We start from the raw sequence: 112,505 nt of genomic DNA, 5'->3' as shown, positions 1-112,505 counted from the left end.
AACGATCGCCGCCATCATCACTTTGGTGACGTGGTTCCAGCCACTCTCTTCAACACCTTTACCAATCAGAATACCCAGTACCAGACCCGGTACGGCGTTACCCATGATCAGCTGTGCCGCGCCGCCAAAGATGGTGGCCCAGAAGCCCGATTTTTTACCCGCGTCGATGGCCGCCAGCCAGAAGATCACCGGCATCACGGTGTTGACCAGCAGGTTCGCCGCCGGTACCAGCACCTTCACGGCGGTCACCTGAAGCGCTGCCGGAACGGAGGAGGCGGTCAGGTTAAGGAAGGTCACAACAATCATGCCGATGATGCCGCAGGCAATCGCCATTTTGCGCGGGTCATGCAGCGTTTCACCGACGTTACGGTTTTTAATCATCAGTGCAGCAGCACCCCAGTTCGGGATGATGCGGTGGTCAACGTCCTGTGTGAAGGCACCTGCGGCCACGGAAGAGGCCCAGGCGTTAAAGAAGAAACCTAACCCAAAGGAGAAGTGGGACGCCGGATCCCCTTCGCAGGAGTTCAGTTCCCCCAACGTACGAAACGCGCCCATACCCTGAGTGGTAGGCGCATGAAACATGCGTGCAGCCCCGGCGCCAACACCGACGCCAACCAGGCCGCCAATGATGAGCGATTTTATTAATATAATTAAGAACATCAGTCTGCCCTTTTATGAATAATCAGCGTTGCGTGACGAAATCCACCTGGTCGAGATTGATGGCGGTCACGTTGACGGTCACATCCAGCTCCACGCTGTAGGTGCGTCTTTCCCGGCGCAAAAAGAAGAACAGAAACGCTTCTTTTCGCACCGCTTCTTGCGCCTGAACAACCTGCACATCCTGTGGCTCAATACGCAGTAAGATATGCGGTGAGGCTTTCATCACCGCAGCCTGAACGTGGTTGAGGGCGTCGGCAAAGGCGCGCGCTTTGGCGTCGCCCTTCCCCTTCACTCTCACCGTGGTTGTGAACTGTTCTTTCATGCTTACGCGCCGTATTTCTTCTGCCACGCCTGTACCAGACGCTCGCCCAGCTCTTCTTTATCCATAAAGCCAAAGCCCAGCACGTTGCAGCCTTCGTTTATGGCGGTCACCCCCTCATCCACGGAGCGCATGCCGTATTTGGCCTTGTAGCCATATTTGGTCTGAGCGGTGATGGCGCCCGCGCCGCCGCTGCCGCAGAAGGAGATCCCGAAGGTGGCGTTTTCTGCTTTCATCACGTCACCGAGCTTCATATCCGCTGCCATGCCCGGTACGACAACCGCGCGTCCGCCGGCTTTTTCCACACCCGCAGCCACTTTCTGACCTTTACCCAGGCGATCGCCAATCACGACTGTAATCTGTTCCATGTGTTGCTCCTTAAAGGTTGTCTTTCGCGACTTCGAAGTGAACGGAGAGCAGCCAGGCCTCTTCATCAGGAAGGTTGCCGAACTGCGCTACCACTTCACGGGCGAGTTGCATTGAATCTGGTGAAATTTCGTCAAACAGCTCTGCTTCAACCTCTGGCAGCGGCTCGCCGGTCACGGACCGGTGCGCCATTGCGCGAACGTGGGAGGTCAGCATCTGCTCCTGTACCGCGTTGGGAATGATGTTGTGCCGGGCCAGCAGGGCGTAGACCTGCTGAAGCATGGTGTTCGCGAGCTGTTCTGTTTGCACCGCCTGTTCCCCAACGTCGTTCATTACCGCTCCGTTAATCACTCGTCTTACCCCGTTAATGGCTCTGGAATAAAACTAACGTCGAGGGGGAATTGTTTGTAGCGAGTTGTTTTCCACTTCGAAGTGGAAAGGCGAGCAGCGGCAGTGATCTGTGCCACATAAATGCGGTGAATCTGTATAAATCGCTGGATTTACGTGATGAATATCACGCTATTACGCGGCATTAGTCTGGTAAGCGGAGTGGAAAAGATTACGAGCAGGCTCGTAGAAATGTGACGTGGATAAGGTTTTCTTATGGGGATCCGCTAGAGTGGCGGCGGGTGCTTGAGACTGACCGTCTCAGGCATGGGACGGAAAGTGGAAAGCCCCGCCTGATAAAAAATCAGGGCGGGGGCTCGAAACGACACGTCACACCGTGGAGTTCGCTACCTCGCCCGCTTAAAAGCAAGGAGGCATCCATGAAACGCAGAAACCCAAGTATCGTGGTTTTGATGATTATTTCTTTGACAATAATCATCTTAACTCTGGTGACGAGGAAAACACTGTGCGAGATCCGTTTTCGTAACGGCTCGCTTGAAGTGACAGCGCGGATGGATTGTCGCTCCGGCAAGTAGGGAGCAACGATGCGGGGGCGCATCATGCGCCTCCGCATACGGGGAGAGGACGTACAGCTCAGGCACCCAATTAACGATACTTTTTGTGGTACGTGTTGCGGGTCGCGACAAACTGATCGGCTGCCGCCTGGGCTTCTTTCTCTTTGCCTTCGTTCGCCAGCTTCAGCGCGCCGTCAATCTGGCCGACCAGCACGTCAAAACCGTGGCGGTAGTCTTTCATCTCGGCGCTGTCTGCCGCTTTGCTTTCCAGCTTCGGCGGCGTCGCTTTTTGCGCATCCAGCGCGGCTTCACGCATTTTAGTCAATGCGTCTTTCATGTCCGCCGCATTGTCCGTTTTCTGCACCACCTTCAGGTTTTCACTGAGGATGTCCATGTTGTCTTCGAGATCGGCAGCAAACGCAGACGAGCCAAGAACCAGCGTTGAAGCCGCGACGATCGCTAACAGGTGTTTACGCATTGCTCACTTCCTTTTTTTTATTATTAATCACGCTTTTACGGGGATTATTGCCCGGCGATTTTCATCTCCGGCAGTAATACAGAACCACACTGAATATTGCTGCGTGTTTCAATATCGTTACCGACCGTAACAATATTGCGCCACATGTCCTTCAGGTTGCCGGCGATGGTGATTTCGCTCACCGGATACTGAATTTCACCGTTTTCGACCCAGAAGCCCGCTGCACCGCGAGAGTAGTCGCCGGTGATACCGCTCACGCCCTGCCCCATCAGCTCGGTGACCACCAGGCCGGTGCCCATCTCTTTCAGCATCTGTTCAAAATTCAGGCCCTGTCCGGCAATGCGCCAGTTATGAATGCCGCCCGCGTGCCCGGTGCTTTTCAGCCCCAGCTTACGCGCGGAGTAGTTGGTCAGCAGCCACTGGGTCAGAATGCCGTCTTTCACGATATCACGACGTTCCGTGCGCACGCCTTCGCTGTCGAACGGCGTAGAGGCCAGCCCTTTCAGCAGGTGTGGGTGCTCTTCGATGGTCAGCCATTCCGGCAGGATCTGCTTGCCCAGCGAGTCGAGCAGGAAGGTCGATTTACGGTACACCGAACCGCCCGCAATCGCTCCCACCAGATGACCAAACAGGCCGGTTGCCACTTCGTTGGCAAAAATGACCGGCGCTTTCATGGTGGAGAGTTTACGCGGCGAAAGGCGTGACAGCGTGCGTTCGGCGCACGCTTTTCCCACCCACTCCGGAGACTGCAAATCTCCCAGCGCGCGGCCAATGGTATACGCGTAATCACGCTCCATATCGCCGTTTTCTTCGGCGATGACGCAGCTGGAAAGCGAGTGGCGGGTTGAGCAGTACCCCTGCAACATGCCATGGGAGTTACCAAACACTTTAATGCCGTAGTGGCTGTTAAAGCTGCCGCCTTCGGTATTGGTGATGCGTTTGTCAGCCTGCAAAGAGGCCTGCTCGGCTCGCGCGGCCAGCTCAATGGCTTCATCCGGCGTCACTTCCGCCGGATGGAACAGATCGAGATCCGGCGCGTCAAACGCCAGCAGCTCTTTATCAGCCACGCCAGCGTAAGGATCCGGGGAGGTGTAACGCGCGATATCCAGCGCCGCCTGCACCGTACGGGCGATGGCATCCGGGCTCAGATCGGTAGACGACGCGCTGCCTTTACGATTCTGGTGATACACCGTGATCCCCAGCGCGCCATCGCTGTTAAATTCTACATTCTCCACTTCGCCATAGCGGGTGCTCACGCTAATGCCGGTGGTTTTGCTGACCGCCACTTCGGCGCCATCTGATTTACCTGAAGCGAGCGTCAGCGCGGTGGAGACGGCTTCTTCCAGGATCTTACGCTGCGCTTCAACTTGTGAGGTTACTTTCATCGCAAATGCCATACTGTAAGAGAGAGTTAAGTGAAGTCTAACAGAGAACCGTTTTTCAGTGCGCGTCTTAACTGGTAACATTAGCCTCTTTTTTTAAGGAGCCTGACATGACTAAGCAGCCCGAAGACTGGCTCGACGACGTTCCCGGTGATGACATCGAAGACGAAGATGATGAGATCATCTGGGTCAGTAAAAGTGAAATTAAACGTGACGCCGAAGAGTTAAAACAGCTTGGCGCAGAAATGGTAGAACTGGGTAAAAACGCGCTGGATAAGATCCCGCTCGACCAGGATCTGCGTGATGCCATTGAACTGGCACAGAAAATCAAGAAAGAAGGGCGTCGCCGCCAGCTTCAGCTTATCGGTAAACTGCTGCGTCAGCGCGACGTGGAGCCGATCCGTCAGGCGCTGGACAAACTGAAAAACCGCCACAACCAGCAGGTTGCGCTGTTCCATAAGCTGGAGCAGATCCGCGATCGTTTGATCGAGCAGGGTGATGACGCGGTACCTGAAGTGCTGAACCTGTGGCCGAATGCCGACCGCCAGCAGCTGCGATCGCTTATCCGCAACGCGAAGAAAGAGAAAGAAGGGAATAAGCCGCCGAAGTCTGCGCGCCTGATTTTCCAGTATCTGCGCGAGCTGTCTGAGAACGAAGAGTAATCTGTGCGGGTTTGCGCCGGATGGCGGCGTAAACGCCTTATCCGGCCTACAAGGTCGTGCGAAAAAATGTAGGCCCGGTAAGCGCTAGCGCCACCGGGCTTTTTTTACTCTGCGGCCGCGGCTTTCTTCGCCAGACCGTCCAGCAGCTTCTGATGGATCCCACCAAACCCACCGTTGCTCATCACCAGAATGTGATCGCCAGGCTGTGCGGCTTTCACCACCATATCCGCTAAGACATCCACGTCCGCACTCCAGTGCGCCGGCTGAATGCAGGCGTCTGCCACTTCGGCCACCTGCCACGGAATATGCTGCGGTTGCAGCAGGAAGACCTCGTCGGCACGCCCTAAGGACGGTGCGAGATCGTCTTTGCAGATGCCCATTTTCATGGTGTTCGAACGCGGTTCCAGCACGGCCAGAATGCGCGCGGTGCCGCCAACTTTGCCACGCAATGCGGCAAGCGTCGCCAGAATGGCCGTTGGGTGGTGCGCGAAATCGTCATACACCGTCACGCCGTGGGCTTCACCGCGCAGCTCCAGACGGCGACGGGCGTTGATAAACGAGCCCAGCGCATTAGCGGCATCCGCAGGCAGTACGCCCACGTGACGCGCCGCGGCGATCGCCATCAGGCCGTTGTGCATGTTGTGCTCGCCCACCAGGCCCCACTTCACCTCGCCCACTTTCTCACCGTCGAGCAGCACTTCCCATTCGGAGGCATCCGCGTTGAGCTTTTTCGCCTGCCAGTGCCCCTGCTCGCCAACCAGCTCCTGCTCGCTCCAGCACCCCATCGCCATAGTCTGCTTCAGGTTGATGTCGTTCTCCGGCAGGATAATGCGGCCCTGACCCGGAACAATGCGCACCAGATGGTGGAACTGTTTCTGAATCGCTTTCAGGTCGTCAAAGATATCCGCGTGATCGAACTCAAGGTTGTTGAGGATCAGCGTGCGTGGGCAGTAATGCACGAACTTGGAGCGCTTGTCGAAGAACGCGCAGTCGTATTCATCCGCTTCAATCACAAAGAACGGGCTGTCGCCCAGACGCGCGGAGACGTCGAAATTGCCCGGTACGCCGCCGATCACGAAGCCCGGCTTGTAGCCGCAGGCTTCGAGGATCCAGGTCGCCATACCGGCGGTGGTGGTTTTGCCGTGCGTCCCGGCAACGGCGACAACCCAGCGGTCGCGCAGGACAAAATCATGCAGCCACTGCGGGCCAGACATGTACGGGATATTGCGTTCCAGCACCGCTTCAACGCATGGATTCCCACGGGTCATGGCGTTACCCACGATCACCAGATCCGGCTGCGGCTCCAGCTGGCTGGCGTCATATCCCTGAATCAGAGAAATTCCCTGCTTCTCGAGCAGCGTGCTCATCGGCGGATACACATTGGCGTCCGAACCTGTCACTTCATGGCCCAGCGAGCGCGCCAGCATTGCCAGTCCGCCCATGAAAGTGCCACAAATCCCCAATATATGAATGCGCATACGTCACTATCCTTCTTCAATGTGGCGCACATTTTACTCACATGTCAGCGGCTGTGAAACGCATTTCAGGTAAATCCGTATTTTGCTGGCGCGATTCACCTCTGCGCTAATATTTGAATGTTTGTTAAGATTGTTGGACATCAACCGCTTTACTCAACATAAGATGCAGGGAAAGTGTTATGAAAACGTTAGGTGAATTTATTGTCGAGAAGCAGCACGAGTTCTCTCATGCTACGGGTGAGCTCACTGCTTTGCTGTCGGCAATAAAGCTGGGCGCTAAGATCATCCACCGCGATATCAACAAGGCCGGTCTGGTCGATATCCTGGGTGCCAGCGGTGCCGAGAACGTTCAGGGTGAGGTTCAGCAGAAACTCGACCTGTTCGCCAATGAAAAACTGAAAGCTGCACTGCGCGCGCGCGACATCGTTGCGGGTATCGCCTCTGAAGAAGAAGATGAGATCGTCGTATTCGAAGGGTGTGAACACGCGAAATACGTTGTTCTGATGGATCCGCTGGACGGCTCCTCCAACATCGACGTTAACGTTTCTGTCGGTACCATTTTCTCCATCTACCGTCGCGTCACGCCGGTTGGCACACCGGTGACGGAAGAAGACTTCCTGCAACCGGGCAGTAAACAGGTTGCTGCCGGTTATGTGGTGTATGGCTCGTCCACCATGCTGGTGTACACCACCGGCTGCGGCGTACATGCCTTTACCTACGATCCGTCCCTGGGCGTGTTCTGCCTGTGCCAGGAGCGTATGCGCTTCCCGGAGAAGGGCAACACCTACTCCATCAACGAAGGCAACTACATCAAATTCCCGAACGGCGTGAAGAAGTACATCAAATTCTGCCAGGAAGAGGATAAAGCCACCCAGCGCCCATACACCTCGCGCTACATCGGCTCGCTGGTGGCGGATTTCCACCGTAACCTGCTGAAGGGCGGTATTTACCTCTACCCAAGCACCGCCAGCCACCCTGACGGAAAACTGCGTCTGCTGTACGAGTGCAACCCGATGGCGTTCCTGGCCGAACAGGCAGGCGGCAAGGCGAGCGACGGTAAAGAGCGTATTCTGGATATCGTGCCGGAAAGCCTGCACCAGCGCCGTTCGTTCTTCGTCGGCAACCGCCATATGGTGGATGACGTTGAACGCATGATCCGCGAATTCCCGGACGCGTAACGCGTAGAAAGGGGAGCCCGTCAGGCTCCCCTTTTTTTCAGGCCGTTTGCGTCGTCAGCTTGAAGGAGGCCATCGCTTCCATCAGCTCGCGCGACTGCTCCTCCAGGGAACGTGTTGCCGCAGATGATTGCTGGACCAGCGCCGCATTTTGCTGCGCCGTTTCATCCATCTGATTGACGGCGATATTCACCTGCTCAATACCGCGGCTCTGCTCCTGGGACGCCGTCGCAATTTCACGCATCAGTTTGGTCATACGCAGTACTTCGGTGGCGATCTCGTCCATCGTCTCACCGGCCTGCTGCGCCAGCTCGCTGCCCTCGTTCACGTGGGTTTGCGAATCGCTGATAAGCGAGCGGATCTCTTTCGCCGCATCAGCACTGCGGCTGGCGAGATTACGCACCTCACCCGCCACGACCGCAAAACCTCGCCCCTGCTCACCCGCACGCGCCGCTTCAACGGAGGCGTTCAGCGCCAGAATATTGGTCTGGAAGGCAATGCCGTCGATGACGCTCAGGATATCGGCGATGCGCGCCGAACTGCCGGAGATGTCGCGCATCTTCTCAATGACATAGCAGACCATTTCACTGCCGTGATCGGCGGTATCGGAGACCGACTTCGCCAGCTGGTGCGCCTGCTCGGCGTTATCGGCGTTAAGTTTCACCGTGGCGGTGATCTCTTCCATGCTGGCGGCCGTCTGCTCCAGCGAGGTGGCGGTGGATTCCGTGCGCTGGGCCAGGTTCATATTCCCGGCCGTCAGCTCGCGGCTGCCGGTATCAATCTGCGAGCTGGCGTCACGCACCCGCAGAACCGAGTCCATCAGCGACTGGCGCATCCCTTCGATCGCCGCGTTAAGGCGATTAAATTCCTGGCTCGCCGGCGCGTTCAGGGTATGGGTTAAATCCCCGGCCGCCACATGTTCCAGCTGGGCAATCGAGGCTGAAAGCGGCTTGAGCAGCATATGGCGCAGCACCAGCCAGGCCAGCACGATAATGCCAGCCGTCAGCAGCGCCGCGACGATAATCAGGATCAGCACGCGGGTTTTACTCGCCTGCACGGCGCTCACCTCCGCTTTACCGCGCGCCTCGCTCCATGCCTGGAACGCCTGCATATCGTTATCAAACTGCTTCGCCACCGGGACCAGCTTGTTTTCCAGCAGATCGTAATAGCTGTCCGCGCTTTGCTCGTTCAGGGCTTTCAGCATCGGGCTGATACCCTGCTGGTTGTACACCGCCAGACTCGCGGCAACGTTATCCAGCAGCTTTTGCCCCTGCTCATCCGCCACGCCGCTGCCGATCACGTCCTTCAGCGTTTTCTGTGCCAGCGCCACTTCCTGGTTAATGGTTTTGACCGCCCTGGCCGCATCGTCCAGCAGGCCGACCTCCATCATGCGGACGGCCTGCCCCGCTTCGTTACGCGCGCGCAGGATCAGCGTATAGCCGGCATTCAGCTGCACCATCTGTTCACCCTGAAGATGATTGATGCGCTGGAGAGAAGCGGAACTTTGTGTAAGGGCATAAATGCCGATGCCGCTGACAATCAGCAGCAGAAGGGTCATAACGGCCAGTAAAGAGAGCAAGCCGGTACGAATCGATAGCGTTTTAAGCATGATGTTATTTCCGGTAGCGAGATATTTCTGGGCATAAAAAAAGAATATCGGCCGCTACCGGAAAATGTTTAGAGTTTAAGCAATTTCAGCATGTTATCGCTCTGTTAAAGATGTATTTACCCGGGTAACAGGCGAGCTCTGGCGGTTCTCCCACAGCACCGTCAGGCCGCGCTGGAGCGCGATAAAAATAAACAGCAGAATGCCGATGGCGATTTTGGTCCACCAGGAGCTGAGCGTGCCGTCGAAGTTGATATAGGTCTGAATCAGCCCCTGGATCGCCACGCCAAACAGCGTGCCGAGGACTGTCCCCACTCCGCCACTGAGCAGCGTACCGCCAATCACTACCGAGGCAATGGCGTCCAGCTCAACGCCCACCCCCGCCAGGGCATAGCCTGCCTGGGTATAAACCGAGAATACAATCCCCGCGAGGGTGGCCAGCCCGGTCGAAAGCATGTAGATGCGAATAGTCGTGCTGCGCGTGGAAATTCCCATCAGGTTCGCGGACGTGGCGCTGCCACCAATGGCATAAACCTGGTTACCAAATCGGGTACGGTGGGCGAGGAAGATCCCGATCACCACCACGCCCAGCATCAGCAGCCCCATTGCGCTCAGGCGCCCCCCGCCGGGGATTTTCCACGCCAGACTGGAGAGCGTGTCGTAGATCGGATGGTTTATCGGAATTGACTCCTCCGACACCAGATAGCTCACGCCGCGCAGGAAGAACATCCCGGCGAGGGTGATGATAAAGGCCGGGATTTTCAGCGCATCGATCAAAAGCCCCATAAAGGCGCCGAACGCGCAGCCCATGACCAGCACCAGCGGAAAAGCCAGCAGCGGCGAAATCCCCCAAAAGCCAATCGCCTTGGCAAGGAACACGCCGGTAAAGGCGATCACCGACCCAACGGAGAGGTCGATCCCGCCGGAGAGGATCACAAACGTCATGCCGACGGCGATAATGCCTAAAAAGGCATTGTCGGTCAGGATGTTGCAAATCACCCGCGTGGAGGCGAAGCCCGGGAACTGGGTCAGGCAATAGAGGTACCCCAGCACGAACACGCCCAGCGTGATCATTAACGGCAAATTACGTTTTATCATGACCGCGGTTCCCCTTAATGAGAGTGATAAAGCGCGGCGACTGCACGATAAGTACGATAAGCACCACGACCGCTTTGACGACCTGATTCAGCTCCGGCTGGAACCCGGAGAGCAAAATACCGGTATTCATACCCTGAATAATCAACGCCCCCACCACCGAGAGCAGCAGATTAAAACGTCCGCCCATCAGCGATCCACCGCCGATAACCACCGCGAGGATCGCATCCAGCTCGAGCCAGAGTCCGGCGTTATTGGCATCCGCTCCGCGAATATCGGCGGCCACGATCACCCCGGCAATCGCAGCACAGACGCCGCTCAGCACGTAAGTCAGCATCACCATCAGCCGCGTATTTACCCCGGCGTTTTTCGCGGCCCGAATGTTAATCCCCACCGCTTCGATGAACATCCCGAGCGCCGTTTTGCGGGTGAAAAGCCAGAACACCACCAGCGTCACCAGCGCGACGATCACCGGCGTCGGGAAGAACAGAAAATTACCGCTGCCGATCCACGCCAGGCTCGGGGAGTTAAAGGTGACGATTTGACCGGAGGTGATAAGCTGCGCCACACCGCGCCCGGCCACCATCAAAATCAACGTCGCGACAAACGGCTGGATCTTGAGCACTGCGACCAGAATGCCGTTCCATAGCCCGGCTAATACACCGGAGCCCAGCGCGGCCAGCAGAACCACCGGCAGGCTGTGCCCGGCGACGGTCATCGAGGCGGCGGTGGCGCCCGCAATCGCCATTACCGCACCGACGGAGAGGTCGATCCCGCCGGTGGCAATGACCAGCGTCATACCAATCGCCAGCAGCGCCACTGGCGCGGCACGGTTTAAGATGTCGATCGGGCTACCAAACAGGCGGCCATCCTGCACGACGATCTGGAAAAAATGCGGAGCCACCAGGCTATCCACCAGCAGCACCAGCAGCAGCGCCACGATTTGCGGCGTGCCGGTCGGCCAGGTGAAGCGGCGCTTCGCTTCGCCAGTTTGCGAAAGAGAACGGGACATCACATTTGACTCCTTACGCCGCGATGGCATTCATGATCGCCGGTACCGACAGTTTATCCAGCGGGATCTCTGCCACCTGCCTGCGATCGCGCATGATGATGACGCGATCGGCATAGCCGACCAGCTCCTCCAGCTCGGACGAGATCACCAGCAGCGCCAGACCGTCGGCGCAGAGCGTTTCGATAAGCCGGATGATTTCGGCGTGCGCGCCCACGTCGATACCGCGCGTGGGCTCGTCGAGGATCAGGAATTGCGGCTTGGTGAGCAGCCAGCGCGAGAGGAGAACCTTCTGCTGGTTACCGCCCGAGAGGAACTCGATGGGCTGTTCCGCGCTCGGGGTACGTATACCGAGCTGGCGGATGAAGCGCTCGGCAATCGCGTTCTGCTCGCGCTTAGGGATCGGACGCAGCCAGCCGCGCTGGGCCTGTAGCGCCAGAATGATGTTTTCCCGCACCGAGGCGGCGGCAATAATCCCGTCCGTTTTCCTGTCCTCCGGGCAGAAGCCCACGCCGAGGCACGACGCCTGATGCGGTGAACGTAGCGTTTGCGGTTTGCCTTTGATCAGCGCCGTTCCGCTGTCGGCAGGTTTGATCCCGAAGATGACTTCGGCGGTTTCGGTGCGCCCGGAGCCTAACAGCCCCGCCAGACCCACAATTTCACCGGGGCGTACCTCGAGGTTAAACGGCGCGATGGTCCCTTTTCTGCCGTAATCGTGAAACGCGGCGATCGGTTTTTCGCTCAGCAGCGTACGGCCCGCGCGCTGAAGCGCGTTGGTCTCGAGCTCGCGGCCCAGCATCATTTTGACCAGCTCTATCTGCGGCAGCTCGCGGGTTTCCCGGCAGCCGACAAAGCTGCCGTTGCGCAGCACCGTAATACGGTCGCTCACCTCGTAAACCTGATCGAGGAAATGCGTCACGAAAATCAGGCTGACGCCCTGATTACGCAGCTGGCGCATCAGGGTAAAAAGCATCTCCACTTCCTGGGTATCGAGGCTGGCGGTGGGTTCATCGAGGATCAGCACTTTCGCCGAGAGATCGATAGCGCGACAGATCGCGACGATTTGCTGCATCGCCACGGAAAAACGGTTCAGCGGTTCGCGCACGTCGAGAGAGAAGCCATACGATTCCATCAGCTTCGCGGCGTGCGCTTCCATCTCTTTGCGGCGCAGCAGGCCAAAACGTCTGGGTTCGCGGCCAATAAACAGGTTATCCGCTACCGACATGTTTGGCAGCAGGTTCACTTCCTGGTAGACCGTGCCGATCCCCAGTTGCTGGGCATGCGCGGTGTTTTTGGGCGAAATGGCGTTACCTTCCAGCCAGATAGCGCCGCGATCGGCGTGATAGACCCCGGTCAGGGTTTTAATCAGCGTCGACTTCCCCGCCCCGTTTTCGCCGAGCAACGCCATGATCTCCCCACGCCGCAGGCTGAAATCAACGTTATCCAGCGCCTTAACGCCAGGGAAAAATTTACTCAGGCCCTCTGTGCGGAGGATTTCCTGGTGTTGTTCGGTGGTCATGGTTTCCCCCTGCATCAGGCCGGATGACGCTACGCTTATCCGGCCTACAAAAGAGCGTATCGTAGGCCGGGTAAGCGCAGCGCCACCCGGCAATTTCACTGGATCAGTAGCCCATATTTTTCTTCTTCTCTAACTCTTCTTTCGCCGTGTCCGGCAGGTAGAGCGTGGATTTGGTGATGGTCAACTTCTCAGGCTGGGTGCCGTCTTTCTTGAATTTCTCCAGCGCATCGAATGCCGGGCCCGCCATATTTGGCGTCAGCTCCACGCTGGCGTTCGCTTCGCCGTCAATCATCGCTTTGTAGATGTCCGGTACGCCGTCGATCGAGCCGGTGAGGATATCTTTGCCCGGCTTCAGGCCCGCTTCTTTGATGGCCTGGATGGCGCCGATTACCATGTCGTCGTTGTGGGCATAAACCATGCAGATATTTTTGCCGTTATTTTCTGCCTTAATGAAGCTTTCCATGACCTCTTTACCCTTGCTACGGGTGAAGTCGCCGGACTGAGAACGGATGATTTTGATGTTTGGTGCTTTGGCGATGGCCTCCGCGAAACCTTTCTTACGGTCGATAGCCACGCTCGCCCCGACGGTGCCCTGCAACTCAACCACGTTACACGGCTTGCCATCCACCTGCTTCACCAGCCAGTCACCAATCAGTTTGCCTTCCAGCACGTTATCGGCGGTGACGGTGGTCATATAGAGAGATTTGTCTTTTACGTCGATGGAACGGTCGAGCAGGAAGACCGGAATTTCAGCATCTTTGGCTTCCTTCAGCACCGGCTCCCAGCCCGTGGCGACAACCGGGGCAATAAAGATGGCATCCACGCCCTGAGCGATAAACGAGCGCACCGCTTTAATCTGGTTCTCTTGCTTTTGCTGACCATCGGCGATTTTCAGCGTAATACCGCGCTTTTCGGCCTCACTTTTCGCCACATTCGTTTCAGCGGCGCGCCAGCCAGATTCAGATCCGACCTGCGAAAATCCAACGGTTAAGGGTGCGGCCATCGCCATAGACGACATGGCTGCCGAAACTGCTGTAACAAGAAGTAAGCGCTTCCACATATGAACGTCCTCGTAGGGTAGGTTATTGTTGGTTAAAAGATGTTCCGCGGATGAACTATAGCCAATCGAATATGTTACGGATTGCGTTACATCACACTTCAGAAAAGTGAATAAAACGTTAATCACAAGTTTGTAATCGCTTTCATTTCTACATTTAAAATGCGGCTGAGTTTATGGATTATCCTGTCATGGAAACGGTCTGAAAAGTGAAGGCGTGAGGGAGAGAAGACGAAAACAGGCGGAGACTTTCAGCGCCAGTTGGCTATAATACCTGCCACTTGTTTACCATCCATTTTAAAGGACACCGACATGAGCTTACTCAACGTCCCTGCGGGTAAAGAACTGCCAGAAGACATCTACGTTGTGATCGAAATCCCGGCCAACGCAGATCCAATCAAATACGAAATCGACAAAGACACCGGTGCGCTGTTCGTTGACCGTTTCATGTCTACCGCCATGTTCTATCCGTGCAACTACGGCTACATCAACCACACTCTGTCTCTGGACGGTGACCCGGTTGACGTACTGGTCCCAACGCCATATCCATTGCAGCCAGGCTCCGTCATTCGCTGCCGTCCTGTTGGCGTGCTGAAAATGACTGACGAAGCGGGTGAAGATGCGAAACTGGTTGCCGTACCGCACACCAAGCTGAGCAAAGAGTACGATCACATTAAAGATGTGAACGACCTGCCAGAGCTGCTGAAAGCGCAGATCGCCCACTTCTTCGAGCACTACAAAGATCTCGAAAAAGGCAAATGGGTTAAAGTTGAAGGCTGGGATAACGCAGAAGCGGCGAAAGCAGAAATCATCGCCTCCTTCGAGCGTGCTGCTAAGAAGTAATTCTTACTGCTGAGACTAAGCCCCGCGCGTCGGGGCTTTTTTGTGGTTGTCGATGCGCCCGGCGGCGCTACGCTTGCACGGGCCTACGGCGCAAAACGACAACGCCACCTTACGGTGGCGTTGTCGTTTTTCAGAACTGGTCTCTGTCTAACCAGTTACCGCTTTCAATCAACGTTAACCCGTCGACCGAACGTTGGTACACGTACATCCATGCACTGCCGTAAGGCGTCTGGATCAACTGGCGAGCGTATTCACCGCCCCTGGTGCGCAAGGCATCAAGTTCGGCCAGCGTAGCATTATCAATACGATAAACCTCACCCTGTACCGTTCCGTTCCCCGGAACCGCGCCTGGATAGTGGCCCAGACTGTACAACTGGTAGTTTTCGATTGTGTAATTTCCCAGCAACTGGGCGTTGGTCATCCAGTGGCTGTTGCCTTGCCTGGTTCGTAAACTGCCGTAAACAAATATTCGCATTGCTAAAACTCAAACTGATAGAGCAGATCAAGTGCCTGGTCTACGCCGGACACTGCTTCCAGATATAGCTTAGGCATCAGGCGATAACGTAACGTGAGTGTAGCCAGTGAGTCAAAGATCCCCACGCCATATTTTACCTGTAGACCCGGCAGTACATAGCCGCTGACCACTACCTGCGAAGAGTCACCCACGCCCTGAGTGTCCAGCGCCAGATTGCTTACGCCAAACGTCTCGCCGATTTTACCCACAACCTGACCACTTTGTGCAACCCCCAGACCAACTAACATTGATGTCATTGCCGCGCCATCGCCCTGTTGGCTATCCAGACCCTGGCCGCGCAGCAGGTAAGAGAGCGCTTCCTGTTGCGACATGGCCGGGTCAGAGAAGATCTCTGCCTTAGGTTCATCGGCGGAGCCCGTCACGCGCACGCCCGCAATCACATCATCTTCGGTGGCTTCCGGGTTACGGATCGCTTCGATATTGAGTACCGGCTGATCCGGTGGACCGGAGAACAGCAGCTCACCTTTACGCACAATCAAATCCTGACCGTAGGCATGGAAGCGCCCTTCAGGAATATTGATTTGTCCATTGAGGCCAAGTCCCTGTTGATCCTGCGCCACTTTCAGGTCACCCGTGAGTCTCGCCTTCAGCCCAAACGCGTCCAAACGCACGTTATTCCCCACGTGCACGATAAGATTACTATTGATCGGTATGCCAGCGCTCTTCTGTTCAACAGGTTTCAGATTTTCATTGAGCATAACTTCGTCACTGGAGACGCCAACCGCGCTTTCCGGCACCTCGTGAACCACGATGCGCGCCCACGGTACGTCAACACGGCCGTCCAGGGTGAAGAGACTCGGCGTTGCCTCAAAGACCACGTCTGGCGACACGTCCAGGCGCACCATCGGCGGTACCGTGATACGCACCCTGCTGCCCTTGGCCGCAATACGGGCGCGCCAGTTGTCGAGCTGGCTCCAGTCTGCGTCACCGCTCAGGTTGATTTGTCCCTGCTGCGTCAGCACTGAGCCACTGAGGGTTGAGCTTTGGCCGTTAAAGTTCATCGCCAGCTGGCTTGGCTGCATATCGAACGGCATAAAGTTACCGTCAATGTCCACACCGTTTAACCGCATCTGGCCAAACAGCTGCGGGCTTTGCGCATCCCCCGCCAGACGCAGGTTGGCGCTGAGCATCCCCGCCGCCTTTTCTCCCCGCGAGAAGATCGGATTCACCATCGCCAGGTTGAAGTTGCGAATATTGACGTTGCCGCCGAGATTGCGCCGCCCTTGCGGATCGGTAATTTGCACCTGTCCGTCAAACTGACCGTTGTTGGTCAGGCGGATCAGCCATCCCAGTTCCGCACGATTGTTACGCAGGTCAGCGTTCACATTCAGGGTGTCGAACGCCACCGGCAGCGGCGCGTCATTGACCTCCTGCGTCACCTTCACGTTACGCCCGGAGAGGGTAACGCTGCCCTGCGGCAGTCCCTCTTTGGTGGTGTCCCACGCGACGTCCGCTTTACCGCTGAAGACCCCGCTGGCCTGGGTGGTTTCCGGCATAAACGGTTTCAGCATCGCCAGGTCGAAACGGTTGAGGTTGATCTGCGCGCGTCCTTCCGCGCCTGCATCAATGGTCTGCGGCACGCACAGCTCAGCATTCGGGTTGGTCCAGCAGTGTGGCCCAATGCTGATCTTTTGCTCCGCGTTGCGGTAATCCAGCGCGACAGACCGCGACAGCACCAGCGGGCCGACCGGCGTGCTGAAGCGGGTGTTATCCAGCACGCCTTTCCAGCGCGTCGCCTGGCGGTCAAAACTGCCCGTCAGGTGCAGCTGCCCGGAGACCGGCTCGCCCTGCACGCGTAGCTGGAGATCGTGCTGCTTTTCGTTACCTTTTGCCGCCAGCGTGACCAGACTGATGTTCACGTCCGGCTGAGAGATACGCTCCACGCGCAGATTCAGGTTTCCGCCGATCTGATCGGTGGATTTCACGTCTCCCTCGACACGTACGCGGGCAATAGAAAGTTCCTGCCAGCGCAGGTTATTGGCGGTGATGTCCGCCAGCAGCTGCGGCGCCTCCACCGTACCGCGAACCTTCACTAACCCCTTCGCCGTGCCGCCAAGACCCGGCAGGGCGTTATCGAGATTTGGCGCGTCGATGGTGGCATCCAGATTGAGGTCTTTCACGCCCAGCTCGCCTTTGATATCCGCCGTGTTGCGACCCAGCGCCACGTGCAGGCCCGGGATCACCCACTGGAGATAGCTGTTGCCCTTAAGCGAGCCCTCTACGTTGACTTTGTTCTGCTTCACGTTGCCGGTGAGCTTGAGTTCCGGCACGTCCATCTGCCAGGTGCCACCGTACAGGCTACCGCGGGTTTTGATCAGGCCATCCAGTTTTGACGGCCAGTCCGGGGCCTCTTTAGCGGTGTTGATCCCGGTCAGCTTCAGCTCGCCGCGCCAGCTGATCGCCTGCTGCCAGTCGAGCAGCGCGGTCAGCTCGGTTTTTCCTTCCAGCGCCGCCACGGTCAGCTTGTCGAGGTTAACCTGCAACTCGTTACCCTTCGCATCCAGGGTGATATCGGCGGGCGGTACCCCCTGCCCCTTCACCGCCGTGCGGAACGACAGCGTGTAGTCGGTCATTTTGCCACTCAGCTTCAGCTTCAGATCGTCAGCCTGGAACTGTTTTTCGCCGGTGAACGGCCAGTAAAGCTGCTTGCTGTCAACCTCAAGATTGAGCGGTAAACCGGCCTCTGCCAGCTGGGTTTGCCCGCGCAGCACCATATCCACCGGTCCGGAGAGGTTTACGCCGAACTCCAGCTTCTCGCGCAGCGCGCCGCCGACTTTCACCTTCACCTTTTCGCCTTTCAGCGGCTCGATGTTCAGGGCGCTGTTCAGCGTAATATCTATCGGCCAGTTGTCGCGCAGCAGCGCATTGCCTGAGGCGTTGACCGACCCCTGGTTAGTATCAATATCCAGCGCGTCGAGCTTCATGTTGCCGTCGATACTGCTGACTTTAAGCAGCATGTTGAAGACCGTCAGATCGGTATCGCCGGTCAGACGCAACTGCTCGCCCTTAAACTCTTCGATATTGAGGTTCAGCGGCAGATGCACGTCGGTCATCTCCGGCAGAACCGGTTTCGAGAAGAGATCTTTCAGCGTTTCGCCCAGCGGTTTTTCTTCCGGCTGCGGATTCTGGATCTTCGGCTCGACGATCTCTTCCTGCGCCACGTCGGCCACCTTCGGTAGCGCAATCAGCAGCCCTTGCAGGGAGGTTGGGGTCAGGGTGAGGTTTTTCTCCTGCCAGCGCAGACCGGAGGTGAAATCCATCACGGATACCGTCGTGTCGTCGATTTTGATATTGACGTTATCCAGTGCGACCCGGTAAAGCGCAATCGGGTACGGCGTGGAGAGGTTCAGCGGGCCGCTGTCCTCTTCTTCGACAGGCTCGGACTTCGGCATTTTTTTGGAATCTATCGCCACGTTAACGTCTTTTAGCGACAGATCGTTTACGCACAGCTGGCTGTCCCGCAGGCAGCCGAGCTTGACCGCCAGATGAAACTCGCCCGCGTTCACCGCCACGCCGGGCTGTTCATAACGGATATTTTTCAGGCGCAGATCGCGCCAGCCGCCCGTTACCTGGCCGATTTCCAGCCCTGGCACCCAGCGGTTCGCGGCGTTAAACAGCAAATGCAGGCCCGTGGTGGTGCCCACCAGAAACGCCACCGTACCGAGCAGTAATACGATAAAAATCAGCACCCCGAGGCTTATCTTCTTCCATAAACTCATAATTCAGGCCCCAGACCGATGTAAAACTGTAAACCGTGTTCGTCTTTGTCGCCCACCGGAACGGCGAAATCGAGCTTGATGGGCCCGACCGGTGACTGCCATCGCACGCCCACACCCGCGCCGGTTTTGAAATCGCTGCGGCGGATATCGTTCACCGCTTCACCGCCGTCGACAAACATGGCGCCCCACCATTTGCCGCTGACGTTGTACTGGTACTCCAGCGAGCCGGTCGCCAGTTTTGACGCCCCGGTCAACTGGCCTTTGTCGTTTTCAGGTGAGATCGATTTGTACTTATACCCGCGAATGCTGCGGTCGCCCCCCGCGAAGAAGCGCAGATCCGGCGGGACGCGTTCGAAATCACCGGTTTCGATCCAACCGAGATTACCGCGCATCACAAAGCGGTGTTTGTCGTACAGCGTGCGGATCCAGACGTTTTGCGCCTGAAAGACGGAGAAGTCTACGTCGGAGCCCCAGGCGGTGTTGGAGTAATCGATGGAGTAGCGCTGAGAATCGCCCCAGGTCGGCATCAGGCCACCGCGCGAGCGGGTACGGCTGATCATCACGCCCGGATAAAGCAGCATGGTGGTGTTGGTGACGTTTGCCTGGGTAAAGTGGTCGAGGCTCCAGCGCAGGTTAATGGCGCGCTGCCAGCCGCTGGAGAGATCCCAGAAGCGTGATACCGCAAGCGTCGTCGAGTCCTGCTCGGTATCGTTCAAATCGGTACGCTTAAAGCCGCCCTGCACGAGGTAGTATTGCTCAAGCGGATTTTTCAGCAGCGGCATTTTATAGCTGAAGTCCAGCTGCTGTTCAGGCGCAGACAGGCTGACGCTGGTGGTCAGGCTGTGGCCGTAGGAGTTCATCCACGGTTTTTTCCACGAGGCTTTCACGCGCGGGCCGACGTCCGTGGAGTAGCCGACACCGGTCTCAATGGTGTTCTCGGTGCGCGGAGAGACCACGCCATGCAGCGGTAACACTTTCGTTTTACGGGATCTATCAAATTCCGGCGCTACCACCACGGAGTTAAACCAGCCCGTCGCGGACAAACGACGGTTCAGCTCGCCCAGGTCGCTGGACTGGTAGTAGTCGCCCTTTTTAAACGGCACCAGATTTTGCAGATACTCGTCACGGATTTGCGATCCTTCGAAGGTCACATCGCCAAACCGGTAGCGCTCGCCGCTGTCGTAATCGATATCCCAGAATGCCTGACGTCGCTCAAGCGCAACGCCCAGCTGGCTTTTGTTGAACCGGCTGTCGAAGTAGCCTTTGCGCAGCGAAACGCTGGTTAAGGATTTTTTAAAACGATCGTAATCCCCGTGATTGAGCACGGTGCCCACTTTCGGACGGGTGCTGAGCAGATCCAGGTAGTCCCGATCGGTGCGTGCACCGCCGCGCAGCACCACGTTCGTGCCGCCAATCAGGACGGGTTCGCCCGGCGAGACGCGGGCAATCAACACCTGACGCCCTTTCGCCGGAGGCGGGCGTAAATCGAAATCGATGGTGGGTTCGTAGTACCCCAACGCCTTTAAGCCTTCGCGGATGGCGTCATCCACGCGCGCGCGAAAACGCCGATCCGGCGTGACCTCATCGCTCTGGATGGTAGAAAGCTGCGCACGCACGTTTTTTTCCAGCGCCCCGGATAACCCCTCAACCTGCAAACGGACATTCGCCGCGCTGGCAATCCCGCTGGTCAGCATTAAACTGACTAAACATAACTGGCGGATCTTTGTCACGTTTTCTCCTGAATATCCCTGTTTCCACCCTGGAAGCAAATGCAGTGCCGCTCCGCGGCAAAATACGGCCTGAAAGCCAAAAACCCAAATTACGGGTTGAAAAAGGGTGTAACACCCAAATATTTCTTATGATTAAATCTAGACTCATTCATCGCATTTATTGTGTTCAATTAAACGCTTCGTGACAACCTTAACCGAAACAACGCTACCCGGGAGGCCCCACCGTGAGTTTATTCGATAAAAAGCATCTGGTATCACAAGCCGATGCGTTACCGGGACGCAACACCCCTATGCCAGTGGCAACATTACACGCCGTAAACAACCATTCAATGACAAACGTTCCTGATGGAATGGAGATCGCCCTGTTTGCCATGGGCTGCTTCTGGGGCGTAGAACGCCTGTTCTGGCAACTGCCGGGCGTGTACAGCACCGCTGCGGGCTACACCGGGGGATATACGCCTAACCCAACCTACCGCGAAGTCTGTTCCGGTGAGACCGGTCATGCTGAAGCGGTGCGTGTGGTGTATGACCCGAGCGTCATTAGCTATGAACAGCTGCTCCAGGTGTTCTGGGAAAACCATGATCCGGCGCAGGGCATGCGTCAGGGTAACGATCACGGCACCCAATACCGTTCGGCCATCTACCCGCTCACCCCAGAGCAGGAGGCCGCCGCCCACGCCAGCCTGACGCGTTTCCAGGAAGCGATGCAGGCGGCCGGTGATAAACGTCAGGTCACGACCGAAATCGCTACCGCGAAACCGTTCTACTATGCCGAAGACGACCACCAGCAGTACCTGCATAAAAATCCGTACGGCTACTGCGGTATCGGCGGCATTGGCGTTTGCCTGCCTCCACAGCAGGCCTGATTACTGCATCAGCGCCACGCGAGCCGCGTGGCGCGTGGCATTACTCACCGAACCGTAATCAATGACTTTCCCCTGCAACAGCAGGTTAAAAACCGGCGCCTGTGGCCGGTTTAGTCGCGTTTGCAGCAAATGCACCGCTTCTATGCCCAAATCCCGACAGGGCACCGTGATCCCCGTAATGGGCTTTTCAAGCCGGTTTGCTAAATTCCACGCAAAATCGGTGGTGATGATGGAGATGTCTTCCGGCACGCGCAGCCCATGCCGCTGTAACGCCTTCAGCACACCCTCGGTCATGCTGGTGCTGTTGGGAAAAATGACCTCAGGCCACTGCGCTCTGTCGTGACGTAACAGCCACGCATCCAGCTCGCGCTCAGCCTCTTCAGCGGTAAACCACTCCGTGACCAGTAAATCCCGCTGCGGCTCAAACGCCACGTGAAAATGCCGGTACGCTTCTTTAATTCCGTCCAGCCGGGCATAGAGCGTGTCCCGGCGCAAACAGGTAATGGTCAGCACCCGGCGATGCCCATGCTCGAAAAGATATTGCATCGTGGTAAAGCCGATTGCGCGGTGATCGGGCGAAACCGAATCCAGCACCCGGTCCCGGTCGACGGAATTAATTAATACACAGGGTTTATTCAGCGTGCTGGCCAGCTTAAATATGGTGGAATCATCCGTACCAATGATAATTATTGCGTTAATATTTTTATGGCTTGCCTTTTCCATAAATAATTTCACGTCCGCATTCTGTTCCTCTAATCCGCAATAACTGATCCAGACATTATGTGGCGCGCTGGCTTCCGCAATGCCTTTAGTCACTTCCAGATAAAAAATATCCCCACGACCCTGAAACGTTCTTTCAGGTGCAAATACAGCGATTCCGTTAATTAAGAGACGCCCGCTCGCCATCGACTCCAGCACGCCAAGCTCCCGCGCGGTGCGGACAATGGCTTCCCGGGCCTTATCGCTGGTATAAGACTTGCCGCTCAACACCCTGGAAACCGTGCTCACGGAATATCCCGTCAGGGACGCGATCTCCTCCATTTTTAACTTGCCCGGCATAGTGTGACCTCGCTCTCAATCAGTTTTTGCAAATATTTGCAGAAACAGCGCTTTGATTTTAAAACCAAATTTCAAAATGGTTGGAGTTTACTTATTCACCTTGCGAGTATTCTCACAAAAACACATTGTCGCTACGTCTCGCCTTTCCTATTTTTCGGTCATCACGCTTTTTGGCTGAAATTAAGGTGAGACATGGAGAAGGTACGTTTTGGCATTATTGGTATAGGTAATATCGGTACGGTCCACGCACGCTATTTACTGGCCGGAACCGTCAGCGACGCCTGCCTTACGGCGGTGTGCGATAACGCGCCGGAAAAGCATCCGGCCATTCGGCAGTTGGTTGGCGGCATTCCGCTGTTCAGTGATGCGCAGGAGATGCTCCAGAGCGGGCTTATCGATGCGGTCATTGTCGCCACGCCGCATTACGATCACCCGCGCCTGTCGATGCTGGCGATGCGCCACGGCATTCATACCCTGTGTGAGAAGCCAGCAGGCGTCTACACCGCGCAGGTCCAGGAGATGAACGCCTGCGCCCGGGAGTGCGACGTGGTGTTCGGCATCATGTATAACCAGCGGCCCAACCCGCTGTATCAGAAAGTGAAAGATCTGATCGACAGCGGCGAGCTGGGCGAGATCCGCCGCTCCAACTGGATCATCACCAACTGGTATCGCTCGCAGAGTTACTACAACTCCGGCGGCTGGCGCGCCACCTGGAAAGGGGAAGGCGGCGGCGTGCTGCTCAACCAGGACCCGCATCAGCTCGATCTCTGGCAGTGGCTGGTGGGCATGCCGGTTCGTCTGCGCGCGTTTTGCCAGTTCGGTAAGCATCGCGATATCGAAGTGGAAGACGAGGTGACCGCCTACGCCGAATACGCCAGCGGTGCGACCGGCGTGTTCATCACCACCGTCGCGGAAACGCCGGGCACCAACCGCCTGGAGATTGTCGGCGATCGCGGTAAAGTGGTCGTCGACGAGGGCAAACTGCGCTACTGGCGGCTGCGCGAATCGGAAACCGAGTTTAACGCTCGCTGGCAGAATGGCTTCGGTGAGCCGGAATGCTGGGAGGTTTCTGTCCCTGTTGCCCCGGAATACAGCGAGCACCACGTCATCACCGCCAACTTCTGCGCCGCCGTGCTGCGCGGCGAGCCGCTGATTGCGCCGGGTCTGGAAGGCATTCACGGTTTAACCCTCTCTAACGCCATGCACCTCTCCACCTGGACTGACGACTGGGTTGAGCTACCGCTGAACGAAAAGCAATACCTGCGCCTGCTTCAGCAGCGCATCAGCACCTCTGTAGATAAAGGGGCCACCAGCATCACGCTGGATGCCGCGGGTACCTGGTAACACCGGAGAAAATCGATGTTAAATGTCGCCATTGTGGGAACAGGAAATATCTCCCATAACCATATTCAGGGTTATTTGCAGTTTGGACAGCGCTGCCGGATCGTTGCGCTGGTTGATATCTATCCGGAGAAAGCGGAAGAGAAAAAAGCGCGTTACGGCCTGACGGACGCCCGCGTGTACGCCAGCCACCGGCAGATGCTGGAGGATGCGCTTCCCATCGATATCGTTGACGTCTGCACCCCGCCCTATGTCCATGCGGAGATCAGCATTGATGCGCTTTATGCCGGCTGCCATGTGCTGTGCGAAAAACCGATGGCCGCCTCGCTGGAGGAGTGTGATGCGATGATCGCCGCCCAGCAGGCCAGCGGAAAAACGCTCTCCATCATTGCCCAGAACCGCTTTACCGATGCCTTCTGGCGCTTAAAAGCGGCGCTGGATTCCGGCCTCGCCGGAAAAATATGCCATGCGCAGGTGGATTCCTTCTGGTGGCGCGGACATTGCTACTACGACCTGTGGTGGCGCGGCACGTGGGAAAAAGAAGGAGGCGGCTGCACGCTGAACCACGCGGTGCACCATATCGACGCCATTCAGTGGATGCTCGGTTTCCCGTCTGAAGTGGTGGCGATGATGACCAACGTGGCCCATGACAACGCCGAAGTAGAAGACCTTAGCGCCGCGATATTCAAATACCCCAACGGCGCACTCACCCAGCTTACCGCCTCGGTAGTACACCACGGGGAAGATCAGAAGATCATTATCCAGGGTGATAAAGCGCGCATCTCCGCCCCATGGCAGGCTTATGCCAGCGTGAGTGCTGACAACGGCTTCCCGCAGGAGACCAACGATATTGAGCGAGAAGCCCTGCTTGATGCCGTTTTCCAGGCGACGCCCAGGCTCGAATGGACTCTGCACACCGGGCAGATTAACGACCTGCTTCAGAGCATTGAGCGCGGTACGGCCCCGCTGGTGGACGGCGTGCAGGGTAAGCGCTCGCTGGAGCTGATTACCGCGATGTATAAATCAGCCATTACCCGCAGTGTCGTTTCCCTGCCTGTTGGCCGCGATGATCCGTTTTACCGTACCGGCGGGACGAACGCCCTCGCCCCCCGTTTTTATGAAAAATCCGCAAGCGTCGCCAACTTCAGCGAAGTGGGCGCTATCCCTCTGGGTAAAGATCTGGATCGAGGACTGTAACCATGAACAAGAATGACGGAATGAACTACGCGCCAGTGGGCAAACCGCAGCCGGTGGTGCAGGCGGGTGAATTTGTATTTGCCGCCGCCGCGCTCGACCACGGCCATATCTATGGAATGTGTAATGGCCTGATTGAAGCAGGCGCCACGCTGAAGTGGGTTTACGATCCCGATCCGGCGAAAGTGGACACGTTTGTTCAGCAGTACCCGCAGGTGAAGGTGGCTGATTCCCTGGACGTTATTCTCGCCGATGACGACGTGCGCCTGGTGGCCGGGGCGGCCATCCCCTCCGAACGCTGTGCGCTGGGGCTGAAGGCGATGACGGCTGGCAAAGACTACTTCACGGACAAAGCGCCGCTCACCACCCTTGAACAGCTGGCAGACGCCAAAGCGATGGTGGAGAAAACCGGGAAAAAATACGCGGTCTACTACAGCGAGCGTCTGCACGTGGAAAGCGCGGTCTTTGCCGGGCAGCTGGTACAGCAGGGCGCCATTGGTCGCGTGGTGCAAACCCTGGGCATGGGGCCGCACCGGGAAGGGACTGGCCGCCCGGACTGGTTCTACGATCGTCGCTATTTCGGCGGCATCCTGTGCGACATCGGCAGCCACCAGATCGAGCAGTTTCTGTTTTATACCGGCAACCGCGACGCCACCGTGGTCGCCAGCCAGGTGCGCAACGTTAACCACCCGCAGTATCCCGCATTCGAAGATTTTGGCGACGCCATGCTCAAAGGAGAAAACGGCGCCAGCGGCTATTTCCGTTGCGACTGGTTCACTCCTGACGGGCTCTCCACCTGGGGCGATGGTCGCCTGACGCTGCTCGGTACCGACGGGTATATCGAGATCCGTAAATATGTCGATCTCACCCGGGGCGAGCAGGATGTCGTCTACCTCGTCAATAACGAGGGCGAGTTCCGCTATCCTGTGGCCGGGCAGGTTGGGTTCCCGTACTTTGGCGAACTGATCCTCGACTGCCTGCACCGCACCGAAAATGCTATGACTCAGGCGCATGCTTTCAAAGCTGCCGAACTGTGCGTGAAAGCACAAATGCTCGCAAACGCAGCTGACTAAGGAGACGACATGAACATCCTGAACACGGCGATTATCGGTGCCGGGGCTATTCACAGTTGCCATGTGAATGCCCTGAGGCAAATCCCCAATGTCGCGCTGCGCGCGCTGGTCGATATCGACAGCGTCAAAGGACTGAAGCTGGCGATGAACTATCAGTGCCGCTTTTATCAGGATTACCGGGAAATGCTGCTGGATGACAGCATCGACGTGGTGCATATCTGCACGCCCCACTTCGAGCACAAAAACATGATTCTGGCGGCGCTGGCCGCCGGGAAACATGTCTTTTGCGAAAAACCGGTGGGCATGAACAGCAGCGAGCTTGCCGACATTGCCTCTGCCGCCGCGCAGGCACCCGGCAGGCTCGGCGTCTGCTACCAGAACCGGCTCAATCCGACCAGCCTGCGCATTCGCAAGGAGCTGGCGGAAGGCGTACTGGGAAAGATGTTAAGTATCAAAGCTGTGCTGACCTGGTCCCGCTCGGGGGCGTATTACACGGAAAGCCCCTGGCGCGGGCAGCTGGCAACGGAAGGTGGAAGCCTGCTAATCAACCAGGCGATCCATACCCTCGATCTGATGCAGTGGTTTGCGGGTGGCGCCACGCGGCTGAAGGGGGTAGTCGACAGCGGCGAACTGGCTGACGTCACCCAAGGGGAAGACAGCGCGATGGCCACGCTTCACTTCACCAACGGTGCCCGCGGTCTGTTTTATGCCAGCAACTGCCACACCACGGATTCCCCCCTCTGTCTGGAGATCCACTGTGAGCGCGGCTCACTGCTGCTCAACGACAACACGCTCTGGCGCATAACGCCCGGCGAACGATTTCGCCTGGAAAGCGATGCCTCTCCTGATGGCACCGCAAAAAGTTACTGGGGATTAGGACACCAGCAGGCGATCCGCCGTTTTTATCACGCTATTCATCACCCGGAGAGTACGGATTTTACCGATATTTGTACCGCCGGAAAATCACTCAAGATTGTGGAGGCTTTTTATCGGTCATCTCAGTTAAGACAATGGATAGATATTAATAATTAGAACGTCACGTGTAGTCCAGCAGTGCAATAAAAATACAACCTCTACATCTACCCTACACTGGATATTATTATGGTTAAACCAACTGAACGCAGAGTGGGTTATGGCGTGGCGCTTGGCTACGGCATAACCGACCTCTTTGGCGGAGGCGCTTTCGCCATTATCGGCACCTGGCTGTTATTTTTTTACACCACCTATTGCGGATTATCCGTCGTGGAAGCCGGCTCTATATTTGCTATTGCCCGCGTCATTGACGCGGTATTAAGCCCGATAATGGGTTACATCACCGACAATTTCGGCGACACCTGGCTTGGGCGTAAATTTGGCCGTCGTCGTTTCTTCTTATTACTCAGCTCTCCCTTAATGTTCCTCTATGCTCTGCTGTGGCTGACGGACATGGGTTACTGGTATTACCTGGGCACCTATCTTTCCATCGAACTGCTTTCAGCGATGGTGCTGGTGCCGTGGGAAACCCTCGCCGCGGAGATGACCAACCGCTATGAAGAGCGCAGCCGCCTGTCGGGCGTACGGATGATCTGCTCGCAATTGGGCGGTTTTCTTGCGGTGTCGGTTCCGGGCGTGATTATGCAATTTACCGGCAAAGATAATTCCTTTACCTACACGCTAACCGGACTGATATTTTCCTGCGTCTTTTGCATCGCGGTATTTATTACCTGGTACAGCACCTGGGAAGCAAAAGATGTGCATCAGGAGTATGACTTCAAAGTTGATACCCAGCGCAGCAGCGGAGTAATTAATCACCTCAAATATCTGGTGCTGGATCTCTTCTCTTCTTTTCGTATTCGCGCTTTCCACCTGCATATTCTTATTTATATTTTCTCCTTCACCGCGATGGACGTATTTGGTTCAGTCTTTACCTATTACGTGGTGTATTGCCTGAGTCAGGATGCGGCAGCAGTGTCCGGCTGGCTAAGTATTGCGGCTTTTGCCTCCGTGCCCGGCACGTACGGATTTATGCTGTTACTCAACAGGCTGAACATGACCCCTTCCGCCGCACTGCGCCTTTCGTATAGCTGCATTTTCCTGGTGCTGGCATTCCTGTTTACGGTTTATCTCACCAAAACAGAGGTGCCAACGCTGCTGTTCTCCGCCGTCTTCATCCTGCTGGGTGCAGCCCGTTCCGGCCTCTATTACATTCCGTGGAATATTTATAGCTTTATTCCGGATATCGACGAGATCGTCACGCAGCAACGCCGGGAAGGCATTTTCGCTGGCGTAATGGTGTTGACCCGCAAAAGCACCGTCGCCATTGCGATTATGATTATCGGCCTGGTGTTGCAGGAGTCCGGTTTTGTGAAAGGCAGTGGCGCACAGCCTGAAAGCGCGCTGGGAGCAATAATTGGCCTGATGATTTTTGCCACCGCCGCGCTGCTGGCAGTGAGCTTCTTCGCGACCTACAAATTTAAGCTGACCCGCGAGACGCATAAGGTGCTGCTCAAGGAGATCGCGCGTCGGAAGCTCGGTGGCGACTATCGCGACTGCGACGCCAGCACCCGCGTGGTCATCAAACAGCTGACAGGCTATGAGTACGATCAGGTCTGGGGCGGCGATGCCACACGCCTGGCTGTGGGCGAAAACTTATCCATCGTGAAATAGCCCTTCTCGCCGGATCGGCTCCGTGCCGGTCCGGCTTTTTTTGCCGAAAACGTGACCTCTGGCAGGTTTACACGTCTTTACGCTATACTACCGCTGAAATAATCGGCTCAACGCTACGAGCTGAGTTCAATGTGTCTTCACACGAATGGTATCAACTCCCCTTCTGAGGATCTGGCGAGAAGCCGGATAAACTATGTTAAACAGTATTTTAGTAATACTTTGTCTTATTGCCGTCAGTGCATTTTTCTCAATATCGGAGATCTCGCTGGCTGCCTCCCGTAAAATCAAACTGAAGCTGCTTGCTGACGAGGGCAACATCAACGCAACACGCATTCTGAAAATGCAGGAAAACCCCGGCATGTTCTTTACCGTGGTGCAGATTGGCCTGAACGCGGTCGCCATCCTTGGCGGTATCGTGGGCGATGCAGCGTTTTCTCCGGCGTTTTATAGCCTCTTTGTTAAGTACATGTCCGTAGAGCTGGCCGAGCAGTTGAGCTTCATCCTCTCCTTCTCCCTGGTCACCGGCTTGTTCATTTTATTCGCGGACCTGACCCCGAAACGCATCGGTATGATTGCGCCAGAAGCTGTGGCTTTGCGTATCATCAACCCGATGCGCTTCTGCCTGTATGTCTTCCGTCCGCTGGTGTGGTTCTTTAACGGCCTGGCGAACGTCATTTTCCGCATCTTCAAGCTGCCGATGGTGCGTAAAGACGACATCACCTCCGACGATATTTATGCGGTGGTGGAAGCCGGGGCGCTGGCAGGCGTGCTGCGTAAGCAGGAGCACGAGCTGATTGAGAACGTTTTCGAACTGGAATCCCGTACCGTGCCGTCCTCCATGACCGGCCGTGAAAACATCATCTGGTTCGATCTGCATGAAGACGAGCAGAGCCTGAAGACCAAAGTGGCGCAGCATCCGCACTCCAAGTTCCTGGTCTGTAACGAAGATATCGACCATATCATCGGCTATGTGGACTCCAAAGACCTGCTGAACCGCGTGCTGGCAAACCAGAGCCTGGCGCTGAACAGCGGCGTGCAGATCCGCAACACCCTGATAGTGCCGGACACCCTGACGCTCTCCGAAGCGCTGGAAAGTTTCAAAACCGCCGGGGAAGACTTCGCGGTGATCATGAACGAATACGCGCTGGTGGTGGGCATTATCACCCTCAACGACGTTATGACGACCCTGATGGGCGACCTGGTCGGCCAGGGGCTGGAAGAGCAAATTGTGCAGCGTGATGAGAACTCATGGCTCATCGATGGCGGTACGCCGATTGAAGACGTCATGCGCGTACTCGACATCGACGAGTTCCCGCAGTCAGGCAACTACGAGACCATCGGCGGCTTTATGATGTTTATGCTGCGTAAAATCCCGAAACGCACCGACTCGGTGAAGTTCTCCGGCTTCAAGTTTGAAGTGGTGGATATTGATAACTACCGCATCGACCAGCTGCTGGTAACGCGTATTGATAGCAAACCGACCGTGCTGGTGCCGAAACTGCCGGATGCCGAAGAGAAGGTGTCGGCGTAATCCTTTGTATGCCCCACAAACATCAACGGCTCCCATCGGGAGCCGTCTTTTTAACTACTACTGCATAGCACGTTGGTTAAGCCATCTCAGTTTGCAGACGCATAACCTGACGGTTGACTTCGGACATCACAGACAAGTGCTGTTTGTCCTTCACTTTTGGGATAAGGATTTTGCCCTTATCGAACTCAAAAGCGCCAACATCCTTGATGTACAACCGTCCACGGAACAGGATCTTCACGTACTTCGCCACCTGAAGCGGGTTGTAGCGTTGGAAAATTTTCATTCTTGTATCTCCTGCGAATCATACGCTCTTGCGGTGCCACAATCGGCCCGACTGTCCTGAGCGCAAATTTTGATGCCCAATGACTATAGACCAGAACCTCGTACTTACCCAGTGTGCATAAGTTTATTTACCGTTTGATTACAATTATTCAGAATAATCTTTGCAAAGCGTGATACAGCGCAGTATATGCCGTCGTTTTTACATGGATATGTGCGTTCGCCCGCAAACTGGCATCGGGATTGCGGGAAAAGCCGATTGATCGCACTTATGATTAAAAGCGCATGACCAAGTGGTCGGATCACCTGCTAACAATAAGGAAACACCATGACCCTACGTAACCTCCTGGCAGCAGCTTGCCTGTTGCTGCCGCTGATGGCTTCCGCACACAACATTGAAAAAGGACAACGTGTCCCGCCGGTCGGCATTGCTGACCGGGGAGAATTGATTCTCGACAATGATAAGTTTAGCTATAAAGCCTGGAATAGCGCGCAGCTTGCGGGCAAAGTGAGAGTTGTACAACATATTGCCGGACGTACATCCGCTAAAGAGAAAAATGCCACCCTCGTGGAAGCGATCAAAGCCGCAAAACTCCCGCACGATCGCTACCAGACCACCACCATCGTGAACACCGACGACGCGATTCCCGGCTCCGGGATGTTTGTACGCTCAAGCCTTGAGAGCAATAAGAAGCTCTATCCCTGGTCGCAGTTTATTGTCGACAGCAACGGCGTGACGCGTAAGGCGTGGCAGCTGGAAGAAGAGAGTTCAGCGATTGTCGTGCTGGACAAAAACGGTCGCGTACAGTGGGTTAAAGACGGCGCGCTGACGCAGGATGAGGTGCAGCAGGTGGTTGCCCTGCTGCATAAGCTACTGACTCAGTAAAGTGATACCCGGAAGCCCGGATTCAGGAATGACTCGCGCGGGGTGTAGTCCAGTGGCTTACCCTGCCAGTCATGCACATGCGCGCCAGCCGCCGCCGCCACCGCATGCCCTGCCGCCGTATCCCAGACGTTCGTCGGCCCGAAACGGGGGTACAGCTGCGCCTGCCCTTCCGCCACCAGACAGAACTTCAGCGACGAGCCAATCGACGTCGTCTGGTGTTCACCCAGCTGTTGCAGATACTCCTCCAGCTCGCTGTCACTGTGCGAGCGGCTGATCACCACCAGCGGAGGACGAGCATCACGCACCTGGATCTGCTTACGCACGCCGCACTCTTCCTTCCAGGCTTTACCTTCCGCCGCGCTGTACATTACTTTCATCACCGGGGCGTAAACCACGCCAAGCACCGCTTTTCCTTTTTCAATCAGGGCGATGTTGACGGTGAATTCACCGTTACGCTTGATAAACTCTTTCGTGCCGTCCAGCGGGTCGACAAGCCAGTAACGCTGCCAGTGCTGACGTTCATCCCAGCTCTGGGGCGCTTCTTCAGAAAGGACCGGAATATCCGGCGTCAGGGCCTGCAAACCTTTCAGGATCACCGCATGCGCCGCGATATCCGCCGCCGTCACCGGGGAGTCATCCGCTTTGCTGACAACATCCATCGGTTTCGCACCGTCGTACACCTGCATAATGGCATCACCCGCATCCCGTGCGAGCTGACAAATTTTATCTAACATTCTCCACCTCTTCGTTAACGCAGTGGGCATAACTTATTGTTTTAGTTATATCGTAATGTGAACAATTCCGCTATCTGTGAAGCAATTCTGGTTTCAGCGCCCTTTTTTCTGGCAGCATTCACACTTCTGTAAGCAACAAATACTACATACATATTCTTTTGTGGCTTGGATCGAAAAAAGGACTCCTCAGATGATTAAGTTTAGCGCAACGCTCCTGGCAACGCTGATTGCGGCAAGCGTTCAGGCAGCGACGGTGGATCTCCGTATTCTGGAAACCACCGATCTGCACAGCAATATGATGGACTTCGATTACTACAAAGATACCCCTACGGAAAAATTCGGACTGGTACGCACGGCAAGTTTGATCAACGCCGCCCGCGGTGAAGTGAAAAACAGCGTGCTGGTCGATAACGGGGACTTAATTCAGGGCAGCCCGCTCGGCGACTACATGGCGGTGAAGGGGCTGAAAAAAGGCGAGATCCATCCTGTTTATAAGGCAATGAATACGCTGGACTATGCCGTCGGCAACCTGGGCAACCACGAATTTAACTACGGCCTGAAATACCTGCACGACGCGCTGGCAGGAGCGAAATTCCCGTACGTTAACGCCAATATCATCGACGTTATGACGAAGAAGCCGCTCTTCACCCCTTATCTGATTAAAGAGACCGAGGTTTTCGACCAGGACGGTAAAAAACAGACGCTGAAAATCGGCTATATCGGTTTTGTGCCGCCGCAGATCATGACGTGGGATAAAGCCAACCTCGACGGGAAAGTGACCGTCAACGACATTACCGAAACCGCGCGCAAATACGTGCCGGAGATGCGGGCGAAAGGGGCGGATGTGGTCGTCGTCGTGGCGCACTCTGGCCTCTCGGCCGACCCGTATCAGGTGATGGCTGAGAATTCCGTGTACTATCTCAGCCAGGTGCCGGGCGTGGATGCGATCCTGTTTGGTCACGCCCACGCCGTCTTCCCGGGCAAAGATTTCGTTGCTATCAAAGGCGCGGACATCGAAAAAGGGACGCTCAACGGTGTGCCATCGGTAATGCCGGGCATGTGGGGCGACCACCTTGGCGTGGTGGATCTGGTGCTGAATAACGACAGCGGAAGCTGGAAAGTCACGCAGTCGAAAGCGGAAGCGCGTCCGATCTACGACGCAGCGGCCAAAAAATCTCTGGCAGGGGAAGATAAAAAGCTGGTCGACGTCCTGAAGCATGACCACGACGCGACGCGTGAATTTGTCAGCAAGCCGATCGGTAAATCCGCTGATAACATGTACAGCTTCCTCGCGCTGGTACAGGATGACCCGACCGTGCAGGTAGTCAACATGGCGCAGAAAGCCTATGCGGAGCACTATATTCAGGGCGATCCGGATCTGGCAAATCTGCCGGTACTGTCTGCCGCGGCGCCATTCAAAGTGGGCGGACGTAAGAACGATCCGGCCAGCTACGTTGAGGTGGAGAAAGGCCAGCTGACCTTCCGTAATGCCGCCGATCTCTACCTCTATCCCAACACCCTCGTGGTGGTGAAAGCCACCGGGAAAGAGGTGAAGGAGTGGCTGGAGTGCTCTGCCGGGCAGTTCAATCAGATCGATCCGCACAACAGCAAACCGCAGTCACTGATTAACTGGGACGGTTTCCGCACCTACAACTTCGACGTGATCGACGGCGTGGAATATCAGATTGACGTTACCCAGCCCGCGAAATATGACGGCGAATGTCAGGCCATTAATCCGCAGGCAGAACGCATCAAAAACCTGACCTTCAACGGCAAAGCGATTGATCCGAATGCCACTTTCCTGGTGGTGACTAACAACTACCGCGCCTATGGCGGTAAGTTTGCCGGTACGGGTGACAGCCACATCGCCTTTGCCTCGCCGGATGAGAACCGTTCGGTGCTGGCGGCGTGGATCAGCGCGGAGTCGAAAAAGACGGGTGAAATTCATCCGGCGGTGGATAACAACTGGCGTCTGGCGCCGATCCACAGCGACACGAAGCTGGATATTCGCTTTGAGACATCTCCGTCCGATAAAGCAGCCGCGTTTATCAAGGATAAGGCGCAGTATCCGATGCAAAAGGTCGCGACGGATGATATTGGGTTCGCGATTTATCAGGTGGATTTGAGCAGGTAAAAGCAAAACGGCAACGCTCGTTGCCGTTTTTGGTGTTTGTTCCCTCTCCCCGTGGGCTGAAGGTTCCCCAGTAATTTGAAAGCAAAAGCGATAACGTTGCCTCAGAATAACTGAGGGCTTTCAGCGATGCCTCGGTCCGGCTGTAAATCGCTGAGGCGTTTCCTGTAGGCCGGGGCGAGGCGCAGGGATGCGCCGAGAGGGCGGGCTTTACAGGGATGTTACCTCCGCCCGTCCCCGATAAGCCGGAAGGAATGAGCCGAAGGCACCGCGAAGCGGCGATTTTCCGCCGGAAGCCCGGGTCGCCAGGGTGGTGGCGACTGAGCCACCCTGGCACGTTCACCGCTCATGTCGTGACAGAGTAGCAAGGAACATAACGTGAACGGAATGACCACCAGAGCCGTATGTTCCCCCTCACCCCAGCCCTCTCCCTCAAGGGAGAGGGGGCCGTCTGTGCAGGCATTATTTTGTGGGGAACCCTCAGCCCCGTGGGAGAGGGTCAGGGCGAGGGCATCAGGCCGCACATACCCGGCGTTTACGCCGCACGCTCGTCCCTATTCGCCAGCACCTGCGGTGTATTAACCTCAATCCAGTCGGCCAGCGCAGCCACCTTCTCGCTCACCTCCCGCCCCAGCGGCGTCAGGCTATACTCCACATGCGGCGGCACGACCGGATACGACACGCGATCGACAAACCCGTCATGTTCCAGCGCCTGTAAAGACTGAGCCAGCATCTTCTCGCTGACGCCGCCCATCTTGCGGCGCAGATCGCTGAAGCGATGCGTCCCCTGACGTAACGCCACCAGGATCAGCACGCCCCAGCGGCTGGTTACGTGTTTGAGCACCTCCCGTGACGGGCACTGTTCCGCAAAGAGGTTGCCATCGCGCATTTGCTCGCTGAGCGTTGGTATTGTTGTTTTCATACTTACCTTTTTGTGCGTACTTACTAAAAGTTAGTTATGGTGATAGTGTGCCACAACACCAGACAAACACGAAGGAGATTCATCATGATCGCGATTACCGGCGCAACCGGCCAGCTTGGCCAACACGTTATTGAAGAACTGCTGAAAACCGTTCCGGCCAGCCAGATCGTGGCTATTGTGCGTAACCCGGCGAAAGCCGAAGCGTTGCGTCAGCAAGGGGTCGTTGTGCGTCAGGCGGATTACACCGATGAAGCCGCATTTACCACCGCGCTGAACGGCGTGGATAAACTGCTGCTCATCTCCTCCAGCGAAGTGGGCCAGCGTGCCGTACAGCACCAGAACGTGATAAACGCCGCCAAAGCCGCCGGGGTGAAATTCATCGCCTATACCAGCCTGCTGCATGCTGACAAATCTCCGCTGGGTCTGCACGTTGAGCACGTCGAAACCGAAAATGCCCTGGCGGCCTCCGGCGTGCCTTACGCCCTGCTGCGCAACGGCTGGTACACCGAAAACTACCTGGCAAGCGCGCCGCCAGCGCTGGAACACGGCGTATTTATGGGTGCCGCAGGCGAAGGCAAAATTGCCTCTGCGACCCGTGCGGATTACGCGGCGGCGGCAGCGAAAGTGATTTCTGAAGAGGGGCATGCCGGTAAGGTGTATGAACTGGCGGGTGATAATGCCTGGACGCTGAGCGAACTGGCTGCCGAGCTGAGCAAGCAGAGCGGTAAGCCGGTAACGTATCAGAACCTCAGCGAAGCCGATTTCGCCGCTGCGCTGAAGGGCGTTGGTCTGCCTGCCGGGCTGGCGGAGATGCTGGCGGATTCCGATACCGGCGCGTCCAAAGGCGGCCTGTTCGACGACAGCCGTACCCTGAGCAAACTGATCGGCCGCCCAACCACATCGCTGGCGGAAAGCGTCAAAGCCATCCTGTAGTTGTTAAAAATTGGTTATTTTTTGTAGCATCCCCTCGGGTCATCTCTGATAATGAAGCGATGACCCACAAGGAGGCTCACCGTGCAAGGCGTACCGGAACAGTTCACTGATGAGAGAGACAGCGCGCGCTTTCGCCATCTGGCGCAGCTGCCGGGCCTGGAGCTTTATCACGCCCATATCTCTGACTACGCCTTTGAGCCTCACACTCATGAAGCCTTCGGTATCGGCACCATCGAAACCGGTGCCGAACGCTTCCGCTATCGCGGTACCCAGCATCTTGCCGCGGAAAAATCCGTCGTGACCATGAACCCGGACGAGATCCACACAGGGGAATCCGCCACCGAAGGCGGCTGGCGCTACCGGATGGTCTACATCGAACCCGACCTGCTGGAAGAGGTCACCGGCCTGCGTCACTGGTGGTTTAATGACGTCACGCGCCACGACCCTTTGCGCTCGCAGCAGATTGGCCGGTTAATTTACGGCCTGTGGCACACCAACGATCCGCTGGCGCAGAAGGGGCTGCTACTGGATTTGATTCAGACTTTTCAGCCACTGGCCCATCATGCGCCGGTGGTGCAGGAGGCCGCGCACCGCTTCGAACGCGTTCGCGACTATCTGCACGACAACTATATGCGCTCGCTGACCCTGGACGAGCTGGCTAACGTTGTCTCGCTCAGCCCGTACCATTTTCAGCGCCAGTTCAAAGCCCATTTCCACGTTACGCCCCACCAGATGCTGATGGCCATCCGCCTGTGGCGCGCAAAAGCATTCCTCACCCACGGCATGCCTGCCGCCGAGGTGGCCGCCGCGACCGGGCTGACCGATCAGTCGCATTTAACCCGCGCCTTCACCCGTCGCTACGGCATCACGCCCGTGCGCTACCAGAAACAGGTTATGCCGCGCTAATGCGCAACCTCATACAATACGCGCGCGTTTTGCCCTCCTACACTGATCGCAAAGTGAATCAAGATGGATGGAAAAATGATTAGCGGCGTGTTGTATGCCCTGCTTGCGGGTTTGATGTGGGGGCTGATTTTTGTCGGCCCGCTGATTGTGCCGGAGTACCCGGCAATTTTGCAGTCGACCGGACGTTACCTGGCGCTGGGGCTGATTGCCGTGCCGCTGGCGTGGCTGGGGCGCGCGCGTCTGCGTCAGCTGGGCCGCAAGGACTGGCTCACCGCGCTGGCGCTGACCATGATGGGTAATCTGATCTACTACGTCTGTCTGGCGAGCGCCATTCAGCGCACCGGTGCGCCGGTGTCCACCATGATTATCGGCACGCTGCCGGTGGTCATCCCGGTTTTCGCGAACCTGCTTTACAGCCAGCGTGACGGCAAACTGGCGTGGTCAAAAATGGCGCCCGCTCTGGTCTGCATCGCTGTGGGGCTGGTGTGCGTGAATATTGCCGAGCTTCGCCACGGCCTTGAAAACTTCAGCTTGTGGCGTTACGGTTCAGGGATCTTTCTGGCGTTTATCTCGGTTGTCTGTTGGGCCTGGTATGCCCTGCGCAACGCACGCTGGCTGCGGGAAAACCCGGATAAACATCCGATGATGTGGGCGACGGCGCAGGCGCTGGTCACCCTCCCTGTCTCGTTGCTGGGCTATGTGGGCGCGTGTGTCTGGCTGGGTAGCCAGCAACCGGCATTTACCCTGCCCTTCGGACCGCGCCCGTGGATATTCATCGGGTTAATGGTCACCATTGCCGTACTCTGTTCGTGGGTGGGCGCGCTGTGCTGGAACATTGCCAGCCAGAAGCTGCCGACGGTGATACTGGGGCCGCTGATTGTCTTTGAGACACTGGCAGGGCTGTTCTATACCTTCCTGATGCGTCAGAGCGTGCCGCCGCTGCTAACGGCCTGCGGGATCGCGCTGCTGGTCGTTGGGGTGGTGATTGCGGTGAGAGCGAAGCCGGAAAAACCGAGGGTCGTTCCGGCGTCGGAGGGGTGAGCTTTTCGCCCAGCGGCACTTCGCTTGCAGGGCCTACAAAACCGTAGGCCGGGTAAGCGTCAGCGCCACCCGGCACAGTATCAGAACGTTTCCCAGTTCGCTTCAGACGCCGCCGCGACGGGCTGCGCTTTAGGTGCATAGGTCTTTACCGGCGCGGCTTTCACCGCCTGGTTGCGGGTGATCTTAAACACCGCCACCGCGTCGTTCAGGCGTGCAGCCTGATCTTCCAGCGCCGCCGCTGCCGCCGCAGACTCTTCCACCAGCGAGGCGTTCTGCTGGGTGACGCGATCCATCTCCGCCACCGCCTGACCCACCTGGTCGATACCGCGGCTCTGTTCGTCGGAGGCCGACGCAATCTCACCCATGATGTCCGTCACGCGCGTAACCGCATTGACGATCTCCGCCATCGTCGCGCCCGCTTCATTTACCAGCTGAGAACCCGCGTTGACGCGTTCGCCGGAATCATCGATCAGCGCTTTGATCTCTTTCGCCGCCTGCGCGCTGCGCTGGGCAAGGGTACGCACCTCGCCCGCGACAACCGCGAAGCCACGTCCCTGCTCGCCCGCGCGCGCCGCTTCTACCGCCGCGTTCAGCGCCAGAATATTGGTCTGGAAAGCAATGCCGTCGATCACGTTAGTAATTTGCGCGATTTTGCTGGAACTGGTGGCGATTTCGTCCATGGTGCGCACAACGCCCTCGACCACGTTACCGCCCTTCTTCGCGGTGGAGGAGGCGTCCAGCGCCAGACGCGACGCCTGACGCGCGTTATCGGCGTTTTGCTTCACGGTGGCGGTTAACTGTTCCATGCTGGCTGCCGTCTCTTCCAGAGAAGCGGCCTGTTGCTCGGTACGAGAGGAGAGATCGTTGCTGCCCGCCGAGATTTCACCCGCGCCGGTGTAGATGGTATCTGCGCCTTCACGCACCACGCCCACCGTGTTGGCCAGCGCAGTCTGCATCTCCTGAACGTTGCGCGCCAGGGTCGCCATTTCATTTTTACCCTCAGCCTGAATCGGCTGGGTTAAATCCCCTGCGGCAATGGCGCGGATATGGTTGATCACCTCTTCCAGCGGCAGCAGCAGCACGCGGCGCATCGCAACCCAGCTGGAAATAATCACCGCGATCACCAGCAGCATCACCGCAGAGAGGATCCACAGAATGCGTTTGTAGTCGCTTTCATTGTCCCGGATCCCTTTGGCGGTCAGCGCGGCCTGCGCCTCACGCCACTCGCGATAAACCTTTTGCATCGCGGTCTGCTTCTGTTCGGCATTTTGTTTGAACATATCTTCCAGATTGCCCTGCCCCAGCAGAACGTTCATTTGCGTCAGCGTGGCGGAGTAGACGCGGTACTGCTCTTCCAGACGATCGGCCAGGTGCTCGTCCATACCCGGCGTTTCCGGCAGCGCGTAGTATTTATCGTAATGGGTCTGGGCATCGGCCAGCAGGTTTTTCGCGGTATTGACCAGCTCGTTCAGCTGCCCGCCGTTAATCTGCGACGCCATGCTGCTTTGCAGGCGCAGCATGCCGCGGTTGAGGGTGACGCGCGCCTGGTTCAGGCTGATCCAGGCGTCGGTAAACTCCGCGACGTTCTGGCTGGAAAGCTGAGAAACGGTGAAGTTCTCTTTATCGTTATTGAGCGCATTAATGAAAATGCCAGCGGAGATCAGCTGCATGATGCCGAGCACAAGCAGCACCGAAATCAAAAGAGTAATGACTTTTATACGTTTAAACATGCGTTGCCTTTTTTATATACAGGTATTGTCTGACCTGTATCTATCGGCACGCGCGGCAGGTTGTTTACTGTTTCTCCACCTTTAAAAACTTTCGAAAGCCCTTTTCTGCATTCAATCAGCAAGTTAAAAGCACGCTTTTTTTGTGATCCCCTTCTCATTTTCACCCTTGCCTCTAAAGGGTTATAGTATCCACCTAAAGATGCATTTAAAATGCATCTTATATTTCTGATGATGAGGTAACTGCTATGGCCTTCCGCGACCAACCCTTAGGCGAGCTGGCGCTCTCCATCCCTCGCGCTTCTGCGCTGTTCCGTAAATACGATATGGATTACTGCTGCGGTGGTAAGCAAACGCTGGCGCGCGCAGCGTCGCGTAAAGAGCTGGATGTGGAGGCTATCGAAGCGGAGCTGGCTCAGCTGGCTGAACAGCCCGTCGACAAAGACTGGCGCACCGCGCCGCTGGCTGAAATCATCGACCACATCATTGTGCGTTACCACGACCGTCACCGCGAGCAGCTGCCGGAGCTGATTTTACAGGCGACCAAAGTTGAACGCGTTCATGCCGATAAACCTTCCGTACCGCGCGGCCTGGCGAAATACCTGACCATGCTGCACGAAGAACTTTCCAGCCACATGATGAAAGAGGAGCAGATCCTCTTCCCGATGATCAAACAGGGCATGGGCAGCCAGGCAATGGGGCCCATCAGTGTGATGGAAAGCGAACATGATGACGCCGGCGAACTGCTGGAAGTGATCAAACACACCACCAACAACGTCACACCGCCGCCAGAAGCGTGCACCACCTGGAAAGCCATGTACAACGGCATTAACGAGATGATCGACGACCTGATGGAACACATTAGTCTTGAGAATAACGTTCTGTTCCCGCGTGCATTATCGGGTAAATAAAAAAGCCCGGTGGCGCTAGCGCTTACCGGGCCTACAACATCCGCGAACGTAGGCCGGGTAAGCGTCAGCGCCACCCGGCAACATGCTTAGCGCATGCCCGCCATACGTTTCTTACCGATAAACAGCCAGCCAAGCCCCAGCGCGATAAACCACAGCGGCGTGACCATCAGCGCCTGTCGGGTATCTTCTTCCAGCGTCAGCAGCACCAGCACGAAGACGAAGAACGCCATGCACACCCAGCACATCAGCTTGCCCAGCGGCATCTTGTAGATCGACTTCTCATGCAGGTGTGGACGCTGCTTGCGGTACACCAGGTACGAGCAGAGGATGATGGTCCAGACGAACATAAACAGGATCGCCGACACCGTAGTGATCATGGTGAACGCGCCGATTACGCTCGGGTTGACGTAGAGCATCACCACACCACCCAGCAGACAGATGCAGGAGAAGGTCAGCCCTTTCGCCGGTACCGCGCGTTTAGACAGTTTGGCAAAGGCGCCCGGAGCAACGCCCTCCTGCGCCAGACCGAACAGCATACGGCTGGTGGAGAAGACGCCGCTGTTCGCGGAAGAGGCCGCAGAGGTCAGCACCACGAAGTTAATCAGGCTCGCGGCAGCAGGCAGCCCCACCAGCACGAACAGCTCGACGAACGGGCTCTTGGTTGGCACCACCGAGCTCCATGGCGTCACGGACATAATGACGATCAGCGCGAACACGTAGAACATGATGATACGCAGCGGAATGGAGTTGATCGCGCGCGGCAGGGATTTCTCCGGATCTTTGGTTTCCGCCGCCGTGGTACCGACCAGCTCAATCCCGACAAACGCAAACACCGCAATCTGGAAGCCGGCAAAGAAGCCGCTGATACCTTTCGGGAACCAGCCGCCGTCATTCCACAGATGGGCAAACGAGGCCTGTACGCCGGTTGGCGACTGGAAGTGCGTCAGCACCATCACCAGCCCGACGACAATCAGCGCGATGATGGCGACGATTTTGATCATCGCGAACCAGAACTCCATCTCACCGAACATTTTAACGGTGGCGAGGTTCAGGCTCAGCAGCAGAACAATCACCGCCAGCGAAGCCACCCAGTCCGACAGGCCGGGGAACCAGAATTGGGCGTAGGCCGTAATAGCGACAACATCCGCCATGCCGGTAACCACCCAGCAGAACCAGTAGGTCCAGCCGGTAAAATAGCCCGCCCACGGGCCGAGCAGGTCTGACGCGAAGTCGCTGAAGGATTTGTATTCGAGATTCGAGAGCAGCAATTCACCCATTGCACGCATCACGAAAAAGAGCATAAAACCGATGATCATATAAACGAAGATGATCGACGGGCCGGCAAGACTGATGGTTTTGCCCGAGCCCATAAACAGCCCGGTGCCGATGGCTCCGCCAATGGCAATAAGCTGAATGTGACGGTTCGTGAGATTTCGCCGTAGCGACTGTTCAGACGTCGCCTCTTCTGCGGCGGCGACTTTGACCTGATCTACCATGTGATATTTTCCTGTTTATGCCTGTCTGTGTTGTTAAGGCTCTTCTGGCCTTTATTTACGCCAAATAAATGACGGCCCCTGTGTAAGGACTAATCGATAGTAGGTAAGAATCGGCGGGATGAATACTATGATTTGAATATTATGTTAATAATATGTTGAAAGTGAGTGTCATATCACTCATACAGCGCGAAACAGCTCACAAAAATACACGTAACAGTTTCGTTTGCAATACAAAATGTTGATTCCGTCGTAACTCCGGGTTTTATCGCTATTTTCCTCTCCCCGATCGGAGAGAGGAAAATAAGAAAAACCGATTACAGGATTTCCAGCAGCTCGACTTCAAACACCAGGGTGCTGAATGGCGGAATGGACGCGCCAGCGCCACGCTCGCCGTAAGCCAGGTTGTGCGGGATAGTCAGTTCCCATTTGGAACCTACTGGCATCAGGGTCAGGGCTTCGATCCAGCCTGCGATAACGCCGTTGACCGGGAACTCAGCCGGTTCGCCACGCGCGACGGAGCTGTCGAACACGGTACCGTCGATCAGCTTACCGGTGTAGTGTACGCGAACGTGGTCGGTACGCGCCGGGATTGCGCCATCGCCCTGATTGATTACGCGGAACTGCAAGCCGGACTCGGTGCTGTTCACGCCTTCACGCTCACGGTTCTCTTCCAGATATTTCACGCCTTCTGCCGCCATCTCTTCGAAACGCGCGCGACGTACGGCGTCAGCACGTTCGTGGATTTCACGCAGCGCACGGTGCACAACGTCAACCGGCACAGCGGGCTGCTTGCCTTCCAGCGCGTCAGCGATACCCGCCACCAGCGCTTCCGGTAACAGACCTTCCAGGCCGGATTCGCTCAGCTGCTGTCCTACCTGCAAGCCGATGCCGTAGCTTGCCTGCGCTTCGATAGTGTCAAAAGTCGGGGTGGTCATGGGTTTTCCTTCCATCACATTTAAAGTAGCGGGCAGCATATCAGCCATGCCCTTATGGGTAAAACTTTGTCTTAAGTAAAGGTGACAAACTGCGACGAAACGGAAACAATAGTAGCCGTCAGGATTTTCCCTAATATATGTCACGAAAGCTGGCTTTGTTACGCCCATCAGGCAGTTAGCAAACTACACTTCTCAGGACAGGATAAAAAGACGCGGAGCAGGAGGAGAGCCATGCCCGGGCGATTTGAACTGAAACCTACCCTGGCGAAAATCTGGCATGCGCCGGATAACTTTCGCATCATGGACCCGCTGCCGCCTTTGCACCGCAGAGGCATTATTATCGGCGCGTTGCTGATTGTCATCGGCTTCCTGCTTCCTTCCGGCAGTGACAACGTTGATACCGCGCCGGTCAGCCGGAATGCAGAGCTGGATATCCAGTCGCAAAGCCAGCCGCAGCCTGATTCACAGCCGATGCAGACGCAGCTGGTCACACCGTCTAACGATCCGGGCCAGGTTGCGCCGGTTGAACCTGAACCTGTTCAGGAAGATCAGGAGCAGGCCGCCGCCCCTTCAGAGCCACAGGCGCAACAGCCCACCGGCATTGAGCAGCAGTGGCGTTCGTATCGCGTAGAGCCAGGGAAAACTCTTGCCCAGTTGTTCCGCGACCACAATCTGCCAGCAACGGATGTGTATGCCATGGCGCAAGTCGAGGGGGCAGGCAAACCGCTCAGCAACCTGCAAAATGGTCAGATGGTGCAGATCCGCCAGAATGCCAGCGGGGTGGTGACCGGGCTAACGATCGATACCGGAAACGGGCAGCAGGTACTGTTTACCCGACAGCCGGACGGCAGTTTCATCAGAGCACGTTAATGACCCAGGCCGGGTAAGGCGAAGCCGCCGCCCGGCACTTGTGTTCTCAGGCACGCCGTTTATTCACCCACCAGATCCCCGAGCAGACCAGCACCAGCGCAATCGCGTATTTGATGTCCAGAATGTTTTCGCCGAGGAAGATGGCCGAGAGCACCGTCCCTGCTACAGGTATGACAAAGTTGAACGGGGCAATCATACTCACGCGGTTTACTTTCAGCAGCGCGCTCCACAGGGCGAACGCCACGGATGAGAGCAGCGTCAGATACCCCAGCACGGCGACGGCTTTCATGCTGTGCACCTCCAGCGTCCCGCCCATGGCATAGCCTCCCGCAACCAGTGCCGCCCCACCTATCCCCAGCTGCCAGCCAGTCATCACCGTCGGGTCAACGGTCTGGGAAATGCGTTTCCCGTAAAGCGTGGCCGCAGAGAGAATAAAGGCGGCCAGCACCACAAATCCGTCACCTTTCCAGACAAACTGGAACTCACTTAACCCGCTGTGGAAGTTCACCAGCATCACCCCGGCAAAGCCCAGAACACACCCCAGCGTTTTGTTATAGCTGAGTTTGTCGTTGTGGTAGATAAAGTGCGCCAGCAGCACGCTGAAGAAGGTCCCGGTGGCATTCATGATGGAGCCGTTCACCCCGGTCGTGTAGGCCAGGCCGATATAAAAGAAGGTGTACTGGAGGGAGGTCTGGGTCAGTCCGAGGATCGTGAGCTGGCCAAACTGCGTGGGCGTGAGCCTGCCAATCGGTTTTCGCTGGGCCAGGGCAAAAAGCAGCAGCAACGCGCCGGCAAACAGAAAACGGTATCCGGCAAAGACGACTTTGGAGGGGATATCATCGGTCGCGATCTGAAAGAGTTCGTAGCCACTTTTAATGGCCGGGTACGAGCTTCCCCAAAGCAGACAGCAGAGCGTGGCGCAGGCATAGGCCACATTTCGACGGGCAAAGACGGGCGTGGGCAGAGCAGTATCCATGACAAATCTCATAAATAAAATTGCGTTTCAATTTATTATCAGAGAATGCGTCAGGAATAGCGACCTTACAAGAGCAAAAGATGATGCAGGGTCACGCTAAAAAGCAAAACGCCGGCACAAGGCCGGCGCTTCGACGCGAGCAGAGTAAAAAATTACTCAGCTACTACGTTAACAACCAGTTTAGCGAACACTTCGCTGTGAACCTGGAAGTCAACTTCGTGCTCACCAGTGGTACGCAGAACGCCGTTCGGCATACGAACTTCGCTCTTAGCCACTTTAACGCCTGCCGCAGTAACTGCATCAGCGATATCGCGGGTACCGATGGAACCGAACAGTTTACCTTCGTCGCCAGCTTTAGACGCGATAGTAACGGTGCCCAGTGCGTTGATTGCTTCAGCGCGAGCGTTAGCAGCCGCCAGAACGTCAGCCAGTTTGGCTTCCAGTTCAGCACGACGTGCTTCGAAAAACTCTACGTTTTTCTTAGTAGCTGGAACAGCTTTACCCTGTGGAACCAGGAAGTTACGAGCGTAACCCGCTTTAACGTTTACCTGATCACCCAGGCTGCCCAGGTTTGCTACTTTATCAAGCAGAATAACTTGCATTACCTTATCCTCTTAAAGTCGTATTAATGGACCGTGCCCGATTACTGATGACGATCAGTGTACGGCAGCAGAGACAGGTAGCGAGCGCGTTTGATAGCGCGAGCCAGCTGACGCTGATATTTTGCACGAGTACCGGTGATACGGCTTGGGACAATCTTACCGCTTTCGGTGATGTAGTTTTTCAGCGTTGCGATATCTTTATAGTCGATCTCTTGAACGCCTTCCGCGGTGAAACGGCAGAACTTGCGACGACGGAAATAACGTGCCATATGGCTAGTCTCCAGAATCTATCAAATCAATCTGCTCGGCATGCAGAACCATTTTGCTCAGGCCGTTCTTTGCCTTGTGGCAAGAAATGAACCCCTGAACGATTACTGCGCTACCGACCGTTAAACTGTGAGTAATGGCCTGGTTTTCGTGTCCGCTAATAATTACGGGCATTTGGCACCACGCCTGCCGGTGAAACCCGGCTTCCTCTTGCACAGAACGATGCTCAAGCACGAACTGGCAATGCGGAATTCCTGATGGGCTGACCTTTCGAAGGGGGGTCCTGCACACGGTGCCGGACAACACCAGACGGTTGGTCATCAGAAATTACTCTTCAGAATCCCCAGCATCAGAATCATCTGCGGTTTCGTTTGCGAAATCATCGCGACGCTCACGGCGCTCGTCTTTCGCTTTAACCATCGGAGATGCTTCGGTCACTGCGTGTTTGGTACGCATAACCATGCTGCGGATAACGGCATCGTTGAAGCGGAAGGTAGTTTCCAGCTCATCGATCACTTCCTGCGGAGCTTCAACGTTCATCAGAACGTAGTGTGCTTTGTGCAGTTTGTTGATCGGGTAAGCCAGCTGACGGCGGCCCCAGTCTTCCAGACGGTGGATCGTGCCTTCTGCACCAGTGATGGCAGCAGAGTAACGCTCGATCATGCCCGGAACCTGTTCGCTCTGGTCAGGGTGGACCATAAAAACGATTTCGTAATGACGCATCGAATTGCTCCTTACGGATTATTCAGCCTCCTGTCTGGGTCAGCCGAGGCCCGGGGAGGCAAGGAACGTGTTAAAGGTCGGCTGAAAAATTGACGCGTCATAATACTTGCGCCCCCCAGGAAACTCAAGCTGATTGCACAAATAATTCGCACAAAGGGTAAAGCTGTTCTAAGTGGGTGATTTAAAATCGCACTCATCAGAAGCGCTGTTTTTTTGAACAACACCATCAGAAATGGTCACCCATCGCAACCCGGGTAGCGATTACACTTTAATCAGAGACACTGAACAGAGAAGGAGAACATTACCCCGTATCACAGCACGCAGTCGTGGAGCGCATATCATGAAAAGAATCGCAATCGCCATTTTGGCTGCGCTTTTGCTCAGTGCAAACGCGATGGCAGCCATCAGAATAGACAGCCAACAGGCCAGAAACATGGATGATGTGCAGAGCTTAGGCGTTATATACATCAATCATAACTTCGCCACTGGAAGTGAAGCAGATCAGGCGCTTAATGAAGAAACCGATGCGCAGGGCGCAAAATACTATCACGTCATGCTGACACGCGAGCCCGGCAGCAACGGTAATATGCACGCCAGTGCAGATATTTACCAGTAACGCTTTATCGCTAGCACCAGGAAAGCCAACGAAAATCAAAGCCATATATAATTTGCCCCCTGCCCGGGGGCTTTTTTTATGAATGGCTCCGGAATACCACCGGTTACAACTGTTTCGGTATTCCAGAGCACTTATTCACTTCTGCCCGTAGTAAGCATTCGGGCCGTGCTTACGCATGAAATGCTTGTTCATCAGGTAATCATCAATGCCCTGAAGCTGTGGGTTAATGCCGCGCGCAATCCACGCCATTCGAGCCACCTCTTCCATCACCACCGCGTTATGCACGGCGTCATGCGCATCTTTACCCCAGGAGAACGGACCATGCTGGTACACCACAATACCCGGCGTATGCAGTGGTTCCGTCTCACCCAGCGTTTCGATAATGACCCTGCCGGTGTTAAGTTCGTACTCGCCTTCGACCTCAGCCTGCGTTAACGCTCGCGTGCAGGGAATATCGCCGAAGAAGTAATCTGCGTGCGTCGTACCCAAAGCAGGGATCGCCAGCCCGGCCTGTGCCCAGGCGGTGGCGTGCGTGGAATGGGTATGCACAACGCCACCCAGAGACGGGTAACGCTGGTACAGCGCCAGGTGGGTTGCCGTATCTGAAGAAGGGCGCCATTTGCCTTCAACGACGCGTCCTTCCAGGTCAACCACCACCATATCGTCCACTTTCATGGCGTCATAGGCCACGCCGCTCGGCTTAATCACCACCAGCCCCTGCTCGCGATCGATGGCGCTTACGTTGCCCCAGGTAAACGTCACCAGTCCATAGCGCGGGAGATCCATATTGGCTTCAAAGACCTGCTGTTTCAGCTTAAGCATGTTCCGCCTCCAGCAGCCCTGCCCGCGCCATGCGCTCGCGCACCCAGTCCCGGGCTTTCGCCACTTCTGCCACCGGGTCGTCCGCGGTTTCGCTCCACATCTCAATCAGGTAAGGCCCGCAATAACCTGTCTGTTTGAGCGTCTGGAAGCACCGTTCGAAATCCACCACCCCGGTGCCGAACGGTACGTTTTTAAACACGCCAGGACGGGTATCTTTAACGTGCACCGCCACGATATGCCCGATGCCCGCCTGAAGCTCCATCTGTACGTCGTTATCCCATGCCGACAGGTTGCCGATATCCGGATAAAGCTGGAACCAGGGGTTGTTCAGATAGTGCGCATAGCCCAGCGCCTTGCTGATGGAGTTCATCAACGGATAATCCATGATCTCCATCGCCAGCGTCACCTGCGCACGGCTTGCCATCTCAACGCTCTCTTTCAGGCCCTCCCGGAAACGACGGCGCGTTTCATCGTTGGCTTCCTGATAGTAAACATCGTAACCCGCCAGTTGGATCACGCGGATGCCAACATCCTGTGCAAAGCGAATGGCTTTACGCATGATCTCCAGCCCTTCGGCGCGTACGGCATCATCTTCGCTGCCAAGCGGAAAACGACGATGAGCGCTCAGGCACATGGATGGCACGCGCACGCCGGTTTCGGCAATGGCGCTCACCAGCGCCAGACGCTGCTCGCAGCGCCAGTCCAGGCGAGAAAGACGCTCGTCCGTCTCATCCACCGACATTTCGACAAAATCGAAACCCAGCTGCTTCGCCAGCTGTAACCGCTCCAGCCAGCACTCCCCCGCAGGGAGTGCCTTTTCATAGATGCCAAGCGGGACCTGTTTTGACAACATACCCGCTCCTTAACCCCAAAGCTGAGCGATTGAGCGTTTGAACTGACGCGCCGCTTCCACCGGAGACGCAGCATCACGAATGCTACGACCGGCAATAAAGACGTGAATCGGGATACCCTGGAACAGCGGCAAATCCTCCAGCGCCAGGCCACCGGTGACGGTCACTTTGAAGCCCATATCGGCCAGACGTTTGATCGCGCTGATATCGGCTTCGCCCCACGCCACGCCTGCGGCCTGCGCATCACGGCTACGGTGATAAACCACCTGCTGGATACCCGCTTCGCGCCACTCCTGCGCCTGCTCCCAGGTCCAGAAACCAGTCAGTTCAATCTGCACGTCGCCGTTGAACTCTTTCGCCACGTCCAGCGCGCCTTTCGCGGTGTTAATATCCGCACAGCAGATCACGGTGACCCAGTCGGCGTTGGCTTCAAAGCACATGCGAGAGAGGATTTTGCCCGCGTCGGCGATTTTGGCATCCGCCAGCACGATTTTATGCGGATATAGCGCCTTCAGGTCACGAACCGCACGAACACCTTCGCCCACGCACAGAATGGTACCGACTTCGATGATGTCCACTTCTTCCGCAATCAGACGGGTGGTTTCGTAAGCATGAGACAGAGTCTGGTTATCCAGCGCGACCTGCAACATTGGTAATGACATTTTCAATTCCTCTTAAACGGCCGCCGCAGTGGCGTTATCAATTAAATCCAGCACGTCCTGCGCGGTACAACAGGCGCGTAAACGGTCAAAATTAGCTTCATCATCAAACAGATTGACGATCTGCATGATCCCCACCTCCTGGTGGGTGTTGGCATCGACAGCCGCCATGGTGATCAAAATGTCGACCGGGTCGTTATCTTCGTGGTTGAACACCAGTGGTTTTTTCAACGTCACCAGCGCAAAACCGGTTTTCTTGACGCCCTCTTCGGGACGGCCATGCGGCATTGCCAGCCCCGGCGCAATCACAAAATAGGGGCCGTGCTGCGCCACGCCATCCAGGATGGCCTGGTAATAACGCGGCTCGACAACGTCCGCCTTAACCAGCAGGTCCACGCTCAGCTTCACCGCTTCCTGCCAGGTGCTGGCTTCGGCCTGTAAAAGGATGGAGTTATTCTCTGCCAGCGAATCACGTAGTTTCATGTGGCATCCTTACTTCACGTCTTGTGGGAAGTGTTCTTTGATCACTTCCAGCAGCTTTGGCCCGAAATCCGCAGGCGACAGCATGTTGCGTACGCCTACCACGTATTTGTTGCCCGACACGCTAATCTCGCCGGCAATGTGCGTTGAGGCGATGATGATGTCCGCGCCGTTCAGTTCACTTTTGTATTCACCCACTGCGCAGCTGTTCACCGTGTGGTCAATGTTTGACTGGGTTAAAAACTGGTCCACTTTCATCTTCATGATCATGGAGCTACCTTGCCCATTGCCACACACAGCCAGGATACGTACGGTCATAATCGAAACTCCTTAATGAGCAGACACTTCTGCTGTTTGTTTTTCTGCATCTTCTTCAGCCCGCAGCGAACGGCCAGCGAAGAACATATAAGCCAGGGCAATCAGGATGATGACGGCCATAAAGACCAGCCCGACGGACGCAAAGCCCTGCATCATCGGCGGCGCCAGAATTGACCAGTCCGCCATGCCCATCCAGGCGCTCATGCCGGTGAGCTTGACCGCCCACACGCACCCGAAAATTTCAACCATGCCCATCACCAGGCAGATCTTGAGCGCTGCGCGCCATCCGCCGAAGTGGTTAGCAAACACGCCGATAGTGGCGTTGGAGAAGAACATCGGGATAAAGCCAGGAATAATCAGGATTGAGGAGCCACAGCCCACCAGGATGCCGACCGCAATCAGCTGGCCGATGGTGCCCCACATAAAGCCCCAGACGACGGCGTTTGGCGCAAAGCTATAGATAGCCGCACAGTCAATCGCCAGCACCGCGCCAGGGATCAGGCGCTGGGAGATGCCGTTAAACGCTTCCGACAGTTCGGCGACGAACATACGCACGCCCTGGGTGATGATGAAAATAGCAACAGCGAAGGAGAAACCGGTTTGCAGGATATAGACCGTCCAGTGGGTTTTACCCGCCATCGCCTGCACCACGTCAATGCCAAAGGAGAGCAGGATGGCACCGAAGAAGATGGTCATCACAATTGCCGTGGAGACAATGTTGTCGTGGAAGATATTCAGCCAGCCTGGCAATTTGAGATCTTCAACACTCTCCTCTTTTTTGCCCAGGTACGGCGCAACTTTGTAAGCAATCCAGGAGGCGAACTGCTGCTGGTGACCGATGGAGAAACCGCAGCCGTCCGTAACGTCCTGCGTTGGCTTATACATCATGTTGGAGGTGATGCCCCAGTAAAGCGAGACCAGTATTGCCGTGCAGATGACGGTGGTCCACATTGGGTAGCCGAAGATATAGAGAGAAACCGCAATCAGCCCCGCCTGCTGGAACATGATGTGCCCGGTGAGCATGATGGTGCGAATACCGGTGATGCGGCGCAGGAGCACGTAAATGATGTTCAGCGCCAGCGCGAGCAGTACCGCATACCCAACCCAGCTGTACGCATCTCCCATGCGATCGATGGTGGCCATCATGGACGCGTAAGTGTCAGAGATGGCGCCGTTAATGCCGTACACCTCTGACATTTTGGCAACAACCGGCTTAAACGTGCTGGTCAGAATGCCAGACCCCGCCTGCAACAGCATAAAACCAATGATGGTTTTGATGGTGCCTTTGATAATCACGCTGACGCTTTTGCGCAGCAGGATGTACCCCAGGCACGTCACTATACCCAGCAACAGCGGGGCGTTGGTCATTACCTGATTAAAGAAAACGGTAAAGACGTTGTAGAGGATCTCCATAACTCTCTCCAGAAAATGAGAACACGAGGGGCAATCCCTGTGTGGTTGGTGTCATCACTCTATTAATCACAAATAATCACCACAAGATTGCATTTGATTATTTGTGACGGATCACGCAATTTATTTCCATGGTGTTAGTAATGATTTTCACTACCAATCTAATTCAATAAATAAATTCTTAAATTTCAACATATTAATCATTTATAGCGGTTATCTTAACAACGTCATGATGTTTTTTCTGTGATGTGGCGAGGGGAATTTTCCGCAAATCAACCATTGCAAATCGATTCAAACAGTGCCAGCATTAATCACAAGAAGTCACAGAATGATTACTTTTGATTAAAACCAGGAGTCAAACGATGAGTAAAGTGAAAACCATCACCCGTGAATCATGGATTCTGAGTACCTTTCCGGAGTGGGGTAGCTGGCTGAACGAAGAGATCGAGCAGGAACAGGTTGCTCCTGGCACATTTGCGATGTGGTGGCTGGGCTGCACCGGGATCTGGCTGAAATCAGAAGGCGGCGCCAACATTTGTGTTGATTTCTGGTGCGGCACCGGCAAACAGAGCCACGGCAATCCACTGATGAAAAAAGGCCACCAGATGCAGCGTATGGCCGGCGTTGAAAAGCTCCAGCCGAACCTGCGCACCACGCCTTTTGTGCTTGATCCTTTTGCCATTCGTCAGATCGACGCCGTACTCTCTACCCACGATCACAACGATCATATCGACGTGAACGTGGCGGCAGCGGTAATGCAAAACTGCGCGGACGACGTACCGTTTATCGGGCCGCAGACCTGCGTGGATTTGTGGATTGGCTGGGGCGTGCCAAAAGAGCGCTGCATCGTGATGAAGCCAGGCGACGTGGTGAAAATCAAAGACATTGAAATTCACGCGCTGGATGCCTTTGACCGCACCGCGCTGATCACCCTGCCTGCCGACCAGAAAGCCTCAGGCATACTGCCAGACGGGATGGACGAGCGCGCGGTGAACTATCTGTTCAAAACGCCTGGCGGTTCCCTGTATCACAGCGGTGACTCCCACTACTCCAACTACTACGCGAAGCACGGTAACGAGCACCAGATTGACGTGGCGCTTGGCTCTTACGGTGAAAACCCGCGCGGGATCACCGACAAAATGACCAGCGCGGACATGCTGCGTATGGCCGAAGCGCTGAACACCAAAGTGGTGATCCCGTTCCACCACGATATCTGGTCAAACTTCCAGGCCGATCCGCAAGAGATCCGCGTCCTGTGGGAGATGAAAAAAGACCGCCTCAAGTATGGCTTCAAGCCGTTCATCTGGCAGGTTGGCGGCAAGTTCACCTGGCCGCTGGATAAAGACAATCTTGAGTACCACTACCCGCGTGGGTTCGATGATTGCTTTACGATTGAACCCGATCTGCCGTTCAAATCCTTCCTCTGATTCTAAGACCCAATCGCCAGACCTTGCGTCTGGCGATGTCATATTTATCTTAGTAATTTCACGCTATTTCAAATATCATCTTTTCAAATCAATTCTTATCGGAATAGCTCATGACGGAAGCGCAACGGCATCAAATTTTACTGGAACTCCTGGCGCAAACAGGGTTTATCACCGTCGAGAAAGTGATCGAATGTTTAGGGATCTCCCCCGCTACCGCGCGGCGGGACATTAACAAGCTGGATGAGAGCGGCAAGCTGAAAAAAGTCCGCAACGGCGCAGAGGCCATCAGCCAGCAGCGTCCACGCTGGACGCCGATGAACATCCACCAGGCGCAGAATCACGATGAAAAGGTGCGGATTGCCAGAGCGGCATCACAGCTGGTAAATCCTGGAGAAAGCGTGGTGATCAACTGCGGTTCGACGGCGTTTCTGCTGGGCCGCGAGATGTGCGGCAAGCCGGTGCAAATCATCACCAACTATTTGCCGCTGGCCAACTATCTCATTGACCAGGAACATGAAAGCGTGGTGATCATGGGCGGCCAGTATAACAAGAGCCAGTCCATCACCCTGAGCCCGCAGGACAGTGAAAACAGCCTCTACGCCGGGCACTGGATGTTTACCAGCGGCAAAGGTCTGACGGCGGATGGCCTGTATAAAACCGATATGCTCACCGCAATGGCAGAACAGAACATGCTTAACGTAGTGGGCAAACTGGTGGTGCTGGTCGACAGCAGCAAGGTCGGTGAACGCGCCGGCATGCTTTTCAGCCGCGCCGAGCAAATCAGCATGGTGATCACCGGCAAAAACGCCAACCCCGAGATCCTCAGCAAGCTGGAGGATCAGGGTGTCACAGTGCTGCGCGTTTAAAGGTGCTGACGGAAGAATTCCACGGTTGACTCCAGCGCGGCCGGGGTAATACGGTGCCGGACACCTGCTCCCCACAGGCAGGTCAGATTGCTGTCCAGCCCTTCACGCTGTAGCGCCTGTTGCAGGCGGAACGTTTCACCGGGCGGTACGACGTCATCGGCGTCCCCATGCCACAGCAGCAGCGGACGATCGGCCAACTGCGAAAGCGCATGGCTTACGTCCCATTCAGACAACAGGGCCTCAATCTCCTGAGGGGCCTGCGGCGGGAACAGCGTCTTTGCCAGTGATGTAAAGTAGCCCGATCCCATCAGGCAAGCCACGGACGTCACCTCCGGATGCCTGGCCGTGACCCCCAGCGCCGTCATTCCGCCCATTGATGCGCCTGCGACCGCCAGCCGTTTTCCCTCCACCAGCCCGGCCTGCAAGAGCGCGTCACGCAGCCCGGCGAACTCGGTCAGATTGCCGTGCAGCGTTTGCCAGAACAGCCCCAGCCGCGCCTGCTCATCGCCCGTAAAGCGTGCCCCATGATTTGGCGCATCAGGCATGACCACCCGGAAACCGGCCTGCGCCAGCGCGACGGCAAAATAGCTGTAGACCAGCTTCGAGGAGAGAAAGCCATGATAGAAAACTACCGTCGGCAGCGGCTGTTCACCTTTACCAGCCGGAAAAGCATGGATGATTTCATGCTCACTCAGCTGGCGAGTTTCAATTTCAATCATTGTCGATCCTGTGCTGATGAATGATTCATAATGTTGAGAGCTGGATTACGGTTTCACGATATTTTCATTCGAAATCTACGTCCCAGATAACACTTCGGGAACATTCCCCCAAAACTAAATTCGCAGACAACTACACTATGGCTATCAGGAAAAGAGACAGGTTTATGCGCAGGCTTACGGCTTTATTGCTGGTCTCACTGCTCAGCGGATGTTCCATATTGCAGGGTACGCCAGAACCGGCGCCGCCGGTTACCAATCATCCTCAGGAAATTCGTCGTAATCAGACGGAAGGATTACAACGCCTGGGTACCGTATCCGCGATGGTTCGTGGTTCCCCGGATGATGCAGAAGACGCAATTGAAGCACAGGCAGTTGCCGCAAAAGCAGATTATTACGTCATCACGATGATTGATGAAACCATTATTACGGGACAGTGGTACGCCCAGGGAATTTTGTACCGTAAGTAAGCATCATCATTTGAACGACTTTTACACTGCTTTGCGTCCGTAGACATTTTCCTGTCCACAATAAACTCCATGCCAGCAACAATGGAAATGAGTTTATTCGCGAAGGATTGCCCGGCGGATACCGGAGACACGTGAAAAGGAGCTGACGATGAAACGAACCCTTGCTTTAACGACGCTATTGCTTTCAGCGGGCCTGCTGAGCACCACAGCGCAGTCGGCCGAATTTGCCAGCGCGGATTGCGTCACGGGCCTGAACGAGATTGGTCAGATCTCCGTCAATAATATCACGGGAAGTCCGCAAGACGTTGAACGTGTCGTCGCCCTGAAGGCCGATGAACAGGGCGCATCCTGGTATCGCATCGTCCAGATGCAGGAAGATAACCATGTTAATCACTGGCGCGTGCAGGCCATTCTTTATGCATAATCCCTTCCGATAAAAGCCACTTAATTTTAGTGGCTTTTCAATTTTGCAAATTTTTTACCTCTCCCGAAACTTAATAAAAACAAACATGTAACATTCAGTTACATTAAACAGATAAACGTTCTCTTCGCTCTGCCGTTGAACAGCCATCACTTTTCAATAATGAGCAATTTATGATCACCTTTTTCCGCCGGGCAGGTCTGGGCACGAAGCTATCGCTGCTAACAGGTGCAAGTGTCGCCACGCTTTTTTTGCTGTTCACTTTTCTGTTGAGCCACAACGCCAGCCAGCAGCTTGAAGATCTTGCGGTTGAAGACCTGCACAACCAGTCCACCGGCATGGTGGATATGGTTGAGATGTTCAACACCAGCCTGAGCGAAGAGGTTGAAAGCTATACCCGTCTGTTCACGACCTTTTTGCCACAGCCGCTGAACAGCGACAGCAGCCAGAGCCGGACCATAAACGGGCTTACCGTTCCTCTGCTGAAAGGCGGCGAAACGGAGTTGCATGAAAACAATACGCTTTCTGATGACTTCCTGAGCCGAACGGGCGCCATCTCGACGCTGTTTGTCCGCAGCGGTAACGATTTTATCCGCGTGGCCACGTCGCTGCGCAAAGAGAATGGCGACCGCGCCATCGGAACCGTTCTTGATACCACCAGCCCGGCATTTGCGGCTGTCACCAAAGGGGAGGTCTATCGTGGCCTCGCGCTTCTGTTCGGCAAGCGCTATATCACGCAGTACCAGCCTGTTAAAAATGCGGAAGGCCAGGTTATCGGGATTATCTTTGTCGGCGTGGACATCACCCATTCGTGGAACGTCATGCGCGAGAAAATCCTTAACCGTCGTCTGGGCGAGAGCGGCCACTTCTTTGTACTGGATCGCAGCAGCGGCAAAACGCGCGGACAGTATCTGTTCCATGCCAGCGAAGAGGGCAAACTGCCCAACTGGGACACGGCGACACAGCAGCAGCTTCTGAGTGATAAAGCCGGCACGCTGGAGCGCGTGAGCGCAGATGGCCGTACGCTCAAAGTTGCCTACACGCCGCTGCCGGGCTGGAACTGGACCATCGTGGGTGAAGTGGATAAAGCCGTACTGCTTTCAAGCGTCACCACGCTGCGCGATCGCTTCCTGATGGCGGGCGTGGTGCTATCCGCGCTCTTCGCGGGCCTGTTCGTTATCCTCATTCGACGGATGCTAACCCGCCCACTACGCGCAGTGATCGCGCTTGCCCGGCAGTATGCCGCAGGCGATCTGCGCGCCAGCCTGCCGGTAACCCGCCAGGATGAGGTCGGCCAGCTGATTGATGCCATCAACGGGATCGGGGGCGGCCTGCAAAAAATTGTGTTGCAGGTCCGCGAGGCCGCAAGCGAAATCCATCTGGGAACTAACGCGCTGGCTTCAGACACCGGCGAGATCTCTGAACAGATCAACAAACAGGCCAGCAGCGTTGAGGAGACCTCCGCCAGCATGGAGCAATTAGCCGCCACCGTGCAGCAAAATGCCGCCAACATGGAGCAAACGCAGCAGCTGGTGGGTGAAACCTCACGCGCGGTGCATCAGGGTGGAGAGACGGTGACCCACGCAGTTTCCACCATGGATGATATTCGTGATGCATCGAAACGCATTGAAGACATTACCCGCGTGATTGAGTCCATCGCTTTCCAGACCAATATCCTGGCGCTCAATGCGGCGGTTGAAGCGGCGCGGGCGGGCGAGCACGGGAAAGGTTTCGCAGTGGTGGCGCAAGAGGTGCGCGCCCTGGCCGCACGCAGTGCCAACGCGGTAAAAGAGATTGAACAGCTGATTGGCGACACGCTGAACAAGGTGAGCGAAGGCCATGCGCTGTCTGAGCAGACGCGTCTGGCGATGGATGCCATCATTGTTCATATCGATAACATCAGCCAGCTTGTCACCGAGATCAACCACGCCTCCCGCGAGCAGTCTGCGGGGATTGGTCAGGTGAATCTGGCGATGACGCACATCGGTGAGGCATCGCATATCAATGCCGATCGCATCTCACGCAGCGAGCAGACGGCACAGACGCTGCGCGAGAAGGGTTCACATCTCACCCGGCTGGTGAGCCTGTTCCATCTGAAAGCTTAACCGACCCGGCCCGTGGCGCGCAGCAGCAGGTCGGTTTGCACCTGTTCGCTCATCAGCGTGCCGCCTCGGGTATCCAGCATCATGCGGCACCACGCCTGCGCCACGGGCGGCGATGCGTGCCGCAGCATCTGGCTTCCGGCCCCGAGTAAAAAGAGCTGCCGCGCGATCTCCCTGCCCTGCGCTTCCTGCGGTTTACGCAGCTTCTGCTGTAGCTGCCGCCAGCTGCGATCGAAGTGCCTGTCCTGACCTTTGACCTGCACGAAATCATCGGCGAGCAGGTCGAGAATGCCCGACTGCTTCGCCAGCACGCGCAGTACATCCAGGCACATAATATTGCCAGAGCCTTCCCAGATGCTGTTGACGGGCATTTCACGGTACAACCGCGGAAGTTCACTCTCTTCGCAATAGCCTGCACCGCCCAGCACCTCCATTGCCTCTGCCACAAACGGTATGCCCGCTTTGCAGACGCTGTATTTTGCCGCCGGAGTGAAAAGCCGCGCCCATGCGGCCTCCTGCGGGTCGGTGCGGTTGTCCCACGCCCGGGCGAGTCGGAACAGCAGTGCCGTGTGTCCCTCCAGCACCAGCGCCATACGGCTTAGCACGTCGCGCATTAACGGCTGGTCGATCAGATTTTTGCCGAAGGTCTGCCGCTGATGGGCATGATAAAGCGCCACCGAGAGCGCACGGCGCATCAATCCGTGGCTGCCAAGCGCACAGTCAAAGCGCGTCAGCCCGCCCATCTTCAGAATTTGCCGGACACCTTCACCCTCTTCGCCCAGCAGCCAGCCGTAAGCATCAAGGAACTCAGCCTCACTGCTGGCATTTGAACGGTTACCGAGCTTGTCCTTCAGACGCTCAAGGCGCACGGCATTACGTTGCCCGTCGGGTAAAAAACGCGGAACAAAAAAGCAGGAAAGCCCGCCCTTCGCCTGCGCCAGCACCAGATGCGCATCGCTCTGCGGCACGGAGAAAAACCATTTGTGCCCCACCAGCCGGTAACTGCCATCACTGCATTTCTCTGCTTTGGTGGTATTACTGAGTACGTCCGAACCGCCCTGCTTTTCCGTCATCCCCATACCGATCAGCAGGCCGCGCTTTTGCGCCCCCGGCGCGAGATGGGGATCGTAGCGATCGCTCATCAGCGGCGTTAACCAGTTGTCAAACGGTTTGGGCAGCGACTGTAGCAACAGCGGCGTGGCGGCGAAGGTCATGGTCACCGGGCATAGCGTTCCCGCCTCCACCTGAGCATGCAGCACAAAACGCGCGGCCCGGGCGACGAACGATCCTTTCCGCGCCTCCTCCTCCCACGCCAGGTTGTGCACCCGGTTGGCGCAAAGCCCCTGCATCAGAAGATGCCATGCCGGATGAAAGCGGACGTCATCCAGCCTCGCTCCCGTGGCGTCATAACGCAGCAGCTCCGGCGGATTAACGTTCGCCAGCCTGCCCAGCTCCAGCGACTCCGCCGTACCCAACTGCTGTCCGATGCTGGCAAGAAGATCCACATCCCACTCAGCCCCTTCGCGCGCTACCGCATCGCGCAGGGCGCAATCAGAGAGAAAAAGGTTGCTGTTCGATAGCGGTGCAGGTTGATTAAAAACGGTATGTGTCTGCCAGTGCATGCTGTCTCCCTCCTTTCATTGGCAATAAAGGTAAGTATGGACAGAGGGCATGCACGCTGCATGGGAGGGGGGTCACACGATGACGATCGTGTTGATATCATTCGTGAAATAGCTCACAGAACATAAGAATAAACTATTTCATTACTTCACTAATGCTGAATAATTTATTCTTACCCCGTTTTTGTGAGGATCGTTATGCAACAGGATGCGCACAAGCGTGCATTAATTGCAGGCTCCATCGGTAATTTCATCGAGTGGTATGAATTTGCGGTCTACGGTTTTCTGGCAACGGTGATTGCCAGAAACTTCTTCCAGCTTGAGGGGGAAGCGGAGCTCACCAGCCTGATCCTCACCTGGGCCTCGTTCGCCATCGCTTTCTTCTTCCGTCCGCTGGGTGCAGTGGTCTTTGGCCGCATTGGCGACAGGATTGGCCGCAAACCGACGCTGATTATAGTGCTGGTATTGATGACGCTCGCCACCGCTGCCATCGGTATTGTGCCGGTCTACGCCAGTATCGGGATTGCCGCGCCGCTGATCGTTACGCTCCTGCGTATTCTGCAAGGACTGTTCGCGGGCGGTGAGTATGGCGGTGCGGTCTCATTGATGACGGAGTTCGCCCCGCGCGGCAAGCGCGGTCTTTACGGGGCATGGCAGTCCTTTACCGTGGCGCTCGGGCTGTTAGCGGGCGCAGGCATTGTCGCGTTGCTCTCTGCCCTTCTCTCCCCTGAAGCCTTGCACGACTGGGGCTGGCGCATTCCGTTCTTCCTGGCGTTGCCGATGGGTGCGGTCGCGCTATGGCTGCGGGTGAGCATGGAAGAGACGCCGAGCTTTGTACAGCAACGGGAAAAACCGGTTGTTACTCAGGCCAGCACCGCCGCCACGTTCAAAACCATCCTGATGGGCATTGGCCGCGTGATGGTCTGGTCTGCGGCGGGTTATACCTATCTGGTGATTATGCCGACCTATCTGCAATCTGCGCTGCACACCGGTTTTAACCAGGCGTTACTGATTGCGGTGATTTCTAACATTGGGTTTGCGCTCACGATCATTCCGTCGGGCATGCTGAGCGACAGGATCGGGCGGCGCACGGTGATGATTATCGCCACCGTGCTCCTGCTGATCCTCGCCCTGCCGCTGCTGAAAATTTTGCAGGCGGAATCCAGTACGCTGGCAGTCAAAGCGATTGTGGTGCTGATTGCGGGGGGTCTGGTTGGGATGCTGGCAGGGCCGGGGCCGGCAATGCTGTCTGAGATGTTCCCGACGCGCGTGCGTTATACCGGGCTGGGGCTGGCCTATTCTCTGTCGAATGCGATCTTCTCGGGCTGTGCGGGGCTGATCATTACCGGGCTGATTAAAGAGACGGGCAATCTGGATATTCCGGCGTACTACGTGATGGCAACGGCGGTGGTGAGTATTTTCGCGCTGATGACGCTGAGAAAGGATGACCATTTACGGTCGTTAGAGGAGTGAGATTGTTGCCCGGTGGCGCTACGCTTACCGGGCCTACGGTACCATGCTTTTGTAGGCCGGGTAAGGCGAAGCCGCCACCCGGCACAACAGGCTACCCGCGCTGACGCACCGCTTCAAACAGGCAGATACCCGTCGCAACAGAAACGTTCAGGGACGATACGCTGCCCGCCATTGGGATGCTGATCAGCTCATCGCAGTGCTCGCGCGTCAGACGACGCATACCTTCGCCTTCCGCTCCCATCACCAGCGCCATACGGCCGGTCATTTTGCTCTGGTACAGGGTGTGATCCGCTTCACCAGCTGTTCCTACGATCCAGATATTTTCTTCCTGCAACAGACGCATGGTGCGCGCCAGGTTAGTCACGCGGATCAACGGGACGTTTTCCGCCGCGCCGCAGGCGACTTTTTTAGCGGTAGCGTTAAGCTGCGCGGAGCGATCTTTTGGCACAATCACCGCATGCACGCCTGCTGCATCGGCGCTACGCAGGCACGCGCCCAGGTTATGTGGGTCGGTTACGCCATCGAGGATCAGGAAGAACGGGTTCTCCAGCCCGGCGATCAGATCCGGCAGATCGTTCTCCTGATACTGACGGCCTGGCTTCACGCGCGCGATAATGCCTTGGTGTACAGCACCTTCGCTTTTTTCATCCAGATACTGGCGGTTCGCCAGCTGGATCACTACGCCCTGCGCTTCCAGCGCGTGGATCAGCGGCATCAGACGTTTGTCTTCACGCCCTTTCAGAATAAAAACTTCCTGAAAACGCTCCGGCGCGCGCTCCAGCAGGGCCTGCACCGCGTGGATGCCGTAAATCATTTCACTCATTGATGGTTCTCGTAATAAATATTTTCCCTCTCCCTGTCAGGGAGAGGGTAAGGGTGAGGGGAAATTACTCCGCCTGCTGTTTCTTCGCCGCGCGCTTCGCTTTGGTCGCGGCCGCTATTTTTTGGGTCTTGGTCGACGGTTTTTTCGCTTTACGAGCGTCTTTTTTCGCCGCCTTGGGCTTCTGTTTCTTCTCGCCACGGAAAGCACTGTCTGGCTCAAAGTTTACTCTTTTACCTGCCTGACGTCGCTTACCGCCCGCTTTACCGTTACCGCCTTTTTTCGCTTTCTCACGCTCGGTTTTCCCGACGTTACGCGGAGCACGCTCGCTGGAGATGAGGCTGAAATCGATTTTACGGTCGTCCATATTCACGGCTTCAACCTTCACTTCCACCCGATCGCCCAGACGGTAGGTCTGACCACCGGATTCGCCGATCAGACGTTGTCCGACCTGGTCGAAGCGGTAGTAATCGTTATCGAGGCTGGAAACGTGCACCAGACCGTCGATAAACAGCTCATCCAGACGCACGAAGAAGCCAAAGCCGGTGACGCTGGCAATCACGCCTTTAAAGACGTTACCCACCTGATCCAGCATAAAGTCACACTTCAGCCAGTCCGCCACGTCGCGCGTCGCTTCATCCGCACGACGCTCGGTCATGGAACAATGCTGGCCCAGTTGCAGCATCTCTTCCATGGAGTAGTGATACCCTCCGGTTTCGGTCGTGTTGCCTTTATGACCCTGCTCGTGCGCCAGCAGATACTTGATCGCACGGTGCAGGGACAGATCCGGATAACGGCGGATCGGCGAGGTAAAGTGCGCGTACGACTGTAACGCCAGACCAAAGTGGCCCCGGTTTTCAGGATCGTAAATCGCCTGCTTCATGGAGCGCAGCAGCATGGTTTGCAGCATTTCCGCGTCAGGACGATCGCTGATGGATTCCAGCAGCTCGGCGTAATCGCGTGGCTCAGGCTTATTACCGCCAGGCAGCTCCAGGCCGAGTTCAGCCAGCACGGAGCGGAACGAGGTTACGGCCTCCGTGGTTGGCTTGTCGTGAATACGGAACAGCGCAGGCTCTTTGGCTTTCTCAACGAAACGTGCCGCCGAGATGTTCGCCAGGATCATACACTCTTCAATCAGCTTGTGCGCATCGTTACGCTGAGTCTGTTCGATACGCTCGATACGACGCTCAGCGTTAAAGATAAACTTCGCCTCTTCACTCTCAAACGAGATCCCACCGCGCTCTTCGCGCGCCTGATCCAGCGTTTTGTAGAGGTTGTGCAGCTCTTCGATGTGTTTGACCAGCGGCGCGTACTGTTCGCGAAGATCCTGATCGCCCTGCAACATATGCCAGACCTTGGTATAGGTCAGGCGCGCATGAGAACTCATCACCGCTTCGTAGAACTTATAGCCCGTCAGACGTCCCTTGCTGGAGATGGTCATTTCGCAGACCATACACAGGCGGTCCACCTGCGGGTTGAGGGAACACAGGCCGTTGGAGAGCACTTCTGGCAGCATCGGTACAACCTGCGACGGGAAGTAGACCGACGTACCGCGGCTGCGCGCTTCGTTATCCAGCGGCGTGTGCGGACGCACGTAATAGCTCACATCCGCGATAGCCACCCACAGACGCCAGCCGCCACCGCGTTTTTTCTCGCAATATACGGCATCATCGAAGTCACGGGCGTCTTCACCATCAATGGTGACCAGCGGCAGATCGCGCAGATCCACGCGGCCTGCTTTGGACTCTTCCGGCACTTCTTCACGCAGGTTTTCAATCTGATCTTCAACCGCTTTCGGCCAGACATACGGAATTTCATGGGTACGCAGCGCCATATCGACGGCCATGCCGGTGCCCATGTTATCGCCCAGCACTTCGACGATTTTACCCACCGCTTTGGTGCGACGGGTTGGGCGCTGGGTGAGTTCCACCACCACCACAAAGCCCATGCGTGCGCCCATCACCTCTTCAGGCGGGATGAGAATGTCGAAGCTCAGACGGCTGTCATCCGGCACCACAAAGCCTACGCCCGCATCGGTAAAGTAACGGCCCACAATCTGGCTGGTTTTCGGCACCAGCACGCGGACCACGCGCGCTTCGCGGCGGCCTTTACGGTCTGCACCCAGCGGCTGCGCCAGGATCTGGTCGCCGTGAATACACATCTTCATCTGTTCGGATGAGAGGTACAGGTCGTCTTTACGGCCTTCCACGCGCAGGAAGCCGAAGCCATCGCGATGACCAATAACGGTGCCTTTCAGCAGGTCGAGGCGTTCTGGCAGCGCGTAGCACTGGCGACGAGTAAAGACAAGTTGCCCGTCACGTTCCATGGCGCGCAGGCGGCGGCGAAGGGCTTCAATTTGCTCTTCACCTTCAATGTTCAGTTCAACGGCAAGTTCTTCACGATTGGCGGGTTTTTCGCGTTTTGTTAAGTGTTCAATGATGAACTCGCGGCTGGGGATAGGATTCGCGTATTTTTCGGCTTCGCGTTCCTGGAAAGGATCTTGTGACATGTCGGTTCCTCCGTTGTCAGCTCCGGTGGAAATTTTCTTCATTCCACCAGCAATAATTTATAAAGCGGTTGATTCTCTTCAACCAAATCGGCCAGCGTGTAGTTATCCAGTTCCTTGAGAAAACTTTGCACGGCCTTTGAAAGCGCCTGTTTCAGGCGGCAAGCGGGCGTAATGTGGCAGAACGCGCTGCTACAGTTCACCAGAGAGAGCGGCTCCAGTTCACGTACCACATCGCCAATACGGATACTCTGCGCCGGTTTACCGAGACGGATCCCTCCATTCTTCCCGCGGACGGCAGCAACGTATCCGGCACGACTAAGTTGATTGATTATTTTGACCATATGATTACGGGACACACCGTACACCTCTGTGACTTCAGAGATGCTGGTCATCTTCCCATCGGGTAACGACGCCATGTAAATCAGCGCGCGTAAGCCGTAATCGGTGAAACTTGTTAACTGCACATCAACCTCAGGAAAAAGGGAAAACGCGGTCAAACCGCAGAGATATTCATTAATGATGATAAACCAGCCAGATAGTTAGCGGCTAATTTATTTGACAGACGGGGCGAAAAAGCGGAGATCCAGGAGCGGTCGCCGGATGGCGCTGCGCTTATCCGGCCTACGGGTTTCCCCGCAGGCCAGCAGTCACGAAGATTATGCGTCGAACGGGTCGCGCAGGATCATCGTTTCAGTACGATCCGGGCCGGTAGAAATAATATCGATCGGCACTTCGGTCAGTTCTTCAATGCGCTTGATGTAGTCCAGCGCGGCTTTTGGCAGGCCACTACGCTCTTTCACACCAAATGTGGTCTCAGACCAGCCCGGCATAGTTTCGTAGATTGGCTCAATGCCTTCCCAGTCGTCAGCAGCCAGCGGAGTGGTGGTCACCTCGCGGCCATCAGGCATACGGTAGCCTACGCAGATTTTTACTTCTTTCAGGCCGTCCAGTACGTCCAGCTTAGTCAGGCAGAAGCCAGACAGGGAGTTGATCTGCACTGCGCGACGTACGGCAACGGCGTCCAGCCAGCCGGTACGACGACGACGACCGGTGGTCGCGCCAAACTCGTTACCCTGCTTGCAGAGGAACTCGCCGGTCTCATCAAACAGTTCGGTCGGGAATGGACCTGCACCCACGCGAGTGGAGTACGCTTTGATGATGCCCAGAACGTAATCGACATAACGCGGGCCCAGACCGGAGCCGGTTGCCACGCCACCCGCGGTGGTGTTAGAGGACGTTACGTACGGATAGGTACCGTGGTCGATGTCCAGCAGCGTACCCTGCGCACCTTCAAACATGACGAAATCGCCACGCTTGCGCGCCTGGTCCAGCAGATCGGACACATCAACAACCATACCGGTCAGAATATCAGCAATCGCCATGACGTCATCCAGCACTTTCTGGTAGTCAACGGCTTCGGCTTTGTAGAAGTTCACCAACTGGAAGTTGTGATATTCCATCACTTCTTTCAGTTTTTCAGCGAAGGTCGCTTTGTCGAAGAGGTCACCCACGCGCAGACCGCGACGAGCCACTTTATCTTCGTAAGCCGGGCCGATACCACGACCGGTGGTGCCGATCGCTTTCGCGCCACGCGCTTTTTCACGCGCCACGTCCAGCGCCACATGATAATCCAGGATCAGCGGGCAGGCTTCGGAGAGCAGCAGACGCTCACGAACAGGGATACCACGGTCTTCCAGACCTTTCATCTCTTTCATCAGCGCAGCGGGAGACAGCACAACGCCGTTACCGATGATGCTGGTGACGTTTTCGCGAAGAATGCCTGATGGAATAAGATGGAGGACGGTTTTTTCACCGTTGATTACGAGAGTATGGCCCGCGTTGTGACCGCCCTGGTAGCGTACAACATATTTGGCCCGTTCAGTCAGAAGATCAACAATCTTCCCTTTACCTTCGTCACCCCATTGGGTGCCCAGTACGACGACGTTGTTACCCATTTTTTCAAAATCACCGTTTGCTTAAAAATGGATTCTACCATCGCTTTTTCAGATATACAGCACTTTTTGACCCTAAAATATGCCAATTGCGGTTAGTTTTTGATCAGCCAATCGTTTTCCTCAACATGTAGTAGATAACGATACCGGCAACCACAAGACCACCGCCAAAACGACGCAAAATATTGTCCGGGAGTTGGCTCATTGTCGCGATCATCCGGCGCCATGCGCGTGGATAGAGCATCGGGCCGAGGCCTTCCAGCACCAAAACCAGGGCCAGTGCGAGCCAGATCGTGGAGTTCATTTTTCATCCTTATAAAAGAAAACCACCGCTCCGTGAAGAGCGGTGGTTTGAATACTCAAACGAGCCTGAGTTTATCGCGTTGCGTTGGTCGGCGTCTTCATATAACGGAAGAAATCGCTGTCCGGGCTGAGCACCATCACATCCTGGTTGCTCTTGAAGCTATTCTCGTAAGCGCGAAGGCTACGGATGAAGGCGTAGAAGTCTGGATCCTGGCTGAATGCATCAGCAAACAGTTTAGCCGCTTCGGCATCACCTTCACCGCGCAGGATACGACCCTGGCGCTCAGATTCCGCCAGCGTCTTGGTGACTTCATAGTCCGCTGCCGCGCGCAGTTTTTCCGCTTCTTCCTGACCCTGTGAACGGTGACGACGGGCTACCGCTTCACGCTCGGCGCGCATACGGTTGTAGATCGCCTCGGACACTTCCGCTGGCAGGTTGATCTGCTTGATGCGCACATCAACCACTTCGATGCCCAGCGCCGCCATACTGTTCGGGTTGATCACCGGCACTTTACCGTTGGTTTCAGCCTGAACACGTTCAGCCGCTTTGGCAATCGCATCGTCTGCCGCCGGGGTTTCAACTTCATCCTCGGTGCCCGCAGAGCCGGAGTTCAGCGCATCACGCACTTCCAGCGTAAGACGACCACGGGAGTCGGTCACAATGTCTTTCACATCCAGACGACCAATTTCAGAACGCAGACGGTCAGAGAACTTACGTTTCAGCAGCACTTCTGCCTGAGAAACGTCGCCCCCCCCGGTTGCCAGGAAGTAGCGGCTGAAATCGCTGATGCGCCATTTGATATAGGAATCAACGATCAGGTCTTTCTTCTCTTTGGTCACGAAACGATCGGCCTGGTTATCCATGGTCTGGATACGCGCATCGAGCGTTTTCACTGACTGAATGAACGGGATCTTAAAGTGCAGACCCGGCTCATAAATCACCGGACGCTTGTCGCCATCACGCACGACGCTGCTGAACTGGAACTTGATCCCACGCTCGCCCTCTTTCACCACAAAGATGGAGGTGTAGAGCACGACCAGTACGATGATGATGATCGCAATAACTGACTTACGCATCCTTATTCCCCCTGACGCTGGTAGTCGTTACGCTGCGCGTTAGCACGGCGTTGGTCCATAATGTCACCATCGTTCGAAGAAGGCGTTGTGTTCGCGCTGGCGCTGCCAGACGAGGCCGGTGGCAGACGCAGCAGGTTGTTCGCACCGCTGTTGTCTTTTGCTGCCGGTGCAGAACCGCTTTTCAGCATCTGATCCAGCGGCAGGACCATCAGGTTTCCGCCTTTGTTGTCGTTAACCAGCACTTTACGCGTATGGCTCAGCACTTTTTCCATGGTCTCGATATAGAGACGCTCACGGGTAATTTCCGGCGCGGCTTTATATTCCGGCAGGATCTTCGCAAAGCGAGCCACTTCACCCTGTGCTTCCAGGATGGTCTGGGTCTTATACGCACGCGCTTCTTCCAGAATACGCTGCGCCTGACCGTTTGCACGCGGCTGAACTTCGTTGGTGTACGCTTCCGCTTCACGGATGTACTGCTGTTCGTTTTCACGCGCGGCAATCGCATCGTCAAACGCGGCTTTCACCTCTTCCGGCGGACGTGCAGCCTGGAAGTTGACGTCCAGCAGGGTGATACCCATGTTGTACGGACGGATGGTCTCTTCCAGCTCACGCTGGGTATCGCTACGAATAACGGTACGACCTTCGGTCAGGATACGGTCCATGGTGTATTTGCCGATCACGCCACGCAGGGCACTGTCGGTCGCCTGACGCAGGCTGTCATCGGCGCTGGTCACGCTAAACAGATAACGTTCCGGATCGGTCACGCGGTACTGTACGTTCATCTCAACGCGCACCACGTTCTCGTCAGAGGTCAACATCACGCCAGAGGCGGCCAGTTCACGGACGGACTCCACGTTAACCGCGGTCACGTCATCAATGAAGGTCGGCTTCCAGTTCAGGCCCGGTTCAACCAGATGGCTGAACTTACCGAAACGGGTGACCACGCCGCGTTCTGCTTCTTTAATGGTGTAGAACCCGCTGGCTGCCCAGATGATTACCACCGCAGCGGCGACAATGCCCACCACGCGGCCACCCATTGGCGGGCGCGGACTCTGAGTGGAATTGCCACCCGAGCCAGAACCTTTTCCTCCGCCAAGGCCACCAAGCTTTTTGCTCAGTTTGCGGAAGATATCATCCAGATCCGGCGGCCCCTGCTCGCGACCACCTTTGTTGCCATTTCCCCCAGAGTTGCCGCCTTGATTATTGCTGCTTCCCCACGGGTCGCGGTCTTGTCCGTTATTACCGGGCTGATTCCACGCCATGTATATGCTCCATATTTGTTATGCAAGGGCGAATTTTTCAGGCTTCCCCTTTCTGATCAGACGATATAGTCCGCCAGCGCAGGTTCTTGTTTACAGAGGCGACGCCAGTCAACGATCGGCATACGCACCTGCATCCCCACGCTGCCGTCATCCTCCATCCACTCTTTTTCTATCGCCTGAAGCTGATAAAACCGGCTGCGCAGCCTGCCTTCCTGTGGCGGCAGTCGCAGCGTGTGCTGAGCTACCTCACCGGAAAGACGTTCTGTCAAAGCCTGGAAAAGCAGTGGCACACCAATCCCGGCCTGAGCAGACAGCCAGACCCGAATCGGTTTGTTCTCTTCGTCTCGGTCGATACGCGGTTCGAAATCGTCCAGCATATCGATCTTGTTCATCACCAACAGGGTGGGAATTTCGTGGGCGTCGATCTCTTCGAGCACCACGTTCACCGCGTCGATGTTCTCCTGCACGCGTACGTCTGCCGCATCAATCACATGCAGCAGCAGGGTCGCCTGACGCGTCTCCTGCAACGTCGCTTTAAACGCCGCGACCAGATCGTGCGGCAGATGGCGGATAAACCCTACGGTATCCGCCAGCACCGTTTCACCCACGTCTGCGACGTCAATACGGCGCAGGGTTGGGTCCAGGGTCGCAAACAGCTGGTCTGCGGCATACACCTGGGCCTCGGTTATCTGGTTAAACAGGGTGGATTTACCGGCGTTGGTATAACCCACCAGCGACACCGTTGGGATATCGGCTTTCGTTCGCGCCCGACGCCCCTGTTCGCGCTGTTTCTCTACACGTTCCAGACGTGAAAGGATCTGGGTTATACGCCCACGCAGCAAACGGCGGTCGGTTTCGAGCTGGGTTTCACCCGGGCCGCGCAAACCAATCCCGCCTTTTTGTCTTTCAAGGTGTGTCCAGCCACGCACCAGACGCGTCGCCAGATGGCGCAACTGCGCCAGCTCAACCTGCAACTTACCCTCGTGGGTACGCGCACGCTGAGCAAAAATATCTAAGATCAACCCCGTGCGATCGATTACACGGCATTCGCAGAGAGCTTCCAGGTTACGTTCCTGAGCCGGAGACAGCGCATGATCAAACAGCACAACGGATGCGCCGGTTGCTTTTACGGCATCCGCAATTTCAACTGCTTTACCTTCACCAACAAAGTACTTCGGGTGCGGCGCTTTACGGCTACCGGTAATCACCTGCATTGCTTCGACACCGGCGGAAGAGACCAGAGATTCAAACTCCTGGAGGTCTTCCATATCTTTGTCTTGCGAAAAATAGATGTGTACCAGCACCGCCTGCTCACCGGCGTCATAACGGTCAAACAAGCGTAAACCTCTCTAAAAAGATCAGCGGGGAACGCAGGATCCCTGGCTCCCCGTGTGGATAACAGCCCAAAACCTTATTCGGTTTCTTCGCTGTCCTGCGCTGGTGTTGAAGAACCCTGCGCGTTGCTGCCGTGATGGTAGTTACTGCCAGTGCCGCCGCCAGCGTTATTGCTGTGATGAGATACCGGACGGGACGGAACAACAGTAGAAATCGCGTGCTTATAGACCATCTGGCTGACCGTGTTTTTCAACAGGATCACGAACTGATCGAAAGACTCAATCTGACCTTGCAGCTTAATACCATTCACCAAATAAATAGAAACTGGAACACGCTCCCGACGCAATGCGTTCAGGAACGGATCTTGTAAAGATTGCCCCTTAGCCATTCTATCTTTTCCTTATATGCTTGTTTTGTACTTAGAACCTTGCGATTCTGAAAAATTGCGCACGATACGGCTTAATTGTACACATTCAGTCAGCGATATCACCAATAACCTCAATCACTTCGTTTAACGCCTGTTGTGGTTTTTCACTGTCTAACCAGTGAACACCCTCCCAACCGCGTAACCAGGTGATCTGGCGCTTCGCTAACTGTCTCGTGGCGCAAACACCTCGATAAACCATTTCATCGTATGAAATCTCACCTTCAAGATACGACCACATCTGGCGGTATCCCACACAACGAATGGAAGGCATGTCCGTATGCAAATCTCCACGGGCAAAAAGCGCCCGCACTTCTGCTTCAAAATCTGAAGCCAACATCTGATGAAAACGCTGCTCAATTCGTTGATGGAGCAGTTCACGGCTCGCCGGGGCGATGGCGAACTGATGCACCTGATACGGCAGAGCGTCTCCTGACGTTTGCGTCAGTTCCGTTAAAGTTTTACCCGAAATGAAAAAAACTTCCAGTGCCCGGGAAAGCCTTTGCGGATCGTTTGGGTGGATCCGCGCTGCGGCAACCGGATCAATCTCTTCCAGTTGCCTGTGCAAAGCGTCCCACCCCTGCTCTGCCGCCTGCCGCTCAATCTTCGCTCTCACTTCCGGATCGGCCGATGGCAGAGGCGATAACCCCTCCAGCAGCGCCTTAAAGTAGAGCATCGTGCCGCCAACTAACAGCGGTATGCGTCCCGCGGCGGTAATCTCGGCCATCTCGGCTAAGGCGTCGCGGCGAAAATCTGCCGCGGAGTAAGCCTGTGCCGGGTCGAGAATATCCAGTAAACGGTGCGGTGCCGCACGCAGTTCGTCTGCGTTGGGCTTCGCCGTGCCGATGTCCATCCCTCGGTAGATGAGGGCTGAATCAACGCTAATCAACTCTACTGGCAAAACTTTACGTAACTCAATGGCTAACGCCGTTTTACCGGAGGCCGTTGGCCCCATTAAAAAAATCGCCTTTGGCAGGCTCGCCTTACTTACATCAGTCATGTTTCAGGGCGGTCATCGCCGTTTGTAAATCAACAGGTTGTAACAAACCACCTGGAGGCGCTTTCACCAGCTGTGGACAGAGGCGCTCCACCTCCGCCAGAACGGTAATCGCCTGCGCCATACTCCACGGTGCATGCTCGCTGGCCAGATGGCGGGCGATCCACTGCGCGGTATCGGCGGCATCAAACGTCGTTTGCTGCGCCAGGTAGCCTATCAGTTCAGGAATCAAGTTTTGTAAACTTTGTTGGCGTAAGGGTAAAGGCACTGCGCGAATTGTCACATGCTGCGCGTCCAGTACGATTTCAATCCCCATTTCGGCCAGTTGCGTCTGCACGCGCCGCAAAACCCCTGTTTCTTCAGGGGATATTTTCAGGCGAACGGGGATCAACAGCGGCTGCGCGCAGGCGGCATTCATCCCCGGGGTTAACTGCGCCTGTTTGAGCCAGCGCTCCGCCACGGAAAGCGCCAGCAACAGCAGTTTACCTTCGCGTTCAAGCAACGCCATGTCGGGAGCAATAATGGTCAATACCCGACCAAAACTCTGGCTATGCCCATCCAGAGAGGGGGTTGAAACCGTGATGTGCTCTTTATGCTCCACCGCCGGCGTATCCAGCAGTTTGCGGTACAGCGCCCCCTGCTGTTTGTGGTAGCCCGGCTGAGCGTTGGGATAGTTGGCACCGGTTGGTCGCGGCGCGTTGCCCGCCGGGGATAAACGTGGAGCAGCCGGCTCGCGCGCGACCGCCGGTTCGGCAAAATGGTTACGCCCGGCCGCCACGCGGTTTTCCGGCAGTGGGCGCGGCGCGGGCTCTTCTTTTGCCAGCGGCAACTCTGGCTCTGCCTGCTGCTGCAATACAGCGGCAACGCCCTGGTAGATGAAATCATGCACCAGGCGCGACTGGTGGAAACGCACCTCGTGCTTGGCGGGGTGCACGTTAACGTCAACCTGGTGCGGGTCGATCTCCAGATAAAGCACAAAGGCGGGCTGTTGATCGGCGCCGAGCTTATCTTCGCAGGCCTGTCGAATAGCGTGGTTAATCAGGCGGTCGCGCATCATGCGGCCGTTGACGTAGCAATACTGAATTTCTGCGAACGCGGCGCTGCTGGCGTTCGGATCGGCAACCCAGCCGCGCAGGGCCAGATCGCCATGCTGCCACTCAATGGCCAGCGCTTTTTCCAGAAACGGTGTGCCGCAGATGGCGCCCAACCGACGCTCCTTTTGTCCACCCTCCGCCACCGCGCGGTACTGGCGCATCACCTTACCGTTATGGCTGAGGTTGATGGTGACATCAAAGCGCGCCAGCGCGATGCGGCGGATGATCTCGTCGATATGTCCGAATTCGGTCTTCTCGGTTCGCATAAACTTGCGCCGGGCGGGCGTGTTATAGAAGAGATCCAGCACTTCAAGCGTGGTGCCTACCGGGTGCGCCGCAGGTTTAACCGTGACGTCCATATCACGCCCTTCGGCGTAGGCCTGCCAGGCTTCCTGCTGGTCGGCCGTGCGGGAGGTCAACGTTAAGCGGGAAACGGAGCTGATACTGGCCAGCGCTTCGCCGCGAAAACCCAGGCTGATAATCGCTTCCAGATCGTCAAGTGAGGCAATTTTACTGGTGGCATGACGCGCCAGCGCCAGCGCCAGCTCGTCCTTTTTGATGCCACAGCCGTTATCACGAATGCGGATAAGCTTTGCGCCCCCGCGTTCGATATCAATATCGATGCGGGTCGCGCCCGCGTCGAGGCTGTTTTCCACCAGTTCCTTCACCACCGACGCAGGGCGTTCCACCACCTCACCGGCGGCGATTTGGTTCGCGAGCTGCGGCGGTAGAACCTGAATCGGCATGAACTCTCCTTAATTAGTCGCGGTCATCTCACCCGGCAGCGCGGCGCTTGCCGTCTGGGCGGCCCCGCCCTGCGGCGCAGACTGAAGCGGATGCGCGTCAAAGTATTTACGCAGACCGTTATAAATCGCTTCGGCAATTTGCTGCTGATAGCTGTCGCTGCCCAACAGGCGCTCTTCGCCGTTGTTACTGATAAAGCCCGTCTCTACCAGAATCGACGGAATATCCGGCGAACGCAGGACACCGAGGCTTGCATGCTCAGGGCGACGCTTATGCAGCGATCCAATGCTTTGCAGCTGGCTCAGTACGTTAGTGGCGACATCATACCCGACGCGCTGAGAATGACCGAACTGTAAATCCAACACCGCCTGGCTGAGATACGGATCGGCCTGGCTGTTTGCCAGCACATCGCCTGCCCCGCCTAACAGTTCAGACTGCTTCTCGTGCTCTTCAAGCCAGTTCGCCATTTCACTGTTGGCGCGACGGTTCGACAGCACCCATACCGACGCGCCGGTGGCGTTACGGTTCGGCGCAGCATCCGCGTGAATCGACACCAGGAAGTTGGCGTTTTGCTTACGCGCCACATCCGAGCGTCCCATCACTGAAATAAAGTAATCTCCGTCGCGGGTCATGACCCCTTTAAACATCGGATCGTCATTCAGAAGCGCACGCAGCTTACGGGCGATGGCGATAGTGACGTTTTTCTCCCGCGTGCCGCCCGGGCCAATCGCGCCAGGATCTTGCCCGCCGTGTCCGGCGTCGATGGCGATAATCACTTTGTCGCCACTGACCGGCGTACGCCGCGCGCTGACCGCCGGACGCGTCACCGTGTTGCTGCTGGTCACGGCGGTAAGTCGGTCATTTTGTGATTTAAACGGATTACGGGCTGGCTCAGACGGCCTTGGGGTATAAACCGGTGCCTCCACGCGTTTTGCTACAACAGGTGCAGGCGGTGGCGGCGGAACATCAGCATTAATGGTAAAGACCACCGTATAATTGGCGCCGTTTTGCTGCTTAACCGCCTTCGTCTTGCCCTTTTCGGTGAGATCGACCACCAGACGCAGAGACTGCGCATCCTTCGGCGTCCCCGAACGGATGCTTTTCACCAGATTGTTGCCGCTGAACTGGAGCGGCAGCCCCTGGATCACCCCGGTCTGTTTAATATCGAGCGCCACGCTGCGGCTGTCGATTTGTGAGAAAGCATATTCAGGATCGCCCATAAAGCTGAACGTAATACGGGCCTGGCTATCGCCATTCGACACCTGAATATCCGAGAGGCTGGCCGCCCCGGCCTGCGCGCACAGCAGGACCGTGGCAGCCAGCACCCAACCTTTAACGCGATTAATCATCCCGTTATCCCTACGCTCAACCGGCTAAACGCGCCAGTAAGGAACAGCCTGATGAGGAAACCGCACTGATGCGCGCCTCACGCCCTTGTGCCTGGTAATCTAAGTGAATTTCGACATCCGGGTCAGGCAGCACACCCGCACCTTGTTGCGGCCACTCCACCAGGCAGATGGCGTCGTTGGCAAAGTAATCGCGGATCCCCATAAATTCCAGCTCCTCAGGATCCGCAAGACGATATAAATCAAAGTGGTACACCATGATATTTTCAAGCGTGTACGGTTCTACCAGCGTATAGGTCGGGCTTTTTACGTTCCCGTTATGGCCTAACGCCTGCAAAAAGCCACGGCTGAAGGTTGTTTTACCCGCGCCTAAATCACCATACAGATAAATGACGGTCGCCCCCTGACAGGCCTGCGCCACGCGCTTGCCGAGATCTAAAGTGGCTTGTTCATCAGATAAAGGAATCGCTCGATTAGTCATTTTCTACGTCAATCACATCCGGGTTAACAACACGCCGCAGCGTGCAAAAAAGATCGGTGGCCAGCATTCCGCGCGTTCCGTAACGAGCAGCCAGCCTGTCAGCCGCCGCACCGTGGGCCACGCAGCCGGCACAGGCTGCATCATAAAGGGGAAGTTTCTGTCCAAGCAATGCGCCAATGATGCCAGAGAGCACATCGCCCATGCCGCCGCTCGCCATGCCTGCATTACCGGCATCAACGATGCCCATCGCACCATCGCTGGCGATAACGGTCCCCGCCCCTTTCAAAACGGCAACACCTCCGTAACGTTTTACCAGACGTTGGGCTGAAAGTAAGCGATCGCTTTCAATTTCTGCCACGCTACAGTTAAGCAGCCGTGCGGCTTCGCCGGGATGCGGCGTCAGAATGCGATTGTGACGCTTATCCGGGTTTATTGCCAGAAGGTTAAGCGCGTCGGCATCCCAGAGCATCGGTTTACGAAAATTCTCGGCCTTTTGCAGGGCCTGTTTACCCCACTCCTGCTGACCCAGGCCCGGACCAATGACCACCACGTCCGCCCACTCAAGACCCTCTTCAATCGCCTGCGGGGTAAGCTCGTGGACCATCAGCTCCGGCCGCGCGGTAATAATGGGCGGGATGTTTTCGCTGCGGGTCAGCACGCGTATTAATCCGGCGCCGCTGCGCAACGCGGCCTCTCCGGTCATACGAATCGCACCTGCCGTGCCGCGATCGCCGCCGATAATCAGCAGTCGGCCATGGTCGCCCTTATGGGACGTGGGACGGCGCGGCGGCAGCCACTGTGCAAGCAGGGAGGCATCAAAGCGGGTGATGTGGGTATCCTGTCCGGCCAGCCAGTTTTCCAGCCCCAGGGCGTTGTGGTGTAACGTGCCCACGACATCCCGCGCTTTACCGGTCAGTAAACCCGGCTTCAGGGCGATAAAGGTCACGGTGCGCGCCGCCTCAATCGACACGCCCGGCGTCGCGCCGGTTTGCGCCATCAGGCCGGAGGGAATATCCAGCGCTACCACCGGGGCGGGGTGCGCATTAGCGCGCGTAATCAGCGCGGCGACGTCATCGCGAGGCGCGCGCATCAGTCCCGTCCCCAGCAGACCGTCAACAATCACGTCGACATCCTCGGGCCAGACGATATCAGGCGCATGAATAATGCCCCCCGCATTCAGCCAGGCCTCTCTCGCCATGCCCGCTTCTTCCGGTAACGGCTTGTCGCTCTCCAGCGCCAGCAGGGTGACGCGCAGCCCCGCCGCCACCGCAAGACGAGCCACCACATAACCATCGCCACCGTTATTGCCGTGCCCGCACAGGATCAGATAGTGCGAAGCCTCCGGATAAGCCGTGCGCGCCACGTTAAACGCCGCCTCGCCCGCGCGCTGCATCAGTTCGTAAAGGGTAATGCCGAGGCTATCTGCGGCCTCTTTCTCGGCCCGACGGAGGTCATCCGCATGCCAGATGGAATGTGGTATACTTGCGGGGTTTTTCTTCACAGTATGGTCCGTCATGTCACAGCCCCTCGATCTCAATGAATTAGCGCGAAAAATAAAACAGTGGGGTGCTGAACTGGGCTTCCAGAAGGTCGGTATTACTGACACCGACCTCTCTGCCAGCGAGCCTAAGCTCCAGGCATGGCTGGATAAACAATACCACGGCGAGATGGAGTGGATGGCGCGTCACGGTATGATGCGTGCCCGCCCCCACGAGCTGTTGCCGGGTACGCTGCGCGTTATTAGCGTACGCATGAACTATCTGCCTGCTAACGCGGCCTTTGCGCGCACGCTAAAAAATCCTTCGCTGGGTTACGTCAGCCGATACGCTCTGGGACGTGACTACCATAAACTTCTGCGCAACCGTCTAAAAAAGCTCGGGGAAACCATTCAGCAGCACTGTGTTTCGCTGAATTTTAGACCCTTTGTCGATTCTGCGCCTATTCTTGAGCGCCCGATCGCCGAAAAAGCCGGGCTCGGCTGGACAGGTAAGCACTCACTTATCTTAAGCCGCGACGCGGGCTCATTCTTTTTCCTGGGTGAACTGCTGATTGATTTACCCCTGCCGGTAGACGGTCCGGTGGAAGAAGGCTGTGGTCGCTGTGTGGCCTGTATGACCATCTGCCCAACGGGCGCTATTGTCGAACCGTATACCGTTGATGCGCGCCGCTGTATCTCTTATCTCACTATCGAGCTGGAAGGCGCCATTCCAGAGGAATTTCGTCCGCTTATCGGCAACCGCATCTACGGCTGTGATGACTGTCAGCTGATTTGTCCGTGGAACCGTTATTCACAGTTGACGGACGAAGAAGACTTCAGTCCGCGCAAGGCGTTACATGCCCCGCAGTTGATCGAACTGTTCGCCTGGAGCGAAGCCTGGTTCCTGAAGGTGACGGAAGGTTCCGCCATACGTCGTATCGGCCACCTGCGCTGGCTGCGTAATGTGGCCGTTGCGCTGGGGAATGCCCCGTGGGATGAAGCAAATCTTCAGGCGCTCGAAAGCCGCAGAGGTGAGCACCCACTTCTTGATGAGCACATAGAATGGGCGATTGCGCAGCAAATTGAGAAGCGAAATGCGGGTGTGGTTGAAGTGCAGTTACCGAAGAAACAGCGCCTGGTCAGGGTGATTGAAAAAGGGCTGCCGCGGGATGTGTGATATATTCACAGGCTGTGAATAAAAATAAGAATTCAGGCGCCATCAGCTCTGGCAAACAGGTCAAGTGATCTAAATAACATTTTGAAATCAAATTTTCTTCATAAATTACAGGGAATTACGAAGATATTATTCACCCTGCTAACATTTCGTACAGACTGGTTTTATCACGGTTTCTGTGGATAACTCTGTTCACAAGAGTATTTCAGACATAATAGAAAACGTCCCCAACGAAGCACTTCGCTGTGGATAATCTGGAGATGAAGAAGAATTTGGAGCGGGAAACGAGACTCGAACTCGCGACCCCGACCTTGGCAAGGTCGTGCTCTACCAACTGAGCTATTCCCGCTTGGGTGTTCTGGTGCTGGCGTATCTTGCGATACTTTTCAAATTTTGGAGCGGGAAACGAGACTCGAACTCGCGACCCCGACCTTGGCAAGGTCGTGCTCTACCAACTGAGCTATTCCCGCAAATCTGTACTGCTTTTGTTGCTGTCGTAACGTGTAATTCTCTGTCGTTACGGGAGGCGCATTATACGAGAAATCCGTTTAGCTGCAACCCCCCTCAAAGCGATTTTTTTGAAATTCAGTTCAAGTGCTTATTTAATCGGCAAGCTGAACAATTTAGCGACAAAAACCCGGCCACGCAAGGCGCCGGATCGCAAAATCAGAGCTTAATAAAGTTTTCGCGATAGTACGCCAGCTCCGCAACAGACTCACGGATGTCGTCCATCGCCTGGTGCGTCCCCTGCTTTGTAAAGCCGTCGAGAATTTCCGGTTTCCAGCGGCGGGCCAGCTCTTTCAGGGTGCTCACATCCAGATAGCGGTAGTGGAAGTAGGACTCCAGCTCCGGCATGTACTTAAACAGGAAACGACGATCCTGACCAATGCTGTTGCCACAGATAGGCGATTTTCCTGCCGGCACCCACTGCTTCAGAAATTCAAGCGTCGCCAGCTCCGCTTCGCGGTCGCCCAGGGTGCTGGCCTTCACGCGTTCCACCAGCCCGCTGCCGGTATGGGTACGCACGTTCCACTCATCCATCAGCGCAAGCTGGTCATCGGACTGGTGCACGGCAATCGTTGGGCCTTCCGCCAGAATATTGAGATTGGCATCGGTGACCAGTGTGGCGATCTCAATAATGCGATCGCGCTCGGGATCCAGGCCGGTCATCTCCAGATCGATCCAAATCAGGTTGTTTTCGTCCGCGCTCATGTTATTTTCCACCCTTCTCGCATAACCGGCAGTAGCAGGTTAACTAGTATTAATTAGAGTGTATCATAGAGGTTTTGCCCGCTACGGGCGACCAGGAGCCAGCGCGATTGAGTAAAAATAAACTCTCCAAAGGGCAGCAGCGCCGCGTGAATGCAAATCACCAGCGCCGTCTTAAAACCACTACGGAGAAGCCCGATTACGACGACAACCTGTTTGGCGAAGCGACAGAAGGCGTTGTGATTAGCCGCTTCGGCATGCACGCCGATGTCGAATCCGCCGACGGGGATATCCACCGTTGCAATATCCGTCGCACCATCCGTTCCCTGGTGACCGGTGACCGCGTGGTCTGGCGTCCAGGTAAAGAGGCGGCGGAAGGGGTAACGGTTAAAGGCATCGTAGAAGCCGTGCATGAACGCACGTCGGTTCTGACCCGTCCAGATTTCTACGACGGCGTGAAGCCCATTGCCGCCAACATTAACCAGATCGTGATCGTTTCGGCGATTTTGCCTGAGCTTTCGCTCAATATTATTGACCGTTATCTGGTGGCCTGCGAAACGCTACAGGTTGAGCCGCTCATCGTGCTGAATAAAATCGATCTGCTGGATGACGAGGCCATGGCCTTTGTAAATGAGCAGATGGATATTTACCGCAACATTGGCTATCGCGTGTTGATGGTTTCCAGCCGCACCAAAGATGGCCTGAAGCCGTTAGAAGATGCGCTGACCGACCGCATCAGCATCTTTGCGGGGCAGTCCGGCGTAGGTAAATCGAGCCTGCTTAACAACCTGCTCGGCCTTCAGCAAGAGATCCTGACCAACGATGTGTCTGACGTCTCGGGCCTGGGCCAGCACACCACCACTGCCTCACGTCTCTATCACTTCCCGCACGGTGGCGATGTGATTGACTCCCCGGGCGTGCGTGAGTTTGGTCTCTGGCACCTCGAGCCGGAACAAATCTTTAACGGATTTGTCGAATTCCATGACTATTTAGGCGCTTGCAAATACCGCGACTGTAAACATGACAACGATCCGGGCTGCGCTATCCGCGAAGCGGTAGAGAACGGAGAAATTGCGGAAACCCGTTTCGAAAATTACCACCGTATTCTCGAAAGCATGGACCAGGTAAAAACGCGTAAAAACTTTTCTGATTCTGATAACTGACAACTAAGCTAAGCGTCGCTAAAATCGTCCCCTTTTTTCAGGTTCCGGCAGCGTAATGCCGGATCAGGAACGACAAAACAATGGCCTGGAGGCTACCTTGTTAAACTCATTTAAACTTTCGCTTCAATACATTCTGCCGAAACTGTGGCTCACTCGCCTGGCGGGCTGGGGCGCGAGCAAACGAGCGGGCTGGCTGACCAAACTGGTCATCGACCTGTTCGTGAAATACTACAAGGTCGACATGAAAGAAGCGCAGAAGCCGGATACGGCAAGCTACCGCACCTTCAACGAATTTTTTGTGCGTCCGCTGCGCGACGAAGTGCGCCCGCTGAATACCGACCCGAACGTGCTGGTGATGCCAGCGGACGGCGTGATCAGCCAGCTGGGTAAAATTGAAGACGACAAAATTTTGCAGGCGAAAGGCCATAACTACAGCCTGGAAGCGCTGCTGGCCGGTAACTACATAATGGCCGATCTGTTCCGTAACGGGACTTTCGCGACCACCTATCTCTCCCCACGCGACTACCACCGCGTGCATATGCCGTGTAACGGTATTCTGCGCGAGATGATCTACGTGCCGGGGGATCTGTTCTCCGTAAACCACCTGACGGCGCAAAACGTTCCTAACCTGTTTGCCCGTAACGAGCGCGTCATCTGCCTGTTTGATACTGAATTTGGCCCAATGGCGCAGATTCTGGTGGGTGCTACCATTGTAGGCAGCATCGAAACCGTCTGGGCGGGCACCATTACGCCGCCGCGCGAAGGCGTGATCAAGCGCTGGACCTGGCCTGCCGGCGAAGAAGAAGGTTCTGTGGCCCTGCTGAAAGGTCAGGAAATGGGTCGCTTCAAGCTGGGCTCAACGGTCATCAACCTGTTCGCACCGGGCAAAGTTAACCTGGTCGACGAGCTGGAAAGCCTGTCCGTGACCAAACTCGGCCAGCCTCTGGCAGTATCGACGGAGGTCTTTGTGACGCCAGAGGTTGCGCCTGCCCCGTTGCCGGAAGAAGAGATCAAAGCCGAGCACGACGCCAGCCCGCTGGTTGACGACAAAAAAGACGAAGGCTAACAACAGAAGGATCGCTGACGTGCGCCCGATTATCGTATTACTGATGGCCTGGTGCCTCAGCATGGGGGCGTACGCAGCGACGGCCCCCGACGCCAAACAGATAACCCAGGAGCTGGAGCAGGCAAAAGCGGCGAAACCCGCTCAGCCGGAGACCGTTGAGTCGCTCCAGTCTGCACTGAACGCGCTTGAGGAACGAAAGGGTTCCCTTGAGCGCGCGCAGCAGTATCAGCAGGTTATCGACAACTTCCCCAAACTCTCTCAGACCCTGCGCTCGCAGCTAAACAACCTGCGCGATGAACCACGCCAGGTCCCCGCGGGGATGACGTCCGAGGCGCTGAATCAGGAGATCCTGCAAGTCAGCAGCCAACTGCTGGAAAAAAGCCGTCTGGCGCAGCAGGAGCAGGAACGGGCGCGTGAAATTGCCGATTCCCTCAGTCAGCTTCCACAGCAGCAAACCGATGCCCGCCGTCAGTTAAATGAGGTGGAACGCCGCATCGGGACGCAGACAGGCAGCACACCGCAGAATCAGGCGCAAAATCTTGGGTTGCAGGCGGAATCCGCCAGACTAAAAGCGCTGGTTGATGAACTGGAGCTGGCGCAGCTTTCCGCTAACAACCGCCAGGAGCTGTCGCGGATGCGTTCTGAGGTGGCGCAGAAGCAGAGCCAGCAGCTGGATGCGTATCTCCAGGCGCTGAGAAATCAACTCAACAGCCAGCGTCAGCGTGAAGCTGAACGTGCGCTGGAAAGCACCGAGTTACTGGCCGAAAACAGTGCTAACCTGCCCGACAGCATCGTCGCCCAGTTTAAGGTTAACCGCGAGCTTTCTGCCGCGCTGAATCAGCAGGCGCAGCGCATGGATTTGGTGGCCTCGCAGCAGCGTCAGGCCACCAATCAAACCCTCCAGGTTCGTCAGGCGCTCAACACGCTGCGTGAACAGTCCCAGTGGCTTGGCTCGTCTAACCTGTTGGGCGAAGCGTTACGCGCCCAGGTGGCTCGTCTGCCAGAGATGCCAAAACCGCAGCAGCTTGATACGGAGATGGCGCAGTTGCGCGTTCAGCGTCTTCATTATGAAGATCTCCTCAACAAGCAGCCGCAAATCCGCCAGATCCGTCAGGCTGACGGACAGCCGCTCACCGGCGAGCAAAGTCGTATTCTGGAAGCGCAACTGCGCACCCAACGCGAACTGCTCAATTCCCTGTTGCAGGGAGGCGATACGCTGATCCTTGAGCTGACTAAGCTGAAAGTCTCGAATAGCCAGCTGGAGGATGCGCTGAAAGAGGTCAACGAAGCCACGCACCGTTACCTTTTCTGGACGTCCGACGTGCGGCCGATGACCTTCGCCTGGCCGATTGAGATTGTGCAGGATCTGCGCCGCCTCATTTCATTGGACACCTTCAGCCAGCTGGGCCTCGCCAGCGTAATGATGATAACCAGCAAGGAGACCATCTTCCCGCTGCTGGGGGCGCTGATTCTGGTGGGCTTCAGTATTTATTCCCGTCGTCACTTTACCCGTTTCCTTGAGCGCTCCAGCGCCCGAGTGGGAAAAGTAACCCAGGATCACTTCTGGCTGACGTTGCGTACGGTGTTCTGGTCAATTCTGGTCGCGTCTCCGCTGCCGGTGCTGTGGATGACGCTCGGATACGGCCTGCGTGAAGCCTGGCCCTACCCGCTTGCCGTCGCGATTGGCGATGGCGTGACCGCCACCGTTCCGCTGCTGTGGGTGGTGATGATTTGCGCCACGTTTGCGCGGCCAAATGGTCTGTTCATCGCTCACTTTGGCTGGCCGCATAATCGCGTTGCGCGGGCGATGCGTTACTACCTGATGAGTATCGGGCTGATTGTGCCGCTGATTATGGCGTTGATCATGTTCGATAATCTCAATGACCGGGAGTTCTCCGGCTCGCTGGGACGGCTGTGCTTTATGCTGATCTGCGGGGCGTTAGCGGTAGTGACGCTCAGCCTGAAACGCGCCGGGATCCCGCTCTATCTCGACAAGACCGGCAGCGGCGATAACATGTTTAACCGTCTGCTGTGGAACCTGCTGCTCAGCGCGCCGCTGGCGGCGATGCTGGCGGCAGCGGTCGGTTATCTCGCCACGGCGCAGGCGCTGCTCGCCCGACTGGAAACGTCGGTGGCTATCTGGTTCCTGCTGCTGGTGGTCTACCATGTTATTCGCCGCGGCATGCTGATCCAGCGTCGTCGTCTGGCGTTTGACCGTGCCAAACACCGTCGCGCAGAAATTCTGGCCCAGCGCGCGCGGGGTGAAGAAGAGCCGAACCACGTCAACAGCACCGAAGGGACCACAGACGCCGATGACGTCGAACTGGATCTGGATGCGATCAGTACCCAGTCCCTGCGGCTGGTACGCTCAATTCTGATGCTGGTTGCCCTGCTGTCGGTGATCTTCCTGTGGTCGGAAATCCACTCCGCGTTTGGCTTCCTGGAGAACATCTCTTTATGGGATGTGACGTCCACGGTGCAGGGGGTCGAAAGTCTGGAGCCCATCACCTTAGGGGCCGTGCTGATTGCGATTCTGGTGCTGATCATCACCACGCAGCTGATCCGTAACTTCCCTGCCCTGCTGGAGCTGGCGCTGTTGCAGCATCTGGATTTAACCCCCGGCACGGGCTATGCGATCACCACCATCACCAAGTATTTAATCATGCTGTTTGGTGGGCTGGTTGGCTTCTCGATGATTGGTATCGAATGGTCAAAACTGCAATGGCTCGTTGCCGCCCTGACCGTAGGCCTGGGTTTTGGTTTACAGGAGATTTTTGCCAACTTCGTTTCTGGTCTGATCATTCTGTTTGAAAAGCCGATTCGAATTGGCGATACGGTGACCATCCGCGATCTCACCGGCAGCGTCACCAGGATCAACACCCGCGCCACCACCATCAGTGACTGGGACCGTAAAGAGATCATCGTCCCGAACAAGGCGTTTATCACCGAGCAGTTTATCAACTGGTCGCTGTCCGACTCCGTCACGCGTGTGGTGCTGACCGTACCCGCTCCGTCGGATGCCAACAGCGAAGAGGTGACGCAGATCCTCTATACGGCTGCTGAACGCTGTTCGCTGGTAATCGACAACCCGCCGCCGGAAGTGTTCCTGGTTGATTTGCAGCAGGGGATCCAGATTTTCGAGCTGCGTATCTACGCCGCCGAGATGGGACACCGTATGCCGCTGCGCCATGAGATCCACCAGTTGATTCTGGCTGGCTTCCGCGAGCACGGAATTGATATGCCGTTCCCACCGTTCCAGATGCGTCTGGAAACGCTGGACGGACGTAAGACGGGAAGAACGTTGACGTCAGCGGCGCGTACGCGCCCGGCGGGAAGTTTGTAATCCTTTCCCCCTCCCCGTCGGGAGGGGGTCAATCCTTTATGCCACTTCTGCTACACAGGCCTTCGAGCGACGACGGTAATGCTCATAAATCCCCATTGCCAGCAGCGAGAAGAAGATCGGTCCGCCAACCATCCACAGCGTGCTGTTCCAGTCATTTGCCTCAACCACGGGCTGAATGACGGTAAAGATATTAGCGAACGCGACGACCAGCACCACAACAGTGGTCGCCAGCAGCGTCGCCGCGCGGGTTTTGAAGATCACAAATGGCCGCTCCAGATCCTGCTTCGCCTTAAAGAACGGGAACGCCAGGGTCAGGAACAGATACGGCAGCGTCATCGATACGTTCGCCATCAGGGTCAGCTTGTTATAGAACGCCGACGCGGTATCACCGCCGAAGGATACCAGCAGAATGAACACGCACACCAGCAGGCACTGCATCCACATCGCGTTGGCAGGCATACCGGCAGCGTTCAGCTGCGTCATACGTGCGGGCCACAGCGCCTTTGGCGTCCCCTGAATAATCGCTTTCAGCGGCGAGTAGATCAGCGTGAAGAATGCGCCAGTATAGGCGAGGAACATCGACAAACCGGTAATCCGCGCAAACCAGATCCCCAGGGTGGCCGACGTTTCCGGCGCGAGATCCATGGCGTTGCCCAGCGTCACCCCCAGGCTTTTCATCAGCACGTAGGTAATGTTGCCGAGGTTGGTGGTGTTATTGCTCAACACCTGCTGCCAGTTGGTGCTGACGCCCCAGAGGAAAATCGCCAGTGAGTAGCCAATAGAAATGACGATGGCGGCAAAGATAATACCTTTGGCGAAGTTCTTTTCCGGATTTTCGGTTTTGTCGACCAGCCCGCCCACGGCTTCAATTCCACCGTAAGCAAAGATGGCAAACACCACGAAGGAGAGCATGGCCAGCCCGGACTGGTAACCCGGATTAGGCGATGAAACGAAGTTGACTTCCTGTGCGAAATGCCCGCCGTTCAGGCACAGAATGGCGATGCTGACCAGCAGCAGCACCAGGTTCAGGCACATCACGGAAATACCGCCAACGGCAGTGATACGGGCAATTTTGTTGATGCCTTTCGAGGCCACCAGGGTGACCACCACCATCCAGCACACTGCCAGAATACCGACCACCTGCGTGGAGCTCAGCCCCGCCAGAGACCAGACCTGCGTTTTATCCGCACCGAAGAGAAACGTTGAGAACGGCACCCAAACCTTGGCCGCCGTGCTGACCATCCAGACGACGTAGGATGAAAACCACATGAACGTACCGATAAACGCGTAACGCGGACCGACGCTGTTGTTCATCCACGAATAGATGCCGCCCTCTTCTTTCCGGTACGCCGAGCCCATCTCCGCCATCATCAGCGCAAACGGGATAAAGAAGAACAGAGCGGAAACGATATAAAACGGCGTCGCGCTGTAGCCCATCAGATAAAACGCGGACGGGCTATTGGCAAAGCCAAAGACTGACGTAAAAATCATCAGAATGAGCCCGGTAAGGGTCATTTTTTTGAGTGAGTGAGACATATAACCATCCGAAACGGAATTAAACTGCGCGGATGGTAGCAGATGACCAGACAAACAATGTGGCTATCCGAGTCAAATTAAGAAAAAGACCCGTATAGAGAGAAATGAGCAGTTTTTAATGTGGCAGAGTTAAATGATCGAGTAGGCCGGGTAAGCGCAGCGCCACCCGGCATTTTTTCAGGCGCGATCGACCGTAAAGGCAATCACATCGCCCAGGTGCTCGGCACCCAGCGCCAGCATGATCAGACGATCCACACCCAGCGCCACGCCGGAGCAGTCCGGCAGACCGGCTTTAAGCGCTTCCAGCAGATGAGTATCAATCGGCTGCTGCGGCAGACCGCGCGCGTTGCGCTTGCGGTTATCCTGCTCGAAACGCTGCTGCTGTTCGCGCGCGTCGGTCAGCTCGTGGAAACCGTTCGCCAGCTCGATGCCTTTGAAATACACCTCAAAACGCTCCGCCACGCGGTGATCTTCGGTGCTGATCTGCGCCAGTGAGGCCTGGCTGGCCGGGAAGTGATAGACAAACGTCGGACGATCTTTGCCAATCTGCGGTTCAACACCAAAGGTGAACAGCAGTTGCAGCAGCGTGTCGCGATCCTCTTCGTTATCCGCCACGTTGCTCAGATCCAGTTTTGCCGCCACTTCACGCAGCTGTGTTTTATCAGCCGACAGCGGATCGATTTCCAGATGGCGCTGGAAGGCCTGCTGATAGGAGAGCGTTTCAGCTTCCGCGCAATCCAGCACCTGTTGCAGCAGATCGTCAACTTCGTTCATCAGACGATACATGTCGTAGTGCGGGCGGTACCACTCCAGCATGGTGAATTCCGGATTATGGTGTCGGCCCATCTCTTCATTACGGAAGCTACGGCACAGCTGATAGACCGGACCACACCCGGCCGCCAGCAGACGCTTCATATGGTATTCCGGGCTGGTCATCAGATACAGATTCATGCCCTGAGAGTGGCCTGGGCCAACAAAACGGGTTTCAAACGGGACCAGATGAATATCCGTGACCGTCGCCTGACTCATGCACGGCGTTTCCACCTCCAGGACGCCGCGATCGGCAAAGAAACGGCGGATCTCCGCCATAATTGCTGCGCGCTTTAGCAGGTTTGGAATGGATGCGCTCGGCTGCCAGGTGGCCGTTTCGCTCATGAGTTATTTCTCCGTTTTCAGACAAGGGCACGAAGTCTACTCGTAAGCCGGGGCAGAGACAAATTTTGCACAGTAAAAGTCCTTTTTCATTGCACAGAGAAATACTGTGACGCCATTCATTAATCACGATGATAAATCACCGCACAGAACAGCAAAAAAATCGAACACGTCAAATTTCCCTCACTTCTACGCGGTTATACTGTTTTACCCATAAAGGAGCAGTGGAATCGCTTCCGCAATCGCCCGTTCGGGCAGGTGAACGTCCTTTAGTTCATCCCGTTGCGGGAAAACAAAAATCTGGAGGAATGTCGTGCAAACTTTTCAAGCCGATCTTGCCGTAATAGGCGCTGGCGGGGCTGGATTACGCGCTGCAATTGCTGCGGCACAAGCCAATCCGAACGCTAAAATCGCATTGATTTCAAAAGTCTATCCGATGCGCAGCCACACGGTAGCCGCAGAAGGAGGATCCGCCGCCGTCGCGCAGGATCATGACAGCTTCGAATACCATTTCCACGACACGGTTGCAGGGGGCGACTGGCTTTGCGAACAGGATGTCGTTGATTACTTCGTGCACCATTGCCCAACGGAAATGACCCAGCTGGAACAGTGGGGATGCCCGTGGAGCCGCCGTCCGGACGGGAGCGTCAACGTCCGCCGCTTCGGTGGCATGAAGATCGAACGCACCTGGTTTGCCGCCGATAAGACCGGCTTCCACATGCTGCACACCCTGTTCCAGACCTCCCTCCAGTTCCCACAAATCCAGCGCTTTGACGAACATTTCGTTCTCGACATTCTGGTCGACGACGGTCATGCGCGCGGACTGGTGGCAATGAACATGATGGAAGGCACGCTTGTCCAGATCCGCGCTAACGCGGTGGTGATGGCAACGGGCGGCGCGGGCCGCGTATACCGCTACAACACCAACGGCGGCATCGTCACCGGTGACGGTATGGGCATGGCGCTCAGCCACGGCGTCCCGCTGCGTGATATGGAGTTCGTCCAGTATCACCCAACCGGTCTGCCGGGCTCTGGTATTCTGATGACGGAAGGCTGCCGCGGTGAAGGCGGTATTCTGGTCAACAAAAACGGCTATCGCTATTTGCAGGATTACGGCATGGGTCCGGAAACCCCGCTTGGCGAGCCGAAAAACAAATACATGGAACTCGGCCCACGCGACAAAGTTTCTCAGGCTTTCTGGCACGAGTGGCGCAAAGGCAACACCATCTCAACGCCGCGCGGCGACGTGGTGCATCTCGACCTGCGTCATCTCGGCGAGAAGAAACTGCTGGAGCGTCTGCCGTTTATCTGCGAGCTGGCGAAAGCCTATGTGGGCGTCGATCCGGTGAAAGAGCCGATCCCGGTGCGTCCAACCGCGCACTACACCATGGGCGGTATCGAAACCGACCAGCAGTGCGAAACCCGCATCAAAGGGCTGTTTGCGGTGGGCGAGTGTTCCTCCGTCGGTCTGCACGGCGCAAACCGTCTGGGCTCGAACTCGCTGGCTGAGCTGGTGGTCTTTGGTCGCATGGCGGGCGAACGTGCGATGGAGCGTGCCGCAACGGCAGGTGAAGCTAACAGCGCGGCGCTGGATGCGCAGGTTGCAGACGTCGAAAAACGCCTGAAAGACCTGGTGAACCAGGAAGGTAACGAAAACTGGTCGAAGATCCGCGACGAAATGGGGCTGTCGATGGAAGAAGGCTGCGGGATCTACCGTACGCCAGAGCTGATGCAGAAAACCGTCGACAAGCTGGCCGAGTTGCAGGAGCGCTTCAAACGCGTGCGCATCACCGACACCTCCAGCGTCTTCAATACCGATCTGCTTTATACCATTGAACTGGGCCACGGCCTGAACGTCGCAGAATGTATGGCCCATTCCGCCCTGGCGCGTAAAGAGTCCCGCGGCGCGCACCAGCGCCTGGATGAGGGCTGCACCGAACGTGACGACGTCAATTTCCTTAAACACACTCTCGCCTGGCGCGATGCGGATGGCACTACGCGACTGGACTACAGCGACGTGAAAATCACCACGCTGCCACCGGCGAAACGCGTGTACGGTGCAGAAGCAGAAGCCGCCGATAAGAAGGAGAAGGCGAATGGCTGAGATGCAAAAACTGAAAATTGAAGTGGTGCGCTACAATCCGGAAGTGGACGCCGCGCCGCACAGCGCTTTCTATGAAGTCCCTTACGACGAGCAAACCTCCCTGCTGGATGCGCTCGGCTATATCAAAGATAACCTGGCCCCAGACCTGAGCTACCGCTGGTCCTGCCGCATGGCAATTTGCGGCTCCTGCGGCATGATGGTCAACAAGGTGCCAAAGCTGGCGTGTAAAACCTTCCTGCGTGATTACACCAAAGGTATCAAGGTTGAAGCGCTGGGCAACTTCCCGATTGAGCGCGATCTGGTGGTCGACATGACCCACTTTATCGAAAGCCTCGAAGCGATTAAGCCGTACATCATCGGCAACCCGCGCACGCCGGATCAGGGGCCAAACACCCAGACGCCCGCGCAGATGGCGAAATACCATCAGTTCTCCGGCTGCATCAACTGCGGCCTGTGCTACGCCGCCTGTCCGCAGTTTGGCCTGAACCCTGAGTTCATCGGCCCGGCCGCCATTACCCTGGCGCACCGCTATAACGAAGACAGCCGGGACCACGGTAAAAAAGAACGTATGGCGCAGCTTAACAGCCAGAACGGGGTCTGGACCTGCACATTCGTGGGCTACTGCTCCGAAGTGTGTCCGAAGCACGTCGACCCGGCCGCCGCTATTCAGCAGGGGAAAGTGGAAAGCTCGAAAGACTTTCTTATCGCTACCCTGAAACCACGCTAAGGAGTGCATGATGACGACTAAACGCAAAGCCTACGTGCGGCCAATGCCGTCCACCTGGTGGAAAAAACTGCCGTTTTATCGCTTCTATATGCTGCGTGAAGGCACGGCTGTTCCCGCGGTCTGGTTCAGCCTCGAACTGCTGTACGGGGTTTATGCCCTCAAGCACGGCCCGGAAGCCTGGGCCAGTTTTGTGGGCTTCCTGCAAAACCCAATCATCGTTGTGCTGAACCTGATTGTGCTCGCCGCCGCGCTGCTTCATACCAAAACCTGGTTTGAACTGGCGCCAAAAGCAGCGAACATCATTGTAAAAGGCGAAAAAATGGGGCCAGAGCCGGTCATTAAAGGGCTCTGGGCAGTGACGGCAGTTGTCTCTGTGGTCATTCTGTTTGTCGCACTGTTCTGGTAAGGAGACTACTGTGATCAATCCAAATCCAAAACGTTCAGACGAGCCGGTCTTCTGGGGGCTGTTTGGCGCAGGCGGCATGTGGAGCGCCATTATTGCCCCGGTCATTATCCTGCTGGTCGGGATCATGCTGCCGCTGGGGCTGTTCCCGGGCGATGCGCTGAGCTATGAGCGCGTACTGGCCTTTGCGAGCAGCTTTATTGGCCGCGTGTTCATCTTCCTGATGATCGTCCTGCCGCTGTGGTGTGGTCTGCACCGTATCCACCATGCGATGCACGATCTGAAAATCCATGTGCCAAGCGGTAAATGGGTCTTCTACGGTCTGGCGACCATTCTGACGGTCGTCACGTTGATTGCCGTGGTCACCATCTGACTGAACAGGCCCGCCATCCGGCGGGCTTTTTACTTTTTCATCTTCTCCACCAGCCACCGGGAAAATTCGCGCATGGCTGGCGTTTCTGCCCTGGACTGCAATCGGGTCAGCCAGTAACTGCCGAGCTCAATCTGCGTCGCAAAGGGCTGCACAATGCGCTCGCTGGCTAACAGATGGGTAAACATATCGACAGGCGCAATAGCAATACCCACCCCTGCCTGAGCGGCCTCCAGCATGGTCACGGACGAATCAAATACCATCACGCGGTGCGTTGGCGAAGGGGGATGCTCGCCGGCCGCCTGCATCCACGCGGTCCACTCGTCGCGTCGGTAGGAGCGCAGCAGCGTAAACCTGAGGATGTCGGCCGGACTGTGCAGACTGGCGGCGATATCGGGCGTACACAGCGGCGCGAGCGGCGCATGACAAAGAAATTCAGCCTCGGTACCGTGCCACGCCCCGCCACCGTAGCGGATCGTATAGTCAAGCCCTTCAGCAGCCGGATCAACGCGGTTGTTATGGGTGGAAAGCTGAAGATCGATATGCGGATAGCCACGGCGAAAATCCTCCAGCTGCGAGAATAAGACCCCGGTGGCAAACGTACCCACCACGCCGATTTTCAGCTTCTCCTGCGCACGATGGTTAGCGAAGCGATCCAGCATTCCGGCTATACGATCGAACGAATCATTCAGCACCGGCAGTAAATTTTCGCCCTCGGTAGTCAACATCAGCCCGCGCGACACGCGAATGAACAGCTGACAGTTCAGGTGCTGCTCCAGCGTTTTCACATGCTGGCTAATAGCCGAATGCGTCACGTTCAGTTCAATGGCCGCATGCGTAAAACTGAGATGTCTTGCGGCAGCCTCAAAAGCCCGAAGCGAATTGAGGGGTAGATAGCTTCGCGTCATGGTCGCTTCCGTTAGAAAAATTAACAGCTAATGCTAAATTTAACCGTTTGTCAGGCACAGTCAAATCCAACAGACTACGCCTGTCTGACGGGCCCGGACATCCCCTTGACTCGCTATTACGGAAGATTACTGATGATGAAAAAATCCCTTTGCTGCGCCCTGCTGCTCGGCATCTCTTGCTCTGCTCTCGCCACGCCAGTGTCAGAAAAACAGCTGGCGGAGGTGGTCGCGAATACGGTTACCCCGCTGATGAAAGCCCAGTCTGTTCCAGGCATGGCGGTGGCCGTTATTTATCAGGGAAAACCGCACTATTACACGTTTGGCAAGGCCGATATCGCGGCGAATAAACCCGTTACGCCTCAGACCCTGTTCGAGCTGGGTTCTATAAGTAAAACCTTCACCGGCGTTTTAGGTGGGGATGCCATTGCTCGCGGTGAAATTTCGCTGGACGATCCGGTGACCAGATACTGGCCACAGCTGACGGGCAAGCAGTGGCAGGGTATTCGTATGCTGGATCTCGCCACCTACACCGCTGGCGGCCTGCCGCTACAGGTACCGGATGAGGTCACGGATAACGCCTCCCTGCTGCGCTTTTATCAACACTGGCAGCCGCAGTGGAAGCCTGGCACAACGCGTCTTTACGCCAACGCCAGCATCGGTCTTTTTGGTGCGCTGGCGGTCAAACCTTCTGGCATGCCCTATGAGCAGGCCATGACGACGCGGGTCCTTAAGCCGCTCAAGCTGGACCATACCTGGATTAACGTGCCGAAAGCGGAAGAGGCGCATTACGCCTGGGGCTATCGTGACGGTAAAGCGGTGCGCGTTTCGCCGGGTATGCTGGATGCACAAGCCTATGGCGTGAAAACCAACGTGCAGGATATGGCGAACTGGGTCATGGCAAACATGGCGCCGGAGAACGTTGCTGATGCCTCACTTAAGCAGGGCATCGCGCTGGCGCAGTCGCGCTACTGGCGTATCGGGTCAATGTATCAGGGTCTGGGCTGGGAGATGCTCAACTGGCCCGTGGAGGCCAACACGGTGGTCGAGGGCAGCGACAGTAAGGTAGCGCTGGCGCCGTTGCCCGTGGCAGAAGTGAATCCACCGGCTCCCCCGGTCAAAGCGTCCTGGGTCCATAAAACGGGCTCTACTGGCGGGTTTGGCAGCTACGTGGCCTTTATTCCTGAAAAGCAGATCGGTATTGTGATGCTCGCGAATACAAGCTATCCGAACCCGGCACGCGTTGAGGCGGCATACCATATCCTCGAGGCGCTACAGTAAAACATTGCCGGGTGGCGCTGCGCTTACCCGGCCTACACAATACGTGAACTTTGTAGGCCGGGTAAGGCGAAGCCGCCACCCGGCAAAACACCCTGCACAATCTCCCGCATTTTCCTTGCTGTCATCTACACTTAACAAAAAACAGTAAGGAAACTCCTATGCGCATTCTGCCTGTTATTGCCGCAGTAACAGCCGCGTTTTTAGTGGTTGCTTGCAGTTCCCCTACTCCTCCGCCTGGCGTCACGGTAGTCAGTAATTTCGACGCACAGCGCTTCCTCGGCACCTGGTATGAAATCGCCCGAATGGACCATCAGTTCGAACGGGGCTTAGAAAAAGTCACGGTCAGCTACAGCGCGATGGATGACGGCGGGATCCGGGTCATTAACCGCGGTTATAACCCGGATCGCCAGATGTGGCAGCAGTCAGTTGGTCAGGCCTATTTCACCGGCGCGTCTAACCGCGCGGCCATGAAAGTCTCTTTCATCGGCCCATTCTACGGCGGGTATAACGTCATTGCGCTGGACAGAGAGTACCGCCATGCGCTGGTGTGTGGGCCGGATCGCAACTATCTATGGCTCCTCTCCCGCACGCCAACGATCTCGACGGAAATGAAACAGCAGATGCTGGACATAGCGACCCGGCAAGGGTTTGACGTGACGAAATTAATCTGGGTAAAACAGCTGCATTAGTGCGTACTGAGTTTTAACCCGATGATACCCGCGACGATTAACGCGAGGCTGGCGATACGCGCCAGACTCGCAGACTCCCCCAGCAGCAGAATGCCGGTAATGGCAGCTCCTACCGCGCCAATTCCAGTCCAGACAGCGTAAGCCGTTCCGACTGGCAAGGTTCGCATCGCCCATGACAGCATAACGATACTGACAATCATTGCGGCGATAGTGATGACGCTGGGCGTCAGGCGGGTAAAACCGTGGGTATATTTCAGGCCAATTGCCCATACCACTTCGAGCAAACCGGCAATAACAAGAACGATCCAGGACATATCAGGCTCCTTAACTTAACGACAAGTTGGGGCCGTCCCCGATGAATGAAGCGCTTACGGGTCGTCCCGCAAGGCTGAGGTTGCGCCTTATATTTTGGTTAGCATGGAATTTTTTTTCAAACTTTTTCTGCTGAACACGTTAAGGCAAGAAATAGCCTCAGTAAGGCACGGAGTTCAGGCATTTATGACTCATCCGACTTCTCTATGATGATAGGCTTTCTGATGGCAGGAAGCCAAACCACTAGCCGACTGCGAAAATTATATGTTCAAAATTCTTTTGATTGACCGTTGTCACTTCACCCGCACGGGATTTGAAGCCTGGCTCAATCATTCAGACCTGTTTTCGGGTCATTTCGTCGTAACCGGGGTAAATAATCTTTTCCTCGCCAGAGAGCATATCCAGCAATGGAAACCTGCGCTGGTCATCGCTGATTTATCGGGCTTCCGGCAGGATTTACACCATTTTCAGCAGCTATCTTCCCTGCTTATTGCCAGCGAAACATTGCCTTTTATTATGCTGCAATCGGGGCAGGAGCAGGAGATGACAGATTATCTTGCGCAGTTCCCGATATGGTCTTCACTCTCCAAAAATACCGATCTGGAAGGGCTGGCGGCGGTGATAAACGACGCGCTAACGACATGCGCAAGCGCGGAGCTTCCGGAAATGGCGGCACCGTTACTGACGCGTCAGGAAGAGAGAGTATTGACCCTGTGGATGGATGGTGCGAGCAACCAGAAAATTGCCAGCAATCTGCGCATTAACGGAAAAACGGTGTATACGTACAAACGCAATATCCGCATGAAGCTTCATATGGACACGCGTTACTCCCCGTTTTTATCGCTACAGGAAGTGGAGAATTGACGGTACGGTGAAGTTAGCTGCCGTACCGTCGCTTTCATTAGTTCTGAGCTTTAGTTGCTGCGCCAGAAATCGCGTTACCACCGTCGGAGATATCTTCCCCTACGCCACGGGTGGTGTTACATGCAGTCAGTACCGAAGAAAGCACCAGAACAGAAAAGATCGCTGCAATTGTTTTCTTAACCATAATATCTTCCTTTTATAGCCAAAGTTATTTTGTGTATAGCAACTTAAGAATAGACAAGATCTTGTCGTTTGACGGAAAAGGAAGAATTTTTAGGAAAATTAGACGGAATTAGCTGGCCGCATGGGAAATGATATGGCCGAGATCCTGAATATCTTCGCCCACGCCACGCGCGGTGTTGCAACCGGAGAGAATTGCGCTTGAGAACGCTAACAGAAGCAGAATTTTAACGGTACGTTTCATCTTCCCTGCCTGCAAAATCAGGCGCAGCGGGCGCTGCGCCTTTAATCATGACGTAAATTACTTCACGCGGGATACATATTCGCCGGAGCGGGTATCCACTTTGATCACTTCACCGATCTGTACGAACAGTGGCACTTTAACCACCGCGCCGGTAGACAGGGTGGCAGGCTTGCCGCCAGTACCTGCGGTATCACCTTTCAGACCTGGATCGGTTTCAACGATTTCCAGCTCAACGAAGTTCGGAGGCGTAACCGCGATAGGCTGACCGTTCCACAGAGTAACGATGCACTCAGCCTGATCCAGCAGCCACTTGGCGTTGTCGCCAATCGCTTTCGCGTCCGCAGACAGCTGCTCGAAGGTTTCGTTGTTCATGAAGTGCCAGAACTCACCGTCGTTGTACAGGTAAGTCAGGTTCATATCGACAACATCAGCGCCTTCAGCGGAGTCAGTAGATTTGAAGGTTTTCTCAACACGGGTACCGGTCAGCAGGCGGCGCAGCTTAACGCGTGCGAATGCCTGGCCTTTACCTGGTTTAACGAATTCGCTGGCTTCAACCGCGTACGGTTCGCCGTCCATCATGATTTTAAGACCAGCACGAAAATCGTTGCTATAGTACGTTGCCATAAGGCCCTCTAAATTTGTTAACTGGTAGCTAAGCCACAAAATGGCGCATATTGTAACCCTAAACACCCCGTCCAGAGAAGATTGGTTATCGCAACTTGCCGATGTAATCACCAGTCCTGATGAATTGCTGCGTCTTTTAGACCTCGAACAGCACGAAGCGTTGCGTGCAGGTCGTGAGGCGAAGCGCCTTTTCGCCCTGCGCGTTCCCCGCGCGTTTGTTGCCCGAATGGAAAAGGGTAACCCTGATGATCCGTTATTAAAACAAACGCTTACTTCTCAGGATGAGTTTATTACCGCTCCCGGATACAGCACCGATCCGCTGGAAGAGCAGAACAGTGTCGTCCCGGGTTTGCTGCATAAATACCGCAATCGTGCCCTGCTGCTGGTTAAGGGCGGTTGCGCGGTAAATTGCCGCTATTGCTTCCGTCGCCACTTCCCGTACGCCGAAAACCAGGGCAATAAGCGCAACTGGCAGGTGGCGCTGGAGTACATCACGGCGCACCCGGAGCTGGATGAAATCATCTTTTCCGGCGGCGACCCGCTGATGGCAAAAGATCATGAGCTGGACTGGCTGCTGACTCAGCTTGAGACCATCCCGCACATTAAGCGTCTGCGCATTCACAGCCGTTTACCGATCGTCATCCCGGCGCGTATTACCGACACCCTGGTCACGCGCCTGGAGCAGTCCCGTTTGCAGGTGCTGCTGGTGAACCATATCAACCACGCGAATGAAATTGACGCGGACTTTCGTGCGGCGATGGCGCGTATGCGAAAGGCAGGCGTGACGCTGCTCAACCAGAGCGTATTACTGCGCGGCGTGAACGACAGCGCCCGCGTGCTGGCCGATCTCAGCAATGCCTTATTTGATGCGGGCGTAATGCCCTATTACCTGCATGTTCTGGATCGCGTCCAGGGCGCGGCGCACTTCATGGTGACAGATGAAGAGGCCCGGAAGATTATGCGCGAGCTGTTAACGCTGGTTTCGGGTTATATGGTGCCGAAGCTGGCACGTGAGATTGGCGGAGAGCCGAGTAAGACGCCGCTGGATTTGCAGCTGCGGCAGCAGTAAAAAGTCAGGTGGCGCTACGCTTACCTGCCCTGGAGATAAAGCGGCAGCGCCATCAAAAAGTTATATCAGTTCGGGCACTTATAGACCTGGCCGTTCATCTGGCTGGCGGTTGGCACAAAGCTGGACAGCATCCCCTGCGTCGGGCTGCTCACCCCGTAAATCACATTGCCGCCCATTGCCGCAGCCTGATTACGCAGGGCATTGGCCGCACCGCGCATAGAGCCGCCCTCTTCGCCGTGCTGCCCCGACATCCAGTTGCTTTGCTCGCCAGTGGCGGTGCCTAACAGCTGGCATTCGCTGCCCGGCTTATCTTCCACAAAGCGAACGCTCTGGCCCGCTGCCGTCAGCTCATTGCTGGTGCTACAACCCGCCAGCAGCAATGCTGCACCTACAATCCCTGCACAGACTTTTATGCGCATGTTATTCCTCGTTTTCAATAAGCTGGACAGTAGTTGTCCGCGTGTAAACCTTATACTAAAAAGATGACCAAAAGAAAAATGCTGAGCATTTCTGCGAGCCAGATTCCGCTCGCACTCCTCCGACATCTTAAATGAATTCTGATAATAACCTTTGGGATATCGTGTTTTAGCCCCCGATCGTTTTTAGTGATGCGACGTACAACTTTTGTACGCGACTCAAAAAAGGGGGTTTCATGAGTGCATCATCCTCAGGAGAGGAAAAAGTAACCTGGGTGGGCTATCTGGCGTTCGTGCTCACCATCGTATTTTTCTCAGGTTTTTTCGCCAAAAGTACCGAATGGTGGCGCGTGCTGGATTTTACCGTGCTGAACGGCAGCTTTGGACCGGTGAACGGCGCGCTGACGTTTCGCGGTGAGGGCGGCACAGGAGCGAAAGACGGTTTTTTATTTGCCCTTGAACTGGCGCCCTCGGTCATTTTATCGCTCGGGATCATTGCCGTTACCGAGGGGCTGGGCGGGCTGCGCGCCGCACAACAGCTCATGACGCCCATTCTGCGTCCGCTGCTCGGCGTGCCGGGCATCTGCTCTCTGGCGCTTATCGCCAACCTGCAAAATACCGATGCAGCCGCAGGGATGACCAAAGAGTTGACTGACGAAGGGGCGATTACTGACCATGAACGCGCCATTTTCGCCACCTTCCAGACCAGCGGTAGCGCCATTATTACCAACTATTTTTCTTCTGGTGCCGCACTCTTTACCTTTATTACCGTCCCAGTGATCACGCCGCTTGCCGTCATTCTGGTGTTCAAATTTGTTGGCGCGAACTTCCTGCGACTGTGGATCGCCCACATGGAAGTTCGCCGCGTTCAGGAGGAAAGATGATCGCCCAGCCGCGTAAAAATATCATGGACCTGTTTATCGATGGCGCCCGCCGCGGCTTTACCATCGCCACCACCAGCCTGCTGCCGAACGTGGTCATGGCGTTTGTCATCATTCAGGCGCTCAAGGTAACCGGCCTGCTGGATATTGTCGGCAGGGTATGCGAGCCCATCATGGCCCTGTGGGGGCTTCCGGGTGCGGCGGCAACGGTTCTTCTGGCCTCGGTAATGAGCATGGGCGGCGGTGTGGGGGTCTGCGCCAGTCTGGTCGCTGCCGGCACGCTCAACGGTCACGATGCCACCATCCTGCTGCCCGCCATCTATCTGATGGGTAATCCGGTGCAAAACACGGGCCGTTGCCTTGGCACCGCAGGCGTCAACCCGAAGTATTATCCGCACATCATCACTATCTGCGTCATTAACGCCCTGCTCTCAATGTGGGTGATGCAGCTACTCTTCTGAGGAGATAAAAATGGATTTTTCAGTGCTGGAACCGCACCTTTTCCGCAATGCGCAGCTTTACGCTCCCGAGGATCTTGGGCATTGCGATCTGCTGATTGCCGGAGGAAAAATCGTCGCAGTCGAAAAAGCGGGCCACGCCACAACGAGGCCAGACTGTCCTGAAAGCGATCTCGTCGGAGCGGTGGTTTGTCCGGGGTTTATCGATCAGCATGTACACCTGATTGGCGGCGGCGGTGAAGCCGGTCCCCACACCCGGACGCCAGAGGTGCGATTGTCTGCGCTGGTGGCGGCTGGCATCACCTCCGTTGTTGGCCTGCTGGGCACCGACGGCGTGACCCGCCATCCCGAGTCGCTGCTGGCGAAAACGCGGGCGCTAGAGCATGAAGGGATCAGCACGTGGATGCTGACAGGCGCGTATGGCCTGCCTTCTCCGACGATTACCGGCAGTATCGAAAAGGATGTGGCGCTGATTGATAAAATCATTGGCGTGAAATGCGCGATTTCCGACCATCGCTCTTCCGCTCCGGCAGATGACCAGCTCGCGAATATGGCCGCCCAGTCACGCGTCGGCGGGCTGCTGGGCGCCAAAGCGGGGATATCCGTGTTTCACCTCGGCAACAGCCCGAAACTGCTGGAGCCGCTGCTTAACATCCTGAATAACGCCGACGTGCCCCGCACGAAGCTGCTGCCAACTCACGTCAACCGCGCCCAGGCACTGTTCCACGCCGCACTGGACTATGCCCGCGAAGGGGGGTACATCGACATCACCACCAGCATCAGCGAGCCTGTTGATGCCGCCACCGCTATCGCGACGGCCCGTGAAGCACAGGTGCCGTTTAACCGGCTCACGCTCAGCTCGGATGGCAACGGCAGCCAGCCGAATTTTGACGCAAATGGTAATCTTGTTGGCATTGGCGTGGCGGGATTTGAATCCCTGCTTGAGACGCTACAGCAGCTGGTCGGCCGGTATCACCTGCCGCTGGAGGAGGCGCTTCTGCCGTTTACGCGTAACGTGGCGGAGTTTCTCGGCCTGGAGCATAAAGGGCGGATCGCGCCCGGATGCGATGCCGACGTCCTTGTGCTGACCGATGATCTTAAGATCCGTGAGGTCTGGGCGAAAGGCCGCCAGATGGTGAGTGGAGGCGTTGTGTGCGTGAAAGGCACGTTTGAGTAGAAGACAATAAAAAACCCCGGGCATTGCTGCCCGGGGTTCGTTCTGAGAGGTTCAGAACAACATGATTACATCATGCCGCCCATGCCACCCATGCCACCCATACCACCAGCAGCACCTAAGTCAGGCGCGTCGCCTTTAGGCAGGTCGGTCACCATGCACTCGGTCGTGATCATCAGACCAGCTACAGATGCCGCGTATTGCAGTGCAGAACGGGTCACTTTAGTTGGATCCAGGATACCGAAGTCGATCATGTTGCCGTATTCTTCAGTTGCCGCGTTGTAACCGTAGTTACCTTCACCCGCTTTCACGTTGTTCGCAACCACAGACGGCTCTTCACCGGCGTTGGACACGATCTGACGCAGAGGAGCTTCCATCGCGCGCAGCGCAACTTTGATACCCACGTTCTGGTCTTCGTTCTGAGCAGTCAGGCCAGCCAGTTTAGCGGCTACACGCACCAGCGCGACACCACCACCAGCAACCACGCCTTCTTCTACCGCAGCACGGGTCGCGTGCAGGGCATCGTCAACGCGTGCTTTCTTCTCTTTCATTTCAACTTCGGTAGCCGCACCGACTTTGATTACCGCTACGCCGCCTGCCAGTTTCGCTACGCGCTCCTGGAGTTTTTCACGGTCGTAATCGGAAGTTGCTTCTTCGATCTGCTTACGGATCTGACCAACACGGCCCTGAATAGCAGCTTCTTCACCCACACCGTCGATGATGGTGGTGGTGTCTTTGTTGATCACAACGCGTTTCGCCTGGCCCAGGTCTTCCAGGGTCGCTTTTTCCAGCTCCATACCGATCTCTTCGGAGATCACGGTACCGCCAGTCAGGGTAGCGATATCCTGAAGCATCGCTTTACGACGATCGCCGAAGCCAGGTGCTTTAACCGCTGCCACTTTCACGATGCCACGCATGGTGTTAACCACCAGAGTCGCCAGCGCTTCGCCTTCAACGTCTTCAGCAATGATTACCAGCGGCTTGCCTGCTTTCGCAACGGCTTCCAGCACTGGCAGCATTTCGCGGATGTTGGAGATTTTCTTGTCAGCCAGCAGGATGAACGGGCTTTCCAGCTCAACAGCGCCAGTTTCTGGCTTGTTGATGAAGTATGGAGACAGGTAACCGCGATCGAACTGCATACCTTCAACCACGTCCAGTTCGTCTTCCAGACCAGTACCGTCTTCAACGGTGATCACGCCTTCTTTACCGACTTTATCCATCGCTTCAGCGATCAGTTTACCTACGGTTTCGTCGGAGTTAGCGGAGATAGTACCAACCTGAGCAATGGCTTTAGAGTCAGAGCACGGTACGGACAGCGCTTTCAGTTCTTCAACAGCAGAGGCGACAGCTTTGTCGATACCACGTTTCAGATCCATTGGGTTCATGCCCGCAGCAACGGCTTTCAGGCCTTCGGTGATGATCGCCTGCGCCAGTACGGTCGCGGTGGTGGTGCCGTCACCGGCAGCGTCGTTCGCTTTAGAGGCAACTTCTTTCACCATCTGTGCGCCCATGTTTTCGAACTTGTCTTCCAGCTCGATTTCACGTGCAACAGAAACACCATCTTTGGTGATGGTTGGCGCGCCGAAGGATTTGTCCAGCACTACGTTACGGCCTTTCGGGCCCAGAGTGACTTTCACTGCGTCTGCCAGTACGTTTACGCCGCGGAGCATTTTTACACGAGCGTCGTTACCGAATTTTACGTCTTTAGCTGCCATGTTCTTATTTCCTCAAATTCGTACAGTTTCGTGCGTTAATTACGCTTCAACAATTGCCAGAATGTCGCTCTCGGACATGATCAACACTTCTTCATTGTCGATCTTCTCGGATTTCACGCCGTAGCCATCGTTGAAAATGACGATGTCACCAACTTTAACGTCCAGTGGCTGCACAGTTCCGTTTTCCAGGATGCGGCCCTTACCGACAGCGATGATTTCGCCACGCGTTGATTTTGCTGCTGCTGAACCGGTCAGAACGATGCCGCCAGCAGACTTGGTTTCAACTTCTTTACGTTTGACGATCACACGATCATGTAACGGACGAATACTCATTGATAGCTCTCCTTTGAGAAAGTCATTATCAGTTATGGATGACGCCGGTCCGCATGCGGTTTTCCGGCTAGTGCCCTGAGAGATGGGGATAGCTTTTTACCCCTTCAAGGGGTAATCGAAAAAAAATTTGCGAAAGTGTTACCATCCACTCTCTTTTGATGGTCGCGGGACGAGGTAAATGAGTGGACTCAGGCAGGAGTTGGGGCTGGCGCAGGGCATTGGCTTACTCTCAACGTCTTTATTAGGCACGGGGGTATTTGCGGTTCCCGCGCTGGCGGCATTGGTTGCCGGCAATAACAGTCTTTGGGCATGGCCGGTGCTGATCGTGCTGGTGTTTCCGGTGGCGATTGTCTTTGCCATACTCGGGCGGCACTTCCCGAGCGCAGGCGGCGTAGCGCATTTTGTCGGCATGGCGTTTGGGCCGCGGATGGAGCGCGTCACCGGCTGGCTATTTTTGTCGGTGATACCCGTTGGCCTTCCGGCAGCCCTGCATATCGCAACCGGCTTCGGACAGGCGCTGTTTGGCTGGCACGATGAACAACTGCTGCTGGCTGAACTCGGTACGCTGGCCATTGTCTGGTGGGTTGGCTCACGCGGGGCCAGTTCCAGCGCCAATCTGCAAACGCTGGTCGCCGTGTTAATTGTCGCGCTGATCGTCGCCATCTGGTTTGCGGGTGACATTACGGTGGCGGATATTCCTTTCCCCGCGATTAACGACATCGACCACGCACAGCTTTTCGCTGCACTATCCGTCATGTTCTGGTGTTTCGTCGGTCTGGAGGCGTTCGCTCATCTGGCATCCGAGTTTAAACAGCCCGAGCGTGATTTCCCCCGCGCCCTGATGATTGGCCTGCTGCTGGCGGGTACCGTGTACTGGGCCTGTACCGTACTGGTGCTGCACTTCAATGCGTTCGGTGAAGAGAAAGCCGCCGCCGCGTCGCTGCCGGGCATCGTGGTGCAGCTGTTTGGCGTTAAGGCCCTGTGGGTAGCCTGCGTGATTGGCTATCTCGCCTGCTTTGCCAGCCTCAACATCTATATTCAGAGCTTCGCCCGGCTGGTGTGGTCTCAGGCACTTTATAAACCGGATAGCCCCCTCTCACGCCTGTCAAAGCGTCAGCTTCCGGTGAATGCGCTGAATAGCGTACTGGGCTGCTGCGTGGTGAGTTCCCTGGCCATTTATCTCCTCGACATCAACCTTGACGCGCTGATTGTCTACGCCAACGGTATTTTCATCATGATCTACCTGCTGTGCATGCTGGCGGGCTGTCGGCTACTGAAAGGACGCTTTAAGGCGCTGGCGGCTGTCGGGTGTGTCCTGTGCCTGATGCTGCTGGCGATGGTGGGATGGAAGAGTGTGTACGCCATCGTCATGCTGGCGGGGCTGTGGGTGTTTTTACCGAAGCGGCAAAAGCCGCAGGCCCGGTGAGCGAGCGCCACCGGGCCACAAACTCACCGATCGTCTTTATGATCTAACCGGTCGCGCTGCTCATCCTTACGCTGATATTCCCCTTCAAAGGTATCCCCCGGGCCGGTGCTGAAACCACCGCCTGGCATACGGCTGAAACGCAGGTGCGGCAGCAGCTTCATGGTCAGATGCTTCTGCACCGGCGGCAACAGCAACAGCAGGCCGAGGAAGTCGGTGAAGAAACCAGGCAGGATCAGCAGCAAACCAGCAATAATCAGCGACACGCTTTTGATCATCTCGGCGGCCGGGCTTTCGCCTGCGGCCATCTTCTGCTGCATTAACAGGAAATTTTTGAAACCCTGATTGCGCACCAGCGACATGCCGATGACGGAGGTGAAGATCACCAGAATCAGCGTCAGCAGGACGCCCAGCACATGGGCAACCTGGATGAAAATCGAAATCTCAATGTAAACATAAAGAAAGAAAGCAATAAATGGTATCCAGCGCACTGGCATCTCCTGTGTGGCAGGTGCCTTCAGGCCCCTGACTGAATGTGTTCGCGAAGCGCGTAGATAAGAAATGGTGACGGTTAGCCAAAATTCAATCGGTTTGCACGGATATTTTTTCTGGAAATATTAAAGCGGTGACATATTTCACAGATTAATAATTATCATGAAATCGGGTCGATAATAAGTGATCCAGCTTACGGCAATTCGCTATCATCAGCATATGATCTCGAACATCTGGCCGATTGAGGGAATAATCGTCGGTCATAAAATATTCAAAACCACATATATACTGTGTGTTTAGTACAATCCATCGGCAGCTTGAAAAGAAGGTTCACATGTTAAACAACATTCGTATCGAAGAAGATTTGTTGGGTACCAGGGAAGTTCCAGCGGATGCCTACTATGGTGTTCACACTCTGAGAGCGATTGAAAACTTCTACATCAGCAACAGCAAAATCAGCGACATCCCTGAATTTGTGCGTGGCATGGTGATGGTAAAAAAAGCCGCGGCTCTGGCGAACAAAGAGCTGCAAACCATTCCTAAAAGCGCTGCAAATGCGATTATCGCCGCGTGCGATGAGGTGCTGAACAACGGCAAATGCATGGATCAGTTCCCGGTCGACGTCTATCAGGGCGGCGCGGGCACCTCCGTCAACATGAACACCAACGAAGTGCTGGCAAACATCGGCCTGGAGCTGATGGGTCATCAGAAAGGTGAATACCAGTACCTGAACCCGAACGACCACGTTAACAAATGTCAGTCCACCAACGACGCCTACCCAACCGGCTTCCGCATCGCGGTGTATGCCTCTATCGTCAAACTGGTCGACGCGATTAATCAGCTGGGCGATGGCTTCCAGCGTAAAGCCGTTGAGTTCCAGGACATCCTGAAAATGGGCCGTACCCAGTTGCAGGACGCGGTGCCAATGACCCTCGGACAGGAATTCCACGCGTTTAACGTGCTGCTGAATGAAGAGACCAAAAACCTGCTGCGCACGTCCGAACTGCTGCTGGAAGTGAACCTGGGCGCAACCGCCATCGGTACACGCCTGAACACGCCAGATGGCTATCAGCAGCTGGCGGTACAGAAGCTGGCTGAAGTGTCCAACTTGCCGGTTGTGCCTGCGGAAGACCTGATTGAAGCTACCTCAGACTGCGGCGCCTACGTGATGGTGCACAGCGCACTGAAACGTCTGGCGGTGAAACTGTCCAAAATCTGTAACGACCTGCGCCTGCTCTCCTCCGGTCCGCGCGCTGGCCTGAATGAAATCAACCTGCCAGAGTTGCAGGCGGGTTCATCCATCATGCCAGCTAAAGTGAACCCGGTGGTGCCAGAGGTGGTGAACCAGGTTTGCTTCAAGGTTATTGGTAACGATACGACCGTCACCATGGCATCCGAAGCCGGTCAGCTCCAGTTGAACGTGATGGAGCCGGTGATTGGCCAGGCGATGTTTGAATCTATCCATATTCTGACCAACGCCTGCTACAACCTGCTGGAAAAATGCATCAACGGCATCACCGCGAATAAAGAAGTGTGTGAAGGCTACGTCTATAACTCCATCGGCATCGTCACCTACCTCAACCCGTTCATCGGCCACCACAACGGCGATATCGTCGGGAAGATTTGTGCCGAAACCGGTAAGAGCGTGCGTGAGGTGGTTCTCGAGCGAGGATTGTTGACCGAAGCCGAACTGGACGATATCTTCTCCGCCCAGAACCTGATGCACCCGGCATATAAAGCGAAACGATATACCGATGAAAGCGAACAGTAACCGTTCAGGCTAAGCTTCCGAAAGGCACGTCACTTGTGACGTGCCTTTTTTCTTTATGGGCGTTACCAAAACACAACAATTCAATATCAACTTGTTAATGAGCAAGGCAGGTCTTTATGTTTGGAGCAGAACTCGTCATCGTCCTGTTGGCGATTTATTTGGGCGCACGACTCGGGGGTATCGGCATCGGTTTTGCCGGCGGTCTCGGGGTGCTTGTACTTACCCTGATCTTTCAGATTAAACCCGGCGCAATCCCTTTTGACGTTATCGAAATCATCATGGCGGTTATTGCTGCTATCGCGGCTATGCAGGTCGCAGGCGGTATGGACTACCTGGTGAGCCTGGCGGAGCGAATGCTGCGTCGCCATCCGAAATACATCACCTTCCTTGCCCCACTGGTGACCTGGTTTATGACCATTCTCGCCGGTACCGGCCATACCGCTTTCTCCACGCTGCCGGTAATCACCGAAGTGGCGAAAGAGCAGGGTATTCGCCCGTCTCGCCCTCTTTCTATTGCCGTGGTCGCCTCCCAGATTGCGATTACCGCCTCGCCTATTTCCGCGGCGGTGGTCTTCTTCGCGGGTATCCTTGAGCCGATGGGCGTAAGTTACCTGACGCTGCTGGCAATCTGTATTCCGGTCACGCTGATCGCGGTAATGATCACTGCCGTACTGTGTAACTTCCTCGGTGCCGAGCTGAAAGACGATCCGGTTTACCAGGAGCGTCTGGCAAAAGGTGAAGTGAGCCTGCGCGGTAGCCAGGTCTTCGAGCTGAAGCCGCATGCAAAACGCTCCGTGCTGCTGTTCCTGATTGGTATCGTCGCCGTGATGTTCTACGCGACCGCCATCAGCGATACGGTAGGTCTGATCCAGAACCCGGTTCTGCCGCGTAACGAAGCCATTGTGGTATTTATGCTGACCATCGCGACGCTGATCAGCATCACCTGTAAAATCGACACCAGCGAAGTGCTGAACGCCAGCACCTTCAAATCCGGCATGAGCGCCTGCGTGTGCGTGCTGGGCGTGGCGTGGCTCGGTGATACCTTTGTGAAAGCGCACATCAGCGATATCCAGACCGTTGCAGGCGACCTGCTGCACAACTATCCGTGGCTGCTGGCGGTAGTGCTGTTCTTTGCCGCGACGTTGCTGTACTCCCAGGCTGCGACCACCAAAGCGCTGATGCCTGCGGCACTAATGCTGGGCGTGACGCCGCTGACGGCGATTGCCTCTTTTGCAGCGGTTTCCGCCCTGTTCGTTCTGCCCACCTACCCAACCCTGCTGGCCGCGGTTGAGATGGATGACACCGGCTCAACCCGTATTGGTAAATACGTGTTTAACCACGCGTTCCTGATCCCGGGCGTGGTGGCGATTACGCTCTGCGTGATCCTCGGCTTTATCATCGGCGGCATTGTGCTGTAAACGATTAGCCGTTGTAAAAATAGTTAAAATCGGGCCGCTCTGCGGCCCGTTTCATTAATGACCAACCGCCTTGCGTGATATAGTGAAGACTTTCGTGATGAGGAGGTCGACTTGTGAACACGCCTGATGCTGTTGTTGTACTGTGCACCGCCCCTGATGAAGCTTCTGCCCAGGATCTGGCCGCCAAAGTGTTGGCCGAAAAACTGGCTGCCTGTGTCACACTTCTTCCCGGCGCCACCTCCCTTTATTACTGGGAAGGTAAGCTGGAGCAAGAGTACGAAGTCCAGATGTTGCTCAAAACCAACCTGACAAACCAGCAGGCGCTCCTCGACTGCCTCAAGTCTCATCATCCATACCAAACCCCGGAGCTGCTGGTTCTGCCAGTGGTCCACGGCGATAACGATTATCTCTCATGGCTCAACGCTTCATTACGCTGATCCTGCTGCTGTGCAGCACGTCAGCTTTTGCCGGATTGTTTGACGCACCCGGCCGTTCGAACTTTATTCCTGCCGACCAGGCGTTCGTTTTCGACTTTCAGCAAAACCAGCACGATCTCAGTCTCACCTGGCAGGTGAAAGAGGGTTACTACCTCTATCGCAAGCAGGTCAGCATCACGCCGGCAAAGGCGAACGTCGGCGCATTGCAGATGCCCGCTGGCGAGTGGCACGAGGACGAGTTCTACGGTAAGAGTGAAATTTATCGTCAGCGCTTAAGCGTGCCCGTCACGGTGAATCAGGCGGATAAAGGCGCTACCCTGACGGTGACGTATCAGGGCTGCGCCGATGCGGGCTTCTGCTATCCCCCTGAAACAAAGGTCGTTCCGCTTAGCGAAGTGAAAGCGGCGGCCTCCCCTCTCCCCTCAGGGGAGAGGGGTGAAGGCAAAGCCGCTTCAGACCTTCCGTTCTCAGCGCTTTGGGCGTTATTGATTGGTATCGGCATCGCCTTTACGCCCTGCGTACTGCCCATGTACCCGCTTATCTCTGGCATCGTGCTGGGCGGTAAACAACGCCTTTCCACTACCCGCGCGCTGTTGCTGGCCTTTATCTATGTGCAGGGCATGGCGTTAACCTATACGGCGCTCGGCCTCGTGGTCGCTGCTGCCGGATTGCAGTTCCAGGCCGCCCTTCAGCACCCTTATGTGCTTATCGGTCTGTCAGCGGTGTTTATTCTGCTGGCGCTGTCGATGTTTGGCCTGTTCACCCTGCAACTGCCCTCTTCCCTGCAAACCCGTCTGACGCTAATGAGCAACCGTCAGCAGGGTGGCTCTGCGGGCGGCGTGTTCGCCATGGGTGCCATCGCCGGGCTGATTTGCTCCCCCTGCACCACCGCGCCGTTGAGCGCCATCCTGTTATACATTGCTCAGAGCGGCAACCTGTGGCTCGGCGGCGGCACGCTGTACCTCTACGCGCTCGGCATGGGCCTGCCGCTGATCCTGGTGACGGTGTTTGGCAATCGTCTGCTGCCGAAGAGCGGACCGTGGATGGAGACGGTGAAAACCGCGTTTGGTTTTGTCATTCTGGCGCTACCGGTATTCCTGCTGGAGCGCATCATTGGTGATGTGTGGGGTACACGTCTGTGGGCGATGCTCGGCGTGGCCTTCTTCAGTTGGGCGTTTATCGTGAGTCTGGGGGCGAAGAAACCGTGGATGCGCCTGCTACAGATCCTTCTGCTGGCGGCCGCGCTGGTGAGCGTCCGTCCACTACAGGACTGGGCGTTTGACACCCCGGCAGGTCAAACGCAGGCTCATCTGAATTTTATACAGATTAAGAACGTGGATGACCTTAACCGCGCCCTGGCGCAGGCGAAAGGCAAACCGGTCATGCTCGATCTCTACGCCGACTGGTGCGTGGCCTGCAAAGAGTTTGAAAAATACACCTTCAGCGATCCGCAGGTACAACATGCGCTGAGCGATACCGTTCTGCTCCAGGCGAACGTTACCGCCAACAGCGTGCAGGATAAGGCTCTACTGAAGCAACTTAATGTGCTCGGGCTGCCTACCATCCTGTTCTTCAATGAACAGGGGGAAGAACAGCTGACGCAGCGTGTAACCGGGTTTATGGACGCGACGGCATTCAACGCGCATTTGCGCAATCGCCAACCGTAAACAACACTTTAGACGGGACAAACCGTTGGGAATAGCGGAGGAGATAACCGTGCAACGCGAAGACGTACTGGGACAAGCCCTGCAATTGCTTGAGATTCAAGGGATCGCCAGCACCACGCTTGAGTTGGTCGCCGACCGTATCGATTACCCTCTGGATGAACTTAAGCGCTTCTGGCCGGATAAAGAGGCGCTGCTGTATGATGCCCTGCGCTATCTCAGCCAGCAGGTGGATATCTGGCGCAGGCAGCTGATGCTGAATGAAGAGCTGACCACCGAGCAAAAGCTGCTGGCGCGCTATACCGCACTGACGGAGTGTGTAACCAACAACCGTTACCCAGGCTGTCTGTTTATCGCCGCCTGCACCTACTATCCGGATCCCGGACACCCCATCCATCAACTGGCAGATCAGCAAAAACGTGCCGCGCACGAGTTCACACACGAGCTGCTGACCACACTTGAAGTGGATGATCCGGCAATGGTCGCGAAGCAGATGGAGCTGGTGCTGGAAGGTTGCCTGAGCCGCATGCTGGTGAACCGTAGCCAGGCGGATGTGGATACGGCGCACCGTCTGGCGGAAGATATTTTGCGGTTCGCGCAGTGTCGTATGGGTGGTGCTCTGACCTAAGCCAGCATTCCCGTCCAGGCGGAAATAAACAAACACAGCGCCATCGCGCGCTGAAATCGCACCATTGCCACGGTGGTGCGGAAAATCCGGTTCACCGCCTTCCCCAGCCACGCCCAGCACAACAAACAGACCACGGAGATCGCCAGAAACCATAGCGCCATCAGCGCAATATCCCGAAATGCATGGTCGCTTGCCGGAGCAAACAGGCTGACAACTGCCAGCGCCATCATCCACGTTTTTGGGTTTACAACCTGTAATAACGCCGCCGCCCGCGCGGTAAAGCGGACATGGCGTCTGGAGGAGAGATTCGCGGCCGGGGCGCTAAACAGCTGCCAGCTCATCCAGGAAAGCCACAGCACGCCCGCCCAGCTCATTACCTGACGTATCAGCGGATACTGGCGTAATACTTCTCCTGCCCCTGCGCCTGAAACCAGAACAATAGCGCTGGCGGCAATACACCCGCCCAGGATCGCAGGAACCGTATTTTTTACGCCAAAGTGCTGACTGTTAGCCAGTACCAGAATATTGGTTGGCCCCGGTGTAATCGAGGCGACAAATGCGAACAGCAGGAAGGGTAATAAATTCACAGGTGACTCCTTTTTTATTAGAGCCACGAATGTGACGTTATTTTCTGGAAACGTCTGGAAGGTTTGTGCACAACCGACGGTAGTGTGCCGGAGAAATACGGTATGCCCGCTGGAACCAGCGACCAAGATGGCTTTGATCGGCAAAACCCACTGCCGTCGCAACATCAACAGGCAGTTCCCCACACGCCAGCATCTGTCGGGCCTTTGCCAGGCGCAGCTGGATAAGCCAGGCGTGCGGTGCCAGGTGAAATTCGCGCTTAAAACAGCGGGTGAGCGTAAAGCGGTCCGTACCCGTCTCACGGGCAAGGTCTGACAGCCCCACGTTCTCGCCGATATGCGCATAGAGATAGTCGCGGGCACGATGCGCCACGGCGGAGCTTTGTAACTGCAACGGGAGTTTCTTACGCCAGTGGCAGTGGGCAGTGATCTGAGAGAGCAGGTTATCCATTGTGCTCTGTTGGACGATCTTCATTTCATCGTTATGCAACGAGGCAAATGTATCACCGATAGCGCGCACCAACTGAGGCTCTCGCGTCAGCGTTTGGGCAAAGTGGAGGGTGTAGCTCCCGGGAGTAGAGTCGTACAGCCCTTGAAGCGTACGGGTGAGCCAGTGTTCATCCAGATAAAAGGTCAGATAAGTAAAGCCCCCCTCTATCGGCGCATCACCGTCATGGATCTCCCCGGGCTCAAGTAAAAAAGCATCGCCCGGCTGGCTACGGTGGCGTTCACGGCGACAGTGGAACTGCTGGGTTCCGGAAAGGGTTATTCCGACCAGATAGCTATCATGCCAGTGGGGATCAAAGGCATGTCCTTCGAAATGCGCCTTAATTGTCTCAATACCTGTTTCTGCATGCTGACGCAGCTCAAGCCAGTCGTTTGCCATACTGCCCTCCTCTTACCGTCAGCATTGTCACATCTTGCCTGAACTGTCTGGAAGATTTGTGCAATTCCAGGGCACAAACGGACAGATTGCCGCAAACTTAAGCAGTTGAACAGCTTTTCCCGAAATAATGTTGACGATCGCGCGCGATTGCGGTTTAATGCGCTCCGTTGCCCGGATAGCTCAGTCGGTAGAGCAGGGGATTGAAAATCCCCGTGTCCTTGGTTCGATTCCGAGTCCGGGCACCACTATTTAAAGAACCCAGCCTACGGCTGGGTTTTTGCTTTTCTGTATCCGCTACGCATTGAATTTTCCCTTCTGTCAGGTAATAGTGATTTTTTCCCCTGACAATGAAAATGATATGACCTTATCTGCTTTAAAAGTCGGGTCACTGCTCCTGCTGTTGATCCTGTTTTATACCGGCCTGTTCACGAGCGATCGCATCACCTGGCTGATGGAGGTGACGCCCGTCATTATCATCATCCCACTTCTGCTTGCCACGCACCGGCGATACCCCCTGACTCCCCTTCTCTATACCTTGATTTTCTTCCACGCCATCATTCTGATGGTTGGTGGTATGTACACCTATGCAAAGGTTCCGGTTGGTTTTGAGGTTCAGGAGATGCTCGGGCTTAGCCGAAATCCGTATGACAAGCTCGGTCACTTCTTCCAGGGGCTGGTTCCCGCACTGGCAGCGCGAGAAATTCTGCTGCGCGGTGGGTATGTTCGTGGACATAAGATGACGGGATTTCTGGTGTGCTGTGTTGCTCTGGCCATTAGCGCCACCTATGAACTCATTGAGTGGTGGGCAGCTTTGGCAATGGGACAGGGTGCGGATGATTTTCTGGGGACGCAGGGCGATCCATGGGATACCCAGTCAGATATGTTTTGCGCGCTGCTTGGTGCGTTAACGACGGTGCTGATCCTTGGGCGTTTCCATCAGCGGCAATTGCTTCGTTTGAATGTTTGTCAGGGATAGTACGCTCTGAGTTGCCGGGTGACGGCTTCGCCTTACCCGGCCTGCCGTTTTTCAACAAACAAACGCAAAAAGGCCATCCTTCCGGATGGCCTCTTCACTTGTTTGATGCCTGGCAGTTCCCTACTCTCACATGGGGAGACCCCACACTACCATCGGCGCTACGGCGTTTCACTTCTGAG

Annotated in this window: 110 protein-coding genes and 3 tRNA genes (1 of these 113 running past the window's edge); 48 read left to right on the top strand and 65 right to left on the bottom strand. The window is 56.0% G+C overall.

Annotated elements, in window-relative coordinates; translation table 11 throughout:
• The 4 genes in view from ACJTMZ_RS11425 to ACJTMZ_RS11410 are tightly spaced (at most 22 nt apart) and all read right to left on the bottom strand, a layout consistent with a single transcriptional unit that may run on beyond the window.
• Window positions 1–660, bottom strand: partial view of a DUF4311 domain-containing protein gene (locus ACJTMZ_RS11425; RefSeq protein WP_006810337.1) — the 5' portion only. It extends 117 nt beyond the left edge of the window; 660 of the gene's 777 nt are visible here — the first part of the coding sequence; it begins with the start codon at window positions 658–660; its stop codon lies beyond the left edge, outside the window.
• Window positions 661–682: 22 nt separating this feature from the next.
• Window positions 683–982 (bottom strand): DUF4312 family protein, encoded by a 300-nt coding sequence (locus tag ACJTMZ_RS11420; protein ID WP_006810338.1) that lies wholly within the window; start codon window positions 980–982, stop codon window positions 683–685.
• Window positions 983–984: 2 nt separating this feature from the next.
• Window positions 985–1,347, bottom strand: coding sequence for an SFCGS family glycine-rich protein (locus tag ACJTMZ_RS11415; RefSeq protein ID WP_006810339.1), 363 nt, complete (start codon window positions 1,345–1,347; stop codon window positions 985–987).
• 10 nt (window positions 1,348–1,357) lie between these two features.
• A complete protein-coding gene (locus tag ACJTMZ_RS11410) occupies window positions 1,358–1,696 on the bottom strand; it encodes a PRD domain-containing protein (RefSeq protein WP_026080657.1) in 339 nt (112 codons plus the stop codon).
• A gap of 416 nt (window positions 1,697–2,112) precedes the next feature.
• Here ACJTMZ_RS11410 and ACJTMZ_RS11405 point away from each other — a divergent pair, with 416 nt between their 5' ends.
• Window positions 2,113–2,268: a Hok/Gef family protein gene (locus tag ACJTMZ_RS11405; RefSeq protein WP_072058938.1), complete on the top strand. Its 156-nt coding sequence runs from the start codon at window positions 2,113–2,115 to the stop codon at window positions 2,266–2,268.
• Window positions 2,269–2,338: 70 nt separating this feature from the next.
• Here the strand turns inward: ACJTMZ_RS11405 and cybC are convergent, their stop codons facing one another.
• Complete coding sequence (gene cybC / locus ACJTMZ_RS11400; RefSeq protein WP_063134961.1) at window positions 2,339–2,725, bottom strand: cytochrome b562; 387 nt, start codon at window positions 2,723–2,725, stop codon at window positions 2,339–2,341.
• Between the two features lie 44 nt (window positions 2,726–2,769).
• Window positions 2,770–4,122 carry a metalloprotease PmbA gene (pmbA, locus tag ACJTMZ_RS11395; protein ID WP_015572506.1) on the bottom strand — a complete coding sequence of 451 codons (1,353 nt, stop codon included), beginning with the start codon at window positions 4,120–4,122 and terminating at the stop codon, window positions 2,770–2,772.
• Between the two features lie 95 nt (window positions 4,123–4,217).
• Here pmbA and yjgA point away from each other — a divergent pair, with 95 nt between their 5' ends.
• Complete coding sequence (gene yjgA / locus ACJTMZ_RS11390) at window positions 4,218–4,769, top strand: ribosome biogenesis factor YjgA (protein WP_003856072.1); 552 nt, start codon at window positions 4,218–4,220, stop codon at window positions 4,767–4,769.
• 104 nt (window positions 4,770–4,873) lie between these two features.
• Here the strand turns inward: yjgA and mpl are convergent, their stop codons facing one another.
• The gene (mpl, locus tag ACJTMZ_RS11385) at window positions 4,874–6,247 is read right to left on the bottom strand and encodes a UDP-N-acetylmuramate:L-alanyl-gamma-D-glutamyl-meso-diaminopimelate ligase (RefSeq protein ID WP_017694649.1); all 1,374 of its coding nucleotides are present in this window, start codon (window positions 6,245–6,247) and stop codon (window positions 4,874–4,876) included.
• A gap of 179 nt (window positions 6,248–6,426) precedes the next feature.
• Between mpl and fbp the strand changes: the two genes are divergently transcribed.
• On the top strand, window positions 6,427–7,425 hold the full coding sequence (gene fbp, locus ACJTMZ_RS11380; RefSeq protein ID WP_003856070.1) for a class 1 fructose-bisphosphatase: 999 nt from the start codon (window positions 6,427–6,429) through the stop codon (window positions 7,423–7,425).
• 37 nt (window positions 7,426–7,462) lie between these two features.
• Here the strand turns inward: fbp and ACJTMZ_RS11375 are convergent, their stop codons facing one another.
• From ACJTMZ_RS11375 to ytfQ, 5 genes are all read right to left on the bottom strand, one after another.
• On the bottom strand, window positions 7,463–9,031 hold the full coding sequence (locus ACJTMZ_RS11375) for a methyl-accepting chemotaxis protein (protein ID WP_017694651.1): 1,569 nt from the start codon (window positions 9,029–9,031) through the stop codon (window positions 7,463–7,465).
• Between the two features lie 93 nt (window positions 9,032–9,124).
• Entirely contained in the window at window positions 9,125–10,126 is a 1,002-nt protein-coding gene (yjfF, locus tag ACJTMZ_RS11370) for a galactofuranose ABC transporter, permease protein YjfF (protein ID WP_017383921.1), read from the bottom strand.
• Window positions 10,113–11,138, bottom strand: a complete 1,026-nt coding sequence (gene ytfT / locus ACJTMZ_RS11365; protein ID WP_017383922.1) for a galactofuranose ABC transporter, ATP-binding protein YtfT — start codon at window positions 11,136–11,138, stop codon at window positions 10,113–10,115. The genes yjfF and ytfT overlap by 14 nt, the downstream gene beginning before the upstream one ends.
• Window positions 11,139–11,148: 10 nt before the next feature.
• On the bottom strand, window positions 11,149–12,651 hold the full coding sequence (gene ytfR, locus ACJTMZ_RS11360) for a galactofuranose ABC transporter, ATP-binding protein YtfR (protein ID WP_232945339.1): 1,503 nt from the start codon (window positions 12,649–12,651) through the stop codon (window positions 11,149–11,151).
• A gap of 103 nt (window positions 12,652–12,754) precedes the next feature.
• Window positions 12,755–13,711, bottom strand: a complete 957-nt coding sequence (ytfQ, locus tag ACJTMZ_RS11355; protein WP_017383924.1) for a galactofuranose ABC transporter substrate-binding protein YtfQ — start codon at window positions 13,709–13,711, stop codon at window positions 12,755–12,757.
• A gap of 309 nt (window positions 13,712–14,020) precedes the next feature.
• Here ytfQ and ppa point away from each other — a divergent pair, with 309 nt between their 5' ends.
• Window positions 14,021–14,551, top strand: a complete 531-nt coding sequence (ppa, locus tag ACJTMZ_RS11350) for an inorganic diphosphatase (RefSeq protein ID WP_006810347.1) — start codon at window positions 14,021–14,023, stop codon at window positions 14,549–14,551.
• 130 nt (window positions 14,552–14,681) lie between these two features.
• Here the strand turns inward: ppa and ACJTMZ_RS11345 are convergent, their stop codons facing one another.
• Genes ACJTMZ_RS11345 through tamA form a run of 3 tightly spaced genes read right to left on the bottom strand, consistent with a single transcriptional unit; the run spans window position 14,682 to window position 20,535 of the window.
• Window positions 14,682–15,026: a gamma-glutamylcyclotransferase gene (locus ACJTMZ_RS11345; protein ID WP_017383925.1), complete on the bottom strand. Its 345-nt coding sequence runs from the start codon at window positions 15,024–15,026 to the stop codon at window positions 14,682–14,684.
• A gap of 2 nt (window positions 15,027–15,028) precedes the next feature.
• On the bottom strand, window positions 15,029–18,805 hold the full coding sequence (gene tamB, locus ACJTMZ_RS11340) for an autotransporter assembly complex protein TamB (RefSeq protein ID WP_252010777.1): 3,777 nt from the start codon (window positions 18,803–18,805) through the stop codon (window positions 15,029–15,031).
• Window positions 18,802–20,535, bottom strand: coding sequence for an autotransporter assembly complex protein TamA (gene tamA, locus ACJTMZ_RS11335; protein ID WP_252010776.1), 1,734 nt, complete (start codon window positions 20,533–20,535; stop codon window positions 18,802–18,804). Before tamA ends, tamB begins: the two co-directional genes overlap by 4 nt.
• A gap of 224 nt (window positions 20,536–20,759) precedes the next feature.
• Between tamA and msrA the strand changes: the two genes are divergently transcribed.
• Window positions 20,760–21,401, top strand: coding sequence for a peptide-methionine (S)-S-oxide reductase MsrA (gene msrA / locus ACJTMZ_RS11330; protein WP_006810351.1), 642 nt, complete (start codon window positions 20,760–20,762; stop codon window positions 21,399–21,401).
• Here the strand turns inward: msrA and ACJTMZ_RS11325 are convergent, their stop codons facing one another.
• Window positions 21,402–22,460, bottom strand: a complete 1,059-nt coding sequence (locus ACJTMZ_RS11325) for a LacI family DNA-binding transcriptional regulator (RefSeq protein ID WP_058687198.1) — start codon at window positions 22,458–22,460, stop codon at window positions 21,402–21,404.
• Window positions 22,461–22,652: 192 nt separating this feature from the next.
• Here ACJTMZ_RS11325 and ACJTMZ_RS11320 point away from each other — a divergent pair, with 192 nt between their 5' ends.
• The 6 genes from ACJTMZ_RS11320 to ACJTMZ_RS11295 all read left to right on the top strand — a co-directional run bounded on the left by ACJTMZ_RS11320 (window position 22,653) and on the right by ACJTMZ_RS11295 (window position 30,245).
• Window positions 22,653–23,804 carry a Gfo/Idh/MocA family protein gene (locus tag ACJTMZ_RS11320; RefSeq protein WP_058687197.1) on the top strand — a complete coding sequence of 384 codons (1,152 nt, stop codon included), beginning with the start codon at window positions 22,653–22,655 and terminating at the stop codon, window positions 23,802–23,804.
• 15 nt (window positions 23,805–23,819) lie between these two features.
• Window positions 23,820–24,998, top strand: a complete 1,179-nt coding sequence (locus tag ACJTMZ_RS11315; RefSeq protein WP_058687196.1) for a Gfo/Idh/MocA family protein — start codon at window positions 23,820–23,822, stop codon at window positions 24,996–24,998.
• Between the two features lie 2 nt (window positions 24,999–25,000).
• Window positions 25,001–26,068 carry a Gfo/Idh/MocA family protein gene (locus tag ACJTMZ_RS11310; RefSeq protein ID WP_032103139.1) on the top strand — a complete coding sequence of 356 codons (1,068 nt, stop codon included), beginning with the start codon at window positions 25,001–25,003 and terminating at the stop codon, window positions 26,066–26,068.
• A 9-nt stretch (window positions 26,069–26,077) separates the two neighbouring features.
• A complete protein-coding gene (locus tag ACJTMZ_RS11305) occupies window positions 26,078–27,100 on the top strand; it encodes a Gfo/Idh/MocA family protein (RefSeq protein WP_045907035.1) in 1,023 nt (340 codons plus the stop codon).
• 69 nt (window positions 27,101–27,169) lie between these two features.
• Window positions 27,170–28,714, top strand: coding sequence for an MFS transporter (locus tag ACJTMZ_RS11300; protein WP_408626920.1), 1,545 nt, complete (start codon window positions 27,170–27,172; stop codon window positions 28,712–28,714).
• A gap of 193 nt (window positions 28,715–28,907) precedes the next feature.
• Window positions 28,908–30,245, top strand: coding sequence for a CNNM domain-containing protein (locus tag ACJTMZ_RS11295; protein WP_252010775.1), 1,338 nt, complete (start codon window positions 28,908–28,910; stop codon window positions 30,243–30,245).
• Between the two features lie 76 nt (window positions 30,246–30,321).
• Here ACJTMZ_RS11295 and ACJTMZ_RS11290 read toward each other — a convergent pair whose 3' ends face one another.
• Window positions 30,322–30,528 carry a DUF1107 domain-containing protein gene (locus ACJTMZ_RS11290; RefSeq protein ID WP_003856054.1) on the bottom strand — a complete coding sequence of 69 codons (207 nt, stop codon included), beginning with the start codon at window positions 30,526–30,528 and terminating at the stop codon, window positions 30,322–30,324.
• Between the two features lie 324 nt (window positions 30,529–30,852).
• Between ACJTMZ_RS11290 and ACJTMZ_RS11285 the strand changes: the two genes are divergently transcribed.
• Window positions 30,853–31,410, top strand: a complete 558-nt coding sequence (locus tag ACJTMZ_RS11285; protein ID WP_017383934.1) for a YtfJ family protein — start codon at window positions 30,853–30,855, stop codon at window positions 31,408–31,410.
• On the opposite strand, the gene cysQ is transcribed toward ACJTMZ_RS11285, so the two are convergent.
• Window positions 31,404–32,144 carry a 3'(2'),5'-bisphosphate nucleotidase CysQ gene (gene cysQ, locus ACJTMZ_RS11280; protein WP_015572488.1) on the bottom strand — a complete coding sequence of 247 codons (741 nt, stop codon included), beginning with the start codon at window positions 32,142–32,144 and terminating at the stop codon, window positions 31,404–31,406. The genes ACJTMZ_RS11285 and cysQ overlap by 7 nt on opposite strands.
• Window positions 32,145–32,334: 190 nt before the next feature.
• Here cysQ and ACJTMZ_RS11275 point away from each other — a divergent pair, with 190 nt between their 5' ends.
• Window positions 32,335–34,278 (top strand): bifunctional 2',3'-cyclic-nucleotide 2'-phosphodiesterase/3'-nucleotidase, encoded by a 1,944-nt coding sequence (locus tag ACJTMZ_RS11275; protein WP_252010774.1) that lies wholly within the window; start codon window positions 32,335–32,337, stop codon window positions 34,276–34,278.
• A 532-nt stretch (window positions 34,279–34,810) separates the two neighbouring features.
• Here the strand turns inward: ACJTMZ_RS11275 and ACJTMZ_RS11270 are convergent.
• A complete protein-coding gene (locus ACJTMZ_RS11270) occupies window positions 34,811–35,197 on the bottom strand; it encodes a helix-turn-helix domain-containing protein (RefSeq protein WP_045911364.1) in 387 nt (128 codons plus the stop codon).
• 84 nt (window positions 35,198–35,281) lie between these two features.
• On the opposite strand from ACJTMZ_RS11270, the gene ACJTMZ_RS11265 reads away from it, so the two are divergent.
• From ACJTMZ_RS11265 to ACJTMZ_RS11255, 3 genes are all read left to right on the top strand, one after another.
• Entirely contained in the window at window positions 35,282–36,130 is an 849-nt protein-coding gene (locus tag ACJTMZ_RS11265; RefSeq protein ID WP_017383937.1) for an SDR family oxidoreductase, read from the top strand.
• A gap of 81 nt (window positions 36,131–36,211) precedes the next feature.
• The gene (locus tag ACJTMZ_RS11260) at window positions 36,212–37,036 is read left to right on the top strand and encodes an AraC family transcriptional regulator (RefSeq protein WP_017694662.1); all 825 of its coding nucleotides are present in this window, start codon (window positions 36,212–36,214) and stop codon (window positions 37,034–37,036) included.
• Window positions 37,037–37,111: 75 nt separating this feature from the next.
• A complete protein-coding gene (locus ACJTMZ_RS11255) occupies window positions 37,112–38,077 on the top strand; it encodes an EamA family transporter (protein ID WP_252010812.1) in 966 nt (321 codons plus the stop codon).
• 80 nt (window positions 38,078–38,157) lie between these two features.
• On the opposite strand, the gene ACJTMZ_RS11250 is transcribed toward ACJTMZ_RS11255, so the two are convergent.
• Window positions 38,158–39,807: a methyl-accepting chemotaxis protein gene (locus ACJTMZ_RS11250; RefSeq protein ID WP_193042258.1), complete on the bottom strand. Its 1,650-nt coding sequence runs from the start codon at window positions 39,805–39,807 to the stop codon at window positions 38,158–38,160.
• A gap of 245 nt (window positions 39,808–40,052) precedes the next feature.
• Here ACJTMZ_RS11250 and ytfE point away from each other — a divergent pair, with 245 nt between their 5' ends.
• A complete protein-coding gene (gene ytfE, locus ACJTMZ_RS11245) occupies window positions 40,053–40,715 on the top strand; it encodes an iron-sulfur cluster repair protein YtfE (RefSeq protein WP_015572484.1) in 663 nt (220 codons plus the stop codon).
• 86 nt (window positions 40,716–40,801) lie between these two features.
• Here the strand turns inward: ytfE and cycA are convergent, their stop codons facing one another.
• Together cycA and fklB are read right to left on the bottom strand one after the other, a co-directional pair.
• On the bottom strand, window positions 40,802–42,211 hold the full coding sequence (gene cycA, locus ACJTMZ_RS11240) for a D-serine/D-alanine/glycine transporter (protein ID WP_047364843.1): 1,410 nt from the start codon (window positions 42,209–42,211) through the stop codon (window positions 40,802–40,804).
• A gap of 314 nt (window positions 42,212–42,525) precedes the next feature.
• Window positions 42,526–43,146 carry an FKBP-type peptidyl-prolyl cis-trans isomerase gene (gene fklB / locus ACJTMZ_RS11235; protein WP_008502892.1) on the bottom strand — a complete coding sequence of 207 codons (621 nt, stop codon included), beginning with the start codon at window positions 43,144–43,146 and terminating at the stop codon, window positions 42,526–42,528.
• 231 nt (window positions 43,147–43,377) lie between these two features.
• Between fklB and ACJTMZ_RS11230 the strand changes: the two genes are divergently transcribed.
• Window positions 43,378–44,016: an OapA family protein gene (locus ACJTMZ_RS11230; RefSeq protein WP_015572481.1), complete on the top strand. Its 639-nt coding sequence runs from the start codon at window positions 43,378–43,380 to the stop codon at window positions 44,014–44,016.
• Between the two features lie 46 nt (window positions 44,017–44,062).
• Here ACJTMZ_RS11230 and ACJTMZ_RS11225 read toward each other — a convergent pair whose 3' ends face one another.
• The 5 genes from ACJTMZ_RS11225 to rpsF form a co-directional block, all read right to left on the bottom strand.
• A complete protein-coding gene (locus ACJTMZ_RS11225) occupies window positions 44,063–44,992 on the bottom strand; it encodes an EamA family transporter (protein ID WP_252010773.1) in 930 nt (309 codons plus the stop codon).
• 152 nt (window positions 44,993–45,144) lie between these two features.
• Complete coding sequence (gene rplI / locus ACJTMZ_RS11220) at window positions 45,145–45,594, bottom strand: 50S ribosomal protein L9 (protein ID WP_006810372.1); 450 nt, start codon at window positions 45,592–45,594, stop codon at window positions 45,145–45,147.
• 41 nt (window positions 45,595–45,635) lie between these two features.
• Window positions 45,636–45,863 (bottom strand): 30S ribosomal protein S18, encoded by a 228-nt coding sequence (gene rpsR / locus ACJTMZ_RS11215; protein ID WP_000135199.1) that lies wholly within the window; start codon window positions 45,861–45,863, stop codon window positions 45,636–45,638.
• Between the two features lie 4 nt (window positions 45,864–45,867).
• Window positions 45,868–46,182, bottom strand: a complete 315-nt coding sequence (gene priB, locus ACJTMZ_RS11210; protein WP_003856035.1) for a primosomal replication protein N — start codon at window positions 46,180–46,182, stop codon at window positions 45,868–45,870.
• Window positions 46,183–46,188: 6 nt separating this feature from the next.
• On the bottom strand, window positions 46,189–46,584 hold the full coding sequence (rpsF, locus tag ACJTMZ_RS11205) for a 30S ribosomal protein S6 (protein ID WP_003856034.1): 396 nt from the start codon (window positions 46,582–46,584) through the stop codon (window positions 46,189–46,191).
• Between the two features lie 340 nt (window positions 46,585–46,924).
• Here rpsF and yjfY point away from each other — a divergent pair, with 340 nt between their 5' ends.
• Window positions 46,925–47,200 (top strand): DUF1471 family protein YjfY, encoded by a 276-nt coding sequence (gene yjfY / locus ACJTMZ_RS11200; protein WP_137042078.1) that lies wholly within the window; start codon window positions 46,925–46,927, stop codon window positions 47,198–47,200.
• 135 nt (window positions 47,201–47,335) lie between these two features.
• On the opposite strand, the gene ACJTMZ_RS11195 is transcribed toward yjfY, so the two are convergent.
• From ACJTMZ_RS11195 to ulaA, 6 genes are read right to left on the bottom strand one after another with little or no spacing between them, the layout of a single operon-like run.
• Window positions 47,336–48,022, bottom strand: a complete 687-nt coding sequence (locus tag ACJTMZ_RS11195; protein WP_047052614.1) for an L-ribulose-5-phosphate 4-epimerase — start codon at window positions 48,020–48,022, stop codon at window positions 47,336–47,338.
• Complete coding sequence (locus tag ACJTMZ_RS11190) at window positions 48,015–48,875, bottom strand: L-ribulose-5-phosphate 3-epimerase (protein ID WP_252010772.1); 861 nt, start codon at window positions 48,873–48,875, stop codon at window positions 48,015–48,017. The genes ACJTMZ_RS11195 and ACJTMZ_RS11190 overlap by 8 nt, the downstream gene beginning before the upstream one ends.
• Window positions 48,876–48,884: 9 nt before the next feature.
• Entirely contained in the window at window positions 48,885–49,535 is a 651-nt protein-coding gene (gene ulaD / locus ACJTMZ_RS11185; RefSeq protein WP_017694667.1) for a 3-keto-L-gulonate-6-phosphate decarboxylase UlaD, read from the bottom strand.
• Between the two features lie 12 nt (window positions 49,536–49,547).
• Window positions 49,548–50,015: a PTS ascorbate transporter subunit IIA gene (gene ulaC / locus ACJTMZ_RS11180; protein ID WP_252010771.1), complete on the bottom strand. Its 468-nt coding sequence runs from the start codon at window positions 50,013–50,015 to the stop codon at window positions 49,548–49,550.
• A 9-nt stretch (window positions 50,016–50,024) separates the two neighbouring features.
• A complete protein-coding gene (ulaB, locus tag ACJTMZ_RS11175) occupies window positions 50,025–50,330 on the bottom strand; it encodes a PTS ascorbate transporter subunit IIB (protein ID WP_003856022.1) in 306 nt (101 codons plus the stop codon).
• A 12-nt stretch (window positions 50,331–50,342) separates the two neighbouring features.
• A complete protein-coding gene (ulaA, locus tag ACJTMZ_RS11170) occupies window positions 50,343–51,743 on the bottom strand; it encodes a PTS ascorbate transporter subunit IIC (RefSeq protein WP_015572475.1) in 1,401 nt (466 codons plus the stop codon).
• 359 nt (window positions 51,744–52,102) lie between these two features.
• Here ulaA and ulaG point away from each other — a divergent pair, with 359 nt between their 5' ends.
• Window positions 52,103–53,167, top strand: a complete 1,065-nt coding sequence (ulaG, locus tag ACJTMZ_RS11165; protein ID WP_252010770.1) for an L-ascorbate 6-phosphate lactonase — start codon at window positions 52,103–52,105, stop codon at window positions 53,165–53,167.
• Window positions 53,168–53,277: 110 nt separating this feature from the next.
• Window positions 53,278–54,033 (top strand): HTH-type transcriptional regulator UlaR, encoded by a 756-nt coding sequence (gene ulaR, locus ACJTMZ_RS11160; RefSeq protein WP_252010769.1) that lies wholly within the window; start codon window positions 53,278–53,280, stop codon window positions 54,031–54,033.
• Here the strand turns inward: ulaR and yjfP are convergent.
• On the bottom strand, window positions 54,030–54,752 hold the full coding sequence (yjfP, locus tag ACJTMZ_RS11155) for an esterase (protein ID WP_252010768.1): 723 nt from the start codon (window positions 54,750–54,752) through the stop codon (window positions 54,030–54,032). The two genes, ulaR and yjfP, sit on opposite strands and share 4 nt — an antisense overlap.
• A gap of 137 nt (window positions 54,753–54,889) precedes the next feature.
• Between yjfP and bsmA the strand changes: the two genes are divergently transcribed.
• From bsmA to ACJTMZ_RS11140, 3 genes are all read left to right on the top strand, one after another.
• Window positions 54,890–55,219: a biofilm peroxide resistance protein BsmA gene (gene bsmA / locus ACJTMZ_RS11150; RefSeq protein ID WP_193042253.1), complete on the top strand. Its 330-nt coding sequence runs from the start codon at window positions 54,890–54,892 to the stop codon at window positions 55,217–55,219.
• A 148-nt stretch (window positions 55,220–55,367) separates the two neighbouring features.
• Complete coding sequence (gene yjfN, locus ACJTMZ_RS11145) at window positions 55,368–55,643, top strand: DUF1471 family protease activator YjfN (RefSeq protein ID WP_017694671.1); 276 nt, start codon at window positions 55,368–55,370, stop codon at window positions 55,641–55,643.
• Window positions 55,644–55,813: 170 nt separating this feature from the next.
• The gene (locus ACJTMZ_RS11140; protein WP_198739505.1) at window positions 55,814–57,745 is read left to right on the top strand and encodes a methyl-accepting chemotaxis protein; all 1,932 of its coding nucleotides are present in this window, start codon (window positions 55,814–55,816) and stop codon (window positions 57,743–57,745) included.
• Here the strand turns inward: ACJTMZ_RS11140 and ACJTMZ_RS11135 are convergent.
• Window positions 57,742–59,364, bottom strand: a complete 1,623-nt coding sequence (locus ACJTMZ_RS11135; RefSeq protein ID WP_032670721.1) for an isovaleryl-CoA dehydrogenase — start codon at window positions 59,362–59,364, stop codon at window positions 57,742–57,744. The genes ACJTMZ_RS11140 and ACJTMZ_RS11135 overlap by 4 nt on opposite strands.
• A 195-nt stretch (window positions 59,365–59,559) precedes the next feature.
• Between ACJTMZ_RS11135 and ACJTMZ_RS11130 the strand changes: the two genes are divergently transcribed.
• Window positions 59,560–60,834 (top strand): MFS transporter, encoded by a 1,275-nt coding sequence (locus ACJTMZ_RS11130; RefSeq protein ID WP_015572471.1) that lies wholly within the window; start codon window positions 59,560–59,562, stop codon window positions 60,832–60,834.
• Between the two features lie 91 nt (window positions 60,835–60,925).
• On the opposite strand, the gene rlmB is transcribed toward ACJTMZ_RS11130, so the two are convergent.
• The 14 genes from rlmB to nnr form a co-directional block, all read right to left on the bottom strand.
• On the bottom strand, window positions 60,926–61,657 hold the full coding sequence (gene rlmB / locus ACJTMZ_RS11125; protein ID WP_015572470.1) for a 23S rRNA (guanosine(2251)-2'-O)-methyltransferase RlmB: 732 nt from the start codon (window positions 61,655–61,657) through the stop codon (window positions 60,926–60,928).
• Between the two features lie 64 nt (window positions 61,658–61,721).
• Window positions 61,722–64,163, bottom strand: a complete 2,442-nt coding sequence (gene rnr / locus ACJTMZ_RS11120) for a ribonuclease R (RefSeq protein WP_032104769.1) — start codon at window positions 64,161–64,163, stop codon at window positions 61,722–61,724.
• Window positions 64,164–64,201: 38 nt separating this feature from the next.
• Window positions 64,202–64,627 (bottom strand): nitric oxide-sensing transcriptional repressor NsrR, encoded by a 426-nt coding sequence (gene nsrR / locus ACJTMZ_RS11115; RefSeq protein WP_003855998.1) that lies wholly within the window; start codon window positions 64,625–64,627, stop codon window positions 64,202–64,204.
• 192 nt (window positions 64,628–64,819) lie between these two features.
• Complete coding sequence (locus tag ACJTMZ_RS11110) at window positions 64,820–66,118, bottom strand: adenylosuccinate synthase (RefSeq protein ID WP_003855997.1); 1,299 nt, start codon at window positions 66,116–66,118, stop codon at window positions 64,820–64,822.
• Between the two features lie 103 nt (window positions 66,119–66,221).
• Window positions 66,222–66,419 (bottom strand): DUF2065 domain-containing protein, encoded by a 198-nt coding sequence (locus tag ACJTMZ_RS11105; RefSeq protein WP_003855996.1) that lies wholly within the window; start codon window positions 66,417–66,419, stop codon window positions 66,222–66,224.
• Between the two features lie 71 nt (window positions 66,420–66,490).
• On the bottom strand, window positions 66,491–67,495 hold the full coding sequence (gene hflC / locus ACJTMZ_RS11100; RefSeq protein WP_003855994.1) for a protease modulator HflC: 1,005 nt from the start codon (window positions 67,493–67,495) through the stop codon (window positions 66,491–66,493).
• Between the two features lie 2 nt (window positions 67,496–67,497).
• Window positions 67,498–68,757, bottom strand: a complete 1,260-nt coding sequence (hflK, locus tag ACJTMZ_RS11095; RefSeq protein ID WP_252010767.1) for an FtsH protease activity modulator HflK — start codon at window positions 68,755–68,757, stop codon at window positions 67,498–67,500.
• A gap of 56 nt (window positions 68,758–68,813) precedes the next feature.
• Entirely contained in the window at window positions 68,814–70,094 is a 1,281-nt protein-coding gene (gene hflX / locus ACJTMZ_RS11090; protein WP_003855991.1) for a ribosome rescue GTPase HflX, read from the bottom strand.
• A 74-nt stretch (window positions 70,095–70,168) separates the two neighbouring features.
• Window positions 70,169–70,480, bottom strand: a complete 312-nt coding sequence (gene hfq, locus ACJTMZ_RS11085) for an RNA chaperone Hfq (protein ID WP_003855990.1) — start codon at window positions 70,478–70,480, stop codon at window positions 70,169–70,171.
• An 85-nt stretch (window positions 70,481–70,565) separates the two neighbouring features.
• Window positions 70,566–71,516, bottom strand: coding sequence for a tRNA (adenosine(37)-N6)-dimethylallyltransferase MiaA (miaA, locus tag ACJTMZ_RS11080; RefSeq protein ID WP_017383956.1), 951 nt, complete (start codon window positions 71,514–71,516; stop codon window positions 70,566–70,568).
• Window positions 71,509–73,353, bottom strand: a complete 1,845-nt coding sequence (mutL, locus tag ACJTMZ_RS11075; RefSeq protein ID WP_252010766.1) for a DNA mismatch repair endonuclease MutL — start codon at window positions 73,351–73,353, stop codon at window positions 71,509–71,511. The genes miaA and mutL overlap by 8 nt, the downstream gene beginning before the upstream one ends.
• A 9-nt stretch (window positions 73,354–73,362) precedes the next feature.
• Window positions 73,363–74,700, bottom strand: coding sequence for an N-acetylmuramoyl-L-alanine amidase AmiB (amiB, locus tag ACJTMZ_RS11070; protein WP_015572465.1), 1,338 nt, complete (start codon window positions 74,698–74,700; stop codon window positions 73,363–73,365).
• A 16-nt stretch (window positions 74,701–74,716) separates the two neighbouring features.
• Window positions 74,717–75,178 carry a tRNA (adenosine(37)-N6)-threonylcarbamoyltransferase complex ATPase subunit type 1 TsaE gene (gene tsaE, locus ACJTMZ_RS11065; protein ID WP_408626919.1) on the bottom strand — a complete coding sequence of 154 codons (462 nt, stop codon included), beginning with the start codon at window positions 75,176–75,178 and terminating at the stop codon, window positions 74,717–74,719.
• The gene (nnr, locus tag ACJTMZ_RS11060) at window positions 75,171–76,694 is read right to left on the bottom strand and encodes a bifunctional ADP-dependent NAD(P)H-hydrate dehydratase/NAD(P)H-hydrate epimerase (protein WP_252010765.1); all 1,524 of its coding nucleotides are present in this window, start codon (window positions 76,692–76,694) and stop codon (window positions 75,171–75,173) included. Before nnr ends, tsaE begins: the two co-directional genes overlap by 8 nt.
• Here nnr and queG point away from each other — a divergent pair.
• Window positions 76,693–77,832, top strand: a complete 1,140-nt coding sequence (gene queG / locus ACJTMZ_RS11055) for a tRNA epoxyqueuosine(34) reductase QueG (RefSeq protein WP_252010764.1) — start codon at window positions 76,693–76,695, stop codon at window positions 77,830–77,832. The two genes, nnr and queG, sit on opposite strands and share 2 nt — an antisense overlap.
• A gap of 270 nt (window positions 77,833–78,102) precedes the next feature.
• On the opposite strand, the gene ACJTMZ_RS11050 is transcribed toward queG, so the two are convergent.
• From ACJTMZ_RS11050 to orn, 3 genes are all read right to left on the bottom strand, one after another.
• Window positions 78,103–78,178, bottom strand: a tRNA-Gly gene (locus ACJTMZ_RS11050).
• A gap of 45 nt (window positions 78,179–78,223) precedes the next feature.
• Window positions 78,224–78,299, bottom strand: a tRNA-Gly gene (locus ACJTMZ_RS11045).
• Window positions 78,300–78,495: 196 nt separating this feature from the next.
• On the bottom strand, window positions 78,496–79,041 hold the full coding sequence (gene orn / locus ACJTMZ_RS11040; protein ID WP_003855965.1) for an oligoribonuclease: 546 nt from the start codon (window positions 79,039–79,041) through the stop codon (window positions 78,496–78,498).
• A 107-nt stretch (window positions 79,042–79,148) separates the two neighbouring features.
• Between orn and rsgA the strand changes: the two genes are divergently transcribed.
• The 3 genes from rsgA (at window position 79,149) to mscM (ending at window position 84,610) form a co-directional block, all read left to right on the top strand.
• Complete coding sequence (gene rsgA, locus ACJTMZ_RS11035) at window positions 79,149–80,201, top strand: small ribosomal subunit biogenesis GTPase RsgA (RefSeq protein ID WP_003855964.1); 1,053 nt, start codon at window positions 79,149–79,151, stop codon at window positions 80,199–80,201.
• Between the two features lie 97 nt (window positions 80,202–80,298).
• The gene (gene asd / locus ACJTMZ_RS11030) at window positions 80,299–81,267 is read left to right on the top strand and encodes an archaetidylserine decarboxylase (RefSeq protein ID WP_026080660.1); all 969 of its coding nucleotides are present in this window, start codon (window positions 80,299–80,301) and stop codon (window positions 81,265–81,267) included.
• Window positions 81,268–81,286: 19 nt separating this feature from the next.
• Window positions 81,287–84,610 carry a miniconductance mechanosensitive channel MscM gene (gene mscM / locus ACJTMZ_RS11025; protein ID WP_252010763.1) on the top strand — a complete coding sequence of 1,108 codons (3,324 nt, stop codon included), beginning with the start codon at window positions 81,287–81,289 and terminating at the stop codon, window positions 84,608–84,610.
• A gap of 36 nt (window positions 84,611–84,646) precedes the next feature.
• Here the strand turns inward: mscM and yjeM are convergent, their stop codons facing one another.
• Window positions 84,647–86,146: a glutamate/gamma-aminobutyrate family transporter YjeM gene (gene yjeM / locus ACJTMZ_RS11020; RefSeq protein ID WP_252010762.1), complete on the bottom strand. Its 1,500-nt coding sequence runs from the start codon at window positions 86,144–86,146 to the stop codon at window positions 84,647–84,649.
• A gap of 177 nt (window positions 86,147–86,323) precedes the next feature.
• Window positions 86,324–87,301 carry an elongation factor P--(R)-beta-lysine ligase gene (gene epmA, locus ACJTMZ_RS11015; RefSeq protein ID WP_252010761.1) on the bottom strand — a complete coding sequence of 326 codons (978 nt, stop codon included), beginning with the start codon at window positions 87,299–87,301 and terminating at the stop codon, window positions 86,324–86,326.
• Between the two features lie 310 nt (window positions 87,302–87,611).
• On the opposite strand from epmA, the gene frdA reads away from it, so the two are divergent.
• Genes frdA through frdD form a run of 4 tightly spaced genes read left to right on the top strand, consistent with a single transcriptional unit; the run spans window position 87,612 to window position 90,905 of the window.
• Window positions 87,612–89,402: a fumarate reductase (quinol) flavoprotein subunit gene (gene frdA, locus ACJTMZ_RS11010; RefSeq protein WP_006810402.1), complete on the top strand. Its 1,791-nt coding sequence runs from the start codon at window positions 87,612–87,614 to the stop codon at window positions 89,400–89,402.
• Entirely contained in the window at window positions 89,395–90,129 is a 735-nt protein-coding gene (gene frdB, locus ACJTMZ_RS11005) for a fumarate reductase iron-sulfur protein (RefSeq protein WP_006810403.1), read from the top strand. The genes frdA and frdB overlap by 8 nt, the downstream gene beginning before the upstream one ends.
• Before the next feature lie 10 nt (window positions 90,130–90,139).
• Window positions 90,140–90,535 (top strand): fumarate reductase subunit FrdC, encoded by a 396-nt coding sequence (frdC, locus tag ACJTMZ_RS11000; RefSeq protein ID WP_017383964.1) that lies wholly within the window; start codon window positions 90,140–90,142, stop codon window positions 90,533–90,535.
• Between the two features lie 10 nt (window positions 90,536–90,545).
• Window positions 90,546–90,905, top strand: coding sequence for a fumarate reductase subunit FrdD (gene frdD, locus ACJTMZ_RS10995; protein ID WP_000609653.1), 360 nt, complete (start codon window positions 90,546–90,548; stop codon window positions 90,903–90,905).
• A 29-nt stretch (window positions 90,906–90,934) separates the two neighbouring features.
• Here the strand turns inward: frdD and ampR are convergent, their stop codons facing one another.
• Window positions 90,935–91,810 carry a LysR family transcriptional regulator AmpR gene (ampR, locus tag ACJTMZ_RS10990; protein ID WP_023302952.1) on the bottom strand — a complete coding sequence of 292 codons (876 nt, stop codon included), beginning with the start codon at window positions 91,808–91,810 and terminating at the stop codon, window positions 90,935–90,937.
• A gap of 132 nt (window positions 91,811–91,942) precedes the next feature.
• Here ampR and blaACT point away from each other — a divergent pair, with 132 nt between their 5' ends.
• Window positions 91,943–93,088: an ACT family cephalosporin-hydrolyzing class C beta-lactamase gene (blaACT, locus tag ACJTMZ_RS10985; protein WP_252010760.1), complete on the top strand. Its 1,146-nt coding sequence runs from the start codon at window positions 91,943–91,945 to the stop codon at window positions 93,086–93,088.
• A 158-nt stretch (window positions 93,089–93,246) separates the two neighbouring features.
• Window positions 93,247–93,777: a lipocalin family protein gene (locus ACJTMZ_RS10980; protein WP_023295791.1), complete on the top strand. Its 531-nt coding sequence runs from the start codon at window positions 93,247–93,249 to the stop codon at window positions 93,775–93,777.
• Here ACJTMZ_RS10980 and sugE read toward each other — a convergent pair.
• Entirely contained in the window at window positions 93,774–94,091 is a 318-nt protein-coding gene (gene sugE, locus ACJTMZ_RS10975) for a quaternary ammonium compound efflux SMR transporter SugE (RefSeq protein ID WP_015572453.1), read from the bottom strand. The genes ACJTMZ_RS10980 and sugE overlap by 4 nt on opposite strands.
• A 262-nt stretch (window positions 94,092–94,353) precedes the next feature.
• On the opposite strand from sugE, the gene ACJTMZ_RS10970 reads away from it, so the two are divergent.
• Window positions 94,354–94,953 carry a LuxR C-terminal-related transcriptional regulator gene (locus ACJTMZ_RS10970; protein ID WP_252010759.1) on the top strand — a complete coding sequence of 200 codons (600 nt, stop codon included), beginning with the start codon at window positions 94,354–94,356 and terminating at the stop codon, window positions 94,951–94,953.
• A 37-nt stretch (window positions 94,954–94,990) separates the two neighbouring features.
• Here the strand turns inward: ACJTMZ_RS10970 and ecnB are convergent, their stop codons facing one another.
• The 3 genes from ecnB to efp all read right to left on the bottom strand — a co-directional run bounded on the left by ecnB (window position 94,991) and on the right by efp (window position 96,001).
• Window positions 94,991–95,137 carry a lipoprotein toxin entericidin B gene (gene ecnB, locus ACJTMZ_RS10965; protein WP_003855942.1) on the bottom strand — a complete coding sequence of 49 codons (147 nt, stop codon included), beginning with the start codon at window positions 95,135–95,137 and terminating at the stop codon, window positions 94,991–94,993.
• Between the two features lie 108 nt (window positions 95,138–95,245).
• Window positions 95,246–95,377, bottom strand: a complete 132-nt coding sequence (locus tag ACJTMZ_RS10960; RefSeq protein ID WP_015572451.1) for an entericidin A/B family lipoprotein — start codon at window positions 95,375–95,377, stop codon at window positions 95,246–95,248.
• Between the two features lie 57 nt (window positions 95,378–95,434).
• Window positions 95,435–96,001, bottom strand: a complete 567-nt coding sequence (gene efp, locus ACJTMZ_RS10955) for an elongation factor P (protein WP_003855940.1) — start codon at window positions 95,999–96,001, stop codon at window positions 95,435–95,437.
• Window positions 96,002–96,041: 40 nt separating this feature from the next.
• Between efp and epmB the strand changes: the two genes are divergently transcribed.
• Entirely contained in the window at window positions 96,042–97,070 is a 1,029-nt protein-coding gene (epmB, locus tag ACJTMZ_RS10950) for an EF-P beta-lysylation protein EpmB (protein WP_017383968.1), read from the top strand.
• A 65-nt stretch (window positions 97,071–97,135) separates the two neighbouring features.
• Here the strand turns inward: epmB and ACJTMZ_RS10945 are convergent, their stop codons facing one another.
• On the bottom strand, window positions 97,136–97,489 hold the full coding sequence (locus tag ACJTMZ_RS10945; protein ID WP_003855938.1) for a DUF4156 domain-containing protein: 354 nt from the start codon (window positions 97,487–97,489) through the stop codon (window positions 97,136–97,138).
• Window positions 97,490–97,722: 233 nt separating this feature from the next.
• Between ACJTMZ_RS10945 and ACJTMZ_RS10940 the strand changes: the two genes are divergently transcribed.
• From ACJTMZ_RS10940 to iadA, 3 genes are read left to right on the top strand one after another with little or no spacing between them, the layout of a single operon-like run.
• Complete coding sequence (locus ACJTMZ_RS10940; RefSeq protein ID WP_015572449.1) at window positions 97,723–98,370, top strand: nucleoside recognition domain-containing protein; 648 nt, start codon at window positions 97,723–97,725, stop codon at window positions 98,368–98,370.
• Window positions 98,367–98,828, top strand: coding sequence for a YjiG family protein (locus tag ACJTMZ_RS10935; protein WP_015572448.1), 462 nt, complete (start codon window positions 98,367–98,369; stop codon window positions 98,826–98,828). The genes ACJTMZ_RS10940 and ACJTMZ_RS10935 overlap by 4 nt, the downstream gene beginning before the upstream one ends.
• 10 nt (window positions 98,829–98,838) lie before the next feature.
• The gene (gene iadA / locus ACJTMZ_RS10930) at window positions 98,839–100,002 is read left to right on the top strand and encodes a beta-aspartyl-peptidase (protein ID WP_252010758.1); all 1,164 of its coding nucleotides are present in this window, start codon (window positions 98,839–98,841) and stop codon (window positions 100,000–100,002) included.
• Window positions 100,003–100,067: 65 nt separating this feature from the next.
• Here the strand turns inward: iadA and groL are convergent, their stop codons facing one another.
• Entirely contained in the window at window positions 100,068–101,714 is a 1,647-nt protein-coding gene (groL, locus tag ACJTMZ_RS10925) for a chaperonin GroEL (RefSeq protein WP_015572446.1), read from the bottom strand.
• Window positions 101,715–101,753: 39 nt separating this feature from the next.
• Entirely contained in the window at window positions 101,754–102,047 is a 294-nt protein-coding gene (locus ACJTMZ_RS10920; RefSeq protein WP_003855929.1) for a co-chaperone GroES, read from the bottom strand.
• 178 nt (window positions 102,048–102,225) lie between these two features.
• Here ACJTMZ_RS10920 and yjeH point away from each other — a divergent pair, with 178 nt between their 5' ends.
• Window positions 102,226–103,473, top strand: coding sequence for an L-methionine/branched-chain amino acid transporter (gene yjeH / locus ACJTMZ_RS10915; RefSeq protein ID WP_032104117.1), 1,248 nt, complete (start codon window positions 102,226–102,228; stop codon window positions 103,471–103,473).
• 23 nt (window positions 103,474–103,496) lie between these two features.
• Here yjeH and ACJTMZ_RS10910 read toward each other — a convergent pair whose 3' ends face one another.
• Window positions 103,497–103,961 (bottom strand): FxsA family protein, encoded by a 465-nt coding sequence (locus tag ACJTMZ_RS10910; protein ID WP_003855925.1) that lies wholly within the window; start codon window positions 103,959–103,961, stop codon window positions 103,497–103,499.
• A 335-nt stretch (window positions 103,962–104,296) separates the two neighbouring features.
• On the opposite strand from ACJTMZ_RS10910, the gene aspA reads away from it, so the two are divergent.
• From aspA to ACJTMZ_RS10885, 5 genes are all read left to right on the top strand, one after another.
• Window positions 104,297–105,733 carry an aspartate ammonia-lyase gene (gene aspA / locus ACJTMZ_RS10905; protein ID WP_015572444.1) on the top strand — a complete coding sequence of 479 codons (1,437 nt, stop codon included), beginning with the start codon at window positions 104,297–104,299 and terminating at the stop codon, window positions 105,731–105,733.
• 116 nt (window positions 105,734–105,849) lie between these two features.
• Window positions 105,850–107,151: an anaerobic C4-dicarboxylate transporter gene (locus ACJTMZ_RS10900; RefSeq protein ID WP_003855921.1), complete on the top strand. Its 1,302-nt coding sequence runs from the start codon at window positions 105,850–105,852 to the stop codon at window positions 107,149–107,151.
• 113 nt (window positions 107,152–107,264) lie between these two features.
• Complete coding sequence (cutA, locus tag ACJTMZ_RS10895) at window positions 107,265–107,588, top strand: divalent cation tolerance protein CutA (protein WP_003855908.1); 324 nt, start codon at window positions 107,265–107,267, stop codon at window positions 107,586–107,588.
• Entirely contained in the window at window positions 107,564–109,255 is a 1,692-nt protein-coding gene (locus ACJTMZ_RS10890; RefSeq protein WP_103270154.1) for a protein-disulfide reductase DsbD, read from the top strand. Before cutA ends, ACJTMZ_RS10890 begins: the two co-directional genes overlap by 25 nt.
• Window positions 109,256–109,304: 49 nt before the next feature.
• Window positions 109,305–109,880, top strand: coding sequence for a transcriptional regulator (locus ACJTMZ_RS10885; protein WP_103270155.1), 576 nt, complete (start codon window positions 109,305–109,307; stop codon window positions 109,878–109,880).
• On the opposite strand, the gene ACJTMZ_RS10880 is transcribed toward ACJTMZ_RS10885, so the two are convergent.
• Together ACJTMZ_RS10880 and ACJTMZ_RS10875 are read right to left on the bottom strand one after the other, a co-directional pair.
• Window positions 109,877–110,467 (bottom strand): LysE family translocator, encoded by a 591-nt coding sequence (locus tag ACJTMZ_RS10880; RefSeq protein ID WP_163293592.1) that lies wholly within the window; start codon window positions 110,465–110,467, stop codon window positions 109,877–109,879. The genes ACJTMZ_RS10885 and ACJTMZ_RS10880 overlap by 4 nt on opposite strands.
• 37 nt (window positions 110,468–110,504) lie before the next feature.
• On the bottom strand, window positions 110,505–111,350 hold the full coding sequence (locus ACJTMZ_RS10875) for an AraC family transcriptional regulator (RefSeq protein ID WP_015572443.1): 846 nt from the start codon (window positions 111,348–111,350) through the stop codon (window positions 110,505–110,507).
• Window positions 111,351–111,519: 169 nt separating this feature from the next.
• Here ACJTMZ_RS10875 and ACJTMZ_RS10870 point away from each other — a divergent pair.
• Window positions 111,520–111,595, top strand: a tRNA-Phe gene (locus ACJTMZ_RS10870).
• Window positions 111,596–111,708: 113 nt separating this feature from the next.
• The gene (locus ACJTMZ_RS10865; RefSeq protein ID WP_015572442.1) at window positions 111,709–112,326 is read left to right on the top strand and encodes a DUF2238 domain-containing protein; all 618 of its coding nucleotides are present in this window, start codon (window positions 111,709–111,711) and stop codon (window positions 112,324–112,326) included.
• The last annotated feature ends 179 nt before the right edge of the window (window positions 112,327–112,505 follow it).

This window comes from Enterobacter sp. DN (assembly GCF_046054285.1).
In the GTDB taxonomy this organism is placed as follows: domain Bacteria; phylum Pseudomonadota; class Gammaproteobacteria; order Enterobacterales; family Enterobacteriaceae; genus Enterobacter; species Enterobacter hormaechei_C.
This window is presented reverse-complemented; position numbering and strand designations above follow the sequence as displayed.

What these genes read in the sequence shown, in the direction of transcription:
- tsaE (WP_408626919.1), bottom strand. Translation starts at nt 75,178, where the DNA reads ATGACTAATCGAGCGATTCCTTTATCTGATGAACAAGCCACTTTAGAT.
- bsmA (WP_193042253.1), top strand. Translation starts at nt 54,890, where the DNA reads ATGGCTATCAGGAAAAGAGACAGGTTTATGCGCAGGCTTACGGCTTTA.
- ACJTMZ_RS11130 (WP_015572471.1), top strand. Translation starts at nt 59,560, where the DNA reads ATGCAACAGGATGCGCACAAGCGTGCATTAATTGCAGGCTCCATCGGT.
- tamB (WP_252010777.1), bottom strand. Translation starts at nt 18,805, where the DNA reads ATGAGTTTATGGAAGAAGATAAGCCTCGGGGTGCTGATTTTTATCGTA.
- yjfF (WP_017383921.1), bottom strand. Translation starts at nt 10,126, where the DNA reads ATGATAAAACGTAATTTGCCGTTAATGATCACGCTGGGCGTGTTCGTG.
- priB (WP_003856035.1), bottom strand. Translation starts at nt 46,182, where the DNA reads ATGACCAACCGTCTGGTGTTGTCCGGCACCGTGTGCAGGACCCCCCTT.
- cysQ (WP_015572488.1), bottom strand. Translation starts at nt 32,144, where the DNA reads ATGTTAGATAAAATTTGTCAGCTCGCACGGGATGCGGGTGATGCCATT.
- ulaA (WP_015572475.1), bottom strand. Translation starts at nt 51,743, where the DNA reads ATGGAGATCCTCTACAACGTCTTTACCGTTTTCTTTAATCAGGTAATG.
- ACJTMZ_RS10980 (WP_023295791.1), top strand. Translation starts at nt 93,247, where the DNA reads ATGCGCATTCTGCCTGTTATTGCCGCAGTAACAGCCGCGTTTTTAGTG.
- blaACT (WP_252010760.1), top strand. Translation starts at nt 91,943, where the DNA reads ATGATGAAAAAATCCCTTTGCTGCGCCCTGCTGCTCGGCATCTCTTGC.
- ytfQ (WP_017383924.1), bottom strand. Translation starts at nt 13,711, where the DNA reads ATGTGGAAGCGCTTACTTCTTGTTACAGCAGTTTCGGCAGCCATGTCG.
- pmbA (WP_015572506.1), bottom strand. Translation starts at nt 4,122, where the DNA reads ATGGCATTTGCGATGAAAGTAACCTCACAAGTTGAAGCGCAGCGTAAG.
- fbp (WP_003856070.1), top strand. Translation starts at nt 6,427, where the DNA reads ATGAAAACGTTAGGTGAATTTATTGTCGAGAAGCAGCACGAGTTCTCT.
- ACJTMZ_RS11405 (WP_072058938.1), top strand. Translation starts at nt 2,113, where the DNA reads ATGAAACGCAGAAACCCAAGTATCGTGGTTTTGATGATTATTTCTTTG.
- ACJTMZ_RS11375 (WP_017694651.1), bottom strand. Translation starts at nt 9,031, where the DNA reads ATGCTTAAAACGCTATCGATTCGTACCGGCTTGCTCTCTTTACTGGCC.
- rplI (WP_006810372.1), bottom strand. Translation starts at nt 45,594, where the DNA reads ATGCAAGTTATTCTGCTTGATAAAGTAGCAAACCTGGGCAGCCTGGGT.
- ACJTMZ_RS11320 (WP_058687197.1), top strand. Translation starts at nt 22,653, where the DNA reads ATGGAGAAGGTACGTTTTGGCATTATTGGTATAGGTAATATCGGTACG.
- miaA (WP_017383956.1), bottom strand. Translation starts at nt 71,516, where the DNA reads ATGACTGATGTAAGTAAGGCGAGCCTGCCAAAGGCGATTTTTTTAATG.
- ACJTMZ_RS11105 (WP_003855996.1), bottom strand. Translation starts at nt 66,419, where the DNA reads ATGAACTCCACGATCTGGCTCGCACTGGCCCTGGTTTTGGTGCTGGAA.
- ytfR (WP_232945339.1), bottom strand. Translation starts at nt 12,651, where the DNA reads ATGACCACCGAACAACACCAGGAAATCCTCCGCACAGAGGGCCTGAGT.
- yjeM (WP_252010762.1), bottom strand. Translation starts at nt 86,146, where the DNA reads ATGTCTCACTCACTCAAAAAAATGACCCTTACCGGGCTCATTCTGATG.
- ytfE (WP_015572484.1), top strand. Translation starts at nt 40,053, where the DNA reads ATGGCCTTCCGCGACCAACCCTTAGGCGAGCTGGCGCTCTCCATCCCT.
- amiB (WP_015572465.1), bottom strand. Translation starts at nt 74,700, where the DNA reads ATGATTAATCGCGTTAAAGGTTGGGTGCTGGCTGCCACGGTCCTGCTG.
- ACJTMZ_RS11325 (WP_058687198.1), bottom strand. Translation starts at nt 22,460, where the DNA reads ATGCCGGGCAAGTTAAAAATGGAGGAGATCGCGTCCCTGACGGGATAT.
- efp (WP_003855940.1), bottom strand. Translation starts at nt 96,001, where the DNA reads ATGGCAACGTACTATAGCAACGATTTTCGTGCTGGTCTTAAAATCATG.
- ACJTMZ_RS11305 (WP_045907035.1), top strand. Translation starts at nt 26,078, where the DNA reads ATGAACATCCTGAACACGGCGATTATCGGTGCCGGGGCTATTCACAGT.
- ulaB (WP_003856022.1), bottom strand. Translation starts at nt 50,330, where the DNA reads ATGACCGTACGTATCCTGGCTGTGTGTGGCAATGGGCAAGGTAGCTCC.
- ACJTMZ_RS10940 (WP_015572449.1), top strand. Translation starts at nt 97,723, where the DNA reads ATGAGTGCATCATCCTCAGGAGAGGAAAAAGTAACCTGGGTGGGCTAT.
- ACJTMZ_RS11190 (WP_252010772.1), bottom strand. Translation starts at nt 48,875, where the DNA reads ATGTTGTCAAAACAGGTCCCGCTTGGCATCTATGAAAAGGCACTCCCT.
- iadA (WP_252010758.1), top strand. Translation starts at nt 98,839, where the DNA reads ATGGATTTTTCAGTGCTGGAACCGCACCTTTTCCGCAATGCGCAGCTT.
- ulaC (WP_252010771.1), bottom strand. Translation starts at nt 50,015, where the DNA reads ATGAAACTACGTGATTCGCTGGCAGAGAATAACTCCATCCTTTTACAG.
- yjfN (WP_017694671.1), top strand. Translation starts at nt 55,368, where the DNA reads ATGAAACGAACCCTTGCTTTAACGACGCTATTGCTTTCAGCGGGCCTG.
- aspA (WP_015572444.1), top strand. Translation starts at nt 104,297, where the DNA reads ATGTTAAACAACATTCGTATCGAAGAAGATTTGTTGGGTACCAGGGAA.
- ampR (WP_023302952.1), bottom strand. Translation starts at nt 91,810, where the DNA reads ATGACGCGAAGCTATCTACCCCTCAATTCGCTTCGGGCTTTTGAGGCT.
- sugE (WP_015572453.1), bottom strand. Translation starts at nt 94,091, where the DNA reads ATGTCCTGGATCGTTCTTGTTATTGCCGGTTTGCTCGAAGTGGTATGG.
- hflK (WP_252010767.1), bottom strand. Translation starts at nt 68,757, where the DNA reads ATGGCGTGGAATCAGCCCGGTAATAACGGACAAGACCGCGACCCGTGG.
- ACJTMZ_RS11295 (WP_252010775.1), top strand. Translation starts at nt 28,908, where the DNA reads ATGTTAAACAGTATTTTAGTAATACTTTGTCTTATTGCCGTCAGTGCA.
- ulaD (WP_017694667.1), bottom strand. Translation starts at nt 49,535, where the DNA reads ATGTCATTACCAATGTTGCAGGTCGCGCTGGATAACCAGACTCTGTCT.
- ACJTMZ_RS11135 (WP_032670721.1), bottom strand. Translation starts at nt 59,364, where the DNA reads ATGCACTGGCAGACACATACCGTTTTTAATCAACCTGCACCGCTATCG.
- hfq (WP_003855990.1), bottom strand. Translation starts at nt 70,480, where the DNA reads ATGGCTAAGGGGCAATCTTTACAAGATCCGTTCCTGAACGCATTGCGT.
- ecnB (WP_003855942.1), bottom strand. Translation starts at nt 95,137, where the DNA reads ATGGTTAAGAAAACAATTGCAGCGATCTTTTCTGTTCTGGTGCTTTCT.
- ACJTMZ_RS11310 (WP_032103139.1), top strand. Translation starts at nt 25,001, where the DNA reads ATGAACAAGAATGACGGAATGAACTACGCGCCAGTGGGCAAACCGCAG.
- ppa (WP_006810347.1), top strand. Translation starts at nt 14,021, where the DNA reads ATGAGCTTACTCAACGTCCCTGCGGGTAAAGAACTGCCAGAAGACATC.
- mpl (WP_017694649.1), bottom strand. Translation starts at nt 6,247, where the DNA reads ATGCGCATTCATATATTGGGGATTTGTGGCACTTTCATGGGCGGACTG.
- ACJTMZ_RS10900 (WP_003855921.1), top strand. Translation starts at nt 105,850, where the DNA reads ATGTTTGGAGCAGAACTCGTCATCGTCCTGTTGGCGATTTATTTGGGC.
- yjeH (WP_032104117.1), top strand. Translation starts at nt 102,226, where the DNA reads ATGAGTGGACTCAGGCAGGAGTTGGGGCTGGCGCAGGGCATTGGCTTA.
- rlmB (WP_015572470.1), bottom strand. Translation starts at nt 61,657, where the DNA reads ATGAGTGAAATGATTTACGGCATCCACGCGGTGCAGGCCCTGCTGGAG.
- orn (WP_003855965.1), bottom strand. Translation starts at nt 79,041, where the DNA reads ATGAGCGCGGACGAAAACAACCTGATTTGGATCGATCTGGAGATGACC.
- nnr (WP_252010765.1), bottom strand. Translation starts at nt 76,694, where the DNA reads ATGACGGACCATACTGTGAAGAAAAACCCCGCAAGTATACCACATTCC.
- ACJTMZ_RS11275 (WP_252010774.1), top strand. Translation starts at nt 32,335, where the DNA reads ATGATTAAGTTTAGCGCAACGCTCCTGGCAACGCTGATTGCGGCAAGC.
- ACJTMZ_RS11140 (WP_198739505.1), top strand. Translation starts at nt 55,814, where the DNA reads ATGATCACCTTTTTCCGCCGGGCAGGTCTGGGCACGAAGCTATCGCTG.
- ACJTMZ_RS11230 (WP_015572481.1), top strand. Translation starts at nt 43,378, where the DNA reads ATGCCCGGGCGATTTGAACTGAAACCTACCCTGGCGAAAATCTGGCAT.
- ACJTMZ_RS10945 (WP_003855938.1), bottom strand. Translation starts at nt 97,489, where the DNA reads ATGCGCATAAAAGTCTGTGCAGGGATTGTAGGTGCAGCATTGCTGCTG.
- ulaR (WP_252010769.1), top strand. Translation starts at nt 53,278, where the DNA reads ATGACGGAAGCGCAACGGCATCAAATTTTACTGGAACTCCTGGCGCAA.
- ACJTMZ_RS11345 (WP_017383925.1), bottom strand. Translation starts at nt 15,026, where the DNA reads ATGCGAATATTTGTTTACGGCAGTTTACGAACCAGGCAAGGCAACAGC.
- rpsF (WP_003856034.1), bottom strand. Translation starts at nt 46,584, where the DNA reads ATGCGTCATTACGAAATCGTTTTTATGGTCCACCCTGACCAGAGCGAA.
- ACJTMZ_RS10875 (WP_015572443.1), bottom strand. Translation starts at nt 111,350, where the DNA reads ATGGCAAACGACTGGCTTGAGCTGCGTCAGCATGCAGAAACAGGTATT.
- ACJTMZ_RS11420 (WP_006810338.1), bottom strand. Translation starts at nt 982, where the DNA reads ATGAAAGAACAGTTCACAACCACGGTGAGAGTGAAGGGGAAGGGCGAC.
- ACJTMZ_RS10935 (WP_015572448.1), top strand. Translation starts at nt 98,367, where the DNA reads ATGATCGCCCAGCCGCGTAAAAATATCATGGACCTGTTTATCGATGGC.
- yjgA (WP_003856072.1), top strand. Translation starts at nt 4,218, where the DNA reads ATGACTAAGCAGCCCGAAGACTGGCTCGACGACGTTCCCGGTGATGAC.
- ACJTMZ_RS10970 (WP_252010759.1), top strand. Translation starts at nt 94,354, where the DNA reads ATGTTCAAAATTCTTTTGATTGACCGTTGTCACTTCACCCGCACGGGA.
- fklB (WP_008502892.1), bottom strand. Translation starts at nt 43,146, where the DNA reads ATGACCACCCCGACTTTTGACACTATCGAAGCGCAGGCAAGCTACGGC.
- frdB (WP_006810403.1), top strand. Translation starts at nt 89,395, where the DNA reads ATGGCTGAGATGCAAAAACTGAAAATTGAAGTGGTGCGCTACAATCCG.
- epmB (WP_017383968.1), top strand. Translation starts at nt 96,042, where the DNA reads ATGGCGCATATTGTAACCCTAAACACCCCGTCCAGAGAAGATTGGTTA.
- ACJTMZ_RS11415 (WP_006810339.1), bottom strand. Translation starts at nt 1,347, where the DNA reads ATGGAACAGATTACAGTCGTGATTGGCGATCGCCTGGGTAAAGGTCAG.
- ACJTMZ_RS11110 (WP_003855997.1), bottom strand. Translation starts at nt 66,118, where the DNA reads ATGGGTAACAACGTCGTCGTACTGGGCACCCAATGGGGTGACGAAGGT.
- yjfP (WP_252010768.1), bottom strand. Translation starts at nt 54,752, where the DNA reads ATGATTGAAATTGAAACTCGCCAGCTGAGTGAGCATGAAATCATCCAT.
- ACJTMZ_RS11255 (WP_252010812.1), top strand. Translation starts at nt 37,112, where the DNA reads ATGATTAGCGGCGTGTTGTATGCCCTGCTTGCGGGTTTGATGTGGGGG.
- ACJTMZ_RS11225 (WP_252010773.1), bottom strand. Translation starts at nt 44,992, where the DNA reads ATGGATACTGCTCTGCCCACGCCCGTCTTTGCCCGTCGAAATGTGGCC.
- queG (WP_252010764.1), top strand. Translation starts at nt 76,693, where the DNA reads ATGTCACAGCCCCTCGATCTCAATGAATTAGCGCGAAAAATAAAACAG.
- ACJTMZ_RS11315 (WP_058687196.1), top strand. Translation starts at nt 23,820, where the DNA reads ATGTTAAATGTCGCCATTGTGGGAACAGGAAATATCTCCCATAACCAT.
- ACJTMZ_RS11285 (WP_017383934.1), top strand. Translation starts at nt 30,853, where the DNA reads ATGACCCTACGTAACCTCCTGGCAGCAGCTTGCCTGTTGCTGCCGCTG.
- ACJTMZ_RS11265 (WP_017383937.1), top strand. Translation starts at nt 35,282, where the DNA reads ATGATCGCGATTACCGGCGCAACCGGCCAGCTTGGCCAACACGTTATT.
- ulaG (WP_252010770.1), top strand. Translation starts at nt 52,103, where the DNA reads ATGAGTAAAGTGAAAACCATCACCCGTGAATCATGGATTCTGAGTACC.
- ACJTMZ_RS10865 (WP_015572442.1), top strand. Translation starts at nt 111,709, where the DNA reads ATGACCTTATCTGCTTTAAAAGTCGGGTCACTGCTCCTGCTGTTGATC.
- groL (WP_015572446.1), bottom strand. Translation starts at nt 101,714, where the DNA reads ATGGCAGCTAAAGACGTAAAATTCGGTAACGACGCTCGTGTAAAAATG.
- ACJTMZ_RS11300 (WP_408626920.1), top strand. Translation starts at nt 27,170, where the DNA reads ATGGTTAAACCAACTGAACGCAGAGTGGGTTATGGCGTGGCGCTTGGC.
- ACJTMZ_RS10920 (WP_003855929.1), bottom strand. Translation starts at nt 102,047, where the DNA reads ATGAGTATTCGTCCGTTACATGATCGTGTGATCGTCAAACGTAAAGAA.
- ACJTMZ_RS10890 (WP_103270154.1), top strand. Translation starts at nt 107,564, where the DNA reads ATGGCTCAACGCTTCATTACGCTGATCCTGCTGCTGTGCAGCACGTCA.
- frdC (WP_017383964.1), top strand. Translation starts at nt 90,140, where the DNA reads ATGACGACTAAACGCAAAGCCTACGTGCGGCCAATGCCGTCCACCTGG.
- ACJTMZ_RS10960 (WP_015572451.1), bottom strand. Translation starts at nt 95,377, where the DNA reads ATGAAACGTACCGTTAAAATTCTGCTTCTGTTAGCGTTCTCAAGCGCA.
- hflC (WP_003855994.1), bottom strand. Translation starts at nt 67,495, where the DNA reads ATGCGTAAGTCAGTTATTGCGATCATCATCATCGTACTGGTCGTGCTC.
- rpsR (WP_000135199.1), bottom strand. Translation starts at nt 45,863, where the DNA reads ATGGCACGTTATTTCCGTCGTCGCAAGTTCTGCCGTTTCACCGCGGAA.
- ACJTMZ_RS11270 (WP_045911364.1), bottom strand. Translation starts at nt 35,197, where the DNA reads ATGAAAACAACAATACCAACGCTCAGCGAGCAAATGCGCGATGGCAAC.
- epmA (WP_252010761.1), bottom strand. Translation starts at nt 87,301, where the DNA reads ATGAGCGAAACGGCCACCTGGCAGCCGAGCGCATCCATTCCAAACCTG.
- cycA (WP_047364843.1), bottom strand. Translation starts at nt 42,211, where the DNA reads ATGGTAGATCAGGTCAAAGTCGCCGCCGCAGAAGAGGCGACGTCTGAA.
- cybC (WP_063134961.1), bottom strand. Translation starts at nt 2,725, where the DNA reads ATGCGTAAACACCTGTTAGCGATCGTCGCGGCTTCAACGCTGGTTCTT.
- ACJTMZ_RS11290 (WP_003856054.1), bottom strand. Translation starts at nt 30,528, where the DNA reads ATGAAAATTTTCCAACGCTACAACCCGCTTCAGGTGGCGAAGTACGTG.
- ACJTMZ_RS11250 (WP_193042258.1), bottom strand. Translation starts at nt 39,807, where the DNA reads ATGTTTAAACGTATAAAAGTCATTACTCTTTTGATTTCGGTGCTGCTT.
- ACJTMZ_RS11195 (WP_047052614.1), bottom strand. Translation starts at nt 48,022, where the DNA reads ATGCTTAAGCTGAAACAGCAGGTCTTTGAAGCCAATATGGATCTCCCG.
- mutL (WP_252010766.1), bottom strand. Translation starts at nt 73,353, where the DNA reads ATGCCGATTCAGGTTCTACCGCCGCAGCTCGCGAACCAAATCGCCGCC.
- rnr (WP_032104769.1), bottom strand. Translation starts at nt 64,163, where the DNA reads ATGTCACAAGATCCTTTCCAGGAACGCGAAGCCGAAAAATACGCGAAT.
- yjfY (WP_137042078.1), top strand. Translation starts at nt 46,925, where the DNA reads ATGAAAAGAATCGCAATCGCCATTTTGGCTGCGCTTTTGCTCAGTGCA.